Origin of the sequence: Cognatiluteimonas weifangensis (genome assembly GCF_003416885.1) — a bacterium.
Taxonomy (GTDB): domain Bacteria; phylum Pseudomonadota; class Gammaproteobacteria; order Xanthomonadales; family Xanthomonadaceae; genus Cognatiluteimonas; species Cognatiluteimonas weifangensis.
The window spans coordinates 1-110,026 of sequence record NZ_QVPD01000002.1; the positions used below are offsets into that span (position 1 = coordinate 1).

Sequence of the window (110,026 nt, forward strand, 5' to 3'; positions counted from 1 at the left end):
CTGGGGGTGCGGAGAGTGGACCATGGATGGTCCACGACCCGACTTAAAGACAGGAGGTCGTCAGGAGGGCGCAGCACCCCCAGCCCGCCGGGCGGCGACCCCCCCCGAAGCCGATCTCACGAGACCAAGTTATGAATGGTTTGCGTCCCGTCCCGACTTAGAGACAGGAGGTCGTCAGGAGGGCGCAGCACCCCCAGCCCGCCGGTCGACGACTCCCTCCGAAGCCGCTCTCCCGCGTGCAGGGCAGAGATGGTCCGCGCTCCGACTTGAAAGACACGAGGTCGTCAGGAGAGTGCAGCACCCCCAGCCTGCCGGGCGGCGACTGCCTTCGGAGCCGCCTCATGCCGTGCGTTCGATGGGTCTCAAGACAGGAATCCACCGCTTTCGCGAGGATGACGACAAGCCGGCGTCTTCAACGGCTGGCTGTACCACGACAGCGAGTACCAGCCTCACGCCAGGCTGGTCTGCAAACCGCCGATCGCGTATCCCGCGAGGTGGATTGCATACCTAGGCGTCCAGCATGCGTCCGCCGTCGATCCGCAGCACCTGACCGGTGCTGTAGCTCGCCTCGCGCAACAGCCAGCGCACCGCCTCGGCGATTTCCTCGACCGTGCCGATCCGGCCCAACGGCGTGCGCGCCAGCAGCGCGGCCTGGGCGGCCGCACTCTTGTCGGCCGCGCCGGCATCCGCCTCGGGCCACAGGATCGCGCCGGGCGCGACCGCGTTGACCCGCACCCGCGGCGCCAGCTCCAGTGCCAGCGCCCGGGTCATGAAGATCAACGCCGCCTTGCCCATGCCGTAGGCGGCGTGGCCGCGCAGCGGGCGTTCGCCATGGATGTCGGCGAGGTTGACGATCGCCCCGTGCGCGGCGGCCAGGTGCGGCGCCGCCGCCTGCGCCAGGAAATACGGCGCGCGCGCATTGACTGCAAGCAGCGTCTCCCACTGCGGCGGCGTGGTCGCGCCGAACGGCGTGGGGAAGAACGCCGAGGCGTTGTTGACTAGCGCATCCAGGTGGCCGTAGCGGTCGAGCGTTGCCGCGACCAGCTCCGGCACGCGCGCGACCTCGGCCAGGTCCGCCTGCAGCGTCAGCACGCTGCCGGCGCGCGCGGCCTCCAGTTCCGCGGCCAGGGCACGCATGTCCGCGGCCGAGTCGCGGTAATGCAGGGCGAGGTCGTAGCCGTCGGCGTGCAGGCGGCGCGCGATCGCCGCGCCGATGCGGCGGGCGGCGCCGGTGACCAGGGCGACCGGGCGCGCAGGCGCGTCCGGCCCACGCCCGCGCGGCGGCTGCGGCTCCGGGCGCCCGGCCGGGGAGGGCCGGGCCGGGGGCTGCGGCGCCGGCGGGGCGCCAGCGAGGGCAGCGGTCGGAGGCGGGGGAAGATGCGCCATGGACGCATCTTCGCACGGGGACGGGATGGCGCCGCTCGGCGCCCGCGGGGCAGCCGTTTATGCTGTCGCCATGCAAACGCCGCCGCCCGACGCCGACGCCCTCGCCCACAGCGCGCATCTGCGCCGGATCATCCAGGAACAGATCATCGCCGCCGGTGGCGCGATCCCGTTCTCGCGTTTCATGGAACTGGCCCTGTACGCGCCGGGCCTGGGTTATTACAGCGCCGGCGCGGCCAAGTTCGGCGCCGAAGGCGACTTCGTCACCGCGCCGGAACTGGGGCCGCTGTTCGCCGCCTGCGTCGCCGACGCAATCGCGCCGGTGCTGCGACAACTGGGGCCGGACGCGACGTTCGTCGAACTGGGCGGCGGCAGCGGTGCCTTCGCCGAGGTCGTGCTGCAGCGCCTGCAGGCGCTGGACGCGCTGCCGGCGCGCTACGCGATCCTGGAGCCCAGCGCCGACCTGCGCCAGCGCCAGCAGCAGCGCCTGCGCGAACGCCTCGAGCCGCGGCTGGCCGCGTCGGTCGAATGGCTGGACACGCCGTTGCAGCAATCTTGGGACGGCGTGCTGTTCGCCAACGAGGTGATCGACGCGCTGCCGACGCCGCGTTTCAGCCTGCGCGCGGGCGCGGTGCTGGAGGAGCACGTCGCGCTCGACGGCGAGGGCAACTTCATCCGCAGCGACCGCCCGGCCGATGCCCTGCTGACCGCGGCGGTGCGGCACGTGGAGGCGCAGCTCGAGGCGCCGTTCGCCGAGGGGTACCGCTCCGAGCTGCTGCCGCAGCTGCCGTACTGGCTGCAGGCGGTGATCGGCGGGCTCGACCGCGGCGCGCTGCTGTTCGTCGATTACGGCTATCCGCGGCGCGAGTATTACCAGCCGCAGCGCAGCGAGGGCACCTTGCGCGCGTTCCGCCGGCACCGGGTCAGCGACGACGTGCACGCGTGGCCGGGGCTGCAGGATCTGACCGCGTCGGTGGATTTCACCGCGCTGGCCGAAGCCGGCCACGGCGCCGGTTTCGAGTTCGCCGGCTACTGCACCCAAGCCAGCTTCCTGATCGGCAACGGCCTGGCGCAGCGGCTGGCCGAAGCCGAAGCCGGGGCCCGCGACGAGGCCGCGCGCTACCGCCTGCGCCAAGAGGTCAAGCGCCTGACCCTGCCGCAGGAGATGGGCGAGCGTTTCCAGGCGATGGGTTTCCAGCGCGGGGTCGAGTTCGGCGCGGCGTTCCTCGCCGGCGACCTGAGCTGGCGGCTGTGAACCCGCCGCCGGCGCTCAAGCCGCTGCGGCGGCCCTGGTTGTGGCTGGGCCTGTGGGGCCTGGCGCTGGCCGCGGTGCTGGTGGGCTCGCTGCTGCCGGCGCCCGAGCTGCCGCAGCTGCCGCATGGCGCCGACAAGCTGGAGCATTTCGGCGGCTACGGCCTGCTGGCCGCGTTTGCGGTGCAACTGTTCGCGACCCGCGCCGCGCTGCTGCGCGCGGGGCTGGGTCTGGTCGCGCTCGGGATCGCGCTGGAATTCGCGCAGGGCTGGTGCACCAGCAGCCGGATGCCCGATGCCTGGGATGCGCTGGCCAACGCTGCCGGCGTCGCTGCCGGCCTGGCGACCGCGCTGACGCCGTGGCGCGACGCGCTGCTGCGGCTGCAGCGGCGCGGCGCCTGAACGCGCCTTTGCGGACCGGCTGGCCGCACTGGCGGAAGGCGCGCGTTGGTCCATGCGCGGAAATTCCTCCGTTTCCGGAGCAGCGTCATGCACAGATACATCATCGAGCGCGACATCCAGGGCGCCGGCGCGATGTCGCCGCAGGACCTGCGCGAGATCTCGCAGAAATCCTGCGACGTGCTGCGGCAGATGGGGCCGCAGGTGCAGTGGATCCAGAGCCGCGTCACCGCCGACAAGATCTACTGCGAATACCTCGCGCCGGACGCGGACAGCATCCGTGAACATGCGCGGCTGGGCGGCTTTCCGGCCAATGCGGTGAACCAGGTGGTCGCCACCATCGATCCGACCACGGCGGGTTGATCGCGCGGGACGCTTGCAGCGGTCGATCGCGCCAGTCGATCGGGCCGGACGCGCGCAGGCGCTGGCGGCGGTCGCGCTGCCGCCGGTTCAGGCGCGCGCGGCGCGGATCGCGGCGATCCGCGCGCGGCGCAGCGCCGCGCCCAGCGCCGGCCCCTGCAGCCCGGGCTCGGCGAGGTCAGCCGCGCGCACCGCGCGCGCCGCGGCCAGCAGGCGCAGCAGTGCCGGGCCCTGCGGATAGGCATCCTCGGCGTGTCCGGCGCGGCCGCGCAGGTCGGCCTCGCACACCAGCGCCAGGGCCGCGATCGCCTGCGGCTGGCGGAAACCGTCGCAGCGCAGCAGCAGGTCGTGCACGGTGTCGTCGCGCAACTCGGCCAGGCGATGCACGTTGAGGTGTTCGCGGCAGGCCATCTCGGCCAGGCGCCGGTGCGCGGCCGGCACCTTCAGCCGTGCGCACAGCGCGCGCAGCGGTACCAGGCCGGCGTGTTCGTGGCCGATGTGCCGGGGCAGCATGTCGGCCGGCGTCAGTGCCTTGCCGAGGTCGTGCGTCAGCGCGGCGAAACCGACCGCGGCATCGCCCGGCGCCAGGCGCGCGGCCATGTCGCAGACCAGCTCGACATGCACGCCGGTGTCGATCTCGGGGTGGAATTCCGCGCGCTGCGGCACGCCGTACAGCGCGTCGACTTCCGGCAGCACCGCGGCCAGCGCGCCGCAGGCGCGCAGGGTGCGCAGGAACGCCGAGGGCGTGGCGGAGGCCAGCGCGCGCACCAGCTCCTGCCAGACGCGCTCGGGCACCAGCGCGGCGAGTTCGCCGGAGGCCGCCATCGCGCGCATCAGCTGCAGCGTCTGCGGCGCGACGGCAAAGCCCAGCGCCGCGAAGCGCGCCATGAACCGCGCCGCGCGCAGCACCCGCAGCGGATCCTCGGCGAACGCCGGGCCGACGTGGCGCAGCACCCGCGCCTGCAGGTCGTCGACGCCGCCGAACGGGTCGACCAGGTTGCCGTCCGCGTCCTGCGCGATCGCGTTGATGGTGAAATCGCGACGGCCCAGGTCCTGCTCCAGCGTCACCGTCGGATCGGCGTCGACCACGAAGCCGCGATAGCCGCGCCCGGACTTGCGCTCGGTGCGCGCCAGCGCGTATTCCTCGTTCGTCCGCGGATGCAGGAACACCGGGAAATCGCGGCCCACGGCGCGGAAGCCGCGGGCCAGCATCGCTTCCGGGGTCTGCCCGACCACCACGAAATCGCGGTCGCCCGGCGGCAGCCCGAGCAGCCGGTCGCGCACCGCGCCGCCGACCAGGTAGACCTCCATCCCTTCCATGCGGCGATGATGCCATGCGCGGTTCGCGGGAACGCGGAGCGGAACGCCGGACCACACTGGCCCATCCGGCGTTCGCGACGGTCGATGGTTTTCCCGAGCGGTGTGTTGCCTGCGGCGAAGTTTCCCCATGAAGTCCGTCATATGAGGTCAACCCCGCGATTTGTTACGAAGGGACAGGGTCAGGCCGCCTTGTGTGGCGCTTGCGATGCCGACGCTTTTCTGAAATGGACGTGGCTGGCGCGAGGCCGCGGTCTCCCGGCCGGGGGACGCCGTGAATACGTCCATGTAGACTTTTCAGCGCCATCCATGGCGCTGAAACCCCCGGCCGGGAGACCGCGGCCTCGCTTCTGGCTTTGGCTGGGCTTTGGCAGGGCATTGGCTGAGCTTTGGCTCGCTTTTGCTCGTTGCCCAGCCACGCTTGCGATAGCCGCCCGCAACGTCACCGTGCTTTTTGCTCCCGAAGACCGGAACCACATATGCCTGGCGGCGGGCGTCGGGGTGCCCTGGCCCGAGCGGGCCAGGGATGGCCCGCGCCCGCGATTTGAGTCGTGGACGACTCGCATGAGCGGCGGACCAGGGCGCCCCGGCACGCGTCGCCCTGCACGAGGCCGCCCCGAGCGGCGTTCACAACGGGCAGAGATTTTCTCGAATGGATGGTCGGTGCGAGACCGCGCCCTTGCTCCTGTTTTCGCGCGTGGCCCCGCGCGAAGCCTGGCGCTGAACCGCCGCGATCAGGGCTGCGCGAGGGGGCAGTGGAAGGACTTGCGGGCAGCGCCGTGATCGCCGCGCATGCGCGCGCTGAGCGGTACCGCCTTGCCGTTCAGGCGCCAGTCGTAGAGGGTGCTGAAGGCGAGCACGCGGGCGACGTAGTCGCGGGTTTCCTTGTAGCTGATGGTCTCGATCCAGAAATCCGGATCCATGCCCGGACGCTGCGATTGCCAGCGCTGCAACGGGGTCGGCCCGGCGTTGTAGCCGGCGATGGCGAAGTACGGCTTGCCGCCGTACTTGTCCAGTACCTGCCGCAGGTAGGCGGTGCCGAGGACGATGTTGGTGTCCGGGTCGTACAGCGAGGGCGCGCCGGCCCATGGCAGGCCCAGCCGCTGCGCGACCTGCATGCCGGTGGCCGGCAAGACCTGCATCAGGCCGAGCGCGTTGGCACTGGAGCGAGCATTGGAATCGAACACGCTCTCGGCACGGATCTCGGCGGCGACCCAGGCCGGATCGAGGCCGTTCTTCGCGGCCTCGCGGCGGATCGTGGCGTCGTGGTGCAGCGGGAAGCGCAGTGCGTACAACCGGCGCTCGTCGGCCGTCTTGCCGAGCGCGAACACCGCGCGGTCGAACCAGCCGTGGTCCTGCGCCACTTCCACCGCCAGCCGGCGTTGGGTGGCGTCGAAGCGCGACAGCGCATCGTCCCACTCGCGTTGCGCCCAGCCGCGGCGGTCGAGCCGGTACAGGCCCATCGCGCGCACGATCGCCGGATCGCGCGCGACCGCAGCCCTGGCGGCGTCGCCGTCGTGCGGCAGCCACGGGCACAGGGTGTACGGCGCATCGATGCGGTCGGCGGCGAGGAAACCGTGGAATTCCGGCGCCTGCGCGGCGCGGCGGTAGGCGGCCTGGGCGCCAGCCCGGTCGCCGGTGAGCTCCAGCAAGCGCGCCTGGAAATAGGTCCAGCGCGAATCGCTGCGCTGCTGCGCGCCCATCGCGTCGATCGCCGCCAGCGCAGCCGGCCAGTCCGAGCGCGCCAGCGCCTCGCGCACCCGCCATTCGTGCAGGCGCGCGTCATAGGCCGCGGCCGGCACCGCCGCGAGCCGACGCGCGGATTCGGGTTCGTACGAGGCCACCGTCCACAGCGCGATCTGATACAGCACGCGGCCGCGGTCGGCTTCGCTGAAGCCCAGCGCATGCGCGTACTTGGGCAACTGCGTCTCCGCCGCCGTCGGCGTCGCCTTGCCCAGCCGCGCCAGACCCTGCGAGGCGACCCAGCGGCTGCGTTCGGTCTTCGGCCAGGCCAGCGCACGGTCGTGGACCGCCTCCATGAAGGCGGCGTAGTCGTCGGCCAGCGCCAGCTGCTCGGCCGGCAGGCCGCGCGTGGCCTCGCGCATGACCGCGGCATTCCAGTCGCCGGCGGCCTGGTCGAAGCGCGCCCAGCGCAGTGCCGGCGGCAACCCGCCGCGGGCGGCGAGCGCCGCGAACGGCGCCTCGCATTCGGTCGGTGCCGGCTTGCCGCCGAGTGCGCGCCACAGCGCCTGCGCGTCGGCCGTCCATTGCGCGTCGGCGGCGCCGGTGGCCAGGCGCGCGCGCAATTCGGCGCAGCGCAACGCCTTGCTGTCGACCGTGGAGGCCCATGCGGCGCGGAACGCCGGCCAGTCCTCGCGCCGCGCCAACGCCGCCAGCCACGCCTCGCGGAACGCCGCGGCCACGGCCTGGCCCCGGTAACGCGCGAGGAACGCCTGTCCCTGCGCCGCCGGCAAGGTGTCGAGGGTGCGTGCGAGCGCGGCGTACCGGATCCAGCCGTACAGCGGATGGTCGGCCAGGGCGCCGGGCTGCGCGGCGTCGGACTGCCCGCGTTCGGCGGCCTCCAGCGCGGCCCGGACCTGCGGCAATTGCGGGTCGGCGGCGGATGCGACGGCGGCGCCGGACACCAGCACCAACGCGCCGGCGAGCACGCTTCGCAGCGTGATGTCGTAAAGCATGCGCGGCAACATGCGTCGGACTATAGCCGAGCGAAAGTGAACGCGATCGCGCGCGGCCTCCGGCGCGCTTCAGGCCTGGCGCAGCGCCTGCTCCGGCACGTCGAGCTGGATCGACAGCGCCAGATGATCCGACAAGGCCGCCGGCAGCGCCTGCATGCCGTCCTGGGCGAGCGCGCCGGTGACCAAGATGTGGTCGATCGCCTTCTGCGGCCGCCAGCTGGGGAAAGTGGGCACCCGGCACGTCGGCGGCTGCAGCTGCGTGCGCCGGTACAGCAGTTCCATCTCCGGGCGGTCGGGCAGGCAGTTGAAGTCGCCCATCAGCACCGCATGCCGCTGCCCGTGCAGCAGCTCGGCGATGAAGGCGATCTGCGCGCGGCGCGACGTCGCGCCCAGCGACAGGTGCGCGATGGCGATGACCAGGCCGGCGTCGCCGCTGCCGAAACGCGCCAGCAGCACGCCGCGGCCGGCGATGCGGCCCGGCAGCGGATGGTCGTCGACCGCGATCGGCTCCAGCTTGCTCAGCAGCGCGTTGGCGCTGGAGGCGACGCCGCCGACGCTGCGGTTGGGCTGGTGGCTCCAGTAGTCGAAGCCGCCGCGCTGGGCGAGGTAGTGGGTCTGGTTGGTGAAGCCCGAGCGCAGGCTGCCCGGATCGCTTTCCTGCAGCCCGACGATGTCGTAGCTGCCGGCCAGGCGCGCGATCGTGTCCAGCGCGCCGCGTTTGTTGCCTGCCGGCAGCACGTGCGACCAGCTGCGCGCGACGTAGTCGTGGTAGCCGCGCGTGCTGGAGCCGGCCTGGATGTTGGCGCTGAGCAGCTTGAGCCGGCGGGTCGCCATCGCGGTCCGGTTACGGCGTCGCGCCGGGGCGCGCCGCGCGCTCCTGCGCGATCAGCTGGTTGGTGATCCGCAGCATGTCCTCGTAGCTCTTGCCGAGCACGCGGTACTTGCCGTTGACGACCACCGTCGGCGTGCCGGCGACGCCGCTGCGCTGCATGAACTGCTGCCCGCGCTTGATCTTGGCGGCGGTGGCGAAGCTGTGCATGGCGGCGAGGAACTGCTTGGGGTCGGCGCCGTAGTTGCCGTAGAACGCGGCGACCGCGGCCTCGTCCGGGGTCTTGCCTTCGCCCGGCAGGGTCTGGGCGAGGTGGATCGCGTGGAACACGGCGTCGTGGGTGCGGCCCACCAGGCCCATCGACTCGGCGACGTAGTACGCCTGGGCGTAGGGGATCCACTGCGGACCGAACGGCGCCGGCACGTAGCTGAAGCGCACGTCCGCCGGCAGCTTGCGTTCCCACGCGCTGACCAGCGGCTGGAAGCGGGCGCAGGCCGGGCACACGTAGCCGAACACCTCGACCACCTCGATCTTGCCGTTCAGCGGCTGGTACGGCTGGCCGCCCGGGATGACCTCGTAGTCGCTGCCGGCGACCAGTGCCGGGCCGTTGGCGGCGGCCTGGGCGATGCTGTCGACGGCGGCGCTGGCGGCCGGATCGGCGGCGGGCGCGGCGTCGCCGGTGGCCTCTGCGGCGGCCGGCGCGGCGGTATCGGCCGGGGCGCTGGCGGCCGGGGCAGCCTCGGTGGCGGCCGTCGCCGCCGGGCCGGCGTCGGCGGGAACCGGCGCGTTCTGGTTGCATGCCGCCAGCAACAGCAGCGGCAGCAGCAGGAGGGCGATTCGCTTCATCGGTCTGGACTCCATCGGCAGAGGATGTGGGGACTCAGCGCGCGCGGCGCAAGCGCGCGATCAGCTGCTCGGCGATGCGCAGGGCATCGGCGTGGGTGCGCGGGGTGATCCGGTAGCGGCCGTCGACGATCAGGGTCGGGGTGCCGGTGACGCCGCTGCGCAGCGCGAACTCGCGCGCCGCCTGCATCCGCGCCTGGACCTCGGGCCCGACCATGTCGGCCTTGAGCTGCGCCGCATTCAACCCTTGCTGGCCGTAGTACCAGGCCAGTTCGTCGATGGTGGCGTTGCGCGCCAGCAGGCCGTCGATGTGGACCGCGCGGTACAGGCCCGCGTGGGTGCGGGCCACGGCGCCGGCGCGCTCGGCGGCGAAGAAGCCGCGGGCGAAGGCGTCGCTGTCGTCGAACACCGCCGGCACGTAGCTGAACCGCACGTCGGTCGGCAGCCGGCGCACCCAGGCCGCCAGTTGCGGCTGGAACTCGGCGCAATGCGGGCACCAGTAGCCGAACACCTCGACCACCTCGATCTTGCCGTCCAGCGGCCGGTACGGTCGGCCGTCGTCGATCAGCACGTAATCCTCGCCTTCCACCGGCGCCGGCGCGGCGGTGCCGGCCACGGCGGCCAGCGGCAGCAGCAGGAACAGCAGGGCGAGGAGCAGGGGCGTCTTCATCGTGGCGTGTTCGGGATCAGGACCGGGGGGCGGATAAAACGACGCCGGCGCAGGGAGTCTGGCCGGCGGCGATTCAAGTGTGGTGAAGCTGGAACCGCGCTGCGCGGCTGGCGTTCACGATTGCGCAGGCGCGGGCGCCGGTGGCGGCGCAGCGGGTTCCGGGGCGGGTGCGGGTGCGGGCTCGGCCGCGGGCGCCGGCGCGGTGACCGGCGTGGTGGCCGCGGCGGTCGCTTCCTCGTCGCTGCGCGGGTGCAGGCCCTGCACGTAGCTGGCCAGCGACCGGATCTCCTCGTCGGTCAGCGACTTGGCGACGGCCGCCATCGTCTGGAACAGGCGCGGATCGCTCTCGCTGCTGGTGCCGGTGCGGTATTCCTCCAGCCGCCGCGTGGTGTAGGCCGTGTACTGGCCGCCGATGTGCGGATAGGCCGGACCCGGATTGCCGGCGCCGGTGGGGCCGTGGCAGGCCATGCACGCCGGGATGCCGCGGGCCGGGTCGCCGCCGAGGAACAGCTGCTGCCCGACCGCGTAGAACTTCATGCCCTTGTTGGGGCCCTCGGCGATCACGGTGTCGTCGGCGATGCCGGCGCCGGCCTTCTGCTGCGCGAAGTAGGCACCGATGTCGCGCATGTCCTGCGCCGACAGCGGCGTCGCCATCGGCACCATCACCGCGGCCATGCCGCCGGTGCGCTCGCCGCCCTTGAACAGCGCCAGCTGGCGCGCGGTGTAGCGCTCGGGCATGCCGGCCAGGCGCGGGTACTGCGGGTCGGTCGGGTTGCCGTCCAGGCCGTGGCAGGCGGCGCAGGCGCCGGCCTTGGTGGCCCCGGCCTTGGCGTCGCCCCAGTGGGTCTTGGCCAGATCGGCGACGGCGGCGGCGTCCAGCGGCGTGGCCTGCACCGGCGCGGCCTCCGGCAGCGGGGTGACGGTGGTCTGGGCGAAGGCGGCCGCGGCCAGCGCCAGGGTGGCGAGGGCAGCGATACCGTAGGCGCGGGCGTGGCGCATGCAAGGCTCCGGAACACGATGGACGGCGCGCCGAGCGGCGACCGCAGAGACCCGGAATTATCGTCCCGGTGCCGGAACCGGTCAAACCGCGCGCATTGCCGCCGCGGCCCGCGCCGGCGGGCGCCGCGCCGGGCATGCGAAGCTATGCCGATGGCCGCCCCCAACCCGCTCGCGCGCGCGCGCTACCTGCTCGCCGCGCACACCTTCCGCCAGTTGCCGTCCGACGGCGGTTTCGAGGTCGCCTTTGCCGGCCGCTCCAATGCCGGCAAGTCGAGCGCGCTCAATGCGCTGTGCCAGCAGAATGCGCTGGCGCGGGTGTCCAAGACCCCGGGCCGCACCCAGCAGCTGGTGTTCTTCGATGTCACCCCGCCGGGGATCGACCCGGCCGCCGCCCCGGCACAGGCGCGCTACCTGGTGGACCTGCCCGGCTACGGCTACGCCAAGGTGCCGCAGGATCTGCAGGCGCACTGGCAGCAGTTCATCGACGGCTACTTCGGCAGCCGCCAGGCGCTGCGCGGGCTGGTGGTGGTGATGGACATCCGCCACCCGCTGAAGGACTACGACCGGCAGATGCTCGGCTACGCCGTGCGCCGCGGCCTGCCGGCGCACGCGCTGCTGACCAAGGCCGACAAGCTCGGCCGCGGCGCGCAGGGCAACGCGCTGCTGGCGGTGCGCAAGGAACTGTCGTCGGCGTTCGGCGACACCGTCAGCGTGCAGACGTTCTCGGGCGAATCCAGACTGGGCGTGGAGCAGGCGCGCACGGTGGTCGCCGGCTGGCTGCAGCTGTAGCGTCGCGCCTGCCCGGCCCACGCCGCGGCGAGCCGGCGGCAGCGAGCAGGAAAATGCCGCGCAGGCCGGTCGACGGCGGAAGGCGGCCGCGCGCTCAGGCGGCCACGTCGAACAGCCGCCCGACCAGCGCCGCCGCGGCCATCGCCAGCGCGCCCCAGAACACCACCCGTACCGCGCCGCGCGCCGGCGGGGCGCCGCCGGTCCACGCCGCCAGCGCGCCCGACAGCGCCAGCGCCAGCAGCGTGGTGACCATCGTCACCGCTTCGATCCGCCCGACCGGAGCCAGCAGCACCGCCGCGACCGGCAGCAGCGCGCCGGCGATGAAGGCCGCGGCCGAAGCCAGCGCCGCCTGCAGCGGCCGCGCCCGCAGCGTCTCGGTGATGCCCAGCTCGTCGCGCGCATGCGCGCCGAGCGCGTCGTGCGCGGTCAGCTGTTCGGCGACCTGGTGCGCCAGCTCCGGGGCCAGGCCGCGCCGGGTGTAGATGCGGGTCAGCTCGGCCAGTTCGCTGCCCGGGTCCTCGGCCAGCTCGCGCGTCTCCTTGGCGAGGTCGGCGCGTTCGGTGTCGGCCTGCGACTGCACCGAGACGTATTCGCCGGCGGCCATCGAGAACGCGCCGGCGACCACCCCGGCGATGCCGCTGGCCAGCACCACGGCGTGGCCGGCGCCGCTGGCAGCGACGCCCACCACCAGGCCGGCGATCGAGACGATGCCGTCGTTGGCGCCGAGCACGGCCGCGCGCAGCCAGCCGGCGCGATCGGAGCGGTGGTCCTCGGCGTGCCAGCGGCGCATGGCGGTCCCTCGTCCCGGGCTGCACGCATCATCGCCGAAACCGCACCGCCATGGCAGCGTGCCGCACAAGCGTGCCGCATGGGCGACACAGCGTCCGCCCTACGGCGTCGGTGCGCCCGCAGGCCGGGGCTATAGTGGATGCCTTGCGAAGCCGGGCGGTCGCCCCCACCTCGCACACCCCTGCTGCGAGCGGTCCCGATGTCGAGCCCGAGCCATGTCGCCGAATCCCCGCTCACCGATCGCCGCGAACTGGTCGAATACATGGCCCGGGGCGCGCGTCCGCGCGAGGCCTGGCGCATCGGCACCGAGCACGAGAAGTTCGGCTTCCGCCTCGACGACCTGCGGCCGCCGACGTTCGACGGCGAGCGCGGGATCGAGGCGCTGCTGCAGGGCCTGACCCGGTTCGGCTGGACCCCGGTGCACGAACGCATCGGGCAGGGCCCCGCGCGCGTGGTCGCGCTGACCCGCGGCGACGCTTCGGTGACGCTGGAGCCGGCCGGGCAACTGGAACTGTCGGGCGCGCAGCTGGAAACCATCCACCAGACCTGCTGCGAGGTCGACAGCCACCTGGTGGAGGTGAAGTCGGTCGCCGACACCCTCGGCCTGGGCTTCCTGGGCATGGGCTTCCAGCCCAAATGGCGGCGGCAGGACATGCCGTGGATGCCCAAGGGCCGCTACGCGATCATGCGCGAGTACATGCCCAAGCGCGGCAACCTCGGCCTGGACATGATGACCCGCACCTGCACGGTGCAGGTCAACCTCGACGTCGACAGCGAGGCCGACATGGTGAAGAAGTTCCGCGTGTCGCTGGCGCTGCAGCCCGTCGCCACCGCGCTGTTCGCCGACTCGCCGTTCACCGAAGGCCGGCCCAACGGCTACCTCAGCTACCGCTCGCACATCTGGACCGACACCGATCCCGACCGCACCGGCATGCTCGACTTCGTGTTCGAAGACGGCTTCGGCTACGAACGCTACGTCGACTACCTGCTCGATGTGCCGATGTATTTCTCCTACCGCAACGACGCCGACGGCAACAAGCGCTACATCGACCTGGCCGGCTGCTCGTTCCGCGACTTCATGGCCGGCAAGCTCGCCGCCCTGCCCGGCGCGCACCCGACCCTGCGCGACTGGTCCGACCACATGACCACCGCCTTCCCCGAGGTGCGGCTGAAGCAGTATCTGGAAATGCGCGGCGCCGACGGCGGCCCCTGGAACCGGCTGTGCGCGCTGCCGGCGTTCTGGGTCGGGCTGCTGTACGACGACGCGGCGCTGGATGCGGCCTGGGACCTGGTCCGCGACTTCAGCATGGAAGAGCGCCACGCGCTGCGCGACGGCGTGCCGCGGCACGCGCTCAAGCTCGCCTTCCGCGGCGGCAGCGTGCGCGACCTGGCGCGCGAGGCGCTGAAGATCTCCGCGCACGGCCTGCGGCGGCGCGCCCGCCGCAACCACCACGGTGCCGACGAAAGCGTCTTCCTGGTGCCGTTGATCGAGTCGGTCGAGGCCGGGCAGACGCCCGCCGAGCGCAAGCTGGCGCTGTTCCATGGCGCCTGGAACGGCAGCGTCGACCCGGTGTTCCGCGAGTTCGCCTACTGACCGCGGCGCGGGTTCTCCCCGGGAGCGGCGCGAACCGCGCGGCATCGCGCTGCTTTCACGCGACGCACCACGCCCCGGCAACAGGCTACAGTCGCCTTTTGACCCGAGGAACCGCCATGAAGTCCCGTGCCGCCGTCGCCTTCGCCCCCGGACAGCCGCTGCAGCTGGTCGAGATCGACGTCGCCCCGCCGCGCGCGGGCGAGGTGCTGGTGAAGATCAGCCATACCGGCGTCTGCCACACCGACGCGTTCACCCTGTCCGGCGACGATCCCGAGGGCGTGTTTCCCGCGGTGCTCGGCCACGAAGGCGCGGGCGTGGTGGTGGAGGTGGGCGAGGGCGTGACCAGCGTCAAGCCGGGCGACCACGTGATCCCGCTGTACACCGCCGAGTGCGGGCAGTGCCTGTTCTGCAAGTCCGGCAAGACCAACCTGTGCGTGGCGGTGCGCGCCACCCAGGGCAAGGGCCTGATGCCCGACGGCAGCACCCGTTTTTCCTACGACGGGCAGCCGGTCTATCACTACATGGGCTGCTCCACCTTCAGCGAGTACACCGTGGTCGCCGAGGTCTCGCTGGCGAAGATCAACCCGGCCGCCAACCACGAGCAGGTGTGCCTGCTGGGCTGCGGCGTCACCACCGGCATCGGCGCCGTGCACAACACCGCCAAGGTGCAGGCAGGCGACAGCGTGGCCGTGTTCGGCCTCGGCGCGCTGGGGCTGGCGGTGATCCAGGGCGCAGTGCAGGCCGGGGCCGGACGCATCATCGCCATCGACACCAACCCGGCCAAGTTCGCGCTGGCGCGTTCGATGGGCGCCACCGAATGCATCAATCCGCAGGACTTCGAGCAGCCGATCCAGCAGGTGATCGTGGAGATGACCGGCTGGGGCGTGGATCATTCGTTCGAATGCATCGGCAACGTCCAGGTGATGCGCGCCGCGCTCGAATGCGCGCATCGCGGCTGGGGCCAGAGCGTGATCATCGGCGTCGCCGGCGCCGGCCAGGAGATCAGCACGCGGCCGTTCCAGCTGGTCACCGGCCGCAAGTGGATGGGCACGGCGTTCGGCGGCGTCAAGGGCCGCAGCCAGCTGCCGGGGATGGTGGAGCAGGCGATGGCCGGAGAGATCGCGCTGGCGCCGTTCGTGACCCACACGATGCCGCTGGAGCGCATCAACGACGCCTTCGCGCTGCTGCACGCGGGCAAGTCGATCCGCAGCGTCATCCACTACTGAGCGCGGCGATGACCACCGAGCGCCTGGAACACCGCGCCTGCTTCGGCGGCTGGCAGGACGTCTACCGCCACCGCTCCGAGGTCCTGGGCTGCGACATGAGCGTCGGCGTGTACTACCCGCCGCAGGCCGCCGACGGCCCCTGCCCGGTGCTGTACTGGCTCTCGGGCCTGACCTGCAGCGAGCAGAACTTCATCACCAAGGCCGGCGCGCAGCGCTACGCCGCGCAGCACGGGATCATCCTGGTGGCGCCCGACACCAGCCCGCGCGGCGCCGACGTCGCCGACGCGCAGCGCTACGACCTCGGCCAGGGCGCCGGCTTCTACCTCGACGCCACGCAGCCGCCGTGGGCGGCGCACTACCGGATGCACGAGTACATCGCGCAGGAGTTGCCGGCGTGGGTCGAGGCGGACCCGGCGGCCAGCGACGTGCGCGCGATCGCCGGCCACTCGATGGGCGGCCACGGCGCGCTGGTGCTCGCGCTGCGCAATCCCGGGCGCTACCGCAGCGTGTCGGCGTTCGCGCCGATCGTGGCGCCGTCGCAGGTGCCCTGGGGCGAGCAGGCGTTTGCCGCCTACCTGGGCGAGGACCGCGCGGCGTGGCGGCGATGGGACGCCTGCGCCCTGATTGCCGACGCCCGCGAGCGCCTGCCGCTGCTGGTCGACCAGGGCGAGGCCGACGAATTCCTGGCGACGCAGCTGCGTCCGGAACTGCTGCGCGCCGCCTGCGCCGCCGCCGGCCATCCGCTGACCCTGCATCTGCGGCCCGGCTACGACCACAGCTACTACTTCATCGCCAGCTTCATCGGCGAACACCTGGCCTGGCACGCCGCCGCCCTGCGCGGGGGTTGAGCCCCCTCCGCGTTGCCGGCCCGCGAACCGCGCGGTGGCCCGCACCGCCTCCGCGCCAGCGACAACAGCCGGGGCGCGGACGGCGACCGCGAGCGCCCGGCTGCCGGCGGCGACGCGCCACCGACCGCGGACGCCGGCCCGGGACGAGCGCGCGGGCGCGGCGCCGGCGGCTGTCCGCCCGCGCGGCATGAGCGCGTTGGCTTGCGTTACCGGTGGCGGGGGCACCGGGATCCAGCAAGGAGCCAGCCATGTCCGCGCTGCCACTACTGGTGATCGGCCCCGATCCGGCCTGGCGCTCGCGCATGCAGGGCCTGCTGGCCGCGCGCGGCGAGTTCGAGTGGCTCGGCGCCTACGCTCCCGCGCAACCGCGTCCGGACCATGCCGGCCTGCCGGCGTTGCTGCTGCTCGACGGCGACGACCGCAGCAGCGACCGCCGCCCGCGACGGCCGTGGCTGCCGGCGCCGCGGCGGCTGTATTTCTACCGGCGGCCGGATGCGGCCGCGCTGCTGCGCTGCATCGCCGCCCGCGCCAGCGCCTGCCTCGGCAAGGCGGCGTCGCCAGAGTTGACCCTGCGGGCGATCCGCGCCGCCGGTGCGGACCTGTTCGTGACCATGCCGGGACTGCTGCAGGACGTGCGTGGCGCCGATGCGCCGGCGCCGCCTGCCGTCGCGGCCGCGCCGTCGCCGCTGACCGGGCGCCAGCGCGAGATCGTGCGCTGGGCGGTGCGCGGCCTGAGCAACAAGCAGATCGCGCGCCAGCTCGGAATCAGTCCGGAGACGGTGAAAACCCACCTGCACCACGTGTTCGAGCGCCGCGGCGTGCACAACCGCGTGGCGCTGCTGGGTTTGCCCGAGGAGTCGGCGGCGGCCGACGCGGCCCGCGGCAGCTGAGGCACTGCCGACGCGACGGTGCCCCGCGTCCCCGCCTTTGCGGGCATGACGACGGCCGCTGCCGGCTGTTCCCGCACGTGCTGCGGCTCAGCTCAGACCGCGACCACGTCGGTGAGGGTCCAGCGGCTGCCGGCCAGCAGCCGCAGCCGCTGCTTGAGCACGCGTCCGGGAATCGTGGTGGTGGCGATCAGGTCGATGTGCAGGTCGTGCTGCTGGCCCTGCACGCTGGCGGCCGGATCGGTGGCGCCGAGCGCGGGGTCGACCGCGTCCGGGTCCTCCTGCGCCGCGCGCCAGCGCTGGAACAGGGCGTCGCTGCGCAGCGCCTGCTGCAGCTCCTGCGCGAGCCCCTCGGCGCCGCGGGCGCGGAAGGCGAATGCCGGGTCGCTGCCGCGCGCGGCATCCGGGTCGGGCAGGCTGAGGTAGTAGCGGATCGGCATGGCGCGCGCGGAAGCGGGCGGGGCAGCCTAGCGCACCCGCGTCGACGCGGCGTCGAGGCCGCGGCTCATTCGAACACGTGCGGCTCGGCGGCGAAGCCGACCACCAGCGCGCCCTTGCCGACGTTGACCATGCCGGTCAGGCCCATCACCGTCTCGAACATCTCGATGTTGTAGCCGGTGCAGAGCGTGCGCAGATCCTCGTAGCCGGGCAGGGCGCGCATCTCGGCCAGGTCGCCGCCGTAGCTCAGGCACAGCGTCGGCGTCATCAGGCCGCGGCGCACGCGCTCGCCGGCGAACGCGAACAGACGCTGGGCCGCGGCTTCCAGCCCCTTGATCTTGGCGACCGCGCCGGTCTCGCCGCGGTTGCAGTGCAGGATCGGCTTGATGTCCAGCGCGCTGCCCAGGGCGGCGCTGAACAGGCTCACGCTGCGGTCGCCGCGCTTGCGGGTGCGCGCGCGCAGGTAGTGCAGGTCGGGCGCGATCATGTAGGCGTGGGTGTGCAGCGCCAGGTTCTCCAGCCGCGCGCGGATCTTGGGCGCGCCTTCGCCGCCCTCGATCAGGCGCACTGCCTCCACCGCGGTGACGCCCTGGCCGGCGAACACGTTCTGCGAATCCACCACCCGCAGCGCGAACGGGGTGTCGTGGCCGGCGGCGGCGCGGATCGGCCGGTACTCGTTGAGGATCGCGAAACTCGCCTGGGTCGCGTTCTCGAAGATCGCGCTGCGGCTGCGGGCCGTGGTCAGGCAGAACACGTAGTCGTAGTCGATCACCAGCTTGCTCAGGAACAGCTCCTGGATCTGCTGCACGGTGAACGGCGAGGTTTCGGCGTCGGCGCCGCGCTCGGCGATGTGGGAGCGGAGGAACCGCAGCGTTTCCTGCTCGTCGCGCAGGTCGGTGAGGGAGTCCTCGCCGATGTGCACGGTCACCGGCAGCAGGGTGATGTGATGTTGCCCGAAGTACTCGCCCGGCAGGTCGCAAGCCGAGTCGACGACAAGTCCGATGCGCATGAAGGCTTCCCCCTGGTGGCCCGGGGCAAAGCTACCCCAAACGCCGGCGTGCTGCACCCGGGCTTGCGGCCGGCCGTGCCGCGGCCCGACACTGGCGCCATGAAGGACAAGGAACAGATCGTCGACAACTGGCTGCCGCGCTATACCGGGGTGCCGCTGGACGGCTTCGGCGAGCACATCCTGCTGACCAACTTCGGCGGCTACCTGGGGCATTTCGCGCGCCTGACCGGGGCGAGCATCGTCGGCGCCGACCGGGCGATGCCCAGCGCCAGCGCCGACGGCATCACCATGATCAATTTCGGCATGGGCAGCCCCAATGCCGCGACCATGATGGACCTGCTGTCGGCGATCGCGCCCAAGGCGGTGCTGTTCCTGGGCAAGTGCGGCGGGCTCAAGCGCAAGAACCAGCTCGGCGACCTGATCCTGCCGATCGCCGCGATCCGCGGCGAGGGCACCAGCGACGACTACCTGCCGCCGCAGGTGCCGGCGCTGCCGGCGTTCGCGCTGCAGCGCGCGGTCTCGACCATGATCCGCGACCTCGGCCACGACTACTGGACCGGCACCGTCTACACCACCAACCGCCGCGTCTGGGAGCACGACGAGGCGTTCAAGGAACGCCTGCGGGTGATGCGCTGCATGGCGGTGGACATGGAGACCGCGACCATCTTCGCCGCCGGTTTCGCCAACCGCATCCCCTGCGGCGCGCTGCTGCTGGTCAGCGACCAGCCGATGGTGCCCGAAGGGGTCAAGACCGAAGCCAGCGACGCCACCGTCAGCGCCCGCTTCGTCGAGTCGCACATCCAGATCGGGATCGAGGCGTTGCGCCTGATCCGCCGCAACGGCAAGTCGGTACGGCACCTGCGCTTCAACGAGTAGCGGCCGGCGGGGCGGAGCTCGTCAAGTCGCGGGGACTGCCGCCGGGTCTCCGGGAGCAATGCGCGCCCTGACGACCGCCGCCCCCTTTTCCCTCAGCGGGAGGCGCCTGGCAAATAGCGGTCGCGCAGCTCGGTCTGGCGCGAGCGCATCGGCTGCGTGCGGCCGTCCAGCCACACCTGCTCGGCGACGCTGCTGACCTCCAGCGGGTCGCCGCTCCACAGCACCAGGTCGGCGCGTCGGCCGACGGCGATGCCGCCGAGCTGGTCGGCGACGCCGAGGATCTGCGCCGGCACCCGGGTCAGGCCGGCGAGGCCGGCGTCCCACGGCAGCCCGTTGGCGACCGCGTTGCCGGCCAGCTGGCGCAGCTTGCGCGCGTTGTGCGAGGCGTCGCCCGACTGGCTGAAGCCGACCGCCACGCCCGCCGCGTGCAGCCGCGCGGCGTTTTCCAGGGTCGCGCCGATGCGATCGAAATCCGCCGGCAGGTTGGCCAGCGGGTCGACGAACACCGGCACCCGCGCCGCGGCCAGCGCCGGCGCCACCTGCCAGGCCTCGGCGCCGCCGGCGATCGCCACGCGCACGTGCCGGCGCGCGCTCCAGCGCAGCAGCTGCACGATGTCGGCGGCGCGCTCGACTTCCACCATCACCAGGCCCTTGCGGTCGAGGAACTGCGCCAGCGCGGCGCGCCCGGCCGGGGTCAGCAGCGAGTGCCGCGAGTCCGGCGCGATGCGGCCGCGGGCCTCGTCGATCAGCTGGTCCAGCAGCATCCACTGCGCCGCGCGCGAATCGCCGGTGAGGCCGGCGGCGCCGGCGCCCAGCGCCACGAACAGCACCTTCGGCCCGAGCGGATCGAGGCTGCCGTCCAGGCGCATGGTGCCGCCCTGGCCGCCGACGATCGAACCGCCGCGGGCGCTGCCGGCGTGCAGCAGGGTGAAGCCGATGCCTTCGATGCGCGCCACCGGAATCAGCGAGGACGCCGGGTTGTAGGCGAGGGTGACGTCGAACTCCGGCCGCACCGTCATCACCGGCTGCGCGCCGGCACCGAGGGTGAGGGTCGCGTCGACCGTGGGCGATTCGCCCGAGACTTCCTCGATGCCGATCGCGGTGATGCCGCCGAACAGCGCCGGCGTCAGCGGCCGGCCGGCGGCTTCGACCACCGCCACGCCCGGCGCGGACAGCCCGCTGCCCACCGCGGCGATGCGGCCGCTGCGCACCAGCACATCGGCATTGCGCAAGCTGCCGGCAGCCGTGGCGGTATGCACGACCGCGTTGCGGATCAGCAGGTCCTGCGCCGTCGCGTTGCCGGCGGCCGCCGACAGGGCGGTGGCCAGCAGGCCGGCGGCGAGGCTCGCAAACAGGGGCTTCATCGCGCACCCCCCGCGGCCGACTGCCCGAGCAGGAAATCGGAGACGTGCCGGTGCGCCGGGTCGTGGCGGTCGTACACCCGCGCGCCGTCGACATACACCTGCTCGGCCTGCGCGTAGACGCTGAAGGGATTGCCGTTCCACAGCACCACGTCGGCCATCTTGCCCGCCTCCAGGGTGCCGGTGCGCTCGAGGATGCCCAGCGCCCTGGCCGGGTTGCGCGTCAGCCACAGGATCGCGCGTTCCGGCGCGATCTCGATCCCGGCCCGGTGCGCGTGCGCCATCACCTTGGCCGCCTCCTGATTGAGGCGCTGGATGCCTTCCTCCGAATCCGAATGCACGATCGCGCAGCCGCCCGCGGGGCGGTCGACCAGCGCAATGTTCTCCTGGATGCCGTCGAAGGCTTCCATCTTGAAGCCCCACCAGTCGGCCCACAGCGCGCCGCACACGCCCTCGGCGGCGAGCCGGTCGGCGATCTTGTAGGCCTCCACGCCGTGGTGGAAGGCGGCGATGCGGAAGCCGAACTCTTTCGCCAGGTCCAGCATCGTGGCCATCTCGTCGGCGCGATAGCAGTGGATGTGGACCAGGATGTCGCCGTCGAGCGCGGCGGCGAGGGTGTCGAGCTTGAGGTCGCGCTTGCCGCCGCTGGCCTGGTCGGAATCGGGCTTGGCGCGCGCCTGGTTGCGCTTGTCGCGGTATTCGGCGGCATCGATGAAGGCGGCGCGGTAGCCGGCGACGTTGCCCATGCGCGTGGACGGGCCGCCCTTGCTGCCGTAGACGCGCTTGGGGTTTTCGCCGCAGGCCATCTTCAGGCCCCACGGCGCGCCCGGGAACTTCATCGCTTGGTAGCTGGTGGCGGGCACGTTCTTCAGGGTCACGCCGCGGCCGCCGACCAGGTTGGCCGAGCCGGGCAGGATCTGCAGCGCGGTGACGCCTCCGGCGCGGGCGGTGTCGAAGCCCGGGTCCTGCGGCCACACCGAATGCTCGGCCCAGACGTTGGCGGTCACCGGCGCGGTCGCCTCGTTGCCGTCGGCGTGCGCGCGTGCGCCGGGGCTGGGATACACGCCCAGGTGCGAGTGCACGTCGATCAGGCCCGGGGTCACCCACTTGCCGGCGCCGTCCACGCGCAGCGCGTCGGCGGGCGCCGCCAGTCCGCTGCCGACCGCGGCGATGCGGCCCTCGCGCAGCAGCACGTCGGCGTGCTCCAGGCGCGCGCCGGTGCCGGTGAGCACGGTGGCGCCCGTGATCAGCACCGGCGCCGACGGCGCGGCCTGGTAGCGGCTCGGATAGGGGTCGTCGATGAAGCTCGCGCGGCGGAGGTCGGCGCGATCGCCGGCGTCCGCCGGCGTGTCGCGTTCGGGCGCGCTGGCGCAGCCGGCGAGCAGGACCGCCGCGAGCGCGGCGACGAGTGGCTTGGACATGGCGTCTCCCCGTGAAGCCCCCAACCTAGCCCGGCTGCCGCACGCTGCCAACCCTGCCCTTGGTCATGTCCCGATGACCCGGCGAGCGGGCAGGGCACGGGAGCCCGTGCCCCGTTTTTTCGGCATCTTCGCTGCGGGCAATCGCGGGGAACAGGTACGCTGACCCAGCCCTTGCGTGGGAGGAATGCCGTGACCGATATCGTTTCGCCTGCTCCTGCGCTCACCGCCGCGCAGATGGTGACGTTCTGGCGCGAGGCTGGGCCGGGGCAATGGTTCCGTGGCGACGCCGCGTTCGATGCAGCGTGCCGTGCGCACTGCGGTACGGCGCACCTGGCGGCGGCGCGGCGCGAGCTCGACCACTGGCTGGAGACCGCCGACGGCGCGCTGGGCCTGGTGCTGCTGCTGGACCAGATCCCGCGCAACATCTTCCGCGGCAACGCGCATGCCTACGCCACCGATCCGCTGGCGCGGCATTTCGCCGCGCGGGCGCTCGCGGCCGGCCACGACCGCGCCTGCGCGCCGGCGCTGCGGCTGTTCTTCTACCTGCCGTTCGAGCATTCCGAGGACGCCGCCGACCAGCAGCGCGCGGTGGCCTTGATCGCGGCGCTGGGCGACGCCGAGTACCTCGCCTACGCGCAGGCGCACCACGACACGATCGCGCGCTTCGGCCGCTTCCCGCACCGCAACGCCGCGCTGGGGCGCACCAGCACGCCGGAGGAACAGGCCTACCTGGATACCGGGGGCGGCTTCTGAAGCGCGCGACCGCCGGCGCGGGTGGCGGCTAGTACTTGCCGATCGCCGGGTCGGCGTCGGCCCAGGCGTCGATGCCGCCGGTGACGTTGTAGACCTCGCGGAAACCGAGCTGGCGGAAATGCTCGGCGGCCTGCGCGCTGCGCGCGCCGGTATGGCACAGGAACGCCAGCGGCGTGTCCTTGGGCAGCGCTTCGAGCGCCGCGCTGCCGCCGTCGAGCGTGGCGAAGGCGGCCTTGACCTGGGCGAGGGCGCGCTCGTCCGGCGGCCGCACGTCGACCAGGGTGAGGGCGCCGGCGGCGAGCTTGCCGGCCGCTTCCATCGGCGACAGCGCGCGCACCTTGGGCGGCGCGTTCGGATTGTCGATCACCAGGCCGCGGCCGCGCTCGTCGTCGACCCAGTCGATCGACAGGCCGTCGGCGCGGCGCGCCGAGGCGAGGTCGAACTGGGCGCGGATGCCCTCGACCTCGACCGCGATCGCCGCGGCATCCACCGGCGCCAGCTGCAGCTGCGCGTTGAACTTGGGATCGACCGCGATCTTCAGCGCGTAGCCTTCGCCGGCGTCGGCCAGCGCCTGGCGCAGCATCGTCACCGCGTCCGGGGCGATCCGGATCGCCGGCGGGGTGCGGTCCGGCGGCGGCAGCCCGAGCGCTGCGTGCAGCTCGCCGGAGTTGGCCATCTGCTCGAGGATGTCGCTGCCGCCGACCAGCTCGCCGCCGATGTACAGCTGCGGGATCGTCGGCCACTCGCTGTATTGCTTGATGCCTTCGCGCATTTCCGGGTCCGACAGCACGTCGACGTGGGCGTAGTCCTGGATCCCGGTCGCGGCCAGCGCCGCCACCGCCTTGGCCGAAAAGCCACACTGTGGCGCCTGCGGCTCGCCCTTCATGAACAGCACCACGGGATGGGCGGCGAGCAGGGCATCGATGCGGGCGCGCAGGGCAGGGTCGAGCGACATGACGGCGATCCGGAGCGGGGGCGAGGCGCGCATTCTACGCCGCGCGCGCGGTGGGCCCGGACGCCGGCGCGGGTCCGCCGCGGCCGCTGGCGGGCGCCGGCGCAGCGCGGCATGATCCGGGCATGAGCGCCGCCCCGCTGCATCGTCCGCCGCGCCATCCGCACGCATGGGGGTGGGCGCTGGCGGGCAGCCAGGCGCTGGTCGCCCTGGCCTGGTGGCGCTGGGGCTGGCATGTCGGCCTGCCGCTGCTGCTGGCCTCGCACCTGGTGTTCCTGTGGGGCGTGCTGTGGCCGCGCTCGCGGCTGTACGGCCCGGCGCTGGCGCGGCTGCCCACGCGCGAGCCGCTGGTCTGGCTGACCATCGACGACGGCCCCTCGGCCGACACCGCCGCGATCCTCGACCTGCTCGATGCGCACCGCGCGCGGGCGACGTTCTTCGTGGTCGGTGAACGCGCTGCCGCGCGACCGGAGGCGCTGCGCGAGATCCTGCGGCGCGGACACACGCTGGGCAACCACAGCGCCACCCATCCCTCGGCCTGGTTCTGGGCGCTGGGGCCGCGGCGGATGGCGGCCGAAATCGCGCGCACGCAGGCGATCGTGCGCGAACTGACCGGGGTCGCCCCGCGCTGGTTCCGCGCCGTGGTCGGGATGGCCAATCCGTTCGTGTCGGCGCCGCTGCGGCGGTGGCGGCTGGCGCGGGTGGCCTGGAGCGCGCGCGGGTTCGATGCGGTGGTGGCCGATCCGCAGGCGGTGGTCGCGCGGATCGAACGCGCGCTGGCGCCGGGGGCGATCGTGCTGCTGCACGAAGGCGCCGCGCACGGCCGCAACGTCGAAGCGATCGCGCTTCTGCTGCCGCGGCTGCACGCGCGGGGCTACCGCTGCGTGTTGCCGGAACTGCTGGAACCCGACGCCGACGCTTGCCCTGCCGCGGAGCCGTCGCAGGCACCGTCGTAGGCGCGGCGTCGGCCGCGGTGGCACCCGGAAGCAGGCGACGCCGCGGCAGGCCAGCCGGCGGCGCCGTGCGCTCGACGCATCGGGTCCTGGCGCGGGGCCGATCCGGTCCGAGGCGGTCTCGGTCGACGCTGCGTCGCCCGATGCCGCGCTACGAGACGCCGGATCCGGGCCTGGTCGCCACCACGCGCCAGTTGTTGAACGGCGTGTGGCCGCGCAGCGGAGTGAAGTCGACCTCCAGCCCGGCCGCGAGCAGGCGCGCGCGCAGCGCATCGGCGCGCGGATAGCGCTTGGGCGCGGCGTTCATCCAGCCCAGGCGATTGGCCACCAGGTCGAAGCCGCGGGTGACGCGCATGCGCCGGCTGTCGTCCTCCAGGCCGCTGCGCAGCACCAGCCGCGCGCCCGGCGCCAGCATCGCGATCGCGGCGTCGAGCAGACGCGCCTGCGCGTCGTCGTCCAGGTACTGCAGCACGTCGAGGACGGCGACACTGCCGCGGTGCGCCGGCAGCGCGCGGGCGAGGTCGAGCTGCTGGAAATCGACGCCGCCCAGGCCGGCGACCGCCGCCGCGCGCCGCGCCTGCGCGATCTTGCCGGCGTCGTTGTCGATGCCGCGGTATGGCAGGTCCACGCCGCCGGCACGCAGCGCGTGGGCGAGCAGGCCGATGCCGCAGCCCAGGTCCAGCAAGGGCGCGCGGCTGCCGCGCAGTGCCTGGACCACGCCCGGATACAGCGGATCGCTGCGCAGCTTGATGCGGCTGTAGCAGTAGTGCCAGCGGTTGCCGTACCAGTGCGCAGGCGCGAAGGCGCGGGCGATGCGGGCCGCGGTCGCGCCGTCCAGCGGCCGGATCGCGGTCATCGCGCCGCCAGCAGGCGTTGCGCGAGCGGCACTGCCAGGCGCACCCAGTCGGCGTACGCCGCGGCCGAGGGATGCAGGCCGTCGGCGGCCAGCATCGCGGCATCGGCGCCGTGCGCACGCGAGATCGCGGTGATGTCGAGGAAGGCGACCCCGCGTGCGGCGCAGGCAGTGCGCGCGGCGGCGTTGCAGGCGTCGAGTTCGCGCGCGATCGCGGCGGTGTCGCGCCCGGACTCCCGGCCGAAGCGGGTCGCGCCCCAGTCCGGAATCGACAGCACCAGCACGCGCCCGGCAGCGCCGCCGGCGAACCCGATCGCGCGTTCCAGCAGCGCCGTGAACTGCGCGCGGTAGTCCTCCAGGCTGCGGCCGCGGTACTGGTTGTTGACCCCGATCAGCAGGCTGACGAACGCGTACTCGCCCGGGGGTTCGGCCGCGTCGAGCGCCGCCGCCAGTTCGTCGGTGGTCCAGCCGGTGGCGGCGAGGATGCGGGGATCGGCCAGCGGAATGCCCGCGGCGCGCAGCGCGCCGGCGAGTTGCCGCGGCCAGCACGCCTCCGCGGCCACGCCTTCGCCGATCGTGTAACTGTCGCCGAGCGCGAGGTAGGGCAGCCCGTCGCCCGCCGCCGCCATCGCCTCACGCCACCGCGGTTTCGCGTGCGTCGGCCTCGCCGCCGGCGCGTTCGGCGCGCCGCGCCAGCACCCGTTCGATGCGTGCGAACACCTCGCCCAGCACCGGTGCTTCCGGCAGCAGGGTGACGCGGAAATGATGGCGCCAGGGCGCGTTGAAGCTGGAGCCGGGCACCACCAGCACGTCTTCCTGCTCCAGCAGTTCCAGCGCGAAGGCATGGTCGTCGAAGCCGTGCGCGGCCGCGCCGACCACCGCCGGGAAACCGTACAGCGCGCCCTGCGGTGCAACCAGGTGCAGGTGCTCGCTGGCGGCGCAGGCGTCGATCAGCGCACGCCGGGTCTCGTACAGGCGCCCGCCCGGCGCCACCAGCGCGCCGATGGTGTCCACGCCGAACAGCGCCTGCTCGATCGCGAACTGCCCCGGCACGTTGGCGCACAGGCGCAGCGCGCCGAGCAGGTCCATGGCGTGGTGGAAGTCGCCGCTGGCCAGCGGATCGCCGCTGAGCACCGCCCAGCCCACGCGCCAGCCGCAGGCGCGGTGCACCTTGGACAGGCCGCCGAAGGACAGGCACGGCAGCTCGCCGGCCAGCGGCGCCAGCGGTTGGAAGCGCGCGTCGTCGTAGAGGATGCCGTCGTAGATCTCGTCGGCCATCAGCAGCAGGCCGTGGCGTGCGGCGACGGCGACGATGCGCTCCAGCAGTGCGCGCGGATAGGTGGCGCCGGTCGGGTTGTTGGGATTGATCAGCACGATCGCGCGGGTGCGCGGCGTGACCAGGGATTCGATCTCGTCCGGATCGGGCAGGAAGCCGTGCTCCGGCGTACAGCGGTAATACACCGGCTTGCCGTCGTTGAGGATGGTCGCGGCCGACCACAGCGGGTAGTCGGGCGCCGGCAGCAGCACCTCGTCGCCGGGGTTGAGCAGCGCGCGCAGCGACAGGTCGATCAGCTCGCTGACGCCGTTGCCGACGAACACGCGCTCGGGCGCCGCGTTGGGCGTGCCGCGCGCGCGGTGGAAGGCGGCGATCGCCTCGCGCGCGGCCGGCAGGCCCTGCTGGTGGGTGTAGGGGTCGGTGTGGGCGATGCGGCCGGCGATCGCCTGCTGCAGGTGCTCCGGGGCGCGGAAACCGAACGCGCCGGGATTGCCGATGTTGAGCTTGATCAGCTGCCGGCCCTGGGCTTCCAGCTCGCGGGCGCGGCGGGCGAGTTCGCCGCGGATCTCGTAACGGACTTCGGACAAACGCTCGCGGGTCTTGAGGCTGGGCACGGACATCGGCGGGGCAGGGGCTGGCGGGAGCCGCCAGCCTAGCCGATCCGCGGGCCGCGGGCGGGCACGACTTTGGTCGCGCTGCGCTCCCGTGGCCGGCGGCGCGGTCGAGGGTGCGCTCCGGCACCGGGCTGCGCCGCGCTGCGCGGGGGCGTGCCGGACACCCGCTAGAATCCGGCCATGCCCGTCTCCTGCCGCTCCGCGTGATTCCCGGCTGCGCCGCACGGCGCGCGCGGCCGCGCCGCGGCGACAGCAGGTCTGCGCCGTCGCCGCACCGCGCCACCGCGCGCGTCGCTATCCGCTTGCCGGGATGGCGCGAGCCGTGAACCCGCTATCCGCCATCGGCTGGCCGCGCCGCGACGACAGCAGGTCTGCGCCGTCGCCGCAACGCGCCGCCGCGCGCGTCGCTATCCGCTTGCCGGGATGGCGCAAGCCGTGAACCCGCTGGGCGCCATCGGCTGGCCCTACCCGGACGGCCCCGCCACCGACCCGCAATGGGCCACCCTGCTCGCCGCGCATCCGCAGGCGCGGCCGGCGCGGGTGGCGGAGCAGCACCGCTCCGGCTACCTGGTCGCCGAGGGCCCGGACGCGGCCTATCCCGCCGAGTCGCCGCCCGAGTGGCAGCGCCCGCCCGGCTACCGCCAGGGCCGGATCGCGCCGGACGCGCGCGCCACGGTCGGCGACTGGGTACTGGTCGCGGGCGCGCCGCCGCACGCCCGCATCGTCGCGCTGTTGCCGCGGCATTCGGCGATCAAGCGCGGTGCCGCCGGCGAGCACTACCGGCAGCAGCTGATCGCCGCCAACGTCGACACCGTGTTCGTGGTCTGCGGCCTGGATGCGGACTTCAATCCGCGCCGGATCGAGCGGTACCTGCTGCTGGTGCAGGCCGGCGGCGCCGGGGCGGCGGCGCCGGGCGCGGTGGTGGTGCTGACCAAGGCCGACAAGGCCACGGCCGCCGATCCCGATGCGGTCGCCGCGGCGCGGGCCGCGCTCGCCGGCACCGTGGCGCCGGGCGTGGCGGTGGTCGCGCTCAACGCCAAGGACCGCGACGCGCTGGCGGTGCTGGCGCCGTGGTTGCAGCCCGGACGCAGCATCGTCCTGGTCGGCTCCTCCGGCGCCGGCAAGTCCACCCTCACCAACACCCTGCTCGGGATCGACAGGATGAAAACCGGCGCGGTGCGCGCCGGCGACGCCCGCGGCCGCCACACCACTACCCACCGCGCGCTGGTGCCGCTGCCCTCGGGCGCCTGCCTGATCGACACCCCGGGCATGCGCGAGCTCAAGCCCACCGGCGAGGAGGACGTCGCCGGCAGCTTCGCCGAGATCGAGGCGCTGGCCGCGCAGTGCCGGTTCCGCGACTGCCGCCACCAGCGCGAGCCGGGTTGCGCGGTGCAGGCGGCGGTCGCCGCGGGCACGCTCGACGCCGGCCGCCTGGCCCATTACGCCAAGCTGCGCGGCGAGGTCGCCGGCGCCGCCGACCGCCTCGCCGGCCGCCTGGCGCAACGGGGCGAGGCGAAACCGCCGACGAGGTCGCCGGCGAAGCCGCCGGCAAGAACGCCGTCGAAAACGCCCGGCGAGCCGCCGGACGGGAACCATGGCCGGCGCTAGCGCCGGCCCGTGGCCGCGGACCGGGCCGCGGCGCCGCCGCAGTCCGGGTTGGTACGCCGGCGCCGCCCGCACGGCGGCGGCGCGTACGCGGGGGAACCGGCATGCTTGATGCGGTCGCCTACCACGCCGCGCTCGATGCGCGCATGGTCCGCGCCGCGCGCGAACTGCGGCTGCTGCAGCTGGTCAGCTGGCCGATGGCGGTGCAGCAGGCATTCCTCGCGCGCCGCGCTGCCGGCCGCACCGCGCTGCCGCAGGTCGAGTATCCGCGGCTGGACTTCGGCGACGCCCGCCGCGAGCTCGACGCGATCGCGCGCGCGGCCGACCCCGAGCATCCGCTGGGCCGCTACGTGGGCGAGTCGGCGCGCTCCTGGTCGGTCGCCGCCGAGCTGCTGGAAGCGCTCGGCAGCGCCGCCGTCAGCGCGCATTCGGTGCGCCTGTTCGGCCGCCCCGACCAGCCGCTGCCGGGCAACGGCCCGTCCACGCGCGAGGCCGCGCGCCACTTCATCGCCATCGCCGACGAGCTCGACCGCGAACTGCTGGCGCCGGAGGAGCAGGTCGCGATCTCCGCCACCGCGCTGCAACTGCAACTGCAATCCGACCTCGACGATTTCTTCAACCAGCGCCTGGTCGAGGTGGTGCTGGACCCGACCCTGATCGCCAAGGCCGCCGCCGGCGCCACCCGCATCCGCCTGCGCGCCGGCGCCGCCTTCAGCGACTACGACCGCCACCAGCTGCTGCAGCACGAGGCCCTGGTGCATTCGCTGACCGCGCTCAACGGCCGCGAGCAGCCGGTGCTGGCGAGCATGGCGCTGTCCTCGCCGCGCACCACCGCCACCCAGGAAGGGCTGGCGACCTTCGCCGAGCAGATCACCGGCAGCATCGACATCGAGCGCATGAAGCGGGTGTCGCTGCGGATCGAGGCGGTGGCGATGGCGCTGGAGGGCGCCGACTTCGTGCAGGTGTTCGACTATTTCCTCGACGCCGGGCAGGACGAGGTCGAAAGCTTCGCCTCGGCGCAGCGCGTGTTCCGCGGCGTGCCGCTGACCGGCGGCGCCGCGTTCACCAAGGACACCGTGTACCTGCGCGGCCTGATCGGCGTGCACACCTTCTTCCGCTGGGCGCTGAAGCAGCACGACTTGCGGCTGGGCCGGCGGCTGTTCGCTGGCAAGATGACCCTGGCCGACGCGCTGCGCCTGCAACCGCTGTTCGACGACGGCACGCTGGCGCCGCCGCGCTGGCTGCCGCGGTGGGTCGCGCGCGCCAACGGCCTGGCCGGGATGCTGGCGTTCTCGCTGTTCGCCAACCGCATCCGCCTGGACGCCGTCGCCGACGCGCCGCTGCTGCAAGCTGCCGACTGACCCGCGTCCGCCGCCTCCCGCCGCCGCGAACGGCGCGGCAGCGCCCGTGACATGACCGCGGCGCGATCGCAGCAACGCCGTCCGCCGTGATGTCCGGATCCCGCAGGCTCGCGCGCGCTGTGATCTCCGCCCCACGACTGCGCCCTCAGCGCGCCGGGTGCAGCCGCCCGTCGGCCGCGATTTCCAGCTCGGCCGCCGCCCCGGCGGCGACCAATTGCACGCGCGGGCCGATCGCCACGCCGTCGTACTCGGGGATGTCGTGCGTGAGCCGGGCGAAGATCCAGCCTTCCGCGTCCGCGGCCGGCCGCAGCCGCAGCGGCGCGCTGTGCCCCGGCCGCGCCTGCGCCGCCACCGCCTGCGCCAGCGCCGGCGAGAACACCGCCTGCACCTGGCCGACGTGGCGCAGCGTGCGCATCACGTTGGCGCCGTGCCACAGGCACAGCACCGCGGCCAGGGCGATGACGGCCCGGCCCCAGCGCGGCGCGCGCGGCCAGGCCGCGGCGACCACCGGCGCGGTCAGCGCGGCAAAGCCGTAACCGTAGTGGTTCCAGCTGCTGCCCAGCGGCAGCACCGGCGCCAGCGCGGCGAGGCCGCCGAGCAGGAACAGGGCGGCCAGCCGCGGCGCGCTGCGCCAAAGTGTCGCCAGCAGCGTCAGCCACAGCGCGGCGGCCACCACGATGCGGCCGTCGAGTCCGCGCGACAGGGTGTTGAAGGTCTCGAACACCGTCGGCACGAACGCGAACAGCTGGTATTCCAGCCAGCGCAGCGGCACGTGGCCCGCGCCCAGCGCGTACTGCGTGCCTTCGCGCGGCGCATGCAGCAGCACGCCGATGCGCAGCGCCAGGTAGGCGACCAGCACCGCGCTCGCGGCCACGGTCGCGGCGGCCCACGTCCGCTTGCGGCCGTCGAAGGCCCAGGCCAGTGCCAGCAGCAGCGGGATCGCCGCCGCCGCTTCCTTGGCCAGCAGACCCAGCGCGGGGCAGGCGATCGCGGCCGCCGCCGCCAGCGCCGGCCGCCGCGTGCGCGCCACTGCCAGCCCGGCGAGCAATGCGCAGCTCAGCCAGAGCAGGTCGCCCAGGGTGCCGACCCAGCCGTGGGTATAGGCCGCGAACGGCCCCAGCGCGAACACCAGCGCGCCCGCGATCGCCGGCCCCGTGGCCACGCCGAAGCGTCGTGCCAGCGCACACGCCAGCGCCGCGTTGCCCGCGCCCCAGACCACCAGCAGCAGGTGGAACGCCTGCGGCTGCGCGAACAGCTGCCGCGACAGCCACAGCCACAAGTTGAAGGTCAGCGGCCGGTACTGGAACGCGTCGATCGCGGTCCACGAGGACCACGCGATCGGCCCGTCGCGGCCGGCGAAGGCGGCCCACTGCAGTTCGTCGTGGCTGAAATAGCCGGGATTGGCCAGCAGCAGCCACTGCCCCGGCAACGCCAGCGCGAACACCACCAGTGGCGCCCAGCGCGCCAGCCACGCCCACCTGCGGGCGCCGGGCGCCGGTCCGTTCTCGATCGCTTCCCGCATGTCGCCTCCGCCGCGCGAACGCCGCATTCTGCGCGATCGCCGGATCGATCCGCCATCGCCGCCGCGCTCGGGTCGCGGGCGAAGCGGCTAGAATCGAACGCCCGCCTGCGGCCCGCGACCCGATGTCCGACACGCCTTCGTCCCGTGCTCCCGATGCTCCCGCCGCCGCCGCGCCGCCGGCGAGCCCGGCGAACCCGAGCGAGAACTTCCAGCAGGCCGCGCTCGACTACCACCGCTTCCCGCCGCACGGCAAGATCAAGGTCGTCGCCACCAAGCCGATGGTCACCCAGCGCGACCTCGCGCTGGCCTATTCGCCCGGCGTGGCCTACGCCTGCGAGGCGATCGCCGCCGACCCCAACCAGGCCAGCGCGCTGACCGCGCGCGGCAACCTGGTGGCGGTGATCAGCAACGGCACCGCGGTGCTGGGCCTGGGCGATATCGGCCCGCTCGCCGGCAAGCCGGTGATGGAAGGCAAGGGCATCCTGTTCCAGAAGTTCGCCGGCGTGGACGTGTTCGACATCGAGCTCGACGAGCGCGATCCCGACAAGCTGGTCGAGATCATCGCCGCGATGGAGCCGACCTTCGGCGGCATCAACCTGGAGGACATCAAGGCGCCGGAATGCTTCATCGTCGAGCGCAAGCTGCGCCAGCGGATGAAGATCCCGGTGTTCCACGACGACCAGCACGGCACCGCGATCATCGTCGGTGCCGCGATCTACAACGCGCTGGAAGTGGTGGGCAAGAAGATCGAGGACGTGAAGCTGGCCCACGCCGGCGCCGGCGCCGCCGGCATCGCCTGCCTGGACATGCTGGTGGCGCTGGGGATGCGGCCCGAGCACATCCTCGCCGTGGACCGCGACGGCGTGCTCCACCGCGGCCGCGCGGGCATGGACCCGGACAAGGCCCGCTACGCGCGCGACACCGACAAGCGCACGCTCGGCGAAATCGTGGAAGGCGCCGACATCTTCCTCGGCCTGTCCGCAGGCGGCGTGCTCAAGCCGGAGATGGTCGCGTCGATGGCCGCCAAGCCGATCATCCTCGCGCTGGCCAATCCCGATCCCGAGATCCTGCCGCAGGACGCCCGCCGCGTGCGCCCGGACTGCATCGTCGCCACCGGCCGCTCGGACTACCCGAACCAGGTCAACAACGCGCTGTGCTTCCCGTACATCTTCCGCGGCGCGCTGGATGTCGGCGCCACCGAGATCAACGAGGCGATGAAGCTGGCCTGCGTGCGCGCGATCGCGCAGCTGGCGCGGATGGAATCCGGCGACCTGGCCGCGGCCTACGGCGACGAACTGCCGTGCTTCGGTCCCGACTACCTGATCCCGCGCCCGTTCGATCCGCGGCTGCTGGTGATGCTGGCGCCGGCGGTGGCGCGCGCGGCGATGGAGTCGGGCATCGCCACCCGCCCGATCGCCGATTTCCACGCCTACGAGGAAAAGCTCGCCCAGTTCATCTACCGCACCGGCCTGCTGATGAAGCCGGTCTACGACCGCGCCCGCGGCGACCGCCAGCGCGTGGTCTACGCCGAGGGCGAGGAAGAAGTCGTGCTGCGCGCGGTGCAGACGGTGATCGACGAACAGATGGCGCACCCGATCCTGATCGGGCGCCCGGAGGTGATCGCCGCGCGGATCCAGCGCCTGGGCCTGCGCATGCGCGCCGGGGTCGATTTCGAGCTGACCAACATCCACTCCGACCCGCGCTTCGACGCCTACTGGCAGCAGTACCACGCCCTGACCGAGCGCCGCGGCGTGACCCCGGCCGCGGCCAAGAACCTGATCCGCTCGCGCCCGACCCTGATCGCCGCGCTGATGGTCGAGCGCGGCGAGGCCGACGCGCTGATCTGCGGCCTGGTCGGCCGCTACCACAAGAAGCTCGGCTACCTGCGCAGCGTGTTCGACTACGACCGCGGCGTGCAGGGCACTGCGGCGATGACCGGGGTGATCAACGACCGCGGCGTGTGGTTCTTCCTCGACACCCACGTGCAGGTCGATCCCACCGCCGAGCAGATCGCCGAGGCCACGCTGCAGGCCAGCTACCGGCTCAAGCTGTTCGGGATCGAGCCCAAGGTCGCGCTGCTGTCGCACTCCAACTACGGCAGCCACGACGACGCCAGCGCGCAGAAGATGCGCCGGGTGCGCGAGCTGGTGCTGGCGCGCGCGCCGAAGCTGCAGATCGACGGCGAGATGATGGCCGACACCGCGTGGAACGACGAACTGCGCACGCACATCTTCCCGCACACCACCCTGCACGGCCGCGCCAACCTGTACGTGATGCCCAACCTGGACGCGGCCAACATCACCTACAACATGGTGCGGGTGATGACCGACGGCGTCGCCATCGGCCCGATCCTGATGGGCCTGGACCAGGCCGCGCACATCCTCACCAGCGCCTCGACCCCGCGGCGCGTGGTCAACATGACCGCGATCGCCGCGGTCGAGGCGCAGATCCGCAAGCAGCAGCGCGACACCGGCCACGCCCCGCGCCTGCAGCGCGAGTAGCGGGCGCTCTGCCGCCGCACCGCGGGCGGTCGCGGCGCGTGCGGCGCGACGCCAGCGGCGAATGATGCCGACCGCGATGGCATCCGCCCGCCGGCGCAGGGCGACAGGCGTCGCGTTTCGCCCGCGCCGCACGGCCGCGTCGGGCCGCGCCTGCTAGAATCGATGCTCTAAACCGACGATGGCGCGGCCAGCGGGCCGCGCGGAGCCCCCGCGATGAACTGGCTGAACCAGCTGCTGCAAAACGACCCCGATCCCGCCGAAACCCGCGAGTGGATCGAATCCATCCAGGCGGTCCTCGACCACGAGGGCGCACCGCGCGCGCACCAGCTGCTGGAGGACATGGTCGAGCTGACCCGCCGCGCCGGCGCCAACCTGCCGTTCTCGCCGACCACCGACTACATCAACACCATCCCCGCCGGCCAGGAGGCCAAGTCCCCCGGCGACGCGGCGATGGAATGGCGCATCCGCTCGATCATCCGCTGGAACGCGATGGCGATGGTGGTGCGCGCCAACCGCAAGCCCGGCGACCTCGGCGGCCACATCGCCACCTTCGGCTCGTCCGCGACCCTGTACGACGTCGGCTTCAACCATTTCTGGCGCGCTCCGCACGAAGGCCACCCCGGCGACCTGGTCTACATCCAGGGCCACGGCTCGCCCGGCATCTACGCGCGCTCGTTCCTGGAAGGCCGCATCAGCGAATCCCAGCTCGACAATTTCCGCATGGAAGTCGACGGCCGCGGCGTCGCCTCCTACCCGCACCCGTGGCTGATGCCCGACTACTGGCAGGTGCCCACCGTCAGCATGGGCCTGGGCCCGCTGGCCGCGATCTACCAGGCGCGCAACTGGAAATATCTGGAAAGCCGCGGCCTGATGCCGAAAACCGACCGCAAGGTCTGGTGCTTCCTCGGCGACGGCGAGACCGACGAGCCCGAATCCCTGGGCGCGATCAGCGTCGCCGGCCGCGAGGGCCTGGACAACCTGATCTTCGTCATCAACTGCAACCTGCAGCGCCTGGACGGCCCGGTGCGCGGCAACGGCAAGATCATCCAGGAGCTGGAAGGCAACTTCCGCGGCGCCGGCTGGAACGTGATCAAAACCATCTGGGGCAGCTACTGGGATCCGCTGCTGGCGCGCGACAGCGACGGCAAGCTGCGCCAGCTGATGATGGAAACCGTCGACGGCGAATACCAGAACTGCAAGGCCTTCGGTGGCGCCTATACGCGCGAGCATTTCTTCGGCAAGTACCCGGAGACCGCGGCGCTGGTCGCCAACCTGTCCGACGACGACATCTGGCGCCTCAACCGCGGCGGCCACGACCCGCACAAGGTCTACGCCGCCTACCACGCCGCGGTGCACACCACCGGCATGCCGACCGTGATCCTGGCCAAGACGGTCAAGGGCTACGGCATGGGCGCCGCCGGCGAGTCGCTCAACCCCACGCACGGCACCAAGAAGATGGACGATGCCGACGTGCGCGCGTTCCGCGACCGCTTCCAGATCCCGGTGACCGACGACCAGCTCAAGGACGGCCAGGTTCCGTTCTACCACCCCGGCGAGAAGTCGCCGGAAGTCGAATACATGCACGAGCGCCGCAAGGCGCTGGGCGGCTACCTGCCGCAGCGCCGGCGCAAGTCCAGCGAATCCTTCCAGGTGCCGCCGCTGGCCACCTACGAGCGCCTGCTCAAGTCCACCGGCGAGCGCGAGATCAGCACCACGATGGCGTTCGTGCAGATGCTCAACATCGCCCTGCGCGACAAGCAGATCGGCCCGCGGCTGGTGCCGATCGTCGCCGACGAGGCGCGCACCTTCGGCATGGAAGGCCTGTTCCGGCAAATCGGCATCTACGCCCCGCACGGGCAGAAGTACAAGCCGGTGGACCGCGATCAGCTGATGTACTACCGCGAGGACGCCGCCGGGCAGGTGCTGCAGGAAGGCATCACCGAGGCCGGCGCCTTCGCCAGCTGGATGGCCGCCGCCACCAGCTACAGCACCAACGACCTGCAGCTGCTGCCGTTCTACATCTACTACTCGATGTTCGGCTTCCAGCGCGTCGGGGACGCCGCCTGGCAGGCCGGCGACATGCGCTCGCGCGGCTTCCTGCTGGGCGCCACCGCCGGCCGCACCACGCTCAACGGCGAGGGCCTGCAGCACGAGGACGGCCACAGCTTGGTGCAGGCCGCCCTGATCCCCAACGTGCGCAGCTACGACCCGACCTTCAGCTACGAAGTCGTGACCATCATCCAGCACGGCATGCAGCGCATGCTCGCCGAGCAGCACGACGAGTACTGGTACGTCACCCTGATGAACGAGAACTACGCCCACCCGGAGATGCCCGAAGGCAGCGCCGAGGGCATCCTCAAGGGCATGTACCTGTTCCGCGACGCCGGCAAGCCGAAGAAGGGCGAGCTGCGCGTGCAGCTGATGGGCTCGGGCACGATCCTGCGCGAGGTGATCGCCGCCGCCGAGCTGCTGGACAAGGACTTCGGCGTCAAGGCCGACCTCTGGTCCTGCCCCAGCTTCACCGAGCTGGCGCGCGAGGGCAGCGACGTGGAGCGCCACAACCGCCTGCACCCCGAAGCCGAACCGCGCACCGCCTACGTCACCGGCCTGCTGCAGGGCCGCCAGGGCCCGGCGATCGCCGCCACCGACTACGTCCGCGCCTACCCCGAGCAGATCCGCGCCTACGTGCCGATGCGCTACACCGTGCTGGGCACCGACGGCTTCGGCCGCTCCGACACCCGCGCCAACTTGCGCCGCTTCTTCGAGGTCGACCGCTACCACGTCGCCCAGGCCGCGATCGCGGCGCTGGCCGCGGACGGCAAGATGACGGCCAAGGACGTGGCGCGCGCGATCAAGCTGTACAAGATCGATGCGGAGAAGCCGAATCCGCTGCACGCGTAAAGCACTGCTTGTCGAAAAAAGGCGGCTGCTGGCCGCCTTTTTCGTTTCATCAAGCAAGTCGCATGTGTCTTCCGCATTGGGCATCCAAAACCCCTATGCCCTGTGTCCGACGAACAATTTGCGGTGATGTTCCAGAAACGTGGACTGTTCGGGCCGGAAGCGTTCGACGTGCGTGTCACGACGGATCGACCAGCGTTCGAGCACATCCGGGGGCAGGGACTCATGCACAAGCATGCGGCCGTTGTCTTCGAATGAAATCAGACGCTCGTCGAACAGCGCATCGATGTGTGGCGACAGCATGATGCCGTTGAACCCATTGATCCGGTCCGCGTTGGATGCATCGCGCCACGGCTTGATATGGCTGGCAATGAGCAGGCGCGGGTCCTCGACGCCTGTGACCCGGCAACGTGGTTCCACCAGCATGACCCTCTTGCGGAACAGACCCTGGCCGATGCGGGCCTTGGCCAGCTGCAGGCGCTGCGTTTCCGGAAGCGCCAAGTCGCCTTCGATTTGATGGATGTCGGCAAGAATCTCGGCGTCGTTCTCGACGTCGTGTACGAATGCCGCCGCCGCAAAATCCGGCGATGTTTCAACATCGAGAAGTGCCAGTAGCAAGTGGCCGAGTGCGTCGGAAATGCCGGCGAGATAGCAGCCCTGATTGCCATTTCCGTTGCGCTGAATCGGCGAATGGCGGGGCGGCAACATCGGCCCGATGGCTCGGATATGCGTCTTCGGGAGCAATGGCTTCGGGGGCGGAGAGAAATACACCCCGACCAGCCAGCCTTCGTTGGCCCAATAGTCGCCGACGTTGCCGAACTCGGTTGGCTTGGGGCTGGCAGACGCCGCTTCGGTCACCTGGCCTACTGCGCCGATCCGGCCGTTCGCATAGGAGAACACGATGTCGCCGGGGCGCACATGCGTCATGTTCTCGTAGGTCTGATTGAAACCGCCGTTGGCGTTGCGCATCGGCGACCACAAATAGCCGCCACGAACTTCGTGGTCACGGGTCTGCTTGTGGTTGACCCACCAGAACGCCATCGGAGTCGCTTTCCCCCTGCGCCAGGGTAGCACTCCGGCAACGAAGGCCAGAGGGAGCTAATCCTGTTCCCAACCGCAACGACCTACTTGCAGGCGTCGTAAACCTGCGCGTTCAACGCTCGCAGCAGCTCAAAGGTGCGCGCCAGCCCGACTTGCCGCAGTACGGATTCGCGATATTGCTTTGCGCGTTCGCACGCGGCGTGCTTCTGGTTGGGCTGCGATGGAGGCGTGTAGCGATAGCTGCAGCTGGCGCCATCGGTGCCGGCCAGGTGCGACAGGTAGCGCGAGTTGGCTTCGCGCTGGCGCGCCTCGTCCGCCAGGCGGCGGCGCTTGGCTTCGCTCACGTATTCGGGTGCCGTGCTGCGGGCCCAGGCGGTCTTCGACTTGGGCGGGCAGGGTTCGTGCTGGATGCTGACCGCGCCGCTGGGGCTGACGCATTTGCGCAGCGTGCGGTCGAAGTCCTGCGGCACGCTGCACGCGCCGTCCTGATACCAGGTCCGGCCCTCGGCCGTGCACTTGTGGAACGACTGCGCCGATACGACTGGCGAGGCCAGCGCGAGCCACAGTAGCCAGATGTGCATCGCGAGCTTCCTGCTCATTCCCCTGGGGCAAGGCTACACCAGCCGGATGGAGGAAGGGATCGGGCGCGCTTTGTCCCGCGTCCGACAAGTCAGTCGGCCGCGTCTTCGCTCAGGCCGTCAGCACCGCCGACAACTCGCGCAGCAGCGCCGCGCCGTCGCCGCGCCAGGCGCTGCCGTGCATGCAGGCCAGCGTGGTCGGGCGGGTGGCGGCCAGTTTTTCCAGCAGTGCGCCGGCGTGCGTGCTGTGCGAGAAGTAGTCCATCGCCTGGCGGAAGGCTTCGCTGGGGCCGAGGATGTCGGCCTCGGTCAGTGCGGCGCGGCCGTCGCCGGGCTGGGTGAACAGGTCGCCGCACAGCAGCGTGCCGGTGCTCTGCTCCAGCAGGAAGCCGCACTCCCAGGCGTGCGGCAGGTGCGGGGCGTCGAGCCACTGCACGCGGTGGCGGCCGAGCGCCATGACCTCGCCGTCGGCCAGCGCCCGCGGCGGGCGGTCGGCCAGGTCGCCGATCGAGACCACGGCCGCGACGTTGCCGCACAGCGGCGCGGCCTGCGGCGCGGCGGCGAGCCAGTCGTTGAGCGCGCCGCATTCGTCGGCCTCCACGTGCGAGAAGGCGATGTGCCGCAGCCCGGCAGCGGGCAGCACGTAGGCCACCGCCGCGCGCACCAGTGGGAACAGCCCGCGCAGCCCGGTGTGGAACAGCAGCGGCTCGTCGTCGGCGATCAGGTACTGGTTGAAGGAAAACGCGCCGGCCGCCCCGGGCAGCGTCACCGGCGTGTTGATGCGGAAGATGCCGTCGGCGATCTCGTGGACGTTGGTGCCCGATTGCGGGTTGGTGATGGCCATCGCTCGCTCCTGGCGCGCTGCAGGTCGCTACACCGGTCGGCTACGCGAAAGCCCGCGCAAGCGGGCCAGCGGCGCGGCCGCGGGCCGGTTCAAGTTCCTGAAAATTCGCCAACCGCGCGCCGGCGGCCCGCGCCGGTCCGTCCTTGAAACCGCCGCCGCGCGCCCTAGTTCGCGCCACGGGCGGGCATGCCGGCCCGCCGGCTTCGCAAGGGAGAGACCACGATGAACAACAAGATGACCCACTACTCGCAGCTCTCCGGACAGGCCCTGGACCCGATGCGCCAGATCCTGGACCGCCTGTTCGAGGGCAGCCTGTTCCCGTCGGGCAACGACGAATCCTCGGTGGTGACCAGCCAGTGGATGCCGCTGGTGGACATCCGCGAGGAACCCGACCGCTTCGTGCTCTACGCCGACATTCCCGGCGTCGATCCGCAGGAGATCGAGGTGCAGATGGACAAGGGCCTGCTCACGATCAAGGGCGAGCGCCGCGCGGAAGCGACCGAGCAGACCCAGCGCTATTCGCGGGTGGAGCGGATGCACGGCAACTTCCACCGCCGCTTCGCGCTGCCCGACAGCGCCGACCCGGACGGCATCACCGCGTCCGGCCAGAACGGCGTGCTGCAGATCGTGATCCCGAAGCGGCCGGAGTCCACGCCGCGCCGGATCCAGGTCGGCGCGGCGCTGAATTCCTGAGCCGGGGTCCGGCCGGGGCCGCGGGGGCCATTGCGCGGGATGCGCAGGACCCCCACTTGGAGGAGGATGAACTTCCAGGAGGCGTCCATGCGCGACTACCGCAAGACTCCCGAGGCCCTGGCCCGGCTCACGCCGGAGCAGTACCGCGTCACCCAGGAAGGCGCCACCGAGCACCCCGGCAGCGGCAGCTATCTGCACACCACCGCGCCGGGGATCTACGTGGACGTGGTCTCCGGCGAGCCGCTGTTCGCCTCGACGGACAAGTTCGAGGCGCACTGCGGCTGGCCCAGTTTCACCCGGCCGCTGGTGCCGGCGCACGTGCGGGAACTGCGCGATACCAGCCACGGCATGCTCCGCACCGAGGTGCGCTCGGCGCATGGCGACAGCCACCTGGGGCACGTGTTCGACGACGGCCCGCGTGAGCGCGGCGGGTTGCGCTACTGCATCAACTCCGCGGCGCTGCGCTTCGTCCCGCGCGAGGCGATGGTCGCCGAAGGCTACGGCGAATACCTGGACCAGCTGGAGGCGCCGCGATGAGCGCCGCGCAGGTGGGGCCGGAGCGCGCGATCCTCGCCGGCGGCTGCTTCTGGGGCATGCAGGAGCTGCTGCGCCAGCTCGACGGCGTGGTGTCCACGCGCGCCGGCTACAGCGGCGGCGACGTGCCCAATGCGACCTATCGCCACCACGGCAGCCACGCCGAGGCGGTGGAAATCGTGTTCGACCCGGAGCGCATCGGCTATCGCGAGCTGCTGGAATTCTTCTTCCGGATCCACGACCCGTCCACCCACGACCGCCAGGGCAACGACCGCGGCGCGTCGTATCGTTCGGCGATCTTCTACACCACGCCGCAGCAGCAGCGCATCGCGCTGGACACCATCGCCGACGTCGACGCTTCCGGGCTGTGGCCGGGCAAGGTGGTGACGCAGGTGGCACCGGCCGGCGCGTTCTGGGAGGCCGAGCCCGAGCACCAGGATTACCTGCAGCGCCATCCCGGCGGCTACACCTGCCACTACGTGCGCCCGGACTGGAAGCTGCCGCGGCGCGCCGCCGGCGCCTGACCGTCGCTACCGACGTGCGGCGCCGCTGCGACCGGCGCCGCGGGCGACCGGGGACGCGCTGTGCAGAAACGGGCCGTGGAGCGCGGTTTTTGTCGGCATCTTCCGTTGCGGCGCGACGCCGCTCCGACCCCGTGGACGCGGCTTCCGCCGGCAGGACACAATGCCGGCGGCCACGGCCATTCCGGCCGTGCATTCCAGGGGGTCGCTGATGCTGTCATCCGTGCGTGTCGCGCTGTTCGTTTCCCTGCTGTTCGCCGCCGCGAGCACCGTCGCGCAGGCCGAGGACGCCTCGGTCAAGACGCGGCTGGAGGCCCGCGGCATCAAGTACGTCGTCGACGACGACGGCGATTTCAAGGTCACCTATTCCTATTCCAAGGAAAGCCGCACCCAGCTGGTGTTCGTCAGCGGCGGTACCGAAAGCGTCGGCGGCTTCAAGGTCCGCGAGATCTTCGCGCCGGCGGGGCGGGTGCAGCAGGACGGCATCGACGGCGACAAGGCACTGGAGTTGCTGGCCGAAAGCCGCAGCAACAAGCTCGGCGGCTGGGAGCTGGCCGGCGACGTGCTGTACTTCGTGATCAAGCTGCCCGACAGCATCGACGCGGCGCAGCTGGAAGCGGCGCTGGACATCGCCGCGGAAACCGCCGACGACATGGAAATCCAGCTCAGCGGCGATCGCGACGAGTTGTAACGCCGCCGCCGGCGCGGCCTGCCGCTTGCGAGGGCGGCCGCGCGGTCGCGCGGTCGCGGCGTGCTGCGCCGGCCGCCGGGTGCATGCCATGATCGCGACACCCCGCATCGCGGCGACCGCGCACCGCGGCCGCCCGCAGGAGCCCGATGGACGCGCCCGATCCGCTGACCACACCCCACGGGCCGCACTGGCGGCGGGCGCTGGGGTTGCTGGCGCTGTGCGTGGCGCTGGCGCTGCTGCTGTCGGTGGACTGGCTGTACGCGGGCCTGCAACAGCTGCTGGCCGCCGCGCGGCCGCTGATCGCCGGGCATCCGCTGTGGGGCGGGGCTGTGTTCGTACTGCTGTCGGCGCTGTCGGCGATGCTCGCGTTCTTTTCCAGCGCGCTGCTGGTGCCGGTGGCGCTGGTCAGCTGGGGGCCGCTGGCGACCATCGCCCTGCTGTGGCTGGGCTGGCTGCTGGGCGGGGCCGCGGCTTACGGCCTGGGCCGCAGCCTCGGCCGGCCGCTGGTGCGCAGCGTGGCCTCGGCACGGCTGATCGATTACTACCTGGTGCGCCTGCCGGCGCAGGTGGATCTGCCGGTGGCGCTGCTGGTGCAACTGGCGTTGCCCTCGGAGCTGCCCGGCTATTTATTCGGCACCCTGCGCGTGCGCTTTCGCGTGTACCTGCCGGCGCTGGCGCTGGGGGAACTGCCGTTCGCCGCCGGCACGGTGCTGCTGGGCGAGAACCTGGTCGCCGGCCGCGGCGGCTGGCTGGTCGCGATCGCCGCGCTGGGCATCGGCGCCAGCCTGCTGGCGCTGTCGATCCTGCACCGGCGGCTGCGCCGGCCGCTGCCGGAGCCGGGCGGCCGCGACCGCGAGGTCCGCTCGTCCCGTTGACGTGGGCGCACGGCATCGGCTATCGGATGCGCCGATGTCCGCCGGTTCGTCGCTGCCCCGCCGCCACGCCGCCACGAGGATCCCGCCATGACTGCCGAATTCGCTTCGCTGCTCGCCGCCGCCGCGGCCTGGATCTTCGTGCACCTGGGCATCGCCGGCACCCGGTTGCGCGATCGCTGCGTGCGGGCGCTGGGCGAGCGCGGCTTCCGCGCCGCGTTCTCGCTGCTGTCGCTGGGTACCCTGGTCTGGCTCGGCCGGGCCTGGGGCGCCGCCGGGCCGGTGCGGGTGCTGTGGCAGGCGCCGGACTGGCTGGCGCTGCTGTGCATCGCGTTGCTGGCGCCGGCCAGCGTGCTGCTGGTCGCCGCGCTGACGGTGCCCAATCCGACCTCGGTCGCGGGCGCGCGCGCCCTGCAGTCGGCGACGCCGGCGGTCGGCATCCTGCGGGTGACGCGCTATCCGATGCTGTGGGCGTTCGCGTTGTGGGCGGCCGCGCACCTGGTCGTGCTCGGCACGCTCGGCGGCGCGGTGGTCACCGGCGCGATCCTGGTCGTGGCCGTGGCCGGCATGGCCAGCCTCGACGCCAAGTACGCCCGGCGCGCGCCCGGGCACTGGCCGGGGTTTGCCGCGGTCACCTCGATCCTGCCGTTCGCCGCGATCGCCGGCGGCCGCAACCGCCTGGTCTTCGCCGAGATCGGACTCTGGCGCATCGGCGCCGGCGTGCTGCTGTGGCTGGCGCTGATCGCGTTGCACCCGGCGGTGTTCGGCGTGACCCCGTGGCGCTACCTGGCGATGCCCTAACACGCGACCGCCGCGCGTCCGCGGCGTGACATCGCCGGCCGATCGACGCGCGCCTCGGGGACGGCGACACGGGCAGGCTGCCCGGCGCCGCGCGTGGCGAGAACGGCGCCATGACCGCGCCGGCAGGCCTCGACACGCGCCGCGGTGTCAGCCCCCGGTGCCGGCCGGGCGGAAGCTGGCCGCGACCGTGCCGGCGCGGACGAAGGCTTCCTTCATTTCGCTCGAGGTCATGGCCAGCGCCGTTTTCAGGTGGGTGATGCCGCCGCCGGCGGCGACGACGATGGCCGAGGTGGCCACGCCTTCAAAGGGCCCTTCGGACACGACCAGGAAATCGTACTCGCCGAAGGTCATGTAGTAAGCGAGCAGGCGCCCGCCGGATTGCGCGAACAGTTGCGACACGCTCGCGGCGCGATCCTCGGGTTTGGCCAGCATCGCCCGCATGGCGTCCGGGGTGAACCGGCCCTGGGTGATGAACAGGGGCATGGGCGTACTCCGCAGCGAAGGGGCTGCGACCATCGCATCGCCGCGCCGCCGGACCTTGATCCGGGTCAACGCGGGCGGCCGGCCGACGGGCGACACCCGACGCTCGCAGCGCGCTCACGCGGCCGGTGCCATCGTGGCTGCGTGTACCGCACTGCCGAGGAGCCCGCCATGCCCCGGACGACCAGACCCCGACCCGCCAGCCCCCGGCGTGCCGGCGCGACACCGGACGCGCTCGTCCGCAGTTCGGGCCAGGCCAGCGGCGCGCACGCCGGTCTGCACCGGCCCGGCGACGACGGGGACTTCGAGGATCGGCTCGAGGATCTGGACCCGGCGGCAGACGGCGAGCAGGTGTTCGACCACCTGCGCGACCGCCGCGGCAAGGGCGTGGCCGGCGCCTACGACGATTCCATCGACCACGCGGCCGGGGAACGCTACGGGCAGGAGCCGGGCGCGGCACCGCCCGGTGGCGTCGGCACCCGGAATGATCCAGGTCAAGGCGGCAGAGGCGGTGCCGGGCGCAGGCTGGTGCCCCTTTTGTTCCGGAGCCCGCTTCGCCATGAGTGCCGAGTCCAGCATTGACTACCAGGTGTACCCGTTCGATGCGCGTGGGATCGCGCGGCGTTTCCGCCATGCCGCGATCTTCGGCGCGCTGGACGCGCTGCAGCCGGGCGAGGCGATGCGTTTCGTCAACGACCACGACCCGCTGCCGCTGCTGGCGCAGGTGCAGGGCCGCTACGGCGACGCCGTGGAGATCCTCTACCGCCAGCGCGAAGCCGGCGCGGTGGTGATCGATTTCGTGGTCGGCGTGGGCGAGATCGAGGCCGCGGCGGCGCAGGCCGGCTCCGGCTGCGGATGCGGCAGCGAGGGTTGCGGCTGAGGCTGCGGGAGTTGCACTGGCCGACGGGGCCGCGCGGTGCGCGGCCCCGTCGCGTTTTCGCCTGCGGAAACATCCCGGACGCAGCAGTGCACCGATAGCCACCGCGTTGCGGCGCGGCCGATTCGCGGCCGGGTCGGAAAGGTCTGGATCACTCGATTTCGATCGTCACTTTCGAGCGTCGTTCCGGCGCAAGCGGGGCTTGGGGCAGACGCACGTCTGTCCTTCCAGTGTCTCTCGACTTCAGTGGATTGCAGTCGCTGGATTCCCGCTTGCGCGGGAGTGGCGGCCATTGTCCGGATCCTGCTCAGCGGCGCGCCAGCGCGCGCCGGCCGGCCGCGACCAGGGCCAGGCCGTGGCGATGGCGCGTCAGTACCGCGCCGGGCACGCAGGCGTCGGCGGCCGGGGCTGCGGGCGCCGCGGCCGTGGCGCGCGAATAGCGGTCGGCGTGCTGGTAGGCCAGCCACCAGCCCGCGTGCGCCGGCCAGAACGCGAACGCCTCGCGTAGCTGCGCCGGCACCGCCGGAGCGCGCGTGCCGGCGTGCACCAGCGCCAGGTTGATGCCGCTGCCGCCGCCGTGCGGCCGGCCCAGCCACAGCCAGGGTTGGCCGGGGCAGGGCATGCGTACGCTGTCGACCAGGAAATGGCCGGCGCGACGGCGGCGATCGCTGCCGGCGTCGCGCGCGGCCGCGGCGAGCGCGTCGTGGCTGGCGGCCAGTTTCCAGCGCAGCCCGGCTTCGCTGTGCCCTAGGCCCAGTGCGACGAGGACCACCAGCGCGGTCGCGGCCAGCGGCCACGCCGCGGCCGCCGGCCCGCGGCGCAGGCCCAGCCGCAACGCTTCGGCGCCGGCCCAGAACAGCAGCGCGAAGCGCAGGTAGAACAGCAGGTCGTACAACCACAGCCGCGGCGCGCGGTCCGCCGCCCACGGCGTGTACACCGATCCCGCCCACAGCCAGGCCGCGGTGGCGAGCAGCAATGCCCACAGGCGCAACGCAGCGGACAGGCGCATGGAATCGACCCGGCGGCGGCGGGCCAGCATAGCCGGCCGGTCCTGGCGCTGCAGGCGCTGCGCGGGCCACGGCCCGGGCGCGGGCGCAGGCGCTGCGCCGCCCGGGTAGCCGACGCCGGCGGGACTTGATCCTGCGCTAACCTTGCGCGGCGCAGTCTCGCGCGATTCCCCACAAGGAGTTCGCCATGCATTTTTCCGCCCGTTCGCTGCTGGCGCTGGCGCTGCTGGGCGCGATCGCGTTGCCCGCCGCGGCCCAGGACGACCGTTTCGACGCCATGGACAGCAACCACGACGGCCGCATTTCCGCGCAGGAACACGCGGCCGGCGCACAGGCGATGTTCGCGCGCATGGATGCCGACAAGGATGGCCGTCTGACCGCGGCCGAATTCGGCGCCGGCCGCCGGATGCAATACGGCCCCGGCCCGGGTGCCGGCATGGGTCCGGCGGCGTCCGGCGGGATGCTGGCGATGATGGACGCCGACAAGGACGGCATCGTCACCGCGGCCGAGCACGCTGCGGCCGCGCAGGCGATGTTCGCGCGCATGGACACCGACAAGGACGGCCGCCTGACCGGCGCCGAACTCGGCGGCGGTCATCCGATGATGCGCATGCACGCAATGGGCCAGGGCGGCATGGGCCCCGGTCCGGGCGGGATGCGGACGATGATGGACGCCGACGGCGACGGCGTGGTCACCGCGGCCGAGCACGCCGCGGCCGCGCAGGCGATGTTCCGGCGCGCCGACAGCGATCGCGACGGCAGCGTCAGCCGCGCCGAGTTCGACGCCATGCACGCGGCGATGGGCAAGGCGCCGATGGGCGCGATGCCCGGCCACATGCACATGCAGCACGGCACGACCCGGGACACCGCGCCCAAGCCGTAACTCGCAGCGGCGCATCGACGCACCGACGCACGCAGGGCGACCGCTGCTGCGCGCGCGATGGCCTGCGTGGCCGCGATTTGCCGTAGACCCGAGCAGGGTGGATTCGAGTGCCTGCACCGGGTGCTCGCTAAGCGTCGGGGGAATGCCATGAGGGGTCGCTGCACGCTGTTGCCGTTGCTGTTCGTCACCGTCCTGCTGGCAGGCGCCTGCGATCGCGCCCGCAGCGAATCCTCGGCCGACGCCCTGGCCGAGGTCGTCGATGCGCTCGACGCCGCTCCGGTCGAGGAAGTGCCCGCGGATGCCGGTGTGGCGACTGACGCGGCCGCTGCCGATCCGGCCGCTGCCGCGCCGGATGCCACGGCTGCCGACGCCGCAATGGCCGCCGCCGCGGTTGCCGCGGACGCCGCCGCCGCGGCCCCGGCGGCCTTCGATCCGGCCAGCGTGCCGGTCACCAGCGTCGGCCTGCCGCCGTTCCCGTTCTTCAAGGCCCCGGACGGGCTGCAGAGCAGCTACCGCGAGCCGCAGCGCGGGATCGCCCACGACGGCCAGTATTTCCTCGCCGGCGACAAGGCGGTGCTGGTCGAGGGCCGCATCTTCCGCGACCGGTTCGCACTGACCCGCGCGGCGCGGCCGTACTCGGAACTGGAATTCCACCGCAACTACGAAAACGCCATCGCCGCGCTCGGCGGGCGCAGGATCGACGCCGTGCAGTACACCCGCGAGGTGGTCGCCGCCGCCGGCGGCCGCGGCGCGATCGACAAGCACCAGCACGGCGCGGCCGCGGTCCCCGGCTATCGCCACGACAGCTACCTGCTGCGCACCCCCGACAAGGAATACTGGATCGACGTCAGTACCGGCGCGATTCCGCTGCACGGCTACGTGGTGGTGCTGGAGCGCCAGGCGATGGCGCAGTCGCTCGGGTTCCTCGATGCCGCGGCGATGCGCCAGGCGATCGACCAGGACGGGCGCGTGGCGCTGCACATCAACTTCGACACCGACAAGGCCACGCTGCGGCCAGATGCGCAGCCGACGATCGCGGAGATCGGCAAGCTGCTGGCGGACGATCCGGCGCTGCAGCTGTCGATCGAGGGCCACACCGACGCCACTGGCGAGGCTGCGCACAACCAGGCGCTGTCGACGGCGCGCGCGCGCAGCGTGCTCGGTGCGCTGGTCGGACTGGGCGTGGACCCGGCGCGGCTGCAATCCCGCGGCTACGGCCAGGAGCGGCCGGTCGCCGACAACGCCAGCGAGGCCGGGCGCGCCGCGAACCGGCGGGTGGAGCTGGTCCGGCGCTAGCGAAGGCCGGGATCGTTGCCGCCATCCCCGCGCAGGCGGACGGCGGACGCCATGCACCCGCAACGCATGCGCTCGCAACGCCCGCGCCGGCCGGCGCCCACGCGACGCAGGCACGGCGCTACGCGCGTGCGGCGCGGCAGGGCCAAGCTCGACGCGGCGGGGCCAGGCCCGGCCAGGAAACGATCGCCGGTACGGCGCCAGGTGCGCGGCGGCGGCTCATTTCGGGTCCGGCGGCGGCAGCAAGTGACGCACGCGCAGGAAGCGCGCGAACCGCGGCGTGCCGCGCTCGGTCAGGCCGTTGTAGCGGTAGGTGACGTAGCTGCCCAGCGCCGGCGGATGCGCGCGCTGGACGTCGCTGAAGCCGCTGCCGATGCGGAAGCGCAGGCCGTCCGGGCGCTCGACGATCAGCGCGCCCAGCTGCCCCGCGTACTTGCCCTGGCCTGCGGTGTAGCCGACCACGCGCGCTTCGGCGTCGTCGTAGGGCTTGTATTTGAGCAGATCCTCGCTGCGGCCGGTGCGGTACCGCGCGGCGCGGTGGTGCAGCATCAGGCCCTCGCCGCCGGCGGCGACGACCGCGGCCAGGCGGGCGTCGAGGGCGTCGGCGTCGCGCACGCGGAACTGCGGGATCGGCCGCAGCCAGGGGATGCCGGCGGCCTGCAGCAGGCTGCGCATGTGCCGCACCCGTGCCGCGAACGGGCCGCGGTCGGCGGGCAGGTCGAACACCATGAAGCGCACCTGCCGCCAGGCGGCGGCATTGCCGTCGGCGGCACGCACCAGGGCGCTGATGTCCTCGAAACGGCCGCGGCCGAGCCACAGCTCGCCGTCCATCGGCTGCGCCGGCCAGCGCGCGGTGAACCAGGCCGGCGCGGCGATGGCCAGGCCGCCGCGCGTGTACAGGCGGCGGCCGTCCCAGCGGCCGCGCACGCCGTCGAGTTTTTCGCTGACGTAGTAGTCGGCGACAGCGACGTCGGCGTCGGCGTGGTAGACGGTCGCCAGCATCAGCCGCGGCGGAGTCGCGGCCCGGGGCGCCGGGGACGGCAGCAGCAGGCACAGCAGCAGGCCGAGCGCACGCAGGTTCACGGGGCGTCCTTCGTCTCCGGGGTCCGGCCGCCAGCATCGCCGGCGCGACCCGCGGCCGGCAGCGGGCCACGCGCCGCCGCGCCGTGGGCACACGCCGCGGCGGCCGGTAGGGCAATGCCGACAGCCGCGGCGGGCGTCGCCGGTTGCGGCATGCCGCAGGACGGGACGCCGCGCGTCGCGCCGCCGGCGGCCGGCCGGCCGCGGCCGTCGCCCACGTGGGGCAGGCGCGGCCACCGCGGCCACCTGCGCCGCCGCCGCGGCGGACGCTGCGTTGCGGCGACCGCGACGTCCGCGTCGCGCCGCTGCGCTAGCATCGCCCCGCCACCGATGGGAGCGCGCGTGCAGCCGATCATCGACATCCGCCGGCTCGACAAGACCTACGCCTCCGGGTTCCGGGCGCTGAAGTCGGTCGATCTGGCGATCCGCCGCGGCGAGATCTTCGCCCTGCTCGGCCCCAACGGCGCCGGCAAGACCACGTTGATCAGCATCGTCTGCGGCATCGTCAACGCCAGCGCCGGCACGGTCGCGGTCGACGGCCACGACCACGTCGCCGACTTCCGCGCCGCCCGCGCCAGCATCGGGCTGGTGCCGCAGGAGCTGTCGACCGACGCGTTCGAGACGGTGTGGGCGACGCTGCGCTTCAGCCGCGGGCTGTTCGGCAAGCCGCCGGACCCGGCGTACCTGGAGCGGGTGCTGCGCGAGCTGTCGCTGTGGGACAAGCGCGACAGCAGGATCCTGGCGCTCTCGGGCGGGATGAAGCGCCGGGTGCTGATCGCCAAGGCGCTGGCGCACGAGCCGCGGATCCTGTTCCTGGACGAGCCCACCGCCGGCGTCGACGTCGAGCTGCGCCACGACATGTGGCAGATGGTGCGGCGCCTGCGCGAGAACGGCGTCACCATCATCCTGACCACGCACTACATCGAGGAAGCGCAGGAGATGGCCGACCGCGTCGGCGTGATCCACCGCGGCGAGCTGATCCTGGTCGAGGACAAGGCCACGCTGATGCGCAAGCTCGGCAAGAAGCAGCTGACCCTGCAGCTGCAGGCGCCGATCGCGGAAATACCGGAAGCGCTGGCCGGCTTGCCGCTGGAGCTGTCCGCCGACGGCGGGACGCTGGTGTACACCTTCGACGCCCGCGGCGAGGCGACCGGAATCGCGGCGCTGCTGCGGCGGCTGTCCGAACACGGCATCGACTTCCGCGACCTGCAGTCGAGCGAATCGTCGCTGGAGGAGATCTTCGTCAGCCTGGTGCGGGGCCGGCAATGAGCGCCGCATCCGGGCCGCCCGCGCTGAACCTGCACGCGATCGCGGCGATCTACCGCTTCGAGATGGCGCGCGCCTTCCGCACCCTGACCGAGAGCATCGCCTCGCCGGTGCTCTCGACCTCGCTGTATTTCGTGGTGTTCGGCGCGGCGATCGGCGCGCGCATGGGCGAGGTCGGCGGGGTCGGCTACGGCGCCTTCATCATCCCCGGGCTGGTGATGCTGTCGCTGCTCAACGAAAGCATCTCCAACGCCTCGTTCGGGATCTACATGCCCAAGTGGTCGGGCACGATCTACGAATTGCTGTCGGCGCCGGTGTCCTTCGTCGAGGTGCTGGCCGGCTACGTCGGCGCGGCGGTCACCAAGTCGATGCTGCTGGGCGCGCTGATCCTGGTCACGGCGCGGCTGTTCGTGCCCTACACCATCGCCCATCCGCTGTGGATGCTCGCGTTCCTGCTGCTGACCGCAGTCAGCTTCTGCCTGTTCGGCTTCATCATCGGGTTGTGGGCCGACGACTTCCAGAAGCTGCAGGTGATCCCGCTGATGGTGATGACGCCGCTGACCTTCCTCGGCGGCGCGTTCTACTCGATCGACATGCTGCCGCCGCTGTGGCAGAAGATCAGCCTGTTCAATCCGGTGCTGTACCTGATCAGCGGTTTCCGCTGGAGTTTCTACGGCGTGGCCGACGTCGACGTCGGGCTCAGTCTGGCCGCGATCGTCGGGTTCCTGGCGCTGTGCCTGGCGCTGGTGTGGTGGATCTTCCGCAGCGGCTGGAAGCTCAAGGCCTGATGCCGGCCCGGCGGGCGCCGGCACGCGCCGGCGCCCGCCACGCCGCGGCGGCGGCGCTCATTCGACGGGAATCATCAGGTGCTGGTACGGCGTGCCGGGGAACATCACGTAGGGCGCCGTGGTGTCGGGATCGGCGGTGCTGGGATACATGGCGTAGAACGCCGGGTCGGCGCCGACGATCATCACGTGCGGGCCGGTCTCGATCCAGTGGTTGCCGGCCTCGGGTTTGGTGGCGTGGGGGTCGGTGTTGCTGGCGTCGGTGCCGCCGGCGAGCATGTACATCAGTCCGATCTTGCCGCTGGCCGGGGCCTTGTGCCCGACCCAGGCACCGACCCAGTCCATCGCTGCGGCGTCCATGCACATCGGATCCGGGCCGGGGGTTTCCGGGTTGTCGGCCATGCAGGTGAAACCGTTGCTGCCCGCGCGCACGGTGCGCATGCTGCCGTCCGCCGCCATCGCGACGATGGTGGCGCCGGCGGCGACCTTGGCGGGCGCGGCCTGCATCGCGCTGCGGATCAGGGCCTGGTCGTCGGCCGCGGGCTGCGCCGCGGGCATGCTCATCGGTGCGGCCTGGTCTTGCGGCGGTTCGCCGCCGGCGCTGGCGAGGGGGCAAGCCAGGGCCGCGGACAGCGCGGCCAGGGCAAGGATCGGTCTGGACATGGCGGACTCCTGCGTCGGGGGTTCGGACGGTCGCCCCCTGCGGCTCGCCTCCGGGCGCGTGCCCGGCTGTCTGGTCAACGCGGCTGCGTTATCGCCGAGGCCAGGGTCCCGGCTGCGGCGACGGGTTACACCGCCGCGAGACCGACGCGCGCACCCGCGCGTGGGGCCGCGTGCCCCGCTCAGTCGTGTTCGCCGCGCCCCTGCGCCCTGGCGTTGCGGATCACCGCCCGCAGCCGTTCGCGGTCGTGGTGTCGCGACAGCGCGACCGCGCCCAGTTGCAGCGCCTGCGTGCGCAACGCCGCCGGCAGGTCGTAGTGGGCGCCGCTGGTGCGGTTCTGGAACGCGGACCGCGGGATTCCGAGCCGCGCCGCCATCGCGTGCAGCTCCGGCAGCGTGTCGGCCATCAAGTGCGCCCAGTAACGGCCGCGCCACAGGGTGACGGCGTCGTCGACATAGACGCTCATGCGCGGGCGCCGGCGTCAGTCGGCGGCCGGCGGTGCGGCGGCGGCGTCCTGCAGGTAGGGCTCGACCTGGCCCTTGAGCTTCATCGTCATCGGGTTGCCGCGGCGGTCCAGCGAGCGCCCGACGACGACCCGGATCCAGCCCTCGCTGATGCAGTATTCCTCGACGTTGGTGCGCTCGGTGCCGTTGAAGCGGATGCCGACGCCGCGCTGCAGCAGGGCGGCGTCGTGGAACGGGCTGCGCGGATCCAGCGACAGGCGGTCGGGCAAGGTGTCGGTCATCGGTGCGGATATCGGATGGCGTGGCGCCAACGGCCACGGAGACCGCACAGGATAGCGAACCGCGGGTTGCGGCCGGCGTGTGCGGCGGCGTCAGCGCTTGGGCGGGCGCCCGCGCGGCTTGCCGGCGCTCGCCGGTTTCGCCTGGACCGCGGCTTCGGTGCCGGCCTTGGCCTCGGGCTTGGACTCCGGCGCGATCTTGTGCAGCATCCGGGTCACGCCCAGCTTCTCCACTCGGCCGCCGGATTTCTCGAATGCGGCGATATGGCTGGAGATCTGCTCGCTCTCGATCCGCTTGTGCAGGTTGTCCACGCTGCCCACCGGCGGACCCTTGCCGGTACCGCCGCTGTCGCTGCCTTTTCTGGCACGTGCCATGGAAGCCCGCTCCGTGGTGTGGTGGGTGCATCGGGCGATGCGGGCGCCGCGCCGGCGACGGCCGACCCCACTATGCCCTGCGCGTGCGCGAAAAGCGAAACCGGCGCCGCGCCCGCCGTCGGCGTTCAGCCCGGCGCGCCGCCGGCTTGCGCCTGCTTGGCCGCCTGCATCCGCGCCAGCTCGAGTTCGTCGCGCTTTTCCTGCTGCTTGCGCAGCTCCTCGCGGCGGATCGCCTCGACCTCCTGCGGCGAGGGCGCGTCGTGCAGCGACAGCGACAGGCCGGCGGCGGCCTCGGGTTCGCCGCGCCGGCTCTTGAGCTTGATGTTCAGGCGCAGCTCGTTGGCCGAGTCGGCGTTGCGGATCGCCTCGTCGTAGGAGATCAGGCCTTCGTTGTAGAGCTCGAACAGCGCCCAGTCGAAAGTGCGCATGCCCAGTTCGCGCGACTTGTTCATCACGCCTTTCAGCTCGCCGAACTCGCCCTTGAAGATCTTCTCGGCGATGGTCGGGGTGTTGAGCAGGATCTCGATCGCGGCGACCCGGCCCTTGCCGTCCTCGGTGCGCACCAGCCGCTGCGAGACGATCGCGCGCAGGTTCGCCGACAGGTCCATCAGCAGCTGGGTACGGCGCTCCTCGGGGAAGAAGTTGATGATCCGCTCCATGGTCTGCGAGGCGCTGTTGGCGTGCAGCGTGGACAGGCACAGGTGGCCGGTCTCGGCGAAGGCGATCGCGTGCTCCATGGTCTCGGCGTCGCGGATCTCGCCCACCAGGATCACGTCCGGCGCCTGGCGCAGGGTGTTCTTCAGCGCGTGGTGCCAGGACAGCGTGTCCACGCCGACCTCGCGGTGGGTGATCAGCGAGCGCTGCGAGACGTGCGCGTACTCGACCGGATCCTCGACGGTGATGATGTGCCCGGCCGAGGTGCGGTTGCGATGGTCGATCATCGCCGCCAGCGAGGTCGACTTGCCCGAGCCGGTGCCGCCGACCAGCAGCACCAGGCCGCGCTTCTCCATCACCACGTCCTTGAGCACCTCGGGCAGGCGCAGCTGCTCGAAGTTGGGGATCTGCGCGGCGATCGTGCGCAGCACCATGCCGACGTGGCCCTGCTGCATGAACACGTTGACGCGAAAGCGCGACACGCCGGGGACGACGATCGCGAAGTTGCATTCCATCTCGCGCGCGAACTCCTCGCGCTGGTGCTCGTTCATGGCGGCGTGCGCGAGCTGCGCGGTGATCTCGCCGGTCAGCTTCTGCTGGGTCAGCGGGGTCATCGCCCCCTGCGCCTTCATGCTCGGCGGGAAGTCGTGGGCGATGAACAGGTCCGAGCCGCCGGCCCGCGCCATCGCTGCCAGCAGCTTGTGCAGGTAGTCGCGGGCCTGGTCTTCGGTCAGGTGCATGCGGGCGGTTCCCCGGAGCGGTGCGGTCGCTGCGCCGCATCTTGCCATCGGCTGCCGCGGCCGGGGGTGACGCGGGTCACCGGGTGCACGCGCGCCGCGGCGCTGGGTACACTGCGGGCGCGGGCCGCAAGCCCGCGATCCCGGGGGGGAACCATGACGATCCGACGCGAACTGTTCGCCGGCGAGGTGCTGTACCGCCAGGGCGATCCGTCCGACTGCGCCTGGCTGGTGGAGCACGGCGCGATCGAGCTGGTGTCGGTGCAGGGCCGGCGCAGCATCAGCCACGGCGTGCTCGGTCCGGGCGAGCTGATCGGCGAGCTGGGCATGCTCGACGGCGCGCCGCGCAGCGCCACCGCCACCGCACGCGGCGACAGCGTGCTGCTGGCGATCGAGCACGACCAGTTCCTCGACCGCCTCGACGCCGGCGATCCGATCGTGCGCGCGCTGGTCGACAGCCTGCTGCAGCGCACCCGCAGCATCATCGCCAGCCTGCCGGCGGACGCGCCGCTGCCGGCCGAGGACGTCGCCTGCGACGATCCCGCCGAGCGCGACGGCATCGACAAGATCCGGCTTGAGGCGCAGCTGCGCGACGCCCTCGAAAGCGGCACCCTGGAGGTGCGCTACCAGCCGATCTACGACATCCGCGACGGGCACGTGGCCAGCTACGAGGCGCTGGTGCGCTGGAACCTGCCGGGGCGCGGCCCGGTGTCGCCGGCCGAATTCATCAAGCTGGCCGAGGAGACCTCGCTGATCGTGCCGGTCGGCGAATACGTGCTCGAGCGGGTGCTGGACGTGCTGGTCGGCCTGCGCGACGGCGGCGCCGAGCGGCTGCCCGGGATCGCCGTCAACCTGTCGGCGCGGCAGCTGCTGGAGCCGGGCATGGCGCGGCAGATCGTCGGTCGCGTGCAGCGCGCGCAACTGCCGGCCGGCGTGCTCAAGCTGGAGGTCACCGAGAGCCGCATGCTCGACTACGCGCCGGTGCACGCGGTGATGCGGCACTGCCGCGAGCACGGCGTGCCGTTCGCGCTGGACGACTTCGGCACCGGCTACTCCAACCTCACCCACCTGCACCGGCTCGACTTCGAGTTCGTCAAGGTCGACCAGGCGTTCGCGCGGCACATGTTCGACAGCCCGCGGGCGATGGCGATCGTGGAGGCGGTGGTGGGCATGGCGCACGGGATCGGCGCGGACGTGGTCTGCGAGGGCGTGGAAACGCGCGCGCAACTGCAGCGCCTGCGCGAGCTCGGGGTGCGCTACGCGCAGGGCTACCTGATCGGGCAGGCGGCGCCGGCCGCCGAAGTGCTGTCGGGCGAGGCCGCGCGCCTGGGCGTGGCGGCCGTCGCCGGCTGAGCGGCGGCCGCCGGCCCGCGCCGGCCCCATGGCGTCCGGAGGAGCGCCGCAAGTCGGCTTTGGACGGAGTCGCCGCGATGCGTGTGGCGTCGGGGATTGGACGCCACGGGGCCGCTCGCCGCGCGCGGGCGGTCGCCCGGCGCGCGGCAGTGCCGCGACGACGCCCGCGCTTATCCCAGCTTGCGCGCCATCAGGTAGTAGGCGAGGTTGCCCAGGCCGGTGGCGCCGACCAGCACCGCGATCACGCCGGGGTTGAGCTCGTCCCAGCCGCTGGCCTGGACGATGCCGAAACCGGCCGCCAGCAGCACCAGGGTCACGCCCCAGCGCAGCGCGCCATGGCGGCGGCGCAGTTCCTCGCCTTCCAGCAGCGAGCGCACCAGCTCCTGCGAGCCGTTGGAATCGACCATCTGCCGGCGCACGCGGGCGTCGACGACGACCTTGATCGCATAGACGATGCAGATGAACAGGGTGATCGGGATCAGGATCTCGAAATTCATGGCGGGGCTCCGGTGGACGGGGTACAGGGAAGGGTCGCGGCAAGGGATACGGCCGGCCGCCCGTCGGTTGCAGTCGCGGGCGCAGGTCCGGCCGATTGCAACCGGTGCCGCCCTCGGCGTATCCAGTGGGCATGGATGCTGCGGGCGACAACCAGGCTGCGAACGCCGACCGCGCCCTCGTGGCCGCGGTGCTCGGCAACGCGCCGGGCGCGTTCGAGCACCTGGTGCGCGACTACCAGGGCCTGTGCTGGCACATCATCCAGCGCATGGTGCGGCACCCGGAGGACACCCGCGAGCTGTGCCAGGAGGCATTCCTGCGCGTGCACCGCAACCTGCACCAGTACCGTTTCGACGCGCCGCTGAAATCCTGGATCGGGCAGGTCGCCTACTCGGTCGCCAGGCGGCACCTGGAGCGCAAGCGCATTCCGCTGGCCGAGCCCCGCGCCGAGGACGACGGATCGGCGCTGGACACGGTCGACGACGGCTTCGACCTGGAGGCCGCCACCGCCGACGATCAGCTCGCGCGCTGCCTGCACGCGGCCATCGCCGCGCTGCCGCCGCTGCAGCGCACGCTGCTGACGCTGTATCACCTGGACGAGGTGCCGATCGCCGAGATCGCGCGCATCACCGGCCTCGCCGAGGGCACCATCAAGAGTCACTTGTTCCGCAGCCGCAAGCGCCTGCGCGAGGCGCTGGAGCCGCGGATGGGAGTCGCCGCATGAACATCGATCCGCGCAAACCCGAGCCCGTCGACGAGCAGGAGTGGCAGGTGCAGGAACGCGCGCTGCGCGCGGAGCGCAGCGGCGCCATCGCCGGCGACGATCCTTTGCTGGAGCGCTACCGGCAGGTGGCGCGCGCGCTGCGCCGGCCCTTGCCCGCTGCGCCGCCCGCCGACTTCGCGCGCAGCGTCGCGCTGCGTGCGGCGATGCACGCATCGCCGGACACGCGCCTGGAGCAGCAGCTGCTGCACGTGCTGTCGGCATTGCTGGCGTTGTCGGCAGTCGCGGCGATGGCGCTGTACGGCAGCCAGTGGCTGCACGCCTTCGCGGCCTTGCTGCCGTCGATGGCCGCCGGCAGCGCATCGGCAGGCCTGGCCTTCAACTGGACGCTGGCGTTGGCGGCCTGCCTCGGCCTGTCGTGGTCGCTGGAGCGGCTGCGCCGGCACCCGCGCTGAGCCGCGGCCGGCCGCGCGGCGCACCGCTGCCGGTGTACTGCACACCGGGTTCACCGCGGCTTACGCGGCGGCGGGCTAAGGTCGCGACGCACCGGTAAACGGAGGCCGAGGATGTCGCGCGAAGCGCCCCGGGTCCATGTCGAGGCCGCGGCCCTGAAGCGGCTGGAGGCGTTGGCGTTGCAGTTGCCGCAGGACGCCCAGGTCCGTCTGCACCTGGACGACGGCAGCGAGCTCTGCGGCCTGGTCAGTGCGACCCCGAGCGTGCAGGCGTTCTACGACGCCGACGGCCGCGAGGGCATGAATGCGGTGCTGCGACTGGAGAGCTTCCTCGACGATGGCCGGGCGCACGCCGGCGGCGATCATTACCTGTGGCTGGACCGGATCCGCGCGGTGGAACGCCTGCCCAACCCGTCGCCGCCGGAACCGTCGACGCGCCGGCATCCGCCCGATCCGAACGCACCGACGCGGGAATAGCGCCGCGCGCCTTGCCGGCGCGATTGCCGATGCGATTGCCGGCGCGACTGCCTGCCGGAAATCGGCGGGCGGGGGCCGCGTTGTGCGGATCGGCCGAAACAAATCGGCGGTGCGGGGATCAGGGCGCGACCGGGGTGGCGTCGAAACGGCGTGCATAGCCGCGCTCGTCGGCGATCCGGTGCACTTCCGCGTCCGCCAGCCCGGGCGCGGCGTAGACCGCGTAGGCGACGTCGCCGTCGTTGCGGCCGACATGGTGCAACTGGTAGCGCGGACGGCCGGTGCCGGTGTTCTCGGGGTAGTGCATGGGGGGGTGCCGTCCTTCCAGGTCCAGCTCGCTGTTGTCGACCGGACCGCCCACGAACAGTGCCCGCATGACATTCCCCTCGATGGCTGTGCGGGCATCGTGGCCGGCCGCGCGTTCGTTTTCCATCAAGCCGGCGTTAGCGTTCCGCAAAGCCGCCGCTCCGCGCGGACCCGTAGAATCGCGCGATGCCCGTCATCGCCCTGCCATCGTGAGCGCCGGTGTCGCCGACCCGGTGCTGGACACCCTGCTGCTGCCGTTCGCCGACGGGCTGCTGCCGTGGCCGCGCGTCGGCGGCGCGCTGCTGCGGGGCGCACGTGCGGGTGCGGCACTGCAACGGCAGGCGTGGCCGGGCCTGGTCTGCGCGACCGACCTCAAGCCCGACGCCGATGCCCTGCAGCGCGCCGGGCTGCCGCTGGCTGCCGGCGACGACGGCCGGCGCCATCCGCTGGTGCTGCTGCTGCCGCCGCGGCAGCGCGAACAGGCGCGGGCGCTGTTCGCGCGCGCGCTGGAGGAGCTCGCGCCGGGCGGCACCCTGGTCGCCTGCATGCCCAATCGCGAGGGCGCGGCTTCCGGCCAGGCCGATCTGGCGCGATTGGCCGGGCCGCTGCAGGTGCTGTCCAAGCACCACTGCCGCGTGTTCTGGACCCAGCCGCTGGCCGGCGCCGCCGATCCGACACTGGCAGCGCAGTGGCGCGCGCTGGATGCGCCGCGGCCGATCGCCGATGCGCGCGTGCCCGGCGGCCGCTTCCGCAGCCGCCCCGGCGTGTTCGCCTGGGACCGGGTCGACCCCGCCTCGGCGCTGCTGGCCGAGCACCTGCCCGCCGACCTCGCCGGCCACGTCGCCGACCTCGGCGCCGGTTGGGGATACCTGGCCGGGCAGGTGCTGGCGCGTTGCCCGCGGGTGAGCGCGCTGGACCTGTACGAAGCCGACGCCCGCGCGCTGTCGCTGGCGCGCGACAACCTCGTGGCCTGGGGCGCCGGGGTGCCGCTGGCCTTCCACTGGCACGACGTCGCCGCCGGCTTGCCGCGGTGCTACGACGCGATCGTCAGCAATCCGCCGTTCCACGCCGGCGGTCGCGAGTCGCGTCCCGACCTCGGTCGCGCCTTCATCGCCGCCGCGGCGGCAGCGCTGCAGCCCGGCGGCCGGCTGTGGCTGGTCGCCAACCGCCAGTTGCCGTATGAGGCTGCGCTGGCCGCCGGTTTCGCCGAGGTGCGCACGGTGGTGCAGCGCGACGGCTTCAAGGTGATCGAGGCGCGCGTGCCCGCGGGGCGCACCGGCGACGACCGCGGACGCCACCGATGAAGCTGGTCAAGCTGCTGGCCAACCTCGGCTACGGCAGCCGCAAGCAGGTGGCGCAGCTGTTGCGCGCCGGCCGCATCACCGATGCCGCCGGCGCGGTGCTGTCCGCCGATGCCCGCGTCGCCCATGCCGACATCCGCCTCGACGGCGCGCCGCTGGATCCGCCGCAGGGTCTGGTGCTGCTGCTGCACAAGCCGGTCGGCTACACCTGTTCCACCCGCGATCCCGGCCGCCTCGTCTACGACCTGCTGCCGCCGCGTTTCCGCCGGCGCTCGCCGCTGCTGTCCCCGGTCGGGCGCCTGGACCGCGACACCAGCGGCGCGCTGCTGCTGACCGACGACGGCGCGCTGCTGCACCGGATCGTGTCGCCGCGCGCGCGGCTGGCGAAGGTCTACGAAGCGACCCTGGCGCAGGACCTGCGCGGCGACGAGGCCGGGATCTTCGCCAGCGGCACGCTGCTGCTGGCGTCCGAGGCCACGCCGCTGGCGCCGGCGGTGCTGCAAGCGGTGGATCCGCGCCGCGCGCGGCTGACGCTCACCGAAGGCCGCTACCACCAGGTGCGGCGGATGTTCGCCGCGGTCGGCAACCATGTCGTGGCGCTGCACCGCAGCCGCATCGGCGGCCTGGCGCTGGGCGAGCTGGCGCCGGGCGCGTGGCGGCCGTTGGATGCGGCCGATCTGCAGGCGCTGTTCCGCAGCCCCTGAGGATGCCGGGACAAGCGCCGCTCCGCGTCGCGCCGCGCACGGGCGCGCAGGGGCGACGTGGGTCGCGATGACCGTGACCCGATGCCGGGCCTGGCCGCCCGCAGGACGCAGCCGGGCCGCGACTCAGTCGCGGAAGTTGTCGAACTGCAGCGGCTGCGCGTAGTCGCCGGCGCGCAGCAGCGCCATCGCCGCCTGCAGGTCGTCGCGCTTCTTGCCGCTGACGCGCAGCTTGTCGCCGTTGATCTGGCTGTCGACCTTGAGCTTGGCGTCCTTCAACGCGGCCTGGAGTTTTTTCGCCAGTTCGCGTTCGATGCCCTGCTTGACCGCGAGCTTCTGCCGCGCGCCGGCGAGGTTGGTCTCGATGCTGCCGGGTTCCAGGCAGCGCGCGTCGATCTTCCGCGCGACCAGGCGCGCGCGCAGGATGTCGGTCATCTGCTGCAGCTGGAACTCGCTCGGCGCCGCCAGCGCGATGGCGTCGTCCTCGCGGGTGAAGGAGGCCTGCACGCCCTTGAAGTCGAAGCGCGTGGCCAGCTCGCGATTGGCCTGGTCGACGGCGTTGGTCAGCTCGTGGGTGTCGACTTCCGAGACGATGTCGAAGGAGGGCATGGCGACGGCCTGGCGTGCGGGGCAGGCAGGGTAGCGCAGGCCCGCGCCGCATTGAAATGTGCGCGCGATCACGGGAAATCGGCGTTTTGGAAATCCGCGCTGAACGCAGCGGCGGGGATGCCGTTGCCGCCCGCGCCGCGCGGGTAGCAGGATGGGCCGCCGTTTCCCCCGACGGTCCCGTTCCCGACAAGGCCCGCATAATGAAAACCAAGCCCCGTTACCTGTTGTTGTCGGCGGCGCTGTCCGCCGCCTTGTGTGCCGTTGCCCCCGCCTTCGCCCAGGACACCGGCGGCGACGATACCGTCGTCGACGATACCGTCGTCGCCGAGGCCAGCGTGCCGGCCGAGCGCCTGGCCGAGCGCTACGCCGAGCTCGCCGGCTCCCCCGAAGCCGCGGCCGACCTGATCGACCAGTTGCGCAGCGGCGGCGACTTCACCGTCACCGACACCGTGACCACCCCGGTGCTGGACGCCAACGGCGATCCGGTGCTCGACGCCAACGGCAACCCGCAGACCACCACGACCACGGTCGAGCGCAGCATCGTCAACCCGAACGGGCCGCTGGGTTACGGCGAGGTCAACATCACCTTGTCGCTGGCGCAGGCGTTGCTGGAATCGGGCGCGTATCCCGACCTGCAATCGGCCTTGACCGGCACCGAGGCCACCGTCACCAATCCCGACGGCACCACCTCGACCACCAGCAGCGGCGGCGTGCTGGCGATGCGCGCCGACGGCATGGGCTGGGGCCAGATCGCCCGGGAGCTCGGCTTCAACCTCGGCGCGCTGGTCAGCGCCGGCAACAGCAACGGCAAGGCGCAGGCCGCCAAGGTCGACCGCGGTGAACGGGTCGCCCGCGCGGACAAGCCCGAGCGTGCCGCCAAGCCCGAGCGTCCGGCGCGGCCGGAGCGGGCCGAACGGCCGGAACGCCCGCAGCGTCCGGACAAGCCCGAACGCGGCGGCGGCCGTCCGTAAGACGTCCCGTTCCCCTGCCTGCGACGGGCGCCGCGTGCGCCCGTCGCCTTGTCCCCTTCCTGGAGTTGCGATGAAACGTTCCGCATTGTTCTGCGCCAGCCTGCTGGCGATCGGCAGCGCCCACGCCGGCGACGGCTGGACCCTCGGTGCCGGCGTCGACTACAGCAGCGGCGACTACGGCAGCGACACCACCACCGAAATCCTGTCGGTGCCGTTCAGCGCCAAATACGCCAGCGGCAACTGGACCTGGAAGGCGAGCCTGCCGTGGCTGCGCGTGTCCGGCGATCCCAACGTGCTGCCGGGCGTGGGCGTGGTGGTCAACACCAATCCGCGCGGCCGCGGCCGCGGCAATGCCCCCGCGCCCGATCCCCTGGCGCAGGAAACCGGCACCGCTTCGGGCATCGGCGATCTCACCCTGGCGGCGACCTACAGCTTCGACACCGGCAGCGCGCTGGGCATCGACCTCACCGGCAAGGCCAAGCTCGCCACTGCCGACGAGGACAAGGGCCTGGGCACCGGCGCCAACGACTACGGCCTGGCGCTGGACCTGTACCGCGCCTTCGGCAGGACCACGGTGTTCGGCGGCGTCGGCTACACCGCGCTGGGCAACTCCGACTACATCGACGTCGACGGCGTCGCCAACGTCAACCTCGGTGCCAGCTGGAAAGTCGGTAACGGCGGCAGCGTCGGCGCGATGTACGACTGGCGGCAGGCGGCGTCGGGCGACTTCGACGACCGCAGCGAGGTGACCGGGTTCTACAGCTTCGGCGCCGATCCGGCCAACCGCTTCCAGCTGTACGCCAGCGCCGGCCTGTCCGACGGCAGCCCCGACTGGGGCGGCGGCATCAGCTACAACCACGGGTTCTGAGCGTCCGGCGGCGGCGTCCGCGCCGCCGCCGGTGTCCGCCCGCGTCCATGCGGGCCGCGCATGCCGCATGCTTGGCGGCATGACCGCTTCCCGACTTGCCGCCGCCCGCCGCCGTTGGCGCGCGGTGGTGCTGATGCTGCTGTGCGTGGCCGTGTTCTCGCTGATGGACGCGGGACTGAAGACGCTGTCCACGCGCTACCCGCCGTTCCAGGTGGCCGCGTTGCGCGGCGCCTCCTCGCTGCCGTGGCTGCTGGCGTGGGCGCTGTGGAGCACCGGCCTGGCGCCGCTGCTGCGGGTGCGCTGGTCGCTGCACCTGCTGCGCGGCGCGCTCGGGATCACGATGATGGCGGCGTTCGTGTACGCGTTGCGCACCCTGCCGCTGTCGACCGCGTACTCGATCTTCTTCGTCGCGCCGCTGCTGATTACCGCGTTGTCGGTGCCATTCCTGGGCGAGCGGGTCGGGCCGCGGCGCTGGACCGCGATCGCGATCGGCTTCGCCGGCGTGCTGGTGGTGTTGCGGCCGACCGGCAGCGGCATGCTGACCGGCGCCGGGCTGGCGGTGCTGCTGGCGGCGCTGGGCTATGCGGTGTCGGCGATCACGGTGCGGGTGCTGGCGCGCACCGATTCGACCCAGGCGATGGTGGTGTGGCTGATGCTGCTGATGGCGCTGGGCGCGGGCCTGCTGGCGTGGCCGCAATGGACGCCGCTGCGCGCGGCCGATGCCGGACTCATCCTCGGCATCGGCGTCGCCGGCGCGCTCGGACAGTGGGCGATCACCGAGGCGTTCCGGCTCGGCGAAGCCTCGCTGCTGGCGCCGCTGGAATACACCGCGCTGCTCTGGGGCGTGCTGCTGGACGCGACCGTGTGGGGCGTGCTGCCGGACGCGGTGACCTGGCTCGGCGCGGGCATCATCGTCGCCAGCGGCCTGTACCTGCTGCGCCGCGAGCGCGCGCACACGGAGGCCGAGCACCCTTAGCCGGGGGCGGCGCGCGGGTACCGTCGTCGCCACGCGCCGGGTTGCCGCCGCTTACGGCAGCAGCAGTGCGCCGGTGCCGGCAAAGGCCAGCAGGCCCAGCGCGACGGCGCCGCGCCACAGCACATGTTGCAGGCATCGCATGGTCGTGCTCCGGGGCATCGGGGGCTGCCCCTGGTGGACAAGATGCGGGTCCGCACGCGGGGGTTGCAGGTCCTGTCGGGGGATGCCGAAGGTCATGGCGGCGGCCCGGCCGGGAGCGGAGGGGTGCAGCGGCCGGGAACCCGGTGACCGCCGCAGCCAGGACGTTCGCGGCGGTCGCGGTGCGGCCTGCCGCGCCGCGTCGACGGTCCGCGGCAGGATTGGCCGCGCGTTGGCAGGCGGATGGTGCGTTCTGCAGGCTCGATCACAGGCCGAACCCGGCCTGGTTGGCGATCGCTTTCGTGACGATGGTCATGAAAACGCGTTCAGGTGTGACAGATCGCACGTCAGTCCCCTATTCAGCATCGACAGCGCCGATTGCAGCCGCTAGCGTCCGCGCCCGCTCGAGATCCGAACCGCGTCCCCCGCCGCTGCGGGGCGTTCGTCGTTCTCGACGTCGCCATCCATTTCTTTCGGGGGAACGCTCCATGCGCAAGGTTTCGCTTCCGCTCGCCGCCGCGATCGCGTCCATCGGCCTGTTCGCCGCCGGCGCCGCCACCGCCGCCAACCCGGCCACCGGCAGCTTCAACGTCACCGCCAATGTCCAGGGCAGCTGCCGGGTCAGCGCGACCAGCGACATCGCCTTCGGCACCTACGACCCGGCCGACGTCAACGCCACCACGCCGCTGGACCAGACCGGCAGCGTCTCGGTGCGTTGCGTCAAGGGCATCGCCGCCAACGTCGCCCTGGACCAGGGCCAGAACGGCGCCGGCACCTGCGCCGCCCCGGCGCGGGCGATGAAGGAAGCCACCAGCAGCGAGCTGCTGGCTTACGAAATCTATTCCGACAGCGGCCGCAGCAGCGTCTGGGGCTGCGATGCCGGCAACGACGTCGAGTTCACCGCCGCCGCCTCCAACGCCGACACCGTGCTGACCACCTACGGCCGCATCCCGGCCGGCCAGAACGTCGGCCTGGGCGCCAACTTCAGCGACGTGGTCCAGGTCTCGGTCACGTTCTGACGCCGGTCCCGCCATGGCCGGCGGCGATGTCGTCGCCGGCCGTGCGTGGCGTCAGCCGCCATCCGGTCATGTCCATGCGCCTGTTGCCGCTCGTCCTCGCGCTGCTTGCGTTCGCGCTGCCGGCGCGTGCCGCCGAATTCGAACTCAGCCCGACCCGAGTGCGGCTGGATGCGCGACACCTGGTCGACACCGTGCAGGTCGGCAACAGCGGCGCCACGCCGCTGCAGTTCGAGGTGTCGGTCTCGAGCTGGCGGATGGGCGACGACGGCGCCTGGCAACTCGCGCCCAGCGACGATCTGATCGTGCATCCGCTGCTGCTGGAAATCGCCCCCGGCAGCAAGGCGCGGCTGCGGGTCGGGCTGCTGCTGCCGCCGACGGGTCCCGGCGAAGCCGCCTATCGCATCGAACTGCAGGAGCAGCCGGCCGCGGCCGCGACTGCCGCCGGCAGCGGCGTGCGCATGCTGACCAAGATCAGCCTGCCGGTGTTCGTGGCCGGCAGCGACGCCGGCACGCCGGCCCCGGTGCTGCAGGCCCCGCGCTGGCGGGGCGACGCGCTCGCCTTCGTCTTGCGCAACGCCGGCGAGGCCTTCCTGCCGCCGCAGACGCTGACGCTGCAACTGCTGGCGGCCGACGGCAGCGTGCTGCAGCGCCGGCAGCTGCAGGGCAACTACGTGCTGGCCGGTGCCAGCCTGCCGCTGCGGGTGCAGGCTGCGGCCGCGTTGTGTGCACGCACCACGGCCCTGGTCCTGCGGCTGGAAGACACCGGCACCGATCTGCGCTTGCCGCTGTCGGCGCGGCACTGCGTGCCGTGAGCGGCGCGCTGGCGCTCGCGCTCGGCCTGCTGCTGGCCGGGCAACCGCCGGCGCAGGCCTCCCCGTCGCCGGCGTCCGCGGCACCGGCGGCCATGGATACCGACACCCTGCTGCTGGACGTCTGCGTGGACGACGTCTGCGACGGCATCGCCGTGGTGCTGGTGCGCGGATCGCAGGTGCTGGTCGACCGCGCCGCCTTGCAGAAGGCGGGCGTGCCGCTCGACGCCGGCGTGGCCACGGAGCGCGTCGACGGTCGCGACTTCGTCGCCGCCGACGCCATCGGCCACGGCATCCGCATCGCCATCGACCATGCCCAGCTGCGGCTGGACATCCGCCGCCCGGCGACCGTCCTGCCGTTGCAGCGCGCGGATTTCCACGCGCCGCCGCCGCAGCTCGACGGCGCGCGCGACTGGAGCGCGGTACTCGATTACGCCGCCAACCTCGGCAGCCGCCGCGATGCCCGCAACCTGTTCGTCGACGGCGCCGTCGGCCGCGGGCCGTGGGCGCTGCGCAGCGACGGCCAATGGTGGTCCGACGGCGGCTGGCGCCGCGGCCTGACCCGGCTCGAATTCGACCAGCCGCGCACGCTGCGGCGCTGGACCTTCGGCGACCAGTACGCGCTGAGCCCGGACCCGCTCGGCGGCAGCGCGCTGCTCGGCGGCGTCGGCGTGGCGCGCGCGTTCGACCTGGATCCGTTCCTGATCACCTTTCCGCAGCCATACCTGGACGGCGTGCTGCAGGCGCCGGGCACGGTCGAGGTCTACGCCAACGGCGTACTGGTCGGGCGCCAGCCGTTGCAGGCCGGGCCGTTCTCGCTGCAGGGGCTGGGCCTGAGCCCGGGCCGCAACGATGTGCGGCTGCTGCTGCGCGATCCCTTCGGCGGCACCCGCGAACTGTCCAGCGCGTCGTACTACAGCGCTTCCGGGCTGCTGGCGCCGGGCTTGTCGGAATACGCGTTGCGCCTGGGCCGCGCGCGGCCGTCGCCGCTGGAAGATCGCTATCGCGACGACCCGGTGCTGGCCGGTTACTGGCGCCGCGGCCTCAACCCGGCGTTGACCGTCGGCGTCCGCGCCGAAGCCGACCGCGAGCTGCGCAACCTCGGCGCGCAGGCGGCGCTGCGGCTGCCGCTGGGCGAGCTGTCCGCATCGCTGGCGCGCAGCGACGGACCCGCGGCCGCCGACCGCGGCGGCGCGAGCGCGCTGGACTACCGCTACAGCAACCGCGTCGCCGGCTGGTCGCTGGGCCTGCGCCGGTTCGACCGCGGCTATCGCCGGCTTGGCGATACCTCCGCCGACGACAGCCTCGGCAGCCTGCTGCGGCAGCCGCGCGGCGATGCGTTTGCCGCGGTCGGCTGGTCGCCCACTGCGCGCGTGTCGCTGCAACTGCACTGGAGCCGCAACCGCTACTTCGATGCCGGCGACGACACCCGCTACGGCCTCGACGGCAGCCTGCGCCTGGGCGCCGACACGCGACTGTTCCTCGCGCTGGCGCGCAACGACGGCGACGGCGGCCGCGACACCGTGGCGCAGCTGGGCCTGAGCCTGGCGCTGGGGCGCGACAACCTCAACCTCGGCAGCCGCCACGACGGCAACGGCTGGGGGTACGGCATCGACGCCAACCGCTCGCGCCCGTCCGACACCGGCTTCGGCTACAGCGCCAGCCTCGACCGCCAGAACGGCACCGACGTCGCCTACGCCCGCGGCGAATACCAGGGGCGCCACGGCCGCTATGCGCTGACCGTGCAAGACGCCGACGGCGCCAGCCAGGCCAGCGTGCTGCTGAGCGGCGCGCTGGTCGCGATCGGCGGGCGTGCGTTCGCGACGCCGCCGGTGGACAACGGCTTCGCGCTGGTGCGCGTGCCCGGCCTGGCCGGGGTGCAGGTGCGGCGCGAGAACCTGGCGGTCGGCGTCACCGATGCCGCCGGCGAACTGCTGGTGCGCGACCTGCTGCCGTATTACCCCAACCGCATCGGCTACGACGAGGCCGATGTGCCCGCCGACTGGGACATCGGGCCCAACGCGCTCACCGTCGCGGTGCCGCGGCGCGGCGGCGCGGTGGTGCCGTTCCAGGCGCGGCCGTTGCGCGCGATCGCCGGCCGCCTGCGCCTGCCGCAGAGCGGCGCCGCCACGGTGCGGCTGCACGGCGATGGGCGCGACTACAGTACCCGGATCGGCAGCAGCGCCCGCTATTACCTGGAGGACGTGGCGCCGGGCGCGTACGTGCTCGAGGTCGAACTGGACAACGGCGCGCGCGCGCGCTGCACGTTGCAGGTGCCGGTGCTGGCACCGGGCGTGACCCGGCTGGAGCCGGTCGACTGCAGGGAGGGACCATGAACGCGCACCACACGCCGGCCATCGGCACCGCCGTCGGACTGCGGCATCGCTGCCGCGGGAGCGTGCGGATGTCCGGTTTGCGCCTGGGCGCCTGGTTGCTGGCCGTGGGCGGCCTGGTGCCGGCCCTGCCCGCGCAGGCGGCCAGCGACCCCGTTTGCCGCGTGGATATCTCCGGCGCGCAGATCGCCTTCGGCACCTACGATCCGCTCAGCAGCCTGCCGCTGGACGCTGCCGGCGCCATCGACGTGGTCTGCGACAAGAACAACGTCGTGGTCCGGGTGGAGCTGGATCGCGGCGACGGCGGCTCCTACCTGCCGCGGCAGATGCGCTCCGGTGCCCAGACGCTCGCCTACAACCTCTACGTGGACAGCGCGCGCAGCAGCGTCTTTGGCGACGGCGCCGGCGGCACCCAGGCGGGCATGGGTATCACTTCGGCGATCGGCGGCGGCGAGTTCCGCGCCCGGGTCCCGGTCTACGGGCGCATCGCGCCGGGCCTGGACGCGGCCTTCGGCAGTTACAGCGACCACATCAACGTGACGGTGGCGTTCTGAGCGGGCCGGGCTGGCCGGGGTCGATTCGACGGACTCAGCGCCGCATCGCCCGCAGGCCGATGCGGGTCGGCGCCGACCCGGTCGCCGCGCGCAGGCTGACCAGCGTCAGTTCGCGTTCGCGGTGGAAGCGCATCTCGACCGCGTCGGCGGCCAGTACGGTTTCGTCCAGCAGGGTGTAGCCCCGCGCGGCCATCTGCACCCGGTAATACGCCCGGGCATCGTCCAGCGCGCCGGCGTACACGTAATGCCGGCCGCGGGTGTCCTCGCTCATCACGTGGCCGGGTACCGGCAGCGGCAGGCTGCGGGCCAGATCGGGCTGATTCGCGCCCAGTACGCGGACGCTGGCGCCGAAGCTGGCGCGTACGGTTTCCGAGGCGGCCGCGCCCGCCGACAGCGCCAGCAACACGGCCAGCAGGCAGATCCGGATGATCGGCGAAGTCCGCATGCGACTCCTCCTGGATGCCTTTGGGAGCTGTGTCATCATCGGCCGCCGCCGCCGCCGCTTAAGCGGCAGCTGCTTGAACTGTGACGTGGCCGGCATCGCGCGCCGGCCAACTTGCGGATCTGTGATCGGGCCGCGGCCGGCACTGTGATCGCAATCGCCGGCAAAAAACGCGTTTGCGCAGGCATTGCCCGGCGCCGTGGCGGAGCGTCGCCGGCGCCGCGGTCCGCGGCGGCGCGTTGGCGTCGCCCGGCCGACGCGGCCACAATAGTCGGACCCCCATCGCCCCGAGGTCCGCAATGGCCGAGTTGAAGCAAGCACGCGTCCCCGACATCGGCGGCTACGACGACGTGCCGGTGATCGAGGTGCTGGTCGCGGTCGGCGACACGGTCGCGGCCGACCAGGGCCTGGTCACGCTGGAATCGGACAAGGCGACGATGGAGGTGCCGGCGCCGTTCGCCGGCGTGGTTCGCGAGCTCAAGGTCAAGCTCGGCGACACGGTGTCGGAAGGCAGCGTCGTGGCCCTGATCGAAGCGGCGACCGCCGGGCAGGCGACGGAGCCGGCGCCGCCGGCGGCAGCGGTGCCCGCGCCGGCGCCGGCGCCGGCAGCGGCCGAGGCGCCCCGACCCTCGGCGCCGGCCGAGCCGCCGCCGCCCGCCGCTGCGCCGCGCCCGGGCCCGGCGGCGGCACCGCTGCGCTTCGCGGCCGAGGCGGTGCTGCCGGGCAAGGTGCCCTACGCCAGCCCGGCGGTGCGGGTGTTCGCGCGCGAGCTGGGCGTGGACCTGACGCAGGTGTCCGGCAGCGAGCGCGGCGGCCGCATCTCCAGGCACGACGTGCAGCAGTTCGTGAAAGCCACGCTGCAACGCGGCGCGGCCGGCGGCGCAGGGGCCGGCCGCGGGCTCGATCTGCTGCCGTGGCCGCAAGTCGACTTCGCCAAATTCGGCGAGATCGAGACCCGCGAACTGAGCCGCATCCAGAAGCTCTCCGGCGCCAACCTGGCCCGCAACTGGGCGATGATCCCGCACGTCACCCAGCACGACGACGCCGACATCACCGAGCTCGAGGCGCTGCGCGTGGCGCTCAACGAGGAACACACGAAAGCCATCGCCAAGGGCGGCGCGGCCAAGCTGACGATGCTGGCGTTCATCATCAAGGCCAGCGTCGCCGCCTTGCAGAAATACCCGACCTTCAACGCCTCGCTCGACGCCGACGGCGAACACCTGGTGCTGAAGCGGTATTTCCACATCGGTTTCGCGGCCGACACGCCCAACGGCCTGGTGGTGCCGGTGGTGCGCGACTGCGACCGCAAGGGCGTGCTGGAGATCGCCGCCGAGACCGCGGAACTGGCGGCCAAGGCGCGCGAAGGCAAGCTCGGTCCGGCGCAGATGCAGGGCGGCTGCTTCACCATCAGCTCGCTGGGCGGCATCGGCGGCACCGGCTTCACGCCGATCATCAACGCGCCGGAAGTCGCGATCCTGGGCGTGTCGAGGGCGGCGCTGCGGCCGGTGTGGAGCGGCGGGAAGTTCGAGCCGCGGCTGCTGCTGCCGCTGTCGCTGAGCTACGACCACCGCGTGATCGACGGCGCCGCCGCCGCGCGTTTCACCGCCTACCTGGCGCAACTGCTCGGCGACCTGCGCCGGGCGCTGCTCTGAACGGATGACGCAGGCCCGGGCGCGGTCCGAGCGGGCCGTGCCGCCGCGGCCGGCGTTCCGGACCCCGGCGGCCCGCGGCACGGACGGCAACCGGGCCCTGCCCGAAGCGAGGATGCGATGCCCGACATGATTGACGTGAAGGTTCCCGACATCGGCGGCTACGACGACGTGCCGGTGATCGAGCTGCTGGTCGCCGTCGGCGACACCGTGGCGAAGGACCAGGGGCTGGTCACCCTGGAATCGGACAAGGCGACGATGGAAGTGCCGTCGTCGGCCGCCGGCGTGGTCCGCGAGTTGAAGGTCAATCTGGGCGATACGGTGTCCGAGGGCAGCGTGATCGCGGTGCTGGAAGCCGAGGGCGCCGCGGCGCCGGCGGCGCAACCCGCCTCCGCGCCGCAGGCGGCCGCATCCGCGGCGGCCGCGGGCGCCGCTGCCGTGTCGGCGCAGCCCGCAGCTGTGTCGGCGCCCGCGCCGCAGGCCGCGGCCGCCAGCGGCCGCCAGGCCGACATCGAGTGCGCGCTGGTCGTGATCGGCGCCGGCCCCGGCGGCTACAGCGCCGCGTTCCGCGCCGCCGACCTGGGCCTGGACACGGTGCTGGTCGAGCGTTACCCCACCCTCGGCGGCGTCTGCCTCAACGTCGGCTGCATCCCGTCGAAGGCGCTGCTGCACGCCGCCGACGTGATCGAGCAGGCCGCGCACGCCGGCGAGTACGGCGTCGAGTTCGGCAAGCCGAAGCTCGCGCTCGACAAGCTGCGCGCGTACAAGGACAAGGTCGTCGGCCAGCTCACCCGTGGCCTGGCCGGCATGGCGAAGCAGCGCGAGGTGCGCGTGGTGCAGGGCACGGCGAAGTTCGTGTCCGCCAACGAGCTCGAGATCGCGAACGCCGAGGGCAAGACGCAATTGCTGCGCTTCGCCCAATGCATCGTCGCCGCCGGCTCGCAGGCGGTGCGCCTGCCGATTTTCCCGTGGGACGACCCGCGGGTGATGGATTCCACCGGTGCGCTCGAGCTGGCCGACGTGCCGAAGTCGCTGCTGGTCGTGGGTGGCGGCATCATCGGCCTGGAAATGGCCACGGTGTACCGCGCGCTCGGCAGCGCCGTCACCGTGGTCGAGTTCATGGACCAGCTGATGCCGGGTGCCGACGCCGACCTGGTCAAGCCGCTGGCCGAGCGCCTGAAGAAGCAGGGCGTGGCCGTGCACCTGAAAACCAGGGCCGTCGCCGCCAAGGCCACGAAACAAGGCATCGAGTGCGCGTTCGAAGGCGCGAGCCTCCCCGCCGCGAGCACCTACGATCGCGTGCTGGTCGCGGTCGGCCGCGCGCCCAACGGCGGCAAGCTCGACGCGGCGAAGGCCGGCGTCGCGGTCGACGAGCGCGGCTTCATCACGGTCGACGCGCAGATGCGGACCAACGTGCCGCACATCTTCGCCATCGGCGATCTGGTCGGGCAGCCGATGCTGGCGCACAAGGCGACGCACGAGGCGCACCTTGCGGCGGAAGTGGCCGCGGGCCTGAAGCGCGAATGGGTCGCGCGGGTGATCCCGTCGGTGGCCTACACCGATCCGGAGATCGCCTGGGTCGGCGTCACCGAGGCCGAGGCGCAAGCCAAGGGGCTGGCAGTGGAGGTCGGCCGGTTCCCGTGGAGCGCCTCGGGCCGCGCGATCGGGCTGGGCCGCACCGAAGGCTTCACCAAGCTGCTGTTCGACGCGCAGTCGCAGCGGATCGTCGGCGGCGGCATTGTCGGCGTGCATGCGGGCGAGCTGATCGCCGAAATCGCGCTGGCGATCGAGCTGGGCGCCGAGGCCGCGGACATCGGCCATACCATCCACCCGCACCCGACCCTGAGCGAGTCGGTGGGCCTGGCCGGCGAGGCTTTCATGGGCACCCTCACCGACCTGTACCAGCCCCGGCGCGGCTGAGTCGTCGGCCGGGCCGGCGCCCGGGGCCGCAAGGCGAAGCCCCGGCCTTGCGGCCGGGGCTCCTGGGACCTGCTGCGAGTTCGACGAGGAAGGAAAGCAGGCCTCACGAAAATGGACCGGCGGTTCCGGCAAAGGTTCCGGCCATTCGTCGCCCGGATGCCGGCGGGCGGGCGGCTGTTTGCGGTCGCCGGACACACGGCCTATTCAGCCCGTCGCGCCAGCCCTGCGACGGTTGCCGCTGAAAATCCGCCACTGCTATAATTCTGCGGCTTAGCGGTGCCGTTTTACGCGGCCGCCGGTGCCACCCTCCAGCTGACGAGTCGCGCGTGCACGATCCCCTTGCAACGGGTCGCCGCGCAGCACTGCGCGCGATAGCCATCCAGGCGGTCGCCGCGGCGCTGGTGGCCCTGGCGTTCCTCGTGACCGGTCCGCGGCCGGCGCTGGCGGCGACGGCGGGCGGGGTCGCGATGCTGGCCGGCAATGCGCTGGCGGCGGCGGTGGCCCTGGGAGGCGGGATCCGGCCGGCGCGCGCGGCGTTCGCGCGGCTGCTGCTGGGAATGCTGGGCAAGTGGGTGCTGGTGCTGGTGCTGGTGGCGGTGGCATTGCAAGTCTGGCGCCTGCCGCCGCTGCCGCTGCTGGCGGGGGTGGCGGTCGGCCTGCTCGTCTACCTCCCGGCTTTGAATCTGCGTAGTGCGAACGAATTGCGAACACGAGGCGGCAAGGTTGAACGCGAGCACTGAAAGCATGGTCACCACCGAGCCGGCGTCCGGCGGCTCGACCGAGTACATCAACCATCACCTGCACCATCTGCAGGTCAGCGTGGGCGACGGCGCCTTCATGACGCTGAACGTGGACACCCTGTTCTTCAGCTTCGTGCTGTCGGCGCTGTTCCTGGTCGGGTTCATCTACGCCGCGCGCAAGGCCACCGCCGGGGTGCCGGGCAAGTTCCAGACCGTGGTCGAGATCATCGTCGGTTTCGTCGACGGGCTGGTGCGCGAGACCTTCCACGGCCGCAGCAAGTCGATCGCGCCGCTGTCGATCACCATCTTCTGCGTCGTGTTCCTGATGAACTTCATGGACCTGCTGCCGGTGGACCTGCTGCCCTGGGCCTGGGGCGCGGGGCACATCGCCACCGGCCACGACCCGGCGCATGCCTACCTGCGCGCGGTGCCCACCGCCGACCTCAACACCACCTTCGGCCTGTCGCTGGCGGTGTTCCTGCTGATCCAGATGTTCGGCATCGGCCACAAGGGCGTGGCCGGCTTCGCCAAGGAAGCCTTCACCGCGCCGTTCCACGCCCACGGCACCGTCGGCAAGATCGCGCTGGCGCCGGCCAACTTCCTGCTGCGGCTCATCGAGGAAGGGGTGCGGCCGCTGTCGCTGAGCCTGCGACTGTTCGGCAACATGTACGCCGGCGAGCTGATCTTCGTGCTGATCGCACTGATGACCCTGGACGCCTCGCTGGCCCATTTCGGCACCTGGATCATGGGCGCCGCGCAGCTGTTCTCGGGCTTCATCTGGACCGTGTTCCACATCCTGATCATCACCCTGCAGGCCTTCATCTTCATGATGCTCACGATCGTCTACCTGAGCATGGCGGCCGAGAGCCACTGACGACCCGATTCCTTTTTCCTTCCACCGCGTCACGCGACGACTTTCAACCGGAGTACACCATGGATATCACCGTCCTCAACGCTGAAGTGCTGAAGTTCACCGTCATCGCGGCGGGCCTGCTGATCGGCCTGGGCGCGCTCGGCACCGCGATCGGCTTCGCCATCCTCGGCGGCAAGTTCCTCGAAGGCGCGGCCCGCCAGCCGGAGCTGACGCCGATGCTGCAGACCAAGATGTTCATCGTCGCCGGCCTGCTCGACGCGGTGCCGATGATCGGCGTGGCGATCGCGCTGCTGCTGCTGTTCGCCAACCCGCTGCTGGGTTCGATCGCCGGCTGATCCGGCGCGATTCGACGCTACGCGAACCAGGCATCGCCGGCGGCCCGCCGCCGGCAGCAGGAGCACCGCAACATGCTACCCAACCTCACTCTGGTCATTCAGGGACTCGCGTTCTTCGCGACCACCTGGCTGGTGATGAAATTCGGCTGGCCGCACATCATCGGCGCGATCGAGGAACGCCAGCGCAAGATCGCCGAAGGCCTCGCCGCCGCCGACCGCAGCCAGAAGGACCTGGCGCAGGCGCAGGACAAGGTCAACGAGGCGCTGAAGGAAGCGCGGGTCAAGGCCAACGAGATCATCGACCAGGCCCACCAGCGCGCCAACCAGATCGTCGAGGCGGCCAAGAACGACGCCATCGCCGAGGCCAACCGGCAGAAGGTGCTGGCACAGTCGGAAATCGACGCCGCCGCCAACCGCGCCCGCGAGGAACTGCGCATGCAGGTCTCCACGCTCGCGGTCGCCGGCGCCGAGAAGCTGCTGCGCCGCCAGATCGACGCCAGCGCGCAGAAGGCGCTGCTGGACGAGCTGGCCGCGGAGATCTGAGCCGATGAGCCAGGCCCTGACCCTCGCCCGTCCCTACGCCCGCGCCGCGTTCGGCATCGCCCGCGACCAGCACGCGCTGGCGCCGTGGTCGCAGGCGCTGGCCCTGGCCGCGCGGATCGCCGCCGATCCGCGGGTGGCGCAGCTGCTGGGCGATCCCAAGCTGGGCGACGCCGAGGCGGTCGCGCTGTTGGCGCCGGAGCCGGCGGACGCCGCGTTCGCGCGCTTCCTCGCGCTGCTGGCGGGCAACCGCCGGCTGGCGCTGCTGCCGGAGATCGCCGGCCTGTACGAGGACCTGCGCAACGAGGCCGAGCGCGTGGTCAAGGCGACGGTGACCTCGGCGGTGGCGCTGCCGGCCGCCGAACTCGACGGCATCAAGGCCGCGCTCAAGCGCCGCTTCGGCCGCGAAGTCGAGCTCGCGGCCGCGGTCGACGCCTCGCTGATCGGCGGCGCGGTGATCGATGCCGGCGACGTGGTCATCGACGGCTCGCTCAAGGGCAAGCTCGGGCGCCTGCAGTCGGCGCTGGCAAGTTGAAGCCGGGAGCCTGGGACCGGGCCCCCGACACCCGTTCCCCGGTCCCCCAAACGTAAATCGAAAGCCGCCCCGCGCCGTGCGGGGAGCGATCAAGGAAACAGCAATGGCAACCACCACGCTCAACCCGTCCGAAATCAGCGAACTGATCAAGGCCCGCATCGAGAAGGTCGGCCTAGCCGCCGAGGTGCGCAACGAAGGCACCGTGACCAGCGTGGCCGACGGCATCGTCCGCATCTTCGGCCTCGCCGACGTGATGCAGGGCGAGATGATCGAGCTGCCCGCGACCGCCAGCGGCCACGCGACCTACGCGCTGGCGCTGAACCTGGAGCGCGACTCGGTCGGCGCGGTGGTGCTGGGCGACTACGAGCACCTGCGCGAAGGCGACACCGCCCGCACCACCGGCCGCATCCTGCAGGTGCCGACCGGCCCGGAGATGCTCGGCCGCGTGGTCAACGCGCTGGGCGAGCCGATCGACGGCAAGGGCCCGATCGACGCCAAGACCTCGGCGCCGGTGGAGGCGATCGCCCCCGGCGTGATCTGGCGCAAGTCGGTCAGCCAGCCGGTGCAGACCGGCTACAAGGCGATCGACTCGATGATCCCGATCGGCCGCGGCCAGCGCGAGCTGATCATCGGCGACCGCCAGACCGGCAAGACCGCGGTGGCGATCGACACCATCATCAACCAGAAGACCTCCGGCGTGCGCTGCATCTACGTCGCGATCGGGCAGAAGAACTCGACCATCGCCAACATCGTGCGCAAACTCGAGGAGCACGGCGCGATGGCCTACACCACGGTGGTCGCCGCCTCGGCCTCCGAGTCGGCCGCGATGCAGTACATCGCCGCGTACTCGGGCTGCACCATGGGCGAATACTTCCGCGACCGCGGCGAGGACGCGCTGATCATCTACGACGACCTGTCCAAGCAGGCCGTGGCCTACCGCCAGATCTCGCTGCTGCTGCGCCGCCCGCCGGGCCGCGAGGCCTACCCGGGCGACGTGTTCTACCTGCACTCGCGCCTGCTCGAGCGCGCCGCGCGCGTGTCCGAGGCGTACGTGGAGAAGTTCACCGAGGGCGCGGTCAAGGGCAAGACCGGCTCGCTGACCGCGCTGCCGATCATCGAGACCCAGGCCGGCGACGTCTCCGCGTTCGTGCCGACCAACGTGATTTCGATCACCGACGGCCAGATCTTCCTGGAGACCGACCTGTTCAACGCCGGCATCCGCCCGGCCGTAAACGCCGGCATCTCGGTGTCGCGCGTGGGCGGCGCGGCGCAGACCAAGATCATGAAGAAGCTGTCGGGCGGCATCCGCATCGCGCTGGCGCAGTACCGCGAGCTGGCGGCGTTCGCCCAGTTCGCCTCCGACCTGGACGACGCCACCCGCAAGCAGCTCGAGCGCGGCCAGCGCGTCACCGAGCTGATGAAGCAGAAGCAGTACGCGCCGATGCCCGTGGCGCAGCAGGCGCTGTCGATCTACGCGGTCGACAAGGGCTACATGGACGACGTGGCGATCGCCAAAATCGGCGCCTTCGAGCAGGGCCTGCACGCGCACTTCGCCAACACCGCCGGCGAGGTCATGGACCGGATCAACGCCAGCGGCGACTGGAACGACGAGCTCGAGGCCGCTTTCAGGAAGGGCATCGAGGAATTCAAGGCCACCGGTTCGTTCTGAACCGGCGGAATTCGGGATTCTGGATTCGGGATTGCTGATTAGTCAGAGCGGGGTTTTCGTGGCGTGAGCTGATCCGCTTTTGCGGATCGAGGATCGCGGATCGCGGATCACCGCTCGCGGAGCGAGCAGATGGCAGGCGGCAAGGAAATCAAGACGAAGATCAAGAGCGTGCAGAACACCCGCAAGGTGACGCGCGCGCTGGAAATGGTCTCCGCCTCCAAGATCCGCAAGGCCCAGGAGCGGATGAAGGCCTCGCGCCCGTACGCGCGGGCGATGAAGCAGGTGATCGGCCACCTCGCGCACGCGCACTCCGAGTACCGGCACCCGTACCTGGTCCAGCGCGAGCAGATCCGGCGCGTGGGCTACATCATCGTCTCCTCCGACCGCGGCCTGGCCGGCGGCCTCAACAACAACCTGTTCCGCAAGCTGCTGGGCGAGATCCACAAGTGGCAGCAGCAGGGCGTGCAGGTCGATGTCGTCACCATCGGCCAGAAAGCCTCGGTGTTCTTCCGCAGGATCAAGGTCGACATGCTGGCCTCGGTCACCCACGTCGGCGACCAGCCGCGGGTGGAGCAGCTGGTGGGCGTGATCAAGGTGATGCTCGACGCCTACAGCGCCGGCACCATCGACAAGGTGTTCCTGAGCTACAACGACTTCGTCAACACCATGACCCAGCGCGCGGCCTTCGACCAGCTGCTGCCGCTGGCGGCCTCGGAGGAGGACGTCGCGCGCCACGACTGGGACTACCTGTACGAGCCCGACGCGCAGGTCGTGCTGGAGCACGTGCTGACCCGCTACATCGAGTCGCTGGTGTACCAGGCGGTGCTGGAGAACATCGCTTCCGAGCACGCCGCGCGCATGGTCGCGATGAAGGCGGCCAGCGACAACGCCAGCAAGCTGATCGACACCCTGAACCTGGTCTACAACAAGGCCCGGCAGGCGGCGATCACCCAGGAGATTTCCGAGATCGTCGGCGGGGCCGCGGCGGTTTGAGCGTGTGCGGGTCCCTCCGCAAAAGCCCGCGCATCCACGTGCGGACTTTCAAACGAAAAACATCGAGTTCTTGAGGAAAGTGCGATGACTACCAACCAGGGCAAGATCGTCCAGATCATCGGCGCCGTCGTCGACGTCGAGTTCCCGCGCGAGAGCGTGCCGAAGGTGTACGACGCACTGAAGGTGCAGAACACCGCCATCACGCTCGAGGTGCAGCAGCAGCTGGGCGACGGCGTGGTGCGCGCCATCGCGCTGGGGTCCACCGACGGGCTCAAGCGCAACCTGGTCGCCGATAACACCGGCCGCGCGGTGTCGGTGCCGGTGGGCGCGGGCACCCTGGGCCGGATCATGAACGTGCTCGGCGAGCCGATCGACGAGGTCGGCCCGATCCAGGCCAGCGAGCACTGGGAAATCCACCGCGACGCGCCGGCCTACGCCGACCAGGCGTCGGGCAACGAGCTGCTGGAAACCGGGATCAAGGTGATCGACCTGATGTGCCCGTTCGCCAAGGGCGGCAAGGTCGGTCTGTTCGGCGGCGCCGGCGTCGGCAAGACCGTCAACATGCTGGAGCTGATCAACAACATCGCCACCCAGCACTCGGGCCTGTCGGTGTTCGCCGGCGTCGGCGAGCGCACCCGCGAGGGCAACGACTTCTACCACGAGATGATCGAGGCCGGGGTCATCAACCTCGACGACAAGGTCCAGTCCAAGGTGGCGATGGTCTACGGCCAGATGAACGAGCCGCCGGGCAACCGCCTGCGCGTGGCGCTGACCGGCCTGACCATGGCCGAGTACTTCCGCGATGAGAAGGACGCCTCCGGCAAGGGCCGCGACGTGCTGTTCTTCGTCGACAACATCTACCGCTACACCCTGGCCGGCACCGAGGTGTCCGCGCTGCTGGGCCGCATGCCGTCGGCGGTGGGTTACCAGCCGACCCTGGCCGAGGAGATGGGCGTGCTGCAGGAGCGCATCACCTCGACCAAGACCGGCTCGATCACCTCGATCCAGGCCGTGTACGTGCCCGCGGACGACCTGACCGACCCGTCGCCGGCGACCACCTTCGCGCACCTGGACGCCACCGTGGTGCTCAGCCGCCAGATCGCCTCGCTGGGCATCTACCCGGCGGTGGATCCGCTGGACTCCACCAGCCGCCAGCTCGATCCGAACGTGATCGGCAACGAGCACTACGAGACCGCGCGCCGGGTCCAGGCCACCTTGCAGAAGTACAAGGAGCTCAAGGACATCATCGCCATCCTCGGCATGGACGAGCTGTCGGAAGAGGACAAGCAGGCGGTGTCGCGCGCGCGCAAGATCGAGCGCTTCTTCAGTCAGCCGTTCCACGTGGCCGAGGTGTTCACCGGTTCGCCGGGCAAGTACGTGCCGCTGAAGGACACCATCCGCGGCTTCAAGATGATCGTCGACGGCGAGTGCGACCACCTGCCGGAGCAGGCCTTCTACATGGTCGGCGGCATCGAGGAAGCGATCGAGAAGGCGAAGAAGATCACCGGCTGAGTTTTCGTCCCCTCTCCCGCCCGCGGGAGAGGGTCGGGGCGAGGGTTGGCGTTGCGCCGGTCCCCCGCCCTCATCCCCGACCTCTTCCGCAAGCGGGAGAGGGGGGCAAGGTCGAAGGGCGTTACCCATGGCATCCACCATCCGTTGCGACATCGTCAGTGCCGAGGCTGAGATCTTCCGGGGCGAGGCCACCATGGTCGTGGCCACCGGCGAGATGGGCGAGCTCGGCATCGCGCCGCGGCACGCGCCGCTGATCACCCGGCTCAAGCCCGGCAAGGTGGTGGTGACCACGCCGTCGGGCGAGCAGCTGGACTTCGCCATTTCCGGCGGCATCCTCGAGGTGCAGCCGCAGGTGGTGACGGTGCTGGCCGACACCGCGGTGCGCGCGCAGGACATCGACGAAGCCTCGGTGCTGGCGGCCAAGGAAGAGGCCGAGCGCATCCTCGCCCACCGCGGCGAGGCCATGGACGTGGCCGAGGCGCAGCAGCGCCTGGCCGAGGTCACCGCGCAACTGCAGGCGCTGGAACGGCTGCGCAAGAGCCTCAAGCACTAGGCGCCTTGCGCCGCAGCGGCCGCCCCGAGCAGTCGCCGCAGGTTTCCGGAAACGCCGGCCTTGTGCCGGCGTTTCTGTCGCGCGCGGTCTACTTGCGGTACACCCAGTGCCGCGACAGCACGAACCCGACCACCCCCAGCGCGAACTCCACCGCCGGCTTGGCCAGCCACGCCCAGCGCAGCCCGGCGAACTCGTCGATCACGCCCAGCGACCAGGTGCTGATCGCGGTGGTGCCCAGCCACATCAGCATGAAGCGCTGCAGCTGGGTGCGGCCGATCGCGGTGTCGTCGCCGGCGAAGGTCAGCTTGCCGTTGAGCCAGTAGCCCAGCAGCGCGCCGGCGACGCGGCCGGCGACGTTGGCCGGCTCCACCGCCATCCAGTGGCTCAGCAGCACCATCACGCCCCAGTCCACCAGCCACTGCACCCCGCCGACCAGCAGGTAGTGGCGCGCGTGCCGGCCCAGGCTCATGGCGCGGTCGGCCCGCACAGGGACAGGGAAGCGTCGGACATTGCGATCCATGCATGGTCGGGACAGGCTCCGCATCCTAGCAGCGGGCGCCGGTAGAATCCCGCCATGGCCATCGCCGGAACGCCCATGCCCGCCCCCCTGCACGTCGTGATCCTCGCCGCCGGCGAGGGCAAGCGGATGCGCTCCGCGTTGCCCAAGGTGCTGCAGTGCATCGCCGCCCGGCCGATGCTGGCGCACGTGCTCGACACCGCCCGCGCGCTGCAGCCGGCCGCGATCCACGTGGTCCACGGCCACGGCGGCGCGCAGGTGCGTGCCGCCTTCGCCGGGCAGCCGGACCTGCGCTGGGTCGAGCAGGCGCAGCAGCTGGGCACCGGCCACGCCGTGCAGCAGGCGCTGCCGGCGGTGCCGGACGCGGCCCGGGTGCTGGTGCTGTACGGCGACGTGCCGCTGCTCACCGCAGCCACCCTGCAGCGCCTGCTCGCGGTGCCGGGGCCGCTGGCGGTACTGGGCGCCGAGCCCGGCGACCCGGACGGGTACGGCCGCATCGTGCGCGACGCCGAGGGCCGCGTCGCCGCGATCGTCGAACACAAGGACGCCGACGCCGGGCAGCGCCGCATCGGCCTGGTCAACACCGGCGTGATCGCGGCGCAGGCGGCCGCGCTCAGGCGCTGGCTGGCGGCGCTGCGCAACGACAACGCGCAGGGCGAGTACTACCTGACCGACGTGTTCGCGCAGGCGGCGGCCGAATACGTCCCGGCGGAGATCGTGGTTGCCGCCGACGCGCTGGAAACCGAAGGCGCCAACGACCCCTGGCAGCTGGCGCAGCTGGAGCGCGCGTTCCAGCTGCGCGCGGTGCGCGCGCTGTGCGCGCAGGGCGTGCGCTTCGCCGACCCGGCGCGGGTCGAGATCCGCGGCACGGTCAGCGCCGGACGCGACGTCGAGATCGATGTCGACGTGGTCCTGGAAGGCGAGGTCGTGCTCGGCGACAACGTGCGCATCGGCCCGTTCTGCCGGCTGCGCGACGTGGCGCTGGCCGCCGGCAGCCAGGTGCGCGCGCACTGCGACCTGGAGGGCGCGCGCAGCGACGGCGCGGTGCTGATCGGTCCGTTCGCGCGCCTGCGCCCGGGCACGGTGCTCGCCGACGGCGTGCACATCGGCAACTTCGTCGAGACCAAGAACGCGCGCCTGGGCGACGGCAGCAAGGCCAACCACCTGACGTACCTCGGCGATGCCGTCGTCGGCAGCCGGGTCAACGTCGGCGCCGGCACCATCACCTGCAACTACGACGGCGTCCACAAGTCCACCACCACGATCGGCGACGGCGCCTTCATCGGTTCCAATGCGTCGCTGGTGGCGCCGGTGGCCATCGGCGCCGAGGCCACCATCGGCGCCGGCTCGGTGATCACCCGCGATGCGCCGGCCGCGCAGCTGACGATCGCGCGCGCGCGCCAGGCGACGGTGCCCGGCTGGCAGCGGCCGAAGAAGAAATAAACCCTGCCCCCCCGACGCGGGCAGGTCGGAGCCGCGTCAGTCCGGCAGCACCAGGCTCACGCACAGGCCGCCGCCGGTGCGGTTGAGCAGGGCGATACGGCCGCCGTGGGCCTCGGCGATCTCGCGCGCCAGGGCCAGGCCCAGGCCGGTGCCGTGGCGCTTGGTCGAATAGAACGGCAGCAGCGCGTTGGCCAGCACCGCCTCGTTCATGCCGCTGCCGCGGTCGAGCACGTCGATCCGCCAGGCCCCGGGCACGCGGCGCAGCGCCAGGGCGACATCCTCGGGCCGCGAACCGGACTCGTGCGCGTTCCTGAGCAGGTTCAACAATGCCTGCTCCAGCTGCGCGGCATCGATGCGGATGCTGGCGTCGCCGGGGTCGGCGTCCAGCGCGAACGCCACCTGGCTGCGCAGTTGCGCCAGGAAGCGCGCCCACGGCACCGGTTCGCGCCGCGGCGCCGGCAGCTTGGCGAAGCGCGCGTAGTCGCGGATGAAGCCTTCCAGATGGCGCGCGCGTTCCTCGATCGTGGCCAGCGCGGTCGGCAGCCGCTCCAACTGGCCGCGGCGCAGCAGCTCGGCGCCGGAGTGGGCGAGCGAGGCGATCGGCGCGAGCGAGTTGTTGAGCTCGTGGCTGATCACCCGGATCACCTTCTTCCAAGTCTGCACTTCCTGCCGGCGCAGTTCCGCGGTCAGCTGCCGCAGCAGCACCAGTTCGTGGCGGCGGCCGTTGAGGCGGAAGTGGCGGCGGGCGAGGTGGTAGATCTCCTCGTTGCCGGCGTCGATGTCGTCGGCCTCGCCCAGGGTGAACATGCCGTCGCCGCCGCGCGCGAACGCCTCGCGCAGCGCCGCGGGCGTGCGCGCCAGCAGCGCGTCGAAGGACTGGCCCTCGAGCTTGCGGCCGTCGCCGAGCAGCTTGCGCGCGGCGAGGTTGGCGTGGACCACGCGCCGCGAGGGATCCACCAGCAGCATCGCCACCGGCGTGTTCTGGACCATGGTGTCGAGCAGCAGCTCGCGCTGCACCAGCGCCAGGCGTTGCTCGCGCAACGCGTCGCCGAGGGCGTTGTGGGCGGCGACCAGCGTGCCCAGCGCGCCGCCGCCCTGCCACGCCACGCCGAAACCGAAATCGCCGTCGCGGTAGCTGGCGACACTGCCGGCGAGCGCGCGGAACAGCGCGTTCATCGGCGCGAACGCGCGCCGCACGTGGTACAGCAGCAGCGGCGCCAGCAGCGCCACCGCGAGCAGCGCGGCCCAGGCGCCCTGAAGCCAGCGCGACAGCAGCAGCGACAATGCCGCGGCGAGCGCGGCATACGCCAGCGCCAGCGCGGCGAACACCAGGCTCAACGGCAGCCGCTGGCGCCAGCGCATCATCGGCGCTGGCCGGGGTGGCATCGCGCGGGCCCGGCGCGACGCGCAACGCGGGTCGTGGTCGCACTCACGGGCGCGCGATGCCGAGGCGGTCGAGGCGGCGGTACAACGCCTGCCGCGACAGGCCGAGTTCCGCCGCGGCCTGGGCCAGGATGCCGCCGTTGCGCGCCAGCGCGGCTTCGATCGTGGCGCGGTCGGGTTCGTCGCCGCCGACCACCGACGCCACGCCCGCCGCCGCCGGCGCCGGCAGCCCCAGGTCGGCCGCGCCCAGGGTTGCGGTCTTCGCCAGCAAGGCCGCGCGCTGCACGGCATTGCGCAGTTCGCGCACGTTGCCGGGCCAGCGGTGGGCGAGCAGAGCGCGCACGGCGTCGTCGCCCAACTGCTTGCCGGGCGGCAGGAAATGGCGCGCCAGCGGCAGGATGTCGTCCGGGCGCTCGGCCAGCGGCGGCAACGCCAATTCGATCGCGTTGAGCCGGTAATAGAGGTCCTCGCGGAACTGCCCGGCGCGGATCAGTGCCGGCAGGTCGGCGTTGGTGGCGCTGACGATGCGCACCTTCACCTGGCGTTCCTTGTTGCCGCCCAGGCGCTGGAAGCGGCCGGTCTCCAGCACCCGCAGCAATTTCACCTGCCCGGCCGCGGGCAGCGTACCGATCTCGTCCAGGAACAGGGTGCCGCCGTCGGCGGCCTCGAACTTGCCCTCGCGCGCGCGCTGCGCGCCGGTGTAGGCGCCGGCCTCGGCGCCGAACAGTTCCGCCTCGATCAACTCGGCCGGCAGCGCGCCGCAGTTGAGCGCGACGAACGGGCCGTCCTTGACCAGCGAATTGGCATGCACGATCTCGGCGATCTTTTCCTTGCCGGCGCCGTTGGGACCGACGATCAGCACCGGCAGCTCCGAGCGCGCGACCTGGCAGGCCAGCGCCAGCACGCGCTCGCTGGCGGCATCGGCGAACACGTAGCCGCGCAGGTCGAAATCGCGTTCCAGCGCGCTGCGGCGGCGTTGCGCGCCCTGGCGGTGGCGCGCAAGCTCGCGCCGCGTTTCCGACAGCTCCAGCAGGTTGTTGACCGTCGCCAGCAGCTTGCGATCGTCCCAGGGCTTGGCCAGGTAGTCGGCGGCGCCGGCGCGGACCAGGTCGACCGCGGCCTCCAGGTGGGTCCAGGCGGTCAGCAGGATCACCGGCAGGTCGGGATGGCGCGCGCGGATCTGCGCGAACAGCGCCGCGCCTTCCTCGCCGGAGGTGGTGTCGGCGCGGAAGTTCATGTCCTGCACCACCAGGTCGACGGGTTCGCGCTCCAGCAGCGCGAGTCCGGCCTCCGGCGTGGTCGCCGCGCGGGTGGCGATGTCGTGCAGGGAGAACAGCGTGTCCAGTGCGGTGGCGACCGCGGGGTTGTCGTCGATGACCAGGATCGTGGGCATGGCGTCCTTATACCGTTCCGGACCGGCGTCGGGGAGGCGGCGCCCGCCTGCGGGGCGTCGGCCCGGGCGCAACCGCGCGCCCGGCTGCGCCCGCGACCCGCAGCGGCGCCGGCAGCGCGGACGGCGGGGTAAAGAGGCCGTCCATGACGCCGTCCTCAGACGCTGCGGGTGGCGACGGCCGGCGGCACTGCGGCGGCGCGGCGCGCCGGACCGAGCACCGACAGCTGGCCCAGTAGCCACAGCACCAGCGCGCCGACCGGCAGGTAGATCGCCGGCAGCCGCGGCAGCTCCGCCTTCGACATCATCAGCTGGTTGAGGCCGTAGGCCAGTAGCATGCCGATGACGATGCCGGCCGTGGCCAGCACGAAGTTCTCGAGCTGGAAGTAGCGCAGGATCTGGCCGCGGGTCGCGCCCAGCGCGCGGCGCACGCCGATCTGCTTGGTGCGCTGCTGCACCCAGAAACTGGCCAGGCCGACGATGCCCAGCGCGGTGACGATCAGCAGCAGCACGCTCACGATCACCAGCATCCACGACATCGCGCGGTCCTGGCGGTAGTAGTCGCTGCGCATTTCCTGGAGCGTCTGCTGCTTGAGGATGATCCGGCTGGGGCCATTGCGCTCCAGCGCATCGACCGCGGCCTTCAGCACCTCGGCGCGACGCTCCGGCGAGGCGCGGATCAGGTAGTTGCCGCCGACGCTGAACGGCACTCGCAGCGGCAGGATCATCGAGTAGTAGTAGGCCTCCGGGCCGCCCATCTCGTTGGGACGCGCCAGCTTGTCGACCACGCCGACCACGCGGGTGCCACCCTCGCCCCAGCTGTAGAAGGTCTTGCCCAGCGGATTCTGCCCGGGCCACAGCTTCTCGCCCATGTCCCTGGTGATGATCGCCGCCGGCACCGACAGGTTGGCGGCCGGGTTGTTGAACGCATCCCAGTCCAGCAGCTCGTCGGCGCTGAAGTAGCGGCCGGCGACCAGGGTCAGGCCCATGGTCGCGGGCAGCGTTTCGTCGCCGAGGTAGGTGGTCGCGTTGAGCGAGGGCTGCCGCTGCTCCTGGGTGAGGGTGACGCCGCTGTTCCAGGAGCTGTTGCCGAAGTTCACCTCGTTGGTGACGCTGGCCGACTTCACCCCAGGGATCGCGCGCAGCGCGGCCAGGTCGGAAGCGGTCAGCGCCGCGGCGTTGTCGCTCTGGCCGATGCCGGTGATCTGGATGCGGACGATCTCGTCCTCGGCGACGCCGCTGGGGCGGTCCATCCGCTCCAGGCGGCCGCCGATCAGGAACATCGCGTTGCAGATGATCGCGCAGCTCAGCGCGATCTCGAGCACGATCAGCGCGGCGGCGGTCTTGTGCCGGCGCAGGGTCGATAGGATGGGGCGCAGTTCCATGTGGGTTCTCCGGAAAAGGGCGCGGCTACTGCGACTTGAGCTGGATGGCGGGGGCGACCTGGCAGGCGTGCCAGGCCGGCAGCAGCCCGGCCAGCACGCTGGCGGCGATCGCGAGCGCGAAGGTCGTCGTCAGCATCGGGATGTCCAGGTGGATGAGGTCGGAGAAGCCGGTGGGCTGCTGGCGGATGCCCCACAGGCCCAGTTGCGCCAGGCCGAGGCCGAGGATGCCGCCGGCCAGGCCGACGGTGCCGGCCTCCACCAGGCACTGCGCGAAGATCGCCAGGCGCGATGCGCCCAGCGCGCGGCGCACACCGATCTCGCTGGAGCGGCGCATGAACTTCGCCAGCAGCAGGCCGACGGTGTTGAGCAGGCACACCAGCAGGAAGCCGAACGCCAGCCATACCTGCATGCGCACGTCGTTGGGCACCACGCGCTTGAAGTCCAGCCATTCCATCAGGCTGCGCAGGCGCACGTTGGTCGGCCGCAGGAAGCGCCCGGCCGCGCGCTGCTGGTCGGAGTAGTTGACGAGGTACTGGCGGTAGTTCGCGACCTTGTCCGCGGTGCCGAGTTCGACCCAGTACTGGATCCAGACGCAGGGCGCGTTGACGCCGGTTTCGCCTTCGGGGTCGTCGCTGTCGGCGCCGGACGGCCAGCAGTTCATGCTGCCGTTGCGGTCCATCTTCAGGTCGCGCGAAGTCGAGAACGGCACGTAGGCCTGCTCGGCTTCGCCGTAGCGGTCGGAGTTGAGGTCGTAGAACCGGGGTGCCGGGCGCCAGTCGCCGAGCACGCCGACCACCTGGAAATCGGCGCCGTTGAGGCGCACGGTCCTGCCGACGCTGTCGCCGCCGTCGAACAGCTTCTCGTTGAGCGCCTGGGAGATCACCGCGACCCGCGCATGGCGCGCATCCTGCTCGGCGCTCCAGCCGCCGCCATGCAGGAACGGGATGTCGAACATCGGGAAGAAATCGGCGCTGGTGTAGCGGGCGTCGGCGTAGAACGGATCCAGGCCCTGCTTGCCCGGTTCGATGGCGGCGTTGCCGCCGGTCATCATCGCCTGGCGGTCGCCGCGCTTCTGCCGCAGCAGTTCCTCGGCGTCGAATCGGGTCAGCTGTTCCTCCGGCTCCTCGCCGGGGTTGTAGCCATCCAGGCTCGCCGGGTCGAGCTGCACGAAGAACAGCTTGTCGCTCTTCTGCGGCAGCGGGTCGCCGGACAGCACGTGGAAGATCGTCAGCGTGGTCATGCTGGCGCCGATGCCGAGCGCGATCGCCAGCACCATCAGCGCGGTCAGGACCTTGTTGCGGCGGAAGCTGCGCAATGCGAGGTCGAAGTAGTAGGCGAACATCGGCGTCTCCTCAGCCCTGCGCGTCGGCCAGCGCGGCCGAGGCGAGGCGGGTCAGGCTCGGCTCCACGCTGACGTCGGTGGCCATGCCGTCGACGATGTGCACGTTGCGCTGCGCGCGAGCGGCCAGTTCCGGGTCGTGGGTGACCATGACGATGGTGGTGCCGCTGGCGTTGATGTCCTCCAGCAGTTCCAGTACCCCGCGCGCCATCTGCGAGTCGAGGTTGCCGGTGGGTTCGTCGGCCAGCAGCAGGCGCGGGCTGCCGGCCAGCGCGCGGGCGATGGCGGCGCGTTGCTGCTGGCCGCCCGACAGTTCGGCCGGGAAGTGCTTCATCCGCGAGGCCAGCCCGACCTGGCCCAGCGCTTCCTCGATCCGGCGCTTGCGCTCGGCCGCGGCCATGCCGCGGTAGCGCAGCGGCACGTCGCAGTTGTCGAACAGGTTGAGGTCCGGGATCAGGTTGAAGCTCTGGAAAATGAAGCCGATCTTGTGGTTGCGCAGCTTGCTGCGGGCGTCGTCGGACAGACCGCTGACGTCCTGGCCGTCGAGCAGGTAGGTGCCGCTGCTGAAGGTCTCCAGCAGGCCGGCGATGTTGAGGAAGGTGGTCTTGCCCGAGCCCGAGGGCCCGGTGACGGCGACGAACTCGCCTTCGCGCACGCGCAGGTCGAGCGCGCGCAGGGCGTGGGTTTCGACCAGTTCGGTGCGGTAGACCTTGGTGACCTGGCGCATGTCCAGCATGGCGATGTTCCTTCTGCTTCGTGGCCCGGGACGCGGTCCCGGACGGGGTGGGGATCTGTTGCGGTGGGACGGTCAGTGGATGACCACGCGCTCGGCGTCGCCGAACTGGTCGCTGCCGGAGACCACGATGCGGTCGCCTTCCCTGGCGCCGTCGAGGATCTCGACCGCGCCCAGGCTGCTGGCGCCGATGCGGATCGGGCGCTTGACCGCGCTGTCGCCGTCCATGACGTAGGCGCTGGCGCCGCCGCCCTGCTCCAGGAACGGCCCGCGATCGACCATCAGCACGTTGCGGCGGGTGTCGAGCAGGATCCGCGCCGACAGCCGCTGGTTCTGCCGCAGCCCCGGCGGCTGCTTGTCCTTGAAGCGCAGGCGCGCGACGACTTCGCCGTTGACCACTTCCGGCGACACCGCGGAAACCTCGCCGGCGAACGGCTGGCCGGAACCGCTGGCGAGTTGCGCCGGCATGCCGATCGCCAGGTCGCGGGCGAAGCTTTCGGGCACCTTGATCTCGACCTCGAAGCGCGACAGGTCGACCACGCCCAGCACCGGCGCGTTGGCGGCGACGTTGGCGCGCTGTGCGACCTGCACCTGTCCGACCTGGCCGTCGAACGGCGCGCGCAGGGTCAGCGCATCGACCTGACGCTGCAGCTCGGCGACGACCGCGCGCTGGCGGTCGGCGAGCAGGCGCTTGTTGCGGATGTCCAGGCCGGCGCCGCGGTCCTGCAGGCCGTAATCCTGCTGCGCGTGCTGCAGACCGATGTCGGCGCTGCGCAGCGCGTCCTGGGCCCGGGCGACGTCGATCTGCGCCACGGCGCCGCCGTCGAAGGCACGCTGGTTGCGTTCTAGGTCGCGCAGCGCGGCCTGGCGTTCGATCTGCGCCTGGTCGAGCAGCTTGCGCGCGGTGGAGCGTGCCAGCTGCGCATCGAGCGCGGCGCGGCTGGCCTCGGCCTCCACGCTGGCCAGCGTCGCCTCTTCCTGCGCGAGCTTGCTGCGCAGTTCCGGGCTGTCGATCTCCGCCAGCGCCTGGCCCTGCTTCACAGCGTCGCCGGCGACCACGTGCAGGAGCACCGTACCGCCGGCGACCGCGTACAGGATCGGGCTGTTGGCGGCGATCACCCGGCCCTCGGCGGAGATGTCGCGGACCAGGTCGCCGCGCTCGACCGTGGCGATGCGCACGCGGTCGGCGTCGAACGAGCGGCTGCCCGCGCTCCAGCCCGACAGCAGCCACGCGGCCAGCAGCACGACCGTGCCGGCGATGCCGCCGGCGAGCAGCCAGCCGCGGCGCGTGCGCGCCTGTCCACCGGCGGCGGTGGCGAGCGGGCGGTCCTGGGCGGAGGTGTCGCGGATAGGCATGTGGACAAGGCTCGGCAAGGGTTCCGGGCTTGTTCAAGCAGGTCGCGTGCCAATCTCCAAGCGATTGATGCGAAAAAGAAAAAGCCCCGGCTCCGGCTGTCCGGCGGACACCGTTGCGGCGTCCGCCGGACAGCCGGACGCCGGGGCCAGCGGCTACACTGACGCCTCCCCCGCAAGGAACGTCCTGCCATGTGCGGCATCGTCGGCGCGATCGCGGATCGCGATGTGGTCCCGGTCCTGATCGAGGGCCTGAAGCGGCTGGAATACCGCGGCTACGATTCGGCCGGCATCGCCGTGGTCGAGCGCGACGGCGTGCGCCGCGTGCGCCGCACCGGTCGCGTCGCCGAGATGGAAGCCGCGGCCGTGGCCGAGCATTTCAGCGCCGCGCTGGGCATCGGCCACACCCGCTGGGCCACCCACGGCGGCGTCACCGAGGGCAACGCCCACCCGCACATCAGCCACGGCGAGCTGGCGCTGGTGCACAACGGCATCATCGAGAACCACGAGGCGCAGCGCGCGCGGCTGCAGGCGCTGGGCTACACGTTCGAGTCGCAGACCGACTCGGAAGTCATCGCCCACCTGATCCACCATCACCGCGCCCAGGGCCACTCGTTGCTGGGCGCGCTGCAGCAGGCGGTGCGCGAGCTGCACGGCGCCTACGCGATCGCCGCGATCGACAAGCGCGACCCGGACCGCATGGTCGCCGCGCGTGTGGGCTGCCCGCTGCTGGTGGGCCTGGGCGAGGGCGAGAACTTCGTCGCCTCCGACGTCTCGGCGATCGTCTCGGCCACGCGCCGGGTGATCTTCCTGGAGGAGGGCGACACGGTCGAGCTGACCCGCGAGGCGGTGCGCGTGTACGACGCCGGCGGCGCCGCGGTCGCGCGCGAGGTGCACGTCTCGGACGTGTCGCTGGCGTCGCTGGAGCTGGGCCCGTACCGGCACTTCATGCAGAAGGAGATCCACGAGCAGCCGCGCGCGATCGCCGACACGATCGAGGCGCTGGTCGCCGGCGGCGCGTTCGCGCCGACGCTGTTCGGTCGCGACGCCGCGGAGGTGCTGGGCGATATCGAGGCGGTGCAGATCCTCGCCTGCGGCACCAGCTATTACGCCGGCCTGACCGCGCGCTACTGGATCGAGGCGCTGGCCGGGCTCCCGTGCGCGGTCGACATCGCCAGCGAATACCGCTATCGCGAGGTGGTCGCCAACCCGAGGCAACTGGTCGTCACCATCTCCCAGTCCGGCGAAACCCTGGACACGATGGAAGCGCTGAAGTACGCCAAGTCGCTGGGCCAGGCGCGCACCCTGGCGATCTGCAACGTGCCCGAGAGCGCGATCCCGCGCGCCAGCGCGCTGGTCCACTACACCCGCGCCGGCGCCGAGATCGGGGTCGCCTCGACCAAGGCCTTCACCACCCAGCTGGTGGCGCTGTTCACCCTTGCCGCGACCCTGGCCAAGCTGCGCGGGCGCCTGTCCGGGGAGCGGGAGGCCGCGTTGATCGAAGTCCTGCGCCATTTGCCCGGCAGCGTCCAGCACGCGCTCAACCTGGAGCCGCAGATCGTCGCCTGGGCCGAGCGTTTCGCGCCGAAGGAGCACGCGTTGTTCCTCGGCCGCGGCGTGCACTACCCGATCGCGCTGGAAGGCGCGCTCAAGCTCAAGGAAATCTCCTACATCCACGCCGAAGCGTACCCGGCCGGCGAACTCAAGCACGGGCCGCTGGCGCTGGTCGACGCCGACATGCCGGTGGTGGTGATCGCGCCCAACGACGCGCTGCTGGAGAAGGTCAAGTCCAACATCCAGGAAGTGCGCGCGCGCGGCGGCGAGATGTTCGTGTTCGCCGACGCCGACAGCCAGTTCGGCGAGTCCGAGCAGGTCAACGTGATCCGCACTCCGCGCCACGTCGGCATCCTGTCGCCGATCGTGCACGCGATCCCGGTGCAGCTGCTTGCCTACCACACCGCGCTGGCGCGCGGCACCGACGTCGACAAGCCGCGCAACCTGGCCAAGTCGGTGACGGTCGAATAATCGTCTCCGGCCTGACTTCGAGTCATGGCCTGCATTCGTGAGATCGGCTTCGGACGGAGTCGCCGCCCGGCGGGTTGGGGTGCTGCGCCCTCCTGATGGTGCCCTGTCTTCAAGCTGGGGCGCGGGCCATCCCTGGCTTGACGTCACGTCGGGATCGGCTTCGGAGGGAGTCGTCGCCCGGCGGGCTGGGGGTGCTGCGCCCTCCTGACGACCTCCTGTCTTTAAGTCGGGTCGTGGACCATCCATGGTCCACTCTCCGCACCCCCAGCCCGCCGGGCGACGACTTGGCGAGATTGGAGGTCATCGCTTCGTGGGGCTTTTCTACAAGCGCCGACTCACTGCCTGGAAGCCGGTGGCCCGGCCTGTGCGGGACCGTCGGCGGCATGGATGCCGCCGAGGAGCCTCCAGGGATGGATTCACGGCGTGTCCCGTACAGGCCGGGCCACCGGCTTCCCCCCATAAAAGCTTCCGAACTTGAGTCCTGCATCCACGGGGCACGCCTCACAAGCCGGGCGCCGCTTTCCTGCAGAGGTTTCAGAGCTTGGAGGAGGTACTCACGGCGTGTCCCGCGCAGGCTGGTTCATCGGCTTCCCTCGAGGCGTTTCGCACTTGAAGGAAGAACCAGGAAGGCCCGACTTGCCGGGCCTTTTGCATCCATGCGTTGTCGCTCCGGAGCCCTTATTGCGGCGCCCAGCGCAGGGTGAGGCCGAATTCGCGGCCTGGCTGGCGGTAGTAGGCGGCGGTTTCGTAATCGCGGTCGAAGGCGTTGCGCACGCTGGCCTGCAGCGTCCAGGCGCGGGCGAAGGCGAGTTCCGCGCGCAGGTCCACGGTGGCGTAACCGCCCAGGCGCAGCGCGTTGCCGACGTCGTCGTAGCGCGCGCCCTCGGCCACCCAGCTGGCGCCGATGCGCCAGTCGCCGAAGCGGCGGTCCGCATCCACGCGCGCGGTCCGGCGCGCGCGCCGCGGCAGCAGCTTGCCGTCATCGGTGGTGCTGCGGTTGCGCGGATCCAGCACGCTGGCCTGCGCCGCCAGCTCCCAGCCGGCGAGCGTGGTGCCTGCGGTGAGTTCGGCGCCGCGGATGCGGGCGCTGTCGATGTTGTTGGCCTGGAAGCGATTGGGGTCGTACACGATCAGCGCGTCGATCGCGGTCTGGAAGGCGTTGAGTTGCCAATGCCATGCGTCGCGACGCTGGGCGAGGCCGAGTTCGGCGCTGCGCGAGGTTTCCGGGCGCAGGTCGGGGTTGCCGAAGAACGGGTAATAGAGCTCGTTGAAGGTCGGCGCCTTGAATGCGCTGCCGACGCTGGCGGTGACGCGCAGGCCATGGGCGAAGTCGCGGCCCCAGGCCAGGCTGCCGGTGGTGTGGCCACCGAACTGGTCGTTGTCGTCGCGGCGCAGCGCCGCCTGCAGGTCGTGGCGGCCGAAGCGGCCCTGGTACTGCGCAAATGCGGCGCGGTTGCCGCGATGGGCGTCGAAGGTCGCGAACGGGCCGGCGACCTCGGCGCGGTCGCGCGACCAGTCCGCGCCGAGCGTCAGCAGCTGGCCGGCGGCGAGGGTGAGGTCGGTCTGCAGGGTGGCGCTGTCGCGGGTGCTCTGGAAGCGGTCGCTGAAGACCTGGCCGAGGAAGTTGTCCGAGGCGTCGAGGTTGCGGCCGGCGGCCAGTTGCAGCGTGACGCGCTCGCCGGCGGCGTAGCGCAGCTTGCCGCCGACCACCTGCTGGATGGTGTCGGAGTTGTCGGGCAGGCCCCAGGCCGGGTCGGCGTCGTAGGCGTTGCGGCCTGCGCTGCGCAATGCGTGCGCGTCGGCGCTCAGCGCATCGCCGAGCTCGATGCCGGCGCGCAGCGACAGCGCGTTGTTCTCGTAGCCGTCGCGGTCCGGGTCCGGAGAGTCCATGCCGCAGCCGGCGTAGAACGGCGCGCCGATGCCGCGGCAGGCGTCGATGCCGTCGCTGCCCTGGTGCGTGTAGTCGACGCCGAACCAGCCGCGCGCGCCGCCGATGTCGACGCCGGCGCCGGCCTCGCGCAGGCCGTGGCTGCCGGCGCCCAGGCGCAGGCGCGGATGCACGCCGTCGCGTCCGCCGCGGGTGAATACCTGGATCACGCCGCCGATCGCTTCGCTGCCGTACAGGCTGGAGCGCGGGCCGCGCACGATCTCGATGCGCTCGATCAGCTCCAGCGGCAGGTCCTGCAGCGCGGTCAGCCCGGAGGTCGCCGAGCCGATGCGCACGCCGTCGACGAGGAACAACGTGTGGTCGGACTCGGTGCCGCGCAGGAACAGCGTGGACACCTTGCCGAGCCCGCCCTGGTTGACCAGGTTGATGCCGGCGCGGCCGCGCAGCAGGTCCGGCAGCGAGCGCGCCTGGCTGCGCTGGATCTGTTCGCGGTCGATGACCTCGACCGCCGCCAGCGACTGGTCGGCGGTGACCGCGGTGCGGGTGGCGGTGACCACGACCTGGTCCAGTGTGGTGGTCTGGTCGTCCGCGGGCCCGGTCGCGGCCACGGCGGGCGGCGCCAGCGCGCACGCCACGGCCAGGGAAAGGGAAAGCTGTCGCAAGTGCAGTTGCATGCAGAGGTCTCCATCGCGCACACCCGCGCGCGCTGAGTGGGCGGGAGTTACGGCACGCAGGAGGCGGAAGCGAGGGGCCGGGGCACTGCATGCGGTACGCGCGCGCCGGCATCGCCGCCGCAACGCCCTCCGCGTCGCAACCAGTCTGCTCCGGGCCGGTCTCCGGACTCGCGCGCTGAACCGGCATGCGGGATGCGGTTCCGGCCGCGGCGCCTTCCCGTGCGCGCTGCACAGTGGCGGATGCCGTGGCCTGGCGTGCTTACCGTTGCGGGGGCAGTGCCGGAATGGAGGCGTGGACAGCGTGCGCTGTCGGGCTCGTCACCGGCTTCCCGTTTCAACCCGTGGACAGGACGTCGCCGGGTCACCTCGAAGCGGAGACGATTGTACCGGATGCGATGGCGGGGGAAACGGGAACCCCGCTACGCAACTAGCCTGAACCCGTCAACCACCGACCCGTCACCGCCGCGCGGGCGGTCGCCGGCGATCACGCGTCGTCGCTGTCGGCATCCACGTCGGCGTCGACGGACGGCAGCGGCGCGTCGTCGTCGGCCAGCATCATGGTCGTGGTCACGGGGGCGGCCGCCGGGCGCCCGCGCGGCGGCGGCAGCAGCGCGATCGCGGCTTCGGCGGAGGCGACCAGCTCGTTGCGGCGCGCATCCGGCACCTCCTGCCAGTGGCAGTCCTGCAGCGCGCCTTCCAGCGCGTACAGCAGGTTGAGGCTGGGTTTGAAGCCGGCGCGCTTGACCCGCATGAACGCCTCGACCGTGCCGGCCGCGGCCAGGTCCGCGCGCGTGCGCAGCCCGACCTGGCGCAGCCAGGCCGCCGATTTGGGACCGATGTTGCGGAGTTTTTCCTGCTGGTTCATGTCAGCGACTCCAGATAGGCCTGCGCGATCGCTTCCAGGCCGCGCTGGTCCTCGGCATCGAAACGCTCCGGCCGCGGGCTGTCGAGATCGAGCACGCCGAGCAGGGTGCCGCCGTTGGCGTCCGGCAGCACCAGCGGGACCACCAGTTCCGAGCGCGACGCCGAATCGCAGGCGATGTGCCCGCTGAAGGCGTTGACGTCGGCCACGCGCTGGGTCTGTCGCGTGCGCGCGGCAGCGCCGCACACGCCCTTGTCGAGCGGGATGCGCACGCAGGCCGGCAGGCCCTGGAACGGGCCGACCACCAGCTCGATGCCGTCGAACAGGTAGAAGCCGCACCAGTTCAGTTCCGGCAGGCCGTGCCACAGCAGCGCCGAGAGGTTGGCGGCGTTGGCGATGCGGTCGCGCTCGCCGTGCAGCAGCGCACGCGTCTGCGCCAGCAATTGCGCATATTGCTCCGGCTTGCTGCCGGACAGGGGGGCAAGGGTGAACATGCCGCGAGTGTACCGCGTGGCCGCATCGCAGCCGATCACGGCCGCTTGATACAGTGCGGGGCATGGAGACGGCCCTGTACGTGACCGGCACCGACACCGGTGTCGGCAAGACCCTGGCCAGCTGCGCTCTGCTGCACGCCCTGCGCGCCCGCGGCCTGCGCGCGGTCGGCATGAAGCCGCTGGCCAGCGGCAGCGAGCGCACGCCGCAGGGCTGGCGCAACGCCGACGCGCTGGCGCTGCTGGCGGCCAGCGAGTCGCCGCCGGACTACGCCGACCTCAATCCCTACGCGCTGCCGTTGCCGCTGGCGCCGGAGATCGCGGCGCGCGAAGCCGGGGTCGAGGTCGCGCTGGCACCGCTGCTGGCCGCGCACGCGCGGCTGCGGGCGCAGGCCGACACGGTGGTGGTGGAGGGTGTCGGCGGCTGGGCGGCGCCGCTGGCGACCGACCTGTGGCAGGCCGACCTGGTGCGTGCGCTGGAACTGCCGGTGGTGCTGGTGGTGGGCCTGCGCCTGGGCTGCCTCAACCACGCCATCCTCAGCGTGCGCGCGATCCAGGCCGACGGCTGCCGGCTGGTCGGCTGGATCGGTACCGGCGTGGATCCGGACATGGCTCGCGTGGACGACAACCGCGAACTGCTGCGGCAGCGGATCCCGGCGCCGTGCTGGGGCTGGCTGCCGCACCGGCAGCGGCCGGACCCGGCCGAGTTGTCGCGTTTGCTGCAATTGCCGGCCTGACGGGCGCCCACGCCACGACTTCCGGCACGGGCGACGACGGCGGCCAATGCTAGACTGCGCAGTATAGGAATGCCCCAAGAGGACCGTGCATGCGTCATTCGCTGGTGTTGCTCACCCTGTCGACCGCATTGCTGGCGACAGCGGCCTGCTCCAAGCCGGACGCCGGCGCGGGCGCGGCCGCTGGCGGCCCCCCGGGCGGCATGCAGTTGCCGGTGGAAACCGTCACCGTGCAGCCGCAACCCCTGGTCGCCGGGCTGGAGACGGTGGGCAGCCTGCGCGCCGACGAGTCGGTGGTGCTGCGCCCGGAGCTGTCCGGTCGCATCAGCCGCATCCGCTTCACCGAAGGCGGCCACGTCGAGGCCGGGCAGGTGCTGTTCGCGCTCGACGACAGCCTCGCCCGCGCCAGCCTCAACGAGGCGGCCGCCAACCTCGACAACAGCCGCCGCGCCGCCGCGCGCGCCGGCGAACTGGCCAAGGACAAGCTGATCGCACAGTCCGACTACGACCGCGCCCGCGCCGCGCTCGGCGTCGACCGGGCCCGTGCGGCCTCGGCCCGGACCACGCTGGACAAGATGACTCTGCGGGCGCCGTTCTCCGGTCAGATCGGCCTGCGCGCGGTCAGCGTCGGCGAGTTCGTCGACGCCGGCCAGGCGCTGGTGACGCTGGTGCGCACGGATCCGATCGAGGTCGATTTCAGCGTCCCGGAGACGGTGCTGTCGCAGCTGCGCACCGGGCAGAAGCTCCAGGTTGCGGTCGACGCCTTCCCCGGCGAGGTGTTCGACGGCGAGGTAGTCGCCATCGATCCGGTGATCGACGCCAACAGCCGCAGCGCCAGGCTGCGCGCGCGCATCGCCAACCCCGACCTGCGCCTGCGGCCGGGCCAGTTCGCCAAGCTCCGGCTCGACACCGGCGATAGCGGCGCGCAGGCCCTGCTGGTGCCCGAACAGGCCCTGATGCAGGAAGGCGACGTGCGCCTGGTCTACACCGTGGTCGACGGCAAGGCGAAGAAGACCGTGGTCAAGACCGGCGTGCGCGTGCCGGGCCAAGTGCAGGTGGTCGAAGGCCTGAAGGCCGGCGACGTGGTCATCACCGCCGGCCAGGGCAAGCCGATGATGCACGACGGCATGCCGGTGATGGTGCTGCCGCCGTCGGCCGCGCCGGCCGGCAACGCGCAGGGCGCGGCACCGCAACCGGCGCAGTAACCGCCGCGGGGCCGCTCCCGCCGGGAGCGGGTCGGCGCCCGCGCCCCCGCCCCGACACCCCGCATCCGGCGCTTCGCGCCAGCGTCTTCCCCGGCCCGGCCGCGGTCCGCCGGGCAAGCCAAGAACCCAGAGGCGTCCATGGTCCTTTCCGACATCTCCATCCGCCGCCCGGTCTTCGCCACGGTGATCAACCTGGTGATCCTGCTGGTGGGCATCATCGCCTACGACCGCCTCGCGGTGCGGCAGATCCCCAACGTCGACACCCCGGTGGTGACCGTCAACACCGTCTATCCCGGCGCCAGCGCGCAGGTGATCGAGTCGCAGGTGACGCAGCCGATCGAGGACGCGCTGTCGGGCGTGGAAGGCGTGGAGTACATGCAGTCGGTCAGCCGCGAGCAGTCCAGCCAGGTGACCATCCGCTTCAATCTCGACCGCGACCCCGACGGCGCCGCCTCCGACGTGCGCGACCGCGTCGCGCAGGCGCGGCAGCGGCTGCCCGAGGAGGTCGACGAGCCGATCATCCAGAAGCAGGAGGCCGACGCGCAGCCGATCATCTACCTGGCGTTCTCCTCCGACCGCCATTCGCAGGTGGAGATCGCCGACTACGCCGAGCGCCTGGTCAAGGACCGCATCCAGCAGATTCCGGGCGTCGCCCAGGCGCAGGTGTTCTCCAGCACCTACGCGATGCGGGTGTGGCTGCAGCCGCAGCGGCTGGCGGGCTTCGGCCTGACCCCGGCCGACGTGGAGAACGCGCTGCGCAGGCAGAACGTCGAGATCCCCGCCGGTCGCGTCGAAGGCGATGCACGCGAATTCACGGTGCTGGCGGAAACCGATCTGAAGACGCCCGAGCAGTTCGGCAACGTGATCCTCGGCGACGTCGACGGCTACCTGGTGCGGCTCAAGGACGTTGCCCGGATCGAGCTGGGTTCGCAGGAAGAACGTTTCCGCGCCCGTTACAAGGGCATCAACGCGGTGCCGCTGGCGATCGTCAAGCAGGCGGTGGCCAACCCGCTGGACATTTCCGAAGACCTCAAGCAGCTGCTGCCGCAGATCCAGAAGACGCTGCCGCAGGGCATGCGCATCGAGGTCGCCTTCGACAGCACGATCTTCATCAAGAAGTCGATCCAGGAGGTCTACAAGACCGTCGGCGAGGCGGTGCTGCTGGTGGTGCTGGTGATCTTCCTGTTCCTGCGCAACGGGCGCGCCACGCTGATCCCGCTGGTGACGATCCCGGTGTCGCTGATCGGCGCGTTCGGGCTGATGTTCGCCTTCGGCTTCACCATCAACACGCTGACGCTGCTGGCGATCGTGCTGGCGATCGGGCTGGTGGTGGACGACGCGATCGTGATGCTGGAAAACATCTTCCGCCACATCGAGGAGGGCATGGAGCCGTTCCAGGCGGCGCTCAAGGGCAGCAAGGAGATCGGCTTCGCGATCGTGGCGATGTCGCTGACGCTGGCGGCGGTGTACGTGCCGCTGGCGTTCTCCACCGGCCGCACCGGCAAGCTGTTCGTGGAGTTCGCGCTGACCCTGGCCGGCGCAGTGCTGGTGTCCGGTTTCACTGCGCTGACCCTGTCGCCGATGATGTCCTCACGACTGCTGCGCCACGAGAGCAAGCGCGGTCGCTTCTACGAGATCGGCGAGCGTGTGCTGGGCGGGATGGACCGCCATTACAAGCGCCTGCTCGGCGCAGCGCTGCGCGGCAAGTGGGTCGTGGTCGGCGTGGCCGGCGCGGTCTTCGCGCTGGCGCTGGCGCTGTTCATGACGCTGCCGCGGGAACTCGCGCCGCAGGAGGACCAGGGCGTGATCGTCGGCTTCGGCGTGGCGCCGGAAGGCTCCACCGTCGGGTACACCGACAAGTACGCGCGGATGATGGAGCACGCCCTCTCGCAGGCGCCGAGCGTGGAGCACTATTTCCAGATCGTCGGCTTTCCCGCGGTCACCAACACCATCGGCTTCGTGATGCTGCAGGACTGGGACGCGCGCGAGGTCTCGGCCGAGCAGGTGCAGGGGCAGCTGTTCCCGCAGTTCATGGGCATCCCCGGGATCATGGCGTTCCCGACCCTGCCGCCGCCGCTGGGCCAGAGCGGCTTCGGCCAGCCGGTGAGCTTCGTGGTGCAGACCACCGGTACCTGGGAGCAGCTGGACGCCACGGTGCAGAAGCTGATGGCGAAGATCGCGCAGAACCCGCAACTGACCAACCCCGACAGCGACCTCAAGCTCAACAAGCCGCAGCTGAAGATCGCGGTGGACCGCGACAAGGTCGCCGCGGTCGGCAGCGACGTCGCCACCGTCGGGCACACGCTGGAGACCATGCTCGGCGGGCGCAACGTGACCCGCTTCAAGATGGGCTCGGAGCAGTACGACGTGCTGGTGCAGGTGGAGGACGCCGCGCGGCGCACGCCGGGCGACTTGTCCAACATCTTCGTCAAGGGCGGCGACGGGCAGATGGTGCAGCTGTCCAACCTGGTGAACGTCGACGAGACGGTCGCGGCCAAGGAGCTCAATCATTTCAACAAGCTGCGCTCGGCGACGATCAGCGCGGGGCTGGCGCCGGGTTATTCCATGGGCGAGGCGCTGACCTGGATGGAGAACGCATTGGCCGAGGTGGCGCCGGACGCACAATACGACCTGTCCGGGCAGAGCCGCGAGTTCCGCGAGTCGGCCAGCGACTTCGCGATGATCTTCGCACTGGCGATCGCCTTCATCTTCCTGGTGCTGGCGGCGCAGTTCGAGAGCTGGGTGGATCCGCTGGTGATCCTGCTGGCGGTGCCGCTGGCCGCGTTCGGTGCGTTCCTGGCACTGCGGCTGTCGGGCGGCAGCTGGAACATCTACTCGCAGATCGGCATGGTCACCCTGGTCGGCCTGATCGCCAAGCACGGCATCCTGATCGTGGAGTTCTCCAACCAGTTGCAGGGCCAGGGCCGGGCCAAGTTCGATGCGGTGATCGAGGCGGCGGCGCTGCGCCTGCGCCCGATCCTGATGACCACCGGGGCGATGGTGCTGGGGTCGCTGCCGCTGGCGATTGCCTCGGGCGCCGGCGCCGAGGCGCGCAACCAGATCGGCTGGGTGATCGTCGGCGGCATGGCGATCGGCACCGTCTTCACCTTGTTCGTGGTGCCGGTGATGTACCTGCTGCTGGGCCGCGACCACCGCCGGCATGCTGCCGCCCGGCCGGCGCCTGCGCCCGCGGCCGACTGATCGACGGCGACGCGGCGCCATAAAAAAACCCGGCAGCGCGAGCTGCCGGGCCTTCGTCACGCGGGGAAGCAGACCCGCAACGCCGGGATCCCGGCGTGGTCGATCCTACCGCGATTACTTGGCCTTGGCGGCCTTGGTCGCCTTCTCGACGCCGGCCTGGGCCTGCGCTGCGGCGGCTTCGAACTGGCCCTTGGCGACCTGGCCGATGGCCTCGTTGGCCTTCAGGGTGCGGCCGAGGACTTCCTGGCCGGTGCTGATGCTGCGCTCCACGTTCTCGCGCGCGACCTGCACGCCCTTGGGCCATACGGCCTTGAGGCCGTCGGCATCGCGCACTTCGGCCAGCTCGCCCCAGAAGGCGAAGGTGGCGTTGACGCTCTGTTCGATCGCGGCCAGCTGCAGGCCGAACACTTCCTCGGCGTTGGTCAGCGCCAGGCGGTTGACCTGGGCGGCGGCGTCGGCGAACTGGCGGGTCGCGGCGGCGAACTGCTCGTTGATCTGGTACATGGCGGACTCCTGCGCTGCTCCGGCAGGGATTGCCGGTTTGTGCGCCGCAGCATAACCCGGTCGTTGCTGCATTGCAACATACGCGGGGTCGCCGTCAGGCGTTCATGAACCGTTGCAAATCAACGACATGGGCGTGTCGAGATCAGGGCCCGCGGTAGCGGCAGCCCGAAGTGCAGGTCTCGTGGACCACGACCTCGGCCAGTTGCGGCAGCGTCGGCTTCAGCCGCTCCCAGATCCAGATCGCCAGGCGTTCGCTGGTCGGATTCTCCAGCCCGGGGATGTCGTTGAGGTAGTGGTGGTCGAGTTGCGCGTACAAGGGCGCGAACGCCGCCTTGATCTGCGCGAAGTCCATCACCCAGCCGCTGTGCGCGCCGGGCTCGCCGGCGACCAGCAGTTCGACCCGGAACGAATGCCCATGCAGCCGCGCGCACTTGTGTCCGGTCGGCACGTTCGGCAGCCGGTGCGCGGCTTCCAGGGTGAAGGTCTTGAAGATGTCCATGGGCCTGGACGCGAATGGTGGCTACGGGTGGACTCGAACCACCGACCCCAGCATTATGAGTGCTGTGCTCTAACCGGCTGAGCTACGTAGCCACGTGGGCCCGCGAGGATAGCCATCGGCGGCCTGTTCAGGCTGGGGATGCTCCGCGGCGAACCGCGAATTGTCCATGCCGGCGTGCCTGCCGTCAATTCCGCGCCCCTTGCGCTTGTGGTGCCGGCGCGCGCATGGCAGAGTCGGACGCAGTGCATTCTGGAGTCCGCATCGTGATCGATCCGGACGGCTACCGACCCAACGTCGGCATGGTGTTGATGCACCCGGACGGCCGGGTGTTCTGGGCCCGGCGCGTGCGCCGCGACGGTTGGCAATTCCCGCAGGGCGGGATGAACACCGACGAGACGCCGCTGGAGGCGATGTACCGCGAGCTGCGCGAGGAGACCGGGCTGCTGCCCGAACACGTCGCCGTGCTCGGAGTGACCCCGGGCTGGTTGCGCTACCGCTTGCCGCAGCGGGCGATCCGCCGCAACGACCGCGTGGTCTGCATCGGCCAGAAGCAGGTCTGGTTCCTGCTGCAGTTCGGCGGGGTCGACTCGGACCTGCGCCTGGATGCGAGCGACAAGCCCGAGTTCGACCACTGGCGCTGGGTGGATTTCTGGTACCCGCTGCAGCACGTGGTGACGTTCAAGCGGGGGGTCTATGCCAGCGCGCTGCGGCACCTGGCGCCGTTCGCGCGGCAGATCGCCGGGCCGCAGGCGATCCCGCAGATGGCCGCGGAAAGCGGGCCGTCGCGGCCGCAACGTTCCCGCGAGCGCTGGCAGGCGGGGGCCGGCAGGCTTCGGGATTGACAATCATTCGCATTTGCAGCGAGAATCCGCCCGCCGAAACCGCGCGAGCCCTCCCGTGTACGTCTGCCTCTGCAATGGTGTCACCGAACGCGAGATCCGCGAGGTCGCCGCGGCCGGTTGTCGCACCCTGGCGGAACTGACCATGCGCACCGGTTGCGGCGCCACCTGCGGCAGCTGCCTGCCGACGGCGCAGCAGCTGCTCGACGAGGTCCATGGCGGCGGCATGCTGCCGTTGCCGGTGCTCTCGCACGCCGCCTGAGCGCAGCCGCACGCGGGTGCACGGCGCTGCGGATGCACTCGATTCCCGTTCCGCCTTCGACTCCGTTTCGGGGCTAGCATCCCCGGCATCGGGCAACGTGGAGACGGACATGCAGGGCGACCGGAAAGTCATCGAGCACCTCAACAAGGCGCTCTACAACGAGCTGATCGCGATCAACCAGTATTTCCTGCATTCGCGGATGCTGAAGAACTGGGGCCTGAAGGAACTCGCCGAGCACGAGTACCACGAGTCGATCGACGAGATGAAGCACGCCGACCGGCTGGCCGAGCGCATCCTGTTCCTCGAGGGCCTGCCCAACTTCCAGAACCTGGGCAAGCTGCGCATCGGCGAGACCCCGCTGGAACTGCTCAAGGCCGACCTGGCGCTGGAACTGGACGGGCTGCCGACGCTGAAGGAGGCGATCGCCTATTGCGAACAGGCCGGCGACTACGTCAGCCGCGACCTGTTCGCCGCCATCCTCGCCTCCGAGGAAGAGCACATCGACTGGATCGAGACCCAGCTGGACCTGATCGCGCGGCTGGGCGAGCAGAACTACCTGCAGACCAAGCTCGAAAGCTGAGCCGAGCGCGCCCGGCGTCCGGGCGCGGCCCGCCGGTCGCCCCCGCAGCCGGGGTCAGCCGGGTCAGGCCGGCAGCGCGGCGCGCAGCGCCTGGCTGGCGCGGGCGAACTCGCGCGCGACCAGCGCCACCGCGACCGCGGGGCGATCCAGCGTCTGCGTACGCGCGCCCAGCTCGACCCGCCTGGCGGCGGTCGACAGCGCCATCGCCCCCAGGTTGGCGCTGGAGGATTTCAGCGTGTGCGCGGCCTCGCGCAACGCGGCGTAGTCCGGCGCCAGCGCCGCGGCCTCGAGCCGGGCGATCAGCGGCGGGGTGGCTTCGAGGAAGACCGTGATCAGCCGCTCGACCTCGTTGCCCAGCACCGCGCGCAACTCGTCCAGGATCTCCTGGTCGATGGCCGCCGCGCTGTCGCCGCTGGCGGCGGTCGCGACCGGTGCTGCGGGCGGCTTGAGCGGCACGGGCGGTGGAGCGGACGGGGCGATTGCGGGCGCCGCAGCGGCCGTGGCCCGGGGAATCGCAGCGGCGGCAGGCACGGCCGCGGCCGGTGCGGCAGCGGGCGGTCGCGTGGCGACAGGCGGTGCAGCGGCATCCGCCGGCGGCCGCGGTCGCCACCAGCGGTGCAGGCAGCGTTCCAGTTCGGCGCGGGTGACCGGCTTGGCGAGGTAGTCGTCCATGCCGGCGTCGATGCATTTCTGGCGGTCGCCGGCCATGGCGTTGGCGGTCATGGCGATGATCGGCAGATGGTGGCCGTCCTGCGCGGCGTGCTCGCCGTCGCGCCAGCGGCGGGTGGCGGTGTAGCCGTCCATCACCGGCATCTGGCAGTCCATCAGCACCAGGTCGTAGCGCGAAGCCTGCATGCGCAGCAGCGCGGCCTCGCCGTTGTGGGCGGTGTCGCAATCCACGCCGAGCACGTTGAGCAGGCGCTGGCCGACCATCAGGTTGACCGGGTTGTCCTCGACCAGCAGCACCCGGGCGCTGGCCGCCGAACCCGGTTGCGCCGGGGCACTGGCGCCCGCGCCCGGCTGCCGGCCGGGCCGGTCCTCGGCGCTTGCCGGCTTGGGGGTCAGCGCGGCACGCAAATCGGCATCGGGGGCATTGCGCGCCAGCACGGTGGCGCTGCGGAGCAATTCCTCGGACAGCGGATCCTCGCCCTGCAGGCACACCAGGCGCACGTCGCCATAGATGGCGTGGCGCTCCAGGTTGCGGTGCAAGGCCAGCGCGGTGTTGCGCATGCCGGCCAGGTCGGCCAGGACGATGCCGTAGGCCCAGGGTTCGCCCTGGGCGGCGGCGGCGCGCAACCGGTCGAGCGCTTCCTGCGTGGTTTCGACCGCGGTCACGCGCAGGCCCCAGTTGGGCAGCAGCATCGACAGGCGCAGGCGCAGACGCGCGTCGGCGCTGAGCAGCAGCAGCCGGCCGCCGGCGAAATCGAGCTCGCGCGCGGGCATGTCGCCCTGCACCTTCAGCAGCGGGATGTCGAAACGGAACGTCGCGCCGCGCCCGGGTTCGGACTGCACGCCGATGCGCCCGCCCATCAGGTCGACGATGCGGCGGCAGATCGCCAGCCCCAGGCCGGTGCCGCCGTACAGGCGCGTGGTCGAGGCGTCGGCCTGGCTGAAGGCCTGGAACAGCCGCGCCTGCGCCTCGGGCGCGATGCCGATGCCGGTGTCGCGGACCTCGAAGCGCAGCTGGTGCTGCGCGGTGCTCTCGCCGATGCGCGCAACGCTGACGCTGACCGAGCCGCGCTCGGTGAACTTGACCGCATTGCTGATCAGGTTGCCCAGCACCTGGCGCAGGCGCACCGGGTCGCCGCGTACCGGCAGGCGCACCGCCGGGTCGATGTGCAGGTGCAGGCGCAGGCCCTTGGCTTCGGCCGGGCGCTCCATCAGCTGGATCACCGTCTCCAGCAGCTCGCGCAGGTTGAAGGTGGTGGTTTCCAGCTCCAGCCGGTCGGCCTCGAGCTTGGAGTAGTCGAGGATGTCGTCGACGATCCGCAGCAACTGCTGCGAGGAGGCATAGGCGGTGCGTACCAGCTCGCGGTGGTCCGGTGCCAGCGACGCGGCGTGCAGCAGCAGGTCGAGCATCGGCACCACGCCGTTGAGCGGGGTGCGGATCTCGTGGCTCATCGTGGCCAGGAACTCGCCCTTGGCCAGCACCGCCGACTCGGCCGTCTGCTTGGCCTGCAGCAGCTGCTGCTCGAGCTGGGTGTGGCGGTCGATCTCGCGCTGCAACTCGATGATCGCGGCCTCGCCGCGGCGCGCGCGCTCGTCGGCGCGCTGCCACTCGCCGTCGCGCAGGTGCGCCGCATGCAGGTAGGCGCTGAGCGCGAACAGCGCCAGCAGCGCCAGCAGCAGCGCCACGCTGGTCCACGGGCCGGACAAGCCGAAGCGTTCCAGCGCCAGCGCCAGCGCCGCGCCCGCGGCCGCGCCCAGCGCAAGCCAGCGGCTGGCGGGCGACGGCGGGTACGCGGCGGCCATCACAGCACCGAATTCTGGAAGTCGAAGTCGAGCTCGCCCGCGGCCTGTTGCACCAGGTTGCCCTGGATGAGGTCGATCCCGCTCATCCACAGCGTCGCCGCGCCTTGCGGATCCTCCACCTGCGGCCCGATCACCTGCAGCCCGAGGCGGTGCGCGCGGTCGATCGCGGTGCGCAGTTCGTCGCGCAGCTGCGGGTCGGCGTGCGCGTGCGAGTAGCGCGGCGCCAGCCGCATGTAACCCAGCGGCAACTGCGACAGCAGCGCCTCGGCGTCCGCGCCGTGCGCGTACTGGCTGAGGCAGAACTGCACCCCGGCCGGCATCAGCTGGTCGCAGAACTGGCGCAGGGTGATCGAATGCACCAGCGCGTCGTCCAGGCGCAGGTCGATCACCAATGACGGGCCGTCGATGGCGTGGCTGGAGATCATTTCCAGCAGCCAGGCCGCATGCAGGTCGCGCGCCAGCGTGTGCGGCGATTGCGACACGAACAGCCGTACCGGGTGCCGCTCCTCGCGGCGCCGATGCAACAGGTCGATGGCCTGTTGCAGCACCCAGCGGTCGATGTCGGGCATCAGCCCGGCCGCTTCGGCCGCGGGCACCAGTACGCCGGCGCTGTGTACGCGGCCGTCGGCCTGGCGCATGCGCAGCAGCGCCTGGAACTGCGCCTCCTCGCCGCCGGCGACCGCGACCACGGGCTGGAACAGCAGCTCGAACGCGCCGCCGTGCAGCCCCGCGCGCATCGCTTCGACCAGGTCGGCGCTGGCGTCCGTGCGCGCCGGCGGCACATAGGCGGCCAGCCCGATCGGCTCGGCGCGTGCCGCGCGCGCGGCCTGTTCGACCGCGTCCAGCACCGCGCCGGCGTCGGCGAAGCCGTGTTGCAGCGTGCTGTAGCCGATCGCCGTGCGCAGCCGCTGCGGCATGCCGTCCATCTCGAACGGCGGATGGTTGATGCCGTCGCGCAGGGTGCGCGCGAGCGTTTCCGGCGCCGGCGCGCCGTCGGGGGCGAACACCAGGAAGGCGTTGTCGTTGAGCCGCGCGCTCGGGCAGGCGCCGGCGAGCTCGCCGATGCGGCGGCCGGCATCGTGCATCAGCTGCTCGAAGCCGGCGTAGCCGTAACGGTCGTGCAGCGCGGCGGCGTTCTGGATCTCGACGAACAACGCGCCCGCGCCGTTGCCGGAGGTCAGCGCCGCGGCGATGCGTTGCAGCACGTAGGGACGGTTGTAGAGGCCGGTGTGCGGGTGCCGGGTGGCGTCGCCGAAGCGCTGGCGGCGCAGCGCCCGCGCGCGCTTGACCCGGCTCTGCACCGCGGCGATCAGGTGGCGCGGGCGGATCGGCTTGCTGAGGAAGTCGTCGGCGCCGTTCTCCAGCACCTCGAACTGGCGCTCCGGGTCCGGATCGCCGGTCAGGAACACGATCGGCGTGTGCGCGAAAGCCGGGTGCGCGCGGATCTGCCGGGTCAGCTCGGTGCCGCTCATGCCCGGCATGTGCAGGTCCATCAGCACCAGGTCCGGGCCGAACTGTTCCATCGCCGGCATCACCGCCTGCGGCAGCGCCGCGGTCTGCACCTGGATGCCGGCGCCGCCGAGCACGCTTTCGGCGAACAGCGCCTGGGCGGGGTCGTCCTCGACCACCAGTACCCGGTAGGGCGCGTCGCCGGGATCGTCGCCCGGCGCCGCGTCGCCGGCTGCGTCGGGCGCGGCAACGGTGTCGGACGCTGCTGCCTGCGGCGCGCTCGCGGCCGGGGCATCGTTGCTCCAGCGGCGCCAGTAGTGCGCTGGCGGGTATTCCGCGCGCTCGGGCGCGTCGCTGCCGGCGTCGTTGGCGGCGGCAGCCTTGCGGCGTGTGGATGGTGTTGCAGTCATGGCACCCCTTGCTGGAGCCGCCATCATGCTGCGTGCGCCCCCGACACCGCCTAGAGACGGATTGCACGTTGCAATCCGGCCACGACTCGGAGGCGAGCGGCTGGTTACCGCGACAACGCCCGCATCCCGCGCAACACCCGGCGCCACAGCCACCACACGCCCAGCGCCAGCAACGCGCTGGCTGTGACCGCCAGCGCCAGCGCCCACCAGGGGTGGGCGAAGGCCAGCGCCAGGGCGCCGATCGCGACGGCGTCCTCGCCGATGGAAGCGGTCCAGTTGCTGACCGGTTCCGGCGAGGTGTTGAGCAGGGCGCGCGAACCCGATTTCAGCAGATGGCTGGTCAGGGCCACGCCGGCGCCGGTGGCGAGCATGCCCGCGCCGAGCTGGCCGTCCGGCGAGATCGTCGCGGCGGCGAGGAACGCGCCGACCGGGACCCGCAGCAGGGTATGCAGCAGGTCCCAGCCCGAATCCACGCCCGGGATCTTGTCGGCGAAGAACTCCGTCAGCGCCAGCGCGCCGGAGACGCCCATGACCCACGGCGACTGCGCCGCCTGCAACGCCTGCGGCAAGTCGAGCCAGCCCAGGGAGCCGGCGATGCCAAGACCGAACACCGTCAGATAGACGCGGATACCGGCCAGCCAGGCCAGCAGCACGCCGATCGCGAACAGGTGGGCTTCGGACATCGCCAACTCCGGCCGTCGCGGCTGGGGCCGCTGCTGCCGCAGTCTATACGGCGGGCCCGCTTGACGCCGGCCAAAGCGGCTGGCTATACCGGACCGGTGAACGCCACCCCGCCACCCGCTGCGCCGGCGCCGCCCGATCCCGCGGCGCCCGCCGCCGCGGCGCACGGCCACGGTCTGGCGTATGCGCTGGTCGCGCTGTTCCTGCTGGCGCTGGCGTTCGGCGGCTGGGGCCTGTGGAAGACCTTCGCGCCGCTGCCCGACGATGCGCGCGCGCAGTTGCGGGCGCAGCAGGCACGGCTGGCGCAGCTCGAACAGCGCGTGGCCACCCTGACCCGCTCCGACCAGATCAGCCGCGAGGCCAACCGCGACCTGCAGGGCACGCTGGCCGAGCGCGACGAGGAGATCGCCGGCCTGCGCGCCGACGTCGCCTTCTACGAACGCTTCGTCGGCAGCACCGCCCAGCGCCGCGGCCTCAGCGTGCACCAGTTGCAGCTGCAGGCGCAGGACGGGCCGGCCTGGCACTTCACCGCGACCCTGACCCAGAACCTCAACCGCGGCGCGGTCAACAGCGGCCGGCTGACGCTGGCGCTGGAAGGCAGCCGCGACGGCCGCTTGCAGAAGCTGACCTGGGCGCAGCTGCGGCAGCAGCCCGACGCGCCGGGGCTGGCGTACTCGTTCAAGTATTTCCAGCAGCTGGAAGGCGACATCCTGCTGCCGGCGGGCCTGCAGCCGATCCGCATCATCGTGCGGCTGGTGCCGGCGCGCGGCAGTGCGGTGGAACAGTCCTTCACCTGGGCCGAGGCGGCCGCCCGGCCGGCTGCCGGCACGCCCTAGCGGCCGCGGGCCCGTCGGGGCGCCAGGCCCGCGCCCGCGGGGCGCGCCGCACGCGGCGACGCGCGGCGGGCCGTCGCGAACCGATTCGGCTCCGCGCGGTTGAATCGCGGCCCGCCACGCCCCATCCTGAGCGCATGGAAACCCCGGCCGCCCCCCTGTCCGCCGCGCCCGACTACCAGTCGCTGCAGCGCCCGCTCGAGTTCACCTCCGCCGCCGCGGCCAAGGTCCGCGAGTTGATCGCCGAGGAGGGCAATCCCGCGCTCAAGCTGCGGGTGTACATCCGGGGCGGCGGCTGCTCCGGGTTCCAGTACGGCTTCGAGTTCGACGAGCAGCAGGGCGAG

The 110,026-nt window shown here is 71.9% G+C and carries 106 protein-coding genes, 1 tRNA gene, 2 pseudogenes and 1 riboswitch (1 of these 110 cut by a window edge); of the genes and pseudogenes, 61 read left to right on the forward strand and 48 right to left on the reverse strand.

Annotation, left to right across the window (positions count from 1 at the left end):
- Positions 1–507: 507 nt before the first annotated feature.
- Positions 508–1,386, reverse strand: coding sequence for a pteridine reductase (locus tag D0Y53_RS01690; protein WP_117201406.1), 879 nt, complete (start codon positions 1,384–1,386; stop codon positions 508–510).
- A 25-nt stretch (positions 1,387–1,411) separates the two neighbouring features.
- On the opposite strand from D0Y53_RS01690, the gene D0Y53_RS01695 reads away from it, so the two are divergent.
- The 3 genes from D0Y53_RS01695 to D0Y53_RS01705 all read left to right on the forward strand — a co-directional run bounded on the left by D0Y53_RS01695 (position 1,412) and on the right by D0Y53_RS01705 (position 3,396).
- A complete protein-coding gene (locus D0Y53_RS01695) occupies positions 1,412–2,638 on the forward strand; it encodes a class I SAM-dependent methyltransferase (protein ID WP_117201408.1) in 1,227 nt (408 codons plus the stop codon).
- A complete protein-coding gene (locus D0Y53_RS01700) occupies positions 2,635–3,036 on the forward strand; it encodes a VanZ family protein (protein ID WP_386724799.1) in 402 nt (133 codons plus the stop codon). Before D0Y53_RS01695 ends, D0Y53_RS01700 begins: the two co-directional genes overlap by 4 nt.
- Before the next feature lie 87 nt (positions 3,037–3,123).
- On the forward strand, positions 3,124–3,396 hold the full coding sequence (locus D0Y53_RS01705; RefSeq protein WP_117201410.1) for a DUF4242 domain-containing protein: 273 nt from the start codon (positions 3,124–3,126) through the stop codon (positions 3,394–3,396).
- A gap of 87 nt (positions 3,397–3,483) precedes the next feature.
- Here the strand turns inward: D0Y53_RS01705 and D0Y53_RS01710 are convergent, their stop codons facing one another.
- From D0Y53_RS01710 to D0Y53_RS01735, 6 genes are all read right to left on the reverse strand, one after another.
- The gene (locus tag D0Y53_RS01710; protein WP_117201780.1) at positions 3,484–4,704 is read right to left on the reverse strand and encodes a multifunctional CCA addition/repair protein; all 1,221 of its coding nucleotides are present in this window, start codon (positions 4,702–4,704) and stop codon (positions 3,484–3,486) included.
- A 740-nt stretch (positions 4,705–5,444) separates the two neighbouring features.
- Positions 5,445–7,406 carry a lytic transglycosylase domain-containing protein gene (locus D0Y53_RS01715; RefSeq protein ID WP_117201781.1) on the reverse strand — a complete coding sequence of 654 codons (1,962 nt, stop codon included), beginning with the start codon at positions 7,404–7,406 and terminating at the stop codon, positions 5,445–5,447.
- A 69-nt stretch (positions 7,407–7,475) separates the two neighbouring features.
- A complete protein-coding gene (locus D0Y53_RS01720) occupies positions 7,476–8,240 on the reverse strand; it encodes an endonuclease/exonuclease/phosphatase family protein (protein WP_117201412.1) in 765 nt (254 codons plus the stop codon).
- A 10-nt stretch (positions 8,241–8,250) separates the two neighbouring features.
- The gene (locus D0Y53_RS01725; RefSeq protein WP_117201414.1) at positions 8,251–9,081 is read right to left on the reverse strand and encodes a thiol:disulfide interchange protein DsbA/DsbL; all 831 of its coding nucleotides are present in this window, start codon (positions 9,079–9,081) and stop codon (positions 8,251–8,253) included.
- A 34-nt stretch (positions 9,082–9,115) separates the two neighbouring features.
- On the reverse strand, positions 9,116–9,748 hold the full coding sequence (locus D0Y53_RS01730; protein WP_117201416.1) for a thiol:disulfide interchange protein DsbA/DsbL: 633 nt from the start codon (positions 9,746–9,748) through the stop codon (positions 9,116–9,118).
- A 114-nt stretch (positions 9,749–9,862) separates the two neighbouring features.
- A complete protein-coding gene (locus D0Y53_RS01735) occupies positions 9,863–10,747 on the reverse strand; it encodes a c-type cytochrome (protein ID WP_117201418.1) in 885 nt (294 codons plus the stop codon).
- Between the two features lie 150 nt (positions 10,748–10,897).
- Here D0Y53_RS01735 and yihA point away from each other — a divergent pair, with 150 nt between their 5' ends.
- Positions 10,898–11,536 carry a ribosome biogenesis GTP-binding protein YihA/YsxC gene (gene yihA, locus D0Y53_RS01740; RefSeq protein WP_117201782.1) on the forward strand — a complete coding sequence of 213 codons (639 nt, stop codon included), beginning with the start codon at positions 10,898–10,900 and terminating at the stop codon, positions 11,534–11,536.
- A 94-nt stretch (positions 11,537–11,630) separates the two neighbouring features.
- On the opposite strand, the gene D0Y53_RS01745 is transcribed toward yihA, so the two are convergent.
- Entirely contained in the window at positions 11,631–12,326 is a 696-nt protein-coding gene (locus D0Y53_RS01745) for a VIT1/CCC1 transporter family protein (RefSeq protein WP_117201420.1), read from the reverse strand.
- 198 nt (positions 12,327–12,524) lie between these two features.
- On the opposite strand from D0Y53_RS01745, the gene D0Y53_RS01750 reads away from it, so the two are divergent.
- The 4 genes from D0Y53_RS01750 (at position 12,525) to D0Y53_RS01765 (ending at position 16,883) form a co-directional block, all read left to right on the forward strand.
- Positions 12,525–13,919, forward strand: a complete 1,395-nt coding sequence (locus D0Y53_RS01750) for a glutamate--cysteine ligase (RefSeq protein WP_117201422.1) — start codon at positions 12,525–12,527, stop codon at positions 13,917–13,919.
- Between the two features lie 116 nt (positions 13,920–14,035).
- Positions 14,036–15,145: an S-(hydroxymethyl)glutathione dehydrogenase/class III alcohol dehydrogenase gene (locus tag D0Y53_RS01755; RefSeq protein WP_117201424.1), complete on the forward strand. Its 1,110-nt coding sequence runs from the start codon at positions 14,036–14,038 to the stop codon at positions 15,143–15,145.
- Between the two features lie 8 nt (positions 15,146–15,153).
- The gene (gene fghA, locus D0Y53_RS01760; RefSeq protein ID WP_117201426.1) at positions 15,154–15,993 is read left to right on the forward strand and encodes an S-formylglutathione hydrolase; all 840 of its coding nucleotides are present in this window, start codon (positions 15,154–15,156) and stop codon (positions 15,991–15,993) included.
- Positions 15,994–16,241: 248 nt separating this feature from the next.
- Complete coding sequence (locus tag D0Y53_RS01765) at positions 16,242–16,883, forward strand: response regulator transcription factor (protein ID WP_117201428.1); 642 nt, start codon at positions 16,242–16,244, stop codon at positions 16,881–16,883.
- 92 nt (positions 16,884–16,975) lie between these two features.
- Here the strand turns inward: D0Y53_RS01765 and D0Y53_RS01770 are convergent, their stop codons facing one another.
- Positions 16,976–17,320 carry a hypothetical protein gene (locus D0Y53_RS01770; RefSeq protein ID WP_117201429.1) on the reverse strand — a complete coding sequence of 115 codons (345 nt, stop codon included), beginning with the start codon at positions 17,318–17,320 and terminating at the stop codon, positions 16,976–16,978.
- A gap of 65 nt (positions 17,321–17,385) precedes the next feature.
- Complete coding sequence (locus tag D0Y53_RS01775; RefSeq protein ID WP_117201432.1) at positions 17,386–18,327, reverse strand: DegV family protein; 942 nt, start codon at positions 18,325–18,327, stop codon at positions 17,386–17,388.
- 99 nt (positions 18,328–18,426) lie between these two features.
- Here D0Y53_RS01775 and D0Y53_RS01780 point away from each other — a divergent pair, with 99 nt between their 5' ends.
- A complete protein-coding gene (locus D0Y53_RS01780) occupies positions 18,427–19,203 on the forward strand; it encodes an AMP nucleosidase (RefSeq protein WP_117201433.1) in 777 nt (258 codons plus the stop codon).
- 92 nt (positions 19,204–19,295) lie between these two features.
- On the opposite strand, the gene D0Y53_RS01785 is transcribed toward D0Y53_RS01780, so the two are convergent.
- Together D0Y53_RS01785 and D0Y53_RS01790 are read right to left on the reverse strand one after the other, a co-directional pair.
- Complete coding sequence (locus D0Y53_RS01785; protein ID WP_117201435.1) at positions 19,296–20,567, reverse strand: amidohydrolase family protein; 1,272 nt, start codon at positions 20,565–20,567, stop codon at positions 19,296–19,298.
- Positions 20,564–21,985, reverse strand: a complete 1,422-nt coding sequence (locus D0Y53_RS01790) for an amidohydrolase (protein WP_117201437.1) — start codon at positions 21,983–21,985, stop codon at positions 20,564–20,566. The genes D0Y53_RS01785 and D0Y53_RS01790 overlap by 4 nt, the downstream gene beginning before the upstream one ends.
- 234 nt (positions 21,986–22,219) lie before the next feature.
- On the opposite strand from D0Y53_RS01790, the gene D0Y53_RS01795 reads away from it, so the two are divergent.
- Complete coding sequence (locus tag D0Y53_RS01795) at positions 22,220–22,738, forward strand: DUF924 family protein (RefSeq protein ID WP_117201439.1); 519 nt, start codon at positions 22,220–22,222, stop codon at positions 22,736–22,738.
- Positions 22,739–22,766: 28 nt separating this feature from the next.
- On the opposite strand, the gene grxD is transcribed toward D0Y53_RS01795, so the two are convergent.
- The gene (gene grxD, locus D0Y53_RS01800; protein WP_117201441.1) at positions 22,767–23,693 is read right to left on the reverse strand and encodes a Grx4 family monothiol glutaredoxin; all 927 of its coding nucleotides are present in this window, start codon (positions 23,691–23,693) and stop codon (positions 22,767–22,769) included.
- A gap of 122 nt (positions 23,694–23,815) precedes the next feature.
- On the opposite strand from grxD, the gene D0Y53_RS01805 reads away from it, so the two are divergent.
- Positions 23,816–24,646: a polysaccharide deacetylase family protein gene (locus D0Y53_RS01805; protein WP_117201783.1), complete on the forward strand. Its 831-nt coding sequence runs from the start codon at positions 23,816–23,818 to the stop codon at positions 24,644–24,646.
- A 148-nt stretch (positions 24,647–24,794) separates the two neighbouring features.
- Here the strand turns inward: D0Y53_RS01805 and D0Y53_RS01810 are convergent, their stop codons facing one another.
- Genes D0Y53_RS01810 through D0Y53_RS01820 form a run of 3 tightly spaced genes read right to left on the reverse strand, consistent with a single transcriptional unit; the run spans position 24,795 to position 27,392 of the window.
- On the reverse strand, positions 24,795–25,481 hold the full coding sequence (locus D0Y53_RS01810; protein WP_386724801.1) for a class I SAM-dependent methyltransferase: 687 nt from the start codon (positions 25,479–25,481) through the stop codon (positions 24,795–24,797).
- Positions 25,482–25,495: 14 nt separating this feature from the next.
- Positions 25,496–26,125, reverse strand: coding sequence for an SGNH/GDSL hydrolase family protein (locus tag D0Y53_RS01815; RefSeq protein WP_117201443.1), 630 nt, complete (start codon positions 26,123–26,125; stop codon positions 25,496–25,498).
- A 4-nt stretch (positions 26,126–26,129) separates the two neighbouring features.
- Positions 26,130–27,392 carry an aminotransferase class I/II-fold pyridoxal phosphate-dependent enzyme gene (locus tag D0Y53_RS01820; protein ID WP_117201445.1) on the reverse strand — a complete coding sequence of 421 codons (1,263 nt, stop codon included), beginning with the start codon at positions 27,390–27,392 and terminating at the stop codon, positions 26,130–26,132.
- A gap of 417 nt (positions 27,393–27,809) precedes the next feature.
- Between D0Y53_RS01820 and rsgA the strand changes: the two genes are divergently transcribed.
- The gene (gene rsgA / locus D0Y53_RS01825; protein ID WP_117201447.1) at positions 27,810–28,994 is read left to right on the forward strand and encodes a ribosome small subunit-dependent GTPase A; all 1,185 of its coding nucleotides are present in this window, start codon (positions 27,810–27,812) and stop codon (positions 28,992–28,994) included.
- Positions 28,995–29,095: 101 nt separating this feature from the next.
- Positions 29,096–30,352 (forward strand): flavohemoglobin expression-modulating QEGLA motif protein, encoded by a 1,257-nt coding sequence (locus tag D0Y53_RS01830; protein WP_117201449.1) that lies wholly within the window; start codon positions 29,096–29,098, stop codon positions 30,350–30,352.
- 145 nt (positions 30,353–30,497) lie between these two features.
- Here the strand turns inward: D0Y53_RS01830 and D0Y53_RS01835 are convergent, their stop codons facing one another.
- Complete coding sequence (locus tag D0Y53_RS01835; RefSeq protein ID WP_147318976.1) at positions 30,498–31,874, reverse strand: hypothetical protein; 1,377 nt, start codon at positions 31,872–31,874, stop codon at positions 30,498–30,500.
- A 122-nt stretch (positions 31,875–31,996) separates the two neighbouring features.
- Here D0Y53_RS01835 and D0Y53_RS01840 point away from each other — a divergent pair, with 122 nt between their 5' ends.
- Together D0Y53_RS01840 and aceE are read left to right on the forward strand one after the other, a co-directional pair.
- Positions 31,997–34,375, forward strand: coding sequence for an NADP-dependent malic enzyme (locus D0Y53_RS01840; RefSeq protein WP_117201453.1), 2,379 nt, complete (start codon positions 31,997–31,999; stop codon positions 34,373–34,375).
- Between the two features lie 213 nt (positions 34,376–34,588).
- Complete coding sequence (aceE, locus tag D0Y53_RS01845) at positions 34,589–37,276, forward strand: pyruvate dehydrogenase (acetyl-transferring), homodimeric type (protein ID WP_117201455.1); 2,688 nt, start codon at positions 34,589–34,591, stop codon at positions 37,274–37,276.
- Positions 37,277–37,369: 93 nt separating this feature from the next.
- On the opposite strand, the gene D0Y53_RS01850 is transcribed toward aceE, so the two are convergent.
- The 3 genes from D0Y53_RS01850 to D0Y53_RS01860 all read right to left on the reverse strand — a co-directional run bounded on the left by D0Y53_RS01850 (position 37,370) and on the right by D0Y53_RS01860 (position 39,736).
- Positions 37,370–38,314 carry an HNH endonuclease gene (locus D0Y53_RS01850; RefSeq protein ID WP_117201457.1) on the reverse strand — a complete coding sequence of 315 codons (945 nt, stop codon included), beginning with the start codon at positions 38,312–38,314 and terminating at the stop codon, positions 37,370–37,372.
- 83 nt (positions 38,315–38,397) lie between these two features.
- Positions 38,398–38,913 (reverse strand): hypothetical protein, encoded by a 516-nt coding sequence (locus tag D0Y53_RS01855; RefSeq protein WP_117201458.1) that lies wholly within the window; start codon positions 38,911–38,913, stop codon positions 38,398–38,400.
- Between the two features lie 91 nt (positions 38,914–39,004).
- On the reverse strand, positions 39,005–39,736 hold the full coding sequence (locus D0Y53_RS01860) for an oxygen-binding di-iron domain-containing protein (protein ID WP_117201459.1): 732 nt from the start codon (positions 39,734–39,736) through the stop codon (positions 39,005–39,007).
- Positions 39,737–39,958: 222 nt separating this feature from the next.
- Between D0Y53_RS01860 and D0Y53_RS01865 the strand changes: the two genes are divergently transcribed.
- From D0Y53_RS01865 to D0Y53_RS01890, 6 genes are all read left to right on the forward strand, one after another.
- Positions 39,959–40,429, forward strand: coding sequence for an Hsp20/alpha crystallin family protein (locus D0Y53_RS01865; RefSeq protein WP_117201460.1), 471 nt, complete (start codon positions 39,959–39,961; stop codon positions 40,427–40,429).
- Positions 40,430–40,516: 87 nt separating this feature from the next.
- Complete coding sequence (gene msrB, locus D0Y53_RS01870; RefSeq protein WP_117201785.1) at positions 40,517–40,966, forward strand: peptide-methionine (R)-S-oxide reductase MsrB; 450 nt, start codon at positions 40,517–40,519, stop codon at positions 40,964–40,966.
- Positions 40,963–41,487 (forward strand): peptide-methionine (S)-S-oxide reductase MsrA, encoded by a 525-nt coding sequence (msrA, locus tag D0Y53_RS01875; RefSeq protein WP_199491986.1) that lies wholly within the window; start codon positions 40,963–40,965, stop codon positions 41,485–41,487. Before msrB ends, msrA begins: the two co-directional genes overlap by 4 nt.
- 208 nt (positions 41,488–41,695) lie before the next feature.
- Positions 41,696–42,175, forward strand: a complete 480-nt coding sequence (locus tag D0Y53_RS01880) for a hypothetical protein (protein ID WP_117201462.1) — start codon at positions 41,696–41,698, stop codon at positions 42,173–42,175.
- Between the two features lie 146 nt (positions 42,176–42,321).
- The gene (locus D0Y53_RS01885; protein ID WP_117201464.1) at positions 42,322–43,050 is read left to right on the forward strand and encodes a VTT domain-containing protein; all 729 of its coding nucleotides are present in this window, start codon (positions 42,322–42,324) and stop codon (positions 43,048–43,050) included.
- Between the two features lie 87 nt (positions 43,051–43,137).
- Entirely contained in the window at positions 43,138–43,848 is a 711-nt protein-coding gene (locus tag D0Y53_RS01890) for an NnrU family protein (protein WP_117201466.1), read from the forward strand.
- 147 nt (positions 43,849–43,995) lie between these two features.
- Here D0Y53_RS01890 and D0Y53_RS01895 read toward each other — a convergent pair whose 3' ends face one another.
- Complete coding sequence (locus D0Y53_RS01895) at positions 43,996–44,331, reverse strand: GYD domain-containing protein (protein WP_158550552.1); 336 nt, start codon at positions 44,329–44,331, stop codon at positions 43,996–43,998.
- Positions 44,332–44,499: 168 nt separating this feature from the next.
- Here D0Y53_RS01895 and D0Y53_RS12495 point away from each other — a divergent pair, with 168 nt between their 5' ends.
- Positions 44,500–44,910 carry a hypothetical protein gene (locus D0Y53_RS12495; protein ID WP_147318978.1) on the forward strand — a complete coding sequence of 137 codons (411 nt, stop codon included), beginning with the start codon at positions 44,500–44,502 and terminating at the stop codon, positions 44,908–44,910.
- Positions 44,888–45,208: a DUF2249 domain-containing protein gene (locus D0Y53_RS01905; protein WP_117201472.1), complete on the forward strand. Its 321-nt coding sequence runs from the start codon at positions 44,888–44,890 to the stop codon at positions 45,206–45,208. The genes D0Y53_RS12495 and D0Y53_RS01905 overlap by 23 nt, the downstream gene beginning before the upstream one ends.
- A gap of 304 nt (positions 45,209–45,512) precedes the next feature.
- On the opposite strand, the gene D0Y53_RS01910 is transcribed toward D0Y53_RS01905, so the two are convergent.
- Entirely contained in the window at positions 45,513–46,214 is a 702-nt protein-coding gene (locus D0Y53_RS01910; RefSeq protein WP_117201474.1) for a hypothetical protein, read from the reverse strand.
- Between the two features lie 185 nt (positions 46,215–46,399).
- Between D0Y53_RS01910 and D0Y53_RS01915 the strand changes: the two genes are divergently transcribed.
- Positions 46,400–47,095 carry an EF-hand domain-containing protein gene (locus tag D0Y53_RS01915; RefSeq protein ID WP_117201476.1) on the forward strand — a complete coding sequence of 232 codons (696 nt, stop codon included), beginning with the start codon at positions 46,400–46,402 and terminating at the stop codon, positions 47,093–47,095.
- Positions 47,096–47,242: 147 nt separating this feature from the next.
- Positions 47,243–48,391: an OmpA family protein gene (locus D0Y53_RS01920; protein ID WP_147318979.1), complete on the forward strand. Its 1,149-nt coding sequence runs from the start codon at positions 47,243–47,245 to the stop codon at positions 48,389–48,391.
- Positions 48,392–48,607: 216 nt separating this feature from the next.
- On the opposite strand, the gene D0Y53_RS01925 is transcribed toward D0Y53_RS01920, so the two are convergent.
- Positions 48,608–49,471: a DNA ligase gene (locus D0Y53_RS01925; RefSeq protein WP_117201480.1), complete on the reverse strand. Its 864-nt coding sequence runs from the start codon at positions 49,469–49,471 to the stop codon at positions 48,608–48,610.
- A 339-nt stretch (positions 49,472–49,810) separates the two neighbouring features.
- Here D0Y53_RS01925 and D0Y53_RS01930 point away from each other — a divergent pair, with 339 nt between their 5' ends.
- Positions 49,811–50,737, forward strand: coding sequence for an ABC transporter ATP-binding protein (locus D0Y53_RS01930; RefSeq protein ID WP_117201786.1), 927 nt, complete (start codon positions 49,811–49,813; stop codon positions 50,735–50,737).
- Positions 50,738–50,760: 23 nt separating this feature from the next.
- Positions 50,761–51,522: an ABC transporter permease gene (locus tag D0Y53_RS01935; protein WP_117201787.1), complete on the forward strand. Its 762-nt coding sequence runs from the start codon at positions 50,761–50,763 to the stop codon at positions 51,520–51,522.
- A 57-nt stretch (positions 51,523–51,579) separates the two neighbouring features.
- Here the strand turns inward: D0Y53_RS01935 and D0Y53_RS01940 are convergent, their stop codons facing one another.
- From D0Y53_RS01940 to D0Y53_RS01960, 5 genes and pseudogenes are all read right to left on the reverse strand, one after another.
- On the reverse strand, positions 51,580–52,182 hold the full coding sequence (locus D0Y53_RS01940) for a hypothetical protein (RefSeq protein WP_117201482.1): 603 nt from the start codon (positions 52,180–52,182) through the stop codon (positions 51,580–51,582).
- A gap of 179 nt (positions 52,183–52,361) precedes the next feature.
- A complete protein-coding gene (locus D0Y53_RS01945) occupies positions 52,362–52,646 on the reverse strand; it encodes a DUF4031 domain-containing protein (RefSeq protein WP_117201485.1) in 285 nt (94 codons plus the stop codon).
- 15 nt (positions 52,647–52,661) lie between these two features.
- Positions 52,662–52,925 (reverse strand): DUF3297 family protein, encoded by a 264-nt coding sequence (locus D0Y53_RS01950; RefSeq protein WP_117201487.1) that lies wholly within the window; start codon positions 52,923–52,925, stop codon positions 52,662–52,664.
- Positions 52,926–53,015: 90 nt separating this feature from the next.
- Positions 53,016–53,297 (reverse strand): hypothetical protein, encoded by a 282-nt coding sequence (locus D0Y53_RS01955; protein ID WP_117201488.1) that lies wholly within the window; start codon positions 53,295–53,297, stop codon positions 53,016–53,018.
- Positions 53,298–53,572: 275 nt separating this feature from the next.
- Positions 53,573–54,691: pseudogene (locus D0Y53_RS01960) on the reverse strand (PilT/PilU family type 4a pilus ATPase); the annotation flags it as partial.
- A gap of 153 nt (positions 54,692–54,844) precedes the next feature.
- Between D0Y53_RS01960 and D0Y53_RS01965 the strand changes: the two are divergent.
- Positions 54,845–56,041 (forward strand): EAL domain-containing protein, encoded by a 1,197-nt coding sequence (locus D0Y53_RS01965; protein WP_117201492.1) that lies wholly within the window; start codon positions 54,845–54,847, stop codon positions 56,039–56,041.
- A 170-nt stretch (positions 56,042–56,211) separates the two neighbouring features.
- On the opposite strand, the gene D0Y53_RS01970 is transcribed toward D0Y53_RS01965, so the two are convergent.
- Complete coding sequence (locus D0Y53_RS01970; RefSeq protein ID WP_117201494.1) at positions 56,212–56,538, reverse strand: DUF6249 domain-containing protein; 327 nt, start codon at positions 56,536–56,538, stop codon at positions 56,212–56,214.
- A 131-nt stretch (positions 56,539–56,669) separates the two neighbouring features.
- On the opposite strand from D0Y53_RS01970, the gene D0Y53_RS01975 reads away from it, so the two are divergent.
- The 3 genes from D0Y53_RS01975 (at position 56,670) to D0Y53_RS01985 (ending at position 58,186) form a co-directional block, all read left to right on the forward strand.
- Complete coding sequence (locus D0Y53_RS01975) at positions 56,670–57,260, forward strand: RNA polymerase sigma factor (RefSeq protein WP_117201496.1); 591 nt, start codon at positions 56,670–56,672, stop codon at positions 57,258–57,260.
- The gene (locus D0Y53_RS01980) at positions 57,257–57,712 is read left to right on the forward strand and encodes a hypothetical protein (RefSeq protein ID WP_117201498.1); all 456 of its coding nucleotides are present in this window, start codon (positions 57,257–57,259) and stop codon (positions 57,710–57,712) included. The genes D0Y53_RS01975 and D0Y53_RS01980 overlap by 4 nt, the downstream gene beginning before the upstream one ends.
- 111 nt (positions 57,713–57,823) lie before the next feature.
- Positions 57,824–58,186: a DUF3247 family protein gene (locus D0Y53_RS01985; protein ID WP_117201499.1), complete on the forward strand. Its 363-nt coding sequence runs from the start codon at positions 57,824–57,826 to the stop codon at positions 58,184–58,186.
- 118 nt (positions 58,187–58,304) lie between these two features.
- Here D0Y53_RS01985 and D0Y53_RS01990 read toward each other — a convergent pair whose 3' ends face one another.
- Positions 58,305–58,559 (reverse strand): hypothetical protein, encoded by a 255-nt coding sequence (locus D0Y53_RS01990; RefSeq protein ID WP_117201501.1) that lies wholly within the window; start codon positions 58,557–58,559, stop codon positions 58,305–58,307.
- Between the two features lie 139 nt (positions 58,560–58,698).
- Between D0Y53_RS01990 and D0Y53_RS01995 the strand changes: the two genes are divergently transcribed.
- Together D0Y53_RS01995 and D0Y53_RS02000 are read left to right on the forward strand one after the other, a co-directional pair.
- Positions 58,699–59,793, forward strand: coding sequence for a class I SAM-dependent methyltransferase (locus D0Y53_RS01995; protein ID WP_233511603.1), 1,095 nt, complete (start codon positions 58,699–58,701; stop codon positions 59,791–59,793).
- The gene (locus tag D0Y53_RS02000; RefSeq protein WP_117201504.1) at positions 59,790–60,494 is read left to right on the forward strand and encodes a pseudouridine synthase; all 705 of its coding nucleotides are present in this window, start codon (positions 59,790–59,792) and stop codon (positions 60,492–60,494) included. Before D0Y53_RS01995 ends, D0Y53_RS02000 begins: the two co-directional genes overlap by 4 nt.
- A gap of 123 nt (positions 60,495–60,617) precedes the next feature.
- On the opposite strand, the gene D0Y53_RS02005 is transcribed toward D0Y53_RS02000, so the two are convergent.
- On the reverse strand, positions 60,618–61,100 hold the full coding sequence (locus D0Y53_RS02005) for a YajQ family cyclic di-GMP-binding protein (RefSeq protein ID WP_117201506.1): 483 nt from the start codon (positions 61,098–61,100) through the stop codon (positions 60,618–60,620).
- 200 nt (positions 61,101–61,300) lie between these two features.
- Between D0Y53_RS02005 and D0Y53_RS02010 the strand changes: the two genes are divergently transcribed.
- The 7 genes from D0Y53_RS02010 to D0Y53_RS02040 all read left to right on the forward strand — a co-directional run bounded on the left by D0Y53_RS02010 (position 61,301) and on the right by D0Y53_RS02040 (position 68,768).
- Positions 61,301–62,071 carry a hypothetical protein gene (locus D0Y53_RS02010; protein WP_117201508.1) on the forward strand — a complete coding sequence of 257 codons (771 nt, stop codon included), beginning with the start codon at positions 61,301–61,303 and terminating at the stop codon, positions 62,069–62,071.
- Between the two features lie 70 nt (positions 62,072–62,141).
- Complete coding sequence (locus tag D0Y53_RS02015) at positions 62,142–62,939, forward strand: transporter (protein ID WP_147318980.1); 798 nt, start codon at positions 62,142–62,144, stop codon at positions 62,937–62,939.
- Between the two features lie 79 nt (positions 62,940–63,018).
- The gene (locus D0Y53_RS02020) at positions 63,019–63,915 is read left to right on the forward strand and encodes a DMT family transporter (RefSeq protein ID WP_233511604.1); all 897 of its coding nucleotides are present in this window, start codon (positions 63,019–63,021) and stop codon (positions 63,913–63,915) included.
- A 626-nt stretch (positions 63,916–64,541) separates the two neighbouring features.
- Positions 64,542–65,072: a Csu type fimbrial protein gene (locus D0Y53_RS12805; protein WP_158550553.1), complete on the forward strand. Its 531-nt coding sequence runs from the start codon at positions 64,542–64,544 to the stop codon at positions 65,070–65,072.
- Positions 65,073–65,140: 68 nt separating this feature from the next.
- Positions 65,141–65,884: a fimbrial biogenesis chaperone gene (locus D0Y53_RS02030; protein ID WP_158550554.1), complete on the forward strand. Its 744-nt coding sequence runs from the start codon at positions 65,141–65,143 to the stop codon at positions 65,882–65,884.
- The gene (locus tag D0Y53_RS02035) at positions 65,881–68,217 is read left to right on the forward strand and encodes a fimbria/pilus outer membrane usher protein (RefSeq protein WP_117201516.1); all 2,337 of its coding nucleotides are present in this window, start codon (positions 65,881–65,883) and stop codon (positions 68,215–68,217) included. The genes D0Y53_RS02030 and D0Y53_RS02035 overlap by 4 nt, the downstream gene beginning before the upstream one ends.
- A gap of 68 nt (positions 68,218–68,285) precedes the next feature.
- Entirely contained in the window at positions 68,286–68,768 is a 483-nt protein-coding gene (locus D0Y53_RS02040; protein ID WP_233511605.1) for a Csu type fimbrial protein, read from the forward strand.
- A 34-nt stretch (positions 68,769–68,802) separates the two neighbouring features.
- Here the strand turns inward: D0Y53_RS02040 and D0Y53_RS02045 are convergent, their stop codons facing one another.
- Positions 68,803–69,213, reverse strand: a complete 411-nt coding sequence (locus D0Y53_RS02045; protein ID WP_117201520.1) for a hypothetical protein — start codon at positions 69,211–69,213, stop codon at positions 68,803–68,805.
- 305 nt (positions 69,214–69,518) lie between these two features.
- Between D0Y53_RS02045 and aceF the strand changes: the two are divergent.
- From aceF to D0Y53_RS02100, 11 genes and pseudogenes are all read left to right on the forward strand, one after another.
- Positions 69,519–70,862 (forward strand): annotated as a pseudogene (aceF, locus tag D0Y53_RS02050) (dihydrolipoyllysine-residue acetyltransferase); the annotation flags it as partial.
- A 126-nt stretch (positions 70,863–70,988) separates the two neighbouring features.
- A complete protein-coding gene (gene lpdA, locus D0Y53_RS02055) occupies positions 70,989–72,779 on the forward strand; it encodes a dihydrolipoyl dehydrogenase (protein ID WP_386724975.1) in 1,791 nt (596 codons plus the stop codon).
- Between the two features lie 326 nt (positions 72,780–73,105).
- On the forward strand, positions 73,106–73,519 hold the full coding sequence (locus tag D0Y53_RS02060) for an ATP synthase subunit I (protein WP_117201526.1): 414 nt from the start codon (positions 73,106–73,108) through the stop codon (positions 73,517–73,519).
- A gap of 4 nt (positions 73,520–73,523) precedes the next feature.
- Positions 73,524–74,393 (forward strand): F0F1 ATP synthase subunit A, encoded by an 870-nt coding sequence (gene atpB / locus D0Y53_RS02065; RefSeq protein WP_117201528.1) that lies wholly within the window; start codon positions 73,524–73,526, stop codon positions 74,391–74,393.
- Positions 74,394–74,452: 59 nt separating this feature from the next.
- The gene (atpE, locus tag D0Y53_RS02070; RefSeq protein WP_117201530.1) at positions 74,453–74,728 is read left to right on the forward strand and encodes a F0F1 ATP synthase subunit C; all 276 of its coding nucleotides are present in this window, start codon (positions 74,453–74,455) and stop codon (positions 74,726–74,728) included.
- Between the two features lie 72 nt (positions 74,729–74,800).
- Complete coding sequence (locus tag D0Y53_RS02075; protein ID WP_117201532.1) at positions 74,801–75,271, forward strand: F0F1 ATP synthase subunit B; 471 nt, start codon at positions 74,801–74,803, stop codon at positions 75,269–75,271.
- Positions 75,272–75,275: 4 nt separating this feature from the next.
- The gene (locus tag D0Y53_RS02080; protein ID WP_117201534.1) at positions 75,276–75,803 is read left to right on the forward strand and encodes a F0F1 ATP synthase subunit delta; all 528 of its coding nucleotides are present in this window, start codon (positions 75,276–75,278) and stop codon (positions 75,801–75,803) included.
- A gap of 103 nt (positions 75,804–75,906) precedes the next feature.
- Complete coding sequence (gene atpA, locus D0Y53_RS02085; RefSeq protein ID WP_117201536.1) at positions 75,907–77,472, forward strand: F0F1 ATP synthase subunit alpha; 1,566 nt, start codon at positions 75,907–75,909, stop codon at positions 77,470–77,472.
- A gap of 129 nt (positions 77,473–77,601) precedes the next feature.
- Entirely contained in the window at positions 77,602–78,465 is an 864-nt protein-coding gene (gene atpG, locus D0Y53_RS02090) for a F0F1 ATP synthase subunit gamma (RefSeq protein WP_117201538.1), read from the forward strand.
- An 84-nt stretch (positions 78,466–78,549) separates the two neighbouring features.
- Positions 78,550–79,977, forward strand: a complete 1,428-nt coding sequence (gene atpD / locus D0Y53_RS02095; protein WP_117201539.1) for a F0F1 ATP synthase subunit beta — start codon at positions 78,550–78,552, stop codon at positions 79,975–79,977.
- Between the two features lie 127 nt (positions 79,978–80,104).
- Positions 80,105–80,530 carry a F0F1 ATP synthase subunit epsilon gene (locus D0Y53_RS02100; protein WP_117201541.1) on the forward strand — a complete coding sequence of 142 codons (426 nt, stop codon included), beginning with the start codon at positions 80,105–80,107 and terminating at the stop codon, positions 80,528–80,530.
- Positions 80,531–80,618: 88 nt separating this feature from the next.
- On the opposite strand, the gene D0Y53_RS02105 is transcribed toward D0Y53_RS02100, so the two are convergent.
- Positions 80,619–80,999 (reverse strand): GtrA family protein, encoded by a 381-nt coding sequence (locus D0Y53_RS02105; RefSeq protein ID WP_117201543.1) that lies wholly within the window; start codon positions 80,997–80,999, stop codon positions 80,619–80,621.
- Positions 81,000–81,125: 126 nt separating this feature from the next.
- Here D0Y53_RS02105 and glmU point away from each other — a divergent pair, with 126 nt between their 5' ends.
- Complete coding sequence (glmU, locus tag D0Y53_RS02110) at positions 81,126–82,490, forward strand: bifunctional UDP-N-acetylglucosamine diphosphorylase/glucosamine-1-phosphate N-acetyltransferase GlmU (RefSeq protein WP_117201789.1); 1,365 nt, start codon at positions 81,126–81,128, stop codon at positions 82,488–82,490.
- 36 nt (positions 82,491–82,526) lie between these two features.
- Here the strand turns inward: glmU and D0Y53_RS02115 are convergent, their stop codons facing one another.
- From D0Y53_RS02115 to D0Y53_RS02140, 6 genes are all read right to left on the reverse strand, one after another.
- A complete protein-coding gene (locus D0Y53_RS02115; protein WP_199491991.1) occupies positions 82,527–83,852 on the reverse strand; it encodes a sensor histidine kinase in 1,326 nt (441 codons plus the stop codon).
- A gap of 67 nt (positions 83,853–83,919) precedes the next feature.
- Positions 83,920–85,266 (reverse strand): sigma-54-dependent transcriptional regulator, encoded by a 1,347-nt coding sequence (locus D0Y53_RS02120; RefSeq protein ID WP_117201547.1) that lies wholly within the window; start codon positions 85,264–85,266, stop codon positions 83,920–83,922.
- A 155-nt stretch (positions 85,267–85,421) separates the two neighbouring features.
- Positions 85,422–86,648 carry an ABC transporter permease gene (locus tag D0Y53_RS02125; protein WP_117201549.1) on the reverse strand — a complete coding sequence of 409 codons (1,227 nt, stop codon included), beginning with the start codon at positions 86,646–86,648 and terminating at the stop codon, positions 85,422–85,424.
- Positions 86,649–86,673: 25 nt separating this feature from the next.
- Entirely contained in the window at positions 86,674–87,990 is a 1,317-nt protein-coding gene (locus D0Y53_RS02130) for an ABC transporter permease (protein WP_117201551.1), read from the reverse strand.
- 10 nt (positions 87,991–88,000) lie between these two features.
- Complete coding sequence (locus D0Y53_RS02135) at positions 88,001–88,723, reverse strand: ABC transporter ATP-binding protein (protein ID WP_117201553.1); 723 nt, start codon at positions 88,721–88,723, stop codon at positions 88,001–88,003.
- 72 nt (positions 88,724–88,795) lie between these two features.
- Positions 88,796–90,076, reverse strand: coding sequence for an efflux RND transporter periplasmic adaptor subunit (locus D0Y53_RS02140; RefSeq protein WP_117201555.1), 1,281 nt, complete (start codon positions 90,074–90,076; stop codon positions 88,796–88,798).
- Positions 90,077–90,265: 189 nt separating this feature from the next.
- Here D0Y53_RS02140 and glmS point away from each other — a divergent pair, with 189 nt between their 5' ends.
- Positions 90,266–92,098: a glutamine--fructose-6-phosphate transaminase (isomerizing) gene (glmS, locus tag D0Y53_RS02145; RefSeq protein ID WP_117201557.1), complete on the forward strand. Its 1,833-nt coding sequence runs from the start codon at positions 90,266–90,268 to the stop codon at positions 92,096–92,098.
- Positions 92,099–92,776: 678 nt separating this feature from the next.
- On the opposite strand, the gene btuB is transcribed toward glmS, so the two are convergent.
- From btuB to D0Y53_RS02160, 3 genes are all read right to left on the reverse strand, one after another.
- A complete protein-coding gene (btuB, locus tag D0Y53_RS02150) occupies positions 92,777–94,660 on the reverse strand; it encodes a TonB-dependent vitamin B12 receptor (RefSeq protein WP_117201559.1) in 1,884 nt (627 codons plus the stop codon).
- A gap of 136 nt (positions 94,661–94,796) precedes the next feature.
- Positions 94,797–95,045, reverse strand: a riboswitch (cobalamin riboswitch).
- A 99-nt stretch (positions 95,046–95,144) separates the two neighbouring features.
- Entirely contained in the window at positions 95,145–95,525 is a 381-nt protein-coding gene (locus D0Y53_RS02155; protein ID WP_117201560.1) for a TfoX/Sxy family protein, read from the reverse strand.
- Positions 95,522–96,016, reverse strand: a complete 495-nt coding sequence (locus D0Y53_RS02160; protein WP_117201790.1) for a GAF domain-containing protein — start codon at positions 96,014–96,016, stop codon at positions 95,522–95,524. The genes D0Y53_RS02155 and D0Y53_RS02160 overlap by 4 nt, the downstream gene beginning before the upstream one ends.
- A gap of 62 nt (positions 96,017–96,078) precedes the next feature.
- On the opposite strand from D0Y53_RS02160, the gene bioD reads away from it, so the two are divergent.
- From bioD to D0Y53_RS02175, 3 genes are all read left to right on the forward strand, one after another.
- Positions 96,079–96,750 carry a dethiobiotin synthase gene (gene bioD / locus D0Y53_RS02165; protein WP_117201562.1) on the forward strand — a complete coding sequence of 224 codons (672 nt, stop codon included), beginning with the start codon at positions 96,079–96,081 and terminating at the stop codon, positions 96,748–96,750.
- A gap of 89 nt (positions 96,751–96,839) precedes the next feature.
- Entirely contained in the window at positions 96,840–97,952 is a 1,113-nt protein-coding gene (locus D0Y53_RS02170; protein ID WP_117201564.1) for an efflux RND transporter periplasmic adaptor subunit, read from the forward strand.
- 138 nt (positions 97,953–98,090) lie between these two features.
- Positions 98,091–101,153 (forward strand): efflux RND transporter permease subunit, encoded by a 3,063-nt coding sequence (locus D0Y53_RS02175; RefSeq protein WP_117201566.1) that lies wholly within the window; start codon positions 98,091–98,093, stop codon positions 101,151–101,153.
- A gap of 114 nt (positions 101,154–101,267) precedes the next feature.
- On the opposite strand, the gene D0Y53_RS02180 is transcribed toward D0Y53_RS02175, so the two are convergent.
- The 3 genes from D0Y53_RS02180 to D0Y53_RS02190 all read right to left on the reverse strand — a co-directional run bounded on the left by D0Y53_RS02180 (position 101,268) and on the right by D0Y53_RS02190 (position 102,248).
- Positions 101,268–101,657, reverse strand: a complete 390-nt coding sequence (locus tag D0Y53_RS02180) for a phasin family protein (RefSeq protein ID WP_117201567.1) — start codon at positions 101,655–101,657, stop codon at positions 101,268–101,270.
- Between the two features lie 142 nt (positions 101,658–101,799).
- Entirely contained in the window at positions 101,800–102,156 is a 357-nt protein-coding gene (gene queD, locus D0Y53_RS02185; RefSeq protein ID WP_117201568.1) for a 6-carboxytetrahydropterin synthase QueD, read from the reverse strand.
- Positions 102,157–102,171: 15 nt separating this feature from the next.
- A tRNA-Met gene (locus D0Y53_RS02190) sits at positions 102,172–102,248 on the reverse strand.
- Positions 102,249–102,419: 171 nt separating this feature from the next.
- On the opposite strand from D0Y53_RS02190, the gene D0Y53_RS02195 reads away from it, so the two are divergent.
- The 3 genes from D0Y53_RS02195 (at position 102,420) to bfr (ending at position 103,837) form a co-directional block, all read left to right on the forward strand.
- Complete coding sequence (locus D0Y53_RS02195) at positions 102,420–102,998, forward strand: RNA pyrophosphohydrolase (protein WP_117201569.1); 579 nt, start codon at positions 102,420–102,422, stop codon at positions 102,996–102,998.
- A gap of 55 nt (positions 102,999–103,053) precedes the next feature.
- On the forward strand, positions 103,054–103,257 hold the full coding sequence (locus D0Y53_RS02200) for a (2Fe-2S)-binding protein (protein WP_117201570.1): 204 nt from the start codon (positions 103,054–103,056) through the stop codon (positions 103,255–103,257).
- A gap of 109 nt (positions 103,258–103,366) precedes the next feature.
- Complete coding sequence (gene bfr, locus D0Y53_RS02205; protein WP_117201571.1) at positions 103,367–103,837, forward strand: bacterioferritin; 471 nt, start codon at positions 103,367–103,369, stop codon at positions 103,835–103,837.
- Between the two features lie 63 nt (positions 103,838–103,900).
- Here the strand turns inward: bfr and D0Y53_RS02210 are convergent, their stop codons facing one another.
- The 3 genes from D0Y53_RS02210 to D0Y53_RS02220 form a co-directional block, all read right to left on the reverse strand.
- On the reverse strand, positions 103,901–106,309 hold the full coding sequence (locus tag D0Y53_RS02210) for a hybrid sensor histidine kinase/response regulator (protein WP_117201572.1): 2,409 nt from the start codon (positions 106,307–106,309) through the stop codon (positions 103,901–103,903).
- Positions 106,309–108,168: an EAL domain-containing protein gene (locus D0Y53_RS02215; protein WP_117201573.1), complete on the reverse strand. Its 1,860-nt coding sequence runs from the start codon at positions 108,166–108,168 to the stop codon at positions 106,309–106,311. Before D0Y53_RS02215 ends, D0Y53_RS02210 begins: the two co-directional genes overlap by 1 nt.
- Before the next feature lie 104 nt (positions 108,169–108,272).
- On the reverse strand, positions 108,273–108,851 hold the full coding sequence (locus D0Y53_RS02220) for a DUF4126 domain-containing protein (protein ID WP_117201574.1): 579 nt from the start codon (positions 108,849–108,851) through the stop codon (positions 108,273–108,275).
- A gap of 96 nt (positions 108,852–108,947) precedes the next feature.
- On the opposite strand from D0Y53_RS02220, the gene D0Y53_RS02225 reads away from it, so the two are divergent.
- Positions 108,948–109,685: a DUF6776 family protein gene (locus tag D0Y53_RS02225; protein ID WP_233511607.1), complete on the forward strand. Its 738-nt coding sequence runs from the start codon at positions 108,948–108,950 to the stop codon at positions 109,683–109,685.
- A gap of 134 nt (positions 109,686–109,819) precedes the next feature.
- Positions 109,820–110,026: the 5' portion of an iron-sulfur cluster insertion protein ErpA gene (erpA, locus tag D0Y53_RS02230; protein WP_117201575.1), read on the forward strand. It continues 174 nt past the right edge of the window; the window shows 207 of its 381 coding nt (coding positions 1–207); the start codon lies at positions 109,820–109,822; its stop codon lies beyond the right edge, outside the window.

Coding starts and splice junctions, on each gene's coding strand:
- D0Y53_RS01690 (WP_117201406.1), bottom strand. CDS start 1,386: ATGGCGCATCTTCCCCCGCCTCCGACCGCTGCCCTCGCTGGCGCCCCG.
- D0Y53_RS01695 (WP_117201408.1), top strand. CDS start 1,412: ATGGCGCCGCTCGGCGCCCGCGGGGCAGCCGTTTATGCTGTCGCCATG.
- D0Y53_RS01705 (WP_117201410.1), top strand. CDS start 3,124: ATGCACAGATACATCATCGAGCGCGACATCCAGGGCGCCGGCGCGATG.
- D0Y53_RS01710 (WP_117201780.1), bottom strand. CDS start 4,704: ATGGAGGTCTACCTGGTCGGCGGCGCGGTGCGCGACCGGCTGCTCGGG.
- D0Y53_RS01715 (WP_117201781.1), bottom strand. CDS start 7,406: ATGCTTTACGACATCACGCTGCGAAGCGTGCTCGCCGGCGCGTTGGTG.
- D0Y53_RS01720 (WP_117201412.1), bottom strand. CDS start 8,240: ATGGCGACCCGCCGGCTCAAGCTGCTCAGCGCCAACATCCAGGCCGGC.
- D0Y53_RS01725 (WP_117201414.1), bottom strand. CDS start 9,081: ATGAAGCGAATCGCCCTCCTGCTGCTGCCGCTGCTGTTGCTGGCGGCA.
- D0Y53_RS01730 (WP_117201416.1), bottom strand. CDS start 9,748: ATGAAGACGCCCCTGCTCCTCGCCCTGCTGTTCCTGCTGCTGCCGCTG.
- D0Y53_RS01735 (WP_117201418.1), bottom strand. CDS start 10,747: ATGCGCCACGCCCGCGCCTACGGTATCGCTGCCCTCGCCACCCTGGCG.
- yihA (WP_117201782.1), top strand. CDS start 10,898: ATGGCCGCCCCCAACCCGCTCGCGCGCGCGCGCTACCTGCTCGCCGCG.
- D0Y53_RS01745 (WP_117201420.1), bottom strand. CDS start 12,326: ATGCGCCGCTGGCACGCCGAGGACCACCGCTCCGATCGCGCCGGCTGG.
- D0Y53_RS01750 (WP_117201422.1), top strand. CDS start 12,525: ATGTCGAGCCCGAGCCATGTCGCCGAATCCCCGCTCACCGATCGCCGC.
- D0Y53_RS01755 (WP_117201424.1), top strand. CDS start 14,036: ATGAAGTCCCGTGCCGCCGTCGCCTTCGCCCCCGGACAGCCGCTGCAG.
- fghA (WP_117201426.1), top strand. CDS start 15,154: ATGACCACCGAGCGCCTGGAACACCGCGCCTGCTTCGGCGGCTGGCAG.
- D0Y53_RS01765 (WP_117201428.1), top strand. CDS start 16,242: ATGTCCGCGCTGCCACTACTGGTGATCGGCCCCGATCCGGCCTGGCGC.
- D0Y53_RS01770 (WP_117201429.1), bottom strand. CDS start 17,320: ATGCCGATCCGCTACTACCTCAGCCTGCCCGACCCGGATGCCGCGCGC.
- D0Y53_RS01775 (WP_117201432.1), bottom strand. CDS start 18,327: ATGCGCATCGGACTTGTCGTCGACTCGGCTTGCGACCTGCCGGGCGAG.
- D0Y53_RS01780 (WP_117201433.1), top strand. CDS start 18,427: ATGAAGGACAAGGAACAGATCGTCGACAACTGGCTGCCGCGCTATACC.
- D0Y53_RS01785 (WP_117201435.1), bottom strand. CDS start 20,567: ATGAAGCCCCTGTTTGCGAGCCTCGCCGCCGGCCTGCTGGCCACCGCC.
- D0Y53_RS01790 (WP_117201437.1), bottom strand. CDS start 21,985: ATGTCCAAGCCACTCGTCGCCGCGCTCGCGGCGGTCCTGCTCGCCGGC.
- D0Y53_RS01795 (WP_117201439.1), top strand. CDS start 22,220: ATGGTGACGTTCTGGCGCGAGGCTGGGCCGGGGCAATGGTTCCGTGGC.
- grxD (WP_117201441.1), bottom strand. CDS start 23,693: ATGTCGCTCGACCCTGCCCTGCGCGCCCGCATCGATGCCCTGCTCGCC.
- D0Y53_RS01805 (WP_117201783.1), top strand. CDS start 23,816: ATGAGCGCCGCCCCGCTGCATCGTCCGCCGCGCCATCCGCACGCATGG.
- D0Y53_RS01815 (WP_117201443.1), bottom strand. CDS start 26,125: ATGGCGGCGGCGGGCGACGGGCTGCCCTACCTCGCGCTCGGCGACAGT.
- D0Y53_RS01820 (WP_117201445.1), bottom strand. CDS start 27,392: ATGTCCGTGCCCAGCCTCAAGACCCGCGAGCGTTTGTCCGAAGTCCGT.
- rsgA (WP_117201447.1), top strand. CDS start 27,810: ATGGCGCAAGCCGTGAACCCGCTGGGCGCCATCGGCTGGCCCTACCCG.
- D0Y53_RS01830 (WP_117201449.1), top strand. CDS start 29,096: ATGCTTGATGCGGTCGCCTACCACGCCGCGCTCGATGCGCGCATGGTC.
- D0Y53_RS01835 (WP_147318976.1), bottom strand. CDS start 31,874: ATGCGGGAAGCGATCGAGAACGGACCGGCGCCCGGCGCCCGCAGGTGG.
- D0Y53_RS01840 (WP_117201453.1), top strand. CDS start 31,997: ATGTCCGACACGCCTTCGTCCCGTGCTCCCGATGCTCCCGCCGCCGCC.
- aceE (WP_117201455.1), top strand. CDS start 34,589: ATGAACTGGCTGAACCAGCTGCTGCAAAACGACCCCGATCCCGCCGAA.
- D0Y53_RS01850 (WP_117201457.1), bottom strand. CDS start 38,314: ATGGCGTTCTGGTGGGTCAACCACAAGCAGACCCGTGACCACGAAGTT.
- D0Y53_RS01855 (WP_117201458.1), bottom strand. CDS start 38,913: ATGAGCAGGAAGCTCGCGATGCACATCTGGCTACTGTGGCTCGCGCTG.
- D0Y53_RS01860 (WP_117201459.1), bottom strand. CDS start 39,736: ATGGCCATCACCAACCCGCAATCGGGCACCAACGTCCACGAGATCGCC.
- D0Y53_RS01865 (WP_117201460.1), top strand. CDS start 39,959: ATGAACAACAAGATGACCCACTACTCGCAGCTCTCCGGACAGGCCCTG.
- msrB (WP_117201785.1), top strand. CDS start 40,517: ATGCGCGACTACCGCAAGACTCCCGAGGCCCTGGCCCGGCTCACGCCG.
- msrA (WP_199491986.1), top strand. CDS start 40,963: ATGAGCGCCGCGCAGGTGGGGCCGGAGCGCGCGATCCTCGCCGGCGGC.
- D0Y53_RS01880 (WP_117201462.1), top strand. CDS start 41,696: ATGCTGTCATCCGTGCGTGTCGCGCTGTTCGTTTCCCTGCTGTTCGCC.
- D0Y53_RS01885 (WP_117201464.1), top strand. CDS start 42,322: ATGGACGCGCCCGATCCGCTGACCACACCCCACGGGCCGCACTGGCGG.
- D0Y53_RS01890 (WP_117201466.1), top strand. CDS start 43,138: ATGACTGCCGAATTCGCTTCGCTGCTCGCCGCCGCCGCGGCCTGGATC.
- D0Y53_RS01895 (WP_158550552.1), bottom strand. CDS start 44,331: ATGCCCCTGTTCATCACCCAGGGCCGGTTCACCCCGGACGCCATGCGG.
- D0Y53_RS12495 (WP_147318978.1), top strand. CDS start 44,500: ATGCCCCGGACGACCAGACCCCGACCCGCCAGCCCCCGGCGTGCCGGC.
- D0Y53_RS01905 (WP_117201472.1), top strand. CDS start 44,888: ATGAGTGCCGAGTCCAGCATTGACTACCAGGTGTACCCGTTCGATGCG.
- D0Y53_RS01910 (WP_117201474.1), bottom strand. CDS start 46,214: ATGCGCCTGTCCGCTGCGTTGCGCCTGTGGGCATTGCTGCTCGCCACC.
- D0Y53_RS01915 (WP_117201476.1), top strand. CDS start 46,400: ATGCATTTTTCCGCCCGTTCGCTGCTGGCGCTGGCGCTGCTGGGCGCG.
- D0Y53_RS01920 (WP_147318979.1), top strand. CDS start 47,243: ATGAGGGGTCGCTGCACGCTGTTGCCGTTGCTGTTCGTCACCGTCCTG.
- D0Y53_RS01940 (WP_117201482.1), bottom strand. CDS start 52,182: ATGTCCAGACCGATCCTTGCCCTGGCCGCGCTGTCCGCGGCCCTGGCT.
- D0Y53_RS01945 (WP_117201485.1), bottom strand. CDS start 52,646: ATGAGCGTCTATGTCGACGACGCCGTCACCCTGTGGCGCGGCCGTTAC.
- D0Y53_RS01950 (WP_117201487.1), bottom strand. CDS start 52,925: ATGACCGACACCTTGCCCGACCGCCTGTCGCTGGATCCGCGCAGCCCG.
- D0Y53_RS01955 (WP_117201488.1), bottom strand. CDS start 53,297: ATGGCACGTGCCAGAAAAGGCAGCGACAGCGGCGGTACCGGCAAGGGT.
- D0Y53_RS01965 (WP_117201492.1), top strand. CDS start 54,845: ATGACGATCCGACGCGAACTGTTCGCCGGCGAGGTGCTGTACCGCCAG.
- D0Y53_RS01970 (WP_117201494.1), bottom strand. CDS start 56,538: ATGAATTTCGAGATCCTGATCCCGATCACCCTGTTCATCTGCATCGTC.
- D0Y53_RS01975 (WP_117201496.1), top strand. CDS start 56,670: ATGGATGCTGCGGGCGACAACCAGGCTGCGAACGCCGACCGCGCCCTC.
- D0Y53_RS01980 (WP_117201498.1), top strand. CDS start 57,257: ATGAACATCGATCCGCGCAAACCCGAGCCCGTCGACGAGCAGGAGTGG.
- D0Y53_RS01985 (WP_117201499.1), top strand. CDS start 57,824: ATGTCGCGCGAAGCGCCCCGGGTCCATGTCGAGGCCGCGGCCCTGAAG.
- D0Y53_RS01990 (WP_117201501.1), bottom strand. CDS start 58,559: ATGCGGGCACTGTTCGTGGGCGGTCCGGTCGACAACAGCGAGCTGGAC.
- D0Y53_RS02000 (WP_117201504.1), top strand. CDS start 59,790: ATGAAGCTGGTCAAGCTGCTGGCCAACCTCGGCTACGGCAGCCGCAAG.
- D0Y53_RS02005 (WP_117201506.1), bottom strand. CDS start 61,100: ATGCCCTCCTTCGACATCGTCTCGGAAGTCGACACCCACGAGCTGACC.
- D0Y53_RS02010 (WP_117201508.1), top strand. CDS start 61,301: ATGAAAACCAAGCCCCGTTACCTGTTGTTGTCGGCGGCGCTGTCCGCC.
- D0Y53_RS02015 (WP_147318980.1), top strand. CDS start 62,142: ATGAAACGTTCCGCATTGTTCTGCGCCAGCCTGCTGGCGATCGGCAGC.
- D0Y53_RS02020 (WP_233511604.1), top strand. CDS start 63,019: ATGACCGCTTCCCGACTTGCCGCCGCCCGCCGCCGTTGGCGCGCGGTG.
- D0Y53_RS12805 (WP_158550553.1), top strand. CDS start 64,542: ATGCGCAAGGTTTCGCTTCCGCTCGCCGCCGCGATCGCGTCCATCGGC.
- D0Y53_RS02030 (WP_158550554.1), top strand. CDS start 65,141: ATGTCCATGCGCCTGTTGCCGCTCGTCCTCGCGCTGCTTGCGTTCGCG.
- D0Y53_RS02040 (WP_233511605.1), top strand. CDS start 68,286: ATGTCCGGTTTGCGCCTGGGCGCCTGGTTGCTGGCCGTGGGCGGCCTG.
- D0Y53_RS02045 (WP_117201520.1), bottom strand. CDS start 69,213: ATGCGGACTTCGCCGATCATCCGGATCTGCCTGCTGGCCGTGTTGCTG.
- lpdA (WP_386724975.1), top strand. CDS start 70,989: ATGATTGACGTGAAGGTTCCCGACATCGGCGGCTACGACGACGTGCCG.
- atpB (WP_117201528.1), top strand. CDS start 73,524: ATGGTCACCACCGAGCCGGCGTCCGGCGGCTCGACCGAGTACATCAAC.
- atpE (WP_117201530.1), top strand. CDS start 74,453: ATGGATATCACCGTCCTCAACGCTGAAGTGCTGAAGTTCACCGTCATC.
- D0Y53_RS02075 (WP_117201532.1), top strand. CDS start 74,801: ATGCTACCCAACCTCACTCTGGTCATTCAGGGACTCGCGTTCTTCGCG.
- D0Y53_RS02080 (WP_117201534.1), top strand. CDS start 75,276: ATGAGCCAGGCCCTGACCCTCGCCCGTCCCTACGCCCGCGCCGCGTTC.
- atpA (WP_117201536.1), top strand. CDS start 75,907: ATGGCAACCACCACGCTCAACCCGTCCGAAATCAGCGAACTGATCAAG.
- atpG (WP_117201538.1), top strand. CDS start 77,602: ATGGCAGGCGGCAAGGAAATCAAGACGAAGATCAAGAGCGTGCAGAAC.
- atpD (WP_117201539.1), top strand. CDS start 78,550: ATGACTACCAACCAGGGCAAGATCGTCCAGATCATCGGCGCCGTCGTC.
- D0Y53_RS02100 (WP_117201541.1), top strand. CDS start 80,105: ATGGCATCCACCATCCGTTGCGACATCGTCAGTGCCGAGGCTGAGATC.
- D0Y53_RS02105 (WP_117201543.1), bottom strand. CDS start 80,999: ATGAGCCTGGGCCGGCACGCGCGCCACTACCTGCTGGTCGGCGGGGTG.
- glmU (WP_117201789.1), top strand. CDS start 81,126: ATGCCCGCCCCCCTGCACGTCGTGATCCTCGCCGCCGGCGAGGGCAAG.
- D0Y53_RS02115 (WP_199491991.1), bottom strand. CDS start 83,852: ATGCGCTGGCGCCAGCGGCTGCCGTTGAGCCTGGTGTTCGCCGCGCTG.
- D0Y53_RS02120 (WP_117201547.1), bottom strand. CDS start 85,266: ATGCCCACGATCCTGGTCATCGACGACAACCCCGCGGTCGCCACCGCA.
- D0Y53_RS02125 (WP_117201549.1), bottom strand. CDS start 86,648: ATGGAACTGCGCCCCATCCTATCGACCCTGCGCCGGCACAAGACCGCC.
- D0Y53_RS02130 (WP_117201551.1), bottom strand. CDS start 87,990: ATGTTCGCCTACTACTTCGACCTCGCATTGCGCAGCTTCCGCCGCAAC.
- D0Y53_RS02135 (WP_117201553.1), bottom strand. CDS start 88,723: ATGCTGGACATGCGCCAGGTCACCAAGGTCTACCGCACCGAACTGGTC.
- D0Y53_RS02140 (WP_117201555.1), bottom strand. CDS start 90,076: ATGCCTATCCGCGACACCTCCGCCCAGGACCGCCCGCTCGCCACCGCC.
- glmS (WP_117201557.1), top strand. CDS start 90,266: ATGTGCGGCATCGTCGGCGCGATCGCGGATCGCGATGTGGTCCCGGTC.
- btuB (WP_117201559.1), bottom strand. CDS start 94,660: ATGCAACTGCACTTGCGACAGCTTTCCCTTTCCCTGGCCGTGGCGTGC.
- D0Y53_RS02155 (WP_117201560.1), bottom strand. CDS start 95,525: ATGAACCAGCAGGAAAAACTCCGCAACATCGGTCCCAAATCGGCGGCC.
- D0Y53_RS02160 (WP_117201790.1), bottom strand. CDS start 96,016: ATGTTCACCCTTGCCCCCCTGTCCGGCAGCAAGCCGGAGCAATATGCG.
- bioD (WP_117201562.1), top strand. CDS start 96,079: ATGGAGACGGCCCTGTACGTGACCGGCACCGACACCGGTGTCGGCAAG.
- D0Y53_RS02170 (WP_117201564.1), top strand. CDS start 96,840: ATGCGTCATTCGCTGGTGTTGCTCACCCTGTCGACCGCATTGCTGGCG.
- D0Y53_RS02175 (WP_117201566.1), top strand. CDS start 98,091: ATGGTCCTTTCCGACATCTCCATCCGCCGCCCGGTCTTCGCCACGGTG.
- D0Y53_RS02180 (WP_117201567.1), bottom strand. CDS start 101,657: ATGTACCAGATCAACGAGCAGTTCGCCGCCGCGACCCGCCAGTTCGCC.
- queD (WP_117201568.1), bottom strand. CDS start 102,156: ATGGACATCTTCAAGACCTTCACCCTGGAAGCCGCGCACCGGCTGCCG.
- bfr (WP_117201571.1), top strand. CDS start 103,367: ATGCAGGGCGACCGGAAAGTCATCGAGCACCTCAACAAGGCGCTCTAC.
- D0Y53_RS02210 (WP_117201572.1), bottom strand. CDS start 106,309: ATGGCCGCCGCGTACCCGCCGTCGCCCGCCAGCCGCTGGCTTGCGCTG.
- D0Y53_RS02215 (WP_117201573.1), bottom strand. CDS start 108,168: ATGACTGCAACACCATCCACACGCCGCAAGGCTGCCGCCGCCAACGAC.
- D0Y53_RS02220 (WP_117201574.1), bottom strand. CDS start 108,851: ATGTCCGAAGCCCACCTGTTCGCGATCGGCGTGCTGCTGGCCTGGCTG.